At 49.0% G+C, this 115,343-nt stretch carries 111 protein-coding genes and 1 other RNA gene (2 of these 112 running past the window's edge); 29 read left to right on the forward strand and 83 right to left on the reverse strand.

Annotated features, from left to right (window positions below; translation table 11 throughout):
• From ftsZ to mraZ, 15 genes are all read right to left on the reverse strand, one after another.
• Nucleotides 1-320 carry the 5' end (the start) of a cell division protein FtsZ gene (gene ftsZ / locus ACXAF9_RS00515; protein ID WP_475069271.1) on the reverse strand. The gene continues 841 nt to the left of window position 1, outside the view, so 320 of the gene's 1,161 nt are visible here — the first part of the coding sequence; it begins with the start codon at nucleotides 318-320; its stop codon lies beyond the left edge, outside the window.
• A gap of 80 nt (nucleotides 321-400) precedes the next feature.
• A complete protein-coding gene (gene ftsA, locus ACXAF9_RS00520) occupies nucleotides 401-1,723 on the reverse strand; it encodes a cell division protein FtsA (protein WP_475069272.1) in 1,323 nt (440 codons plus the stop codon).
• A gap of 5 nt (nucleotides 1,724-1,728) precedes the next feature.
• Nucleotides 1,729-2,544 (reverse strand): cell division protein FtsQ/DivIB, encoded by an 816-nt coding sequence (locus tag ACXAF9_RS00525; RefSeq protein WP_475069273.1) that lies wholly within the window; start codon nucleotides 2,542-2,544, stop codon nucleotides 1,729-1,731.
• On the reverse strand, nucleotides 2,544-3,488 hold the full coding sequence (locus ACXAF9_RS00530; RefSeq protein ID WP_475069274.1) for a D-alanine--D-alanine ligase: 945 nt from the start codon (nucleotides 3,486-3,488) through the stop codon (nucleotides 2,544-2,546). The genes ACXAF9_RS00525 and ACXAF9_RS00530 overlap by 1 nt, the downstream gene beginning before the upstream one ends.
• Nucleotides 3,485-4,930, reverse strand: a complete 1,446-nt coding sequence (gene murC / locus ACXAF9_RS00535) for a UDP-N-acetylmuramate--L-alanine ligase (RefSeq protein ID WP_475069275.1) — start codon at nucleotides 4,928-4,930, stop codon at nucleotides 3,485-3,487. Before murC ends, ACXAF9_RS00530 begins: the two co-directional genes overlap by 4 nt.
• A complete protein-coding gene (gene murG, locus ACXAF9_RS00540; RefSeq protein WP_475069276.1) occupies nucleotides 4,927-6,000 on the reverse strand; it encodes an undecaprenyldiphospho-muramoylpentapeptide beta-N-acetylglucosaminyltransferase in 1,074 nt (357 codons plus the stop codon). The genes murC and murG overlap by 4 nt, the downstream gene beginning before the upstream one ends.
• The gene (gene ftsW, locus ACXAF9_RS00545) at nucleotides 6,000-7,493 is read right to left on the reverse strand and encodes a putative lipid II flippase FtsW (protein WP_475069277.1); all 1,494 of its coding nucleotides are present in this window, start codon (nucleotides 7,491-7,493) and stop codon (nucleotides 6,000-6,002) included. The genes murG and ftsW overlap by 1 nt, the downstream gene beginning before the upstream one ends.
• A complete protein-coding gene (murD, locus tag ACXAF9_RS00550) occupies nucleotides 7,490-8,848 on the reverse strand; it encodes a UDP-N-acetylmuramoyl-L-alanine--D-glutamate ligase (RefSeq protein ID WP_475069278.1) in 1,359 nt (452 codons plus the stop codon). Before murD ends, ftsW begins: the two co-directional genes overlap by 4 nt.
• Before the next feature lie 35 nt (nucleotides 8,849-8,883).
• A complete protein-coding gene (gene mraY, locus ACXAF9_RS00555; RefSeq protein WP_475069279.1) occupies nucleotides 8,884-9,966 on the reverse strand; it encodes a phospho-N-acetylmuramoyl-pentapeptide-transferase in 1,083 nt (360 codons plus the stop codon).
• Nucleotides 9,967-11,343: a UDP-N-acetylmuramoyl-tripeptide--D-alanyl-D-alanine ligase gene (locus ACXAF9_RS00560; protein WP_475069280.1), complete on the reverse strand. Its 1,377-nt coding sequence runs from the start codon at nucleotides 11,341-11,343 to the stop codon at nucleotides 9,967-9,969. It lies immediately after the preceding gene.
• Nucleotides 11,340-12,851, reverse strand: a complete 1,512-nt coding sequence (locus ACXAF9_RS00565) for a UDP-N-acetylmuramoyl-L-alanyl-D-glutamate--2,6-diaminopimelate ligase (RefSeq protein WP_475069281.1) — start codon at nucleotides 12,849-12,851, stop codon at nucleotides 11,340-11,342. The genes ACXAF9_RS00560 and ACXAF9_RS00565 overlap by 4 nt, the downstream gene beginning before the upstream one ends.
• On the reverse strand, nucleotides 12,848-14,581 hold the full coding sequence (locus ACXAF9_RS00570) for a peptidoglycan D,D-transpeptidase FtsI family protein (protein WP_475069282.1): 1,734 nt from the start codon (nucleotides 14,579-14,581) through the stop codon (nucleotides 12,848-12,850). Before ACXAF9_RS00570 ends, ACXAF9_RS00565 begins: the two co-directional genes overlap by 4 nt.
• Nucleotides 14,571-14,984 (reverse strand): cell division protein FtsL, encoded by a 414-nt coding sequence (gene ftsL / locus ACXAF9_RS00575; protein ID WP_475069283.1) that lies wholly within the window; start codon nucleotides 14,982-14,984, stop codon nucleotides 14,571-14,573. Before ftsL ends, ACXAF9_RS00570 begins: the two co-directional genes overlap by 11 nt.
• Nucleotides 14,985-15,038: 54 nt before the next feature.
• Nucleotides 15,039-15,980, reverse strand: a complete 942-nt coding sequence (gene rsmH / locus ACXAF9_RS00580) for a 16S rRNA (cytosine(1402)-N(4))-methyltransferase RsmH (protein WP_475069284.1) — start codon at nucleotides 15,978-15,980, stop codon at nucleotides 15,039-15,041.
• Between the two features lie 33 nt (nucleotides 15,981-16,013).
• The gene (gene mraZ, locus ACXAF9_RS00585) at nucleotides 16,014-16,466 is read right to left on the reverse strand and encodes a division/cell wall cluster transcriptional repressor MraZ (protein ID WP_475069285.1); all 453 of its coding nucleotides are present in this window, start codon (nucleotides 16,464-16,466) and stop codon (nucleotides 16,014-16,016) included.
• Nucleotides 16,467-16,716: 250 nt separating this feature from the next.
• Here mraZ and ACXAF9_RS00590 point away from each other — a divergent pair, with 250 nt between their 5' ends.
• Nucleotides 16,717-16,932, forward strand: a complete 216-nt coding sequence (locus tag ACXAF9_RS00590; RefSeq protein ID WP_475069286.1) for a hypothetical protein — start codon at nucleotides 16,717-16,719, stop codon at nucleotides 16,930-16,932.
• A 40-nt stretch (nucleotides 16,933-16,972) separates the two neighbouring features.
• On the opposite strand, the gene rnpB is transcribed toward ACXAF9_RS00590, so the two are convergent.
• Both rnpB and rsmI read right to left on the reverse strand, forming a co-directional pair.
• An RNA gene (gene rnpB / locus ACXAF9_RS00595) (RNase P RNA component class A) lies at nucleotides 16,973-17,324 on the reverse strand.
• Nucleotides 17,325-17,336: 12 nt separating this feature from the next.
• The gene (rsmI, locus tag ACXAF9_RS00600; protein WP_475069287.1) at nucleotides 17,337-18,176 is read right to left on the reverse strand and encodes a 16S rRNA (cytidine(1402)-2'-O)-methyltransferase; all 840 of its coding nucleotides are present in this window, start codon (nucleotides 18,174-18,176) and stop codon (nucleotides 17,337-17,339) included.
• A gap of 33 nt (nucleotides 18,177-18,209) precedes the next feature.
• Here rsmI and ACXAF9_RS00605 point away from each other — a divergent pair, with 33 nt between their 5' ends.
• The 4 genes from ACXAF9_RS00605 to ACXAF9_RS00620 are packed head-to-tail and all read left to right on the forward strand — an operon-like array spanning nucleotide 18,210 to nucleotide 21,660.
• Nucleotides 18,210-20,036 carry a penicillin-binding protein activator gene (locus ACXAF9_RS00605; RefSeq protein WP_475069288.1) on the forward strand — a complete coding sequence of 609 codons (1,827 nt, stop codon included), beginning with the start codon at nucleotides 18,210-18,212 and terminating at the stop codon, nucleotides 20,034-20,036.
• A 13-nt stretch (nucleotides 20,037-20,049) separates the two neighbouring features.
• Nucleotides 20,050-20,466: a YraN family protein gene (locus ACXAF9_RS00610; RefSeq protein ID WP_475069289.1), complete on the forward strand. Its 417-nt coding sequence runs from the start codon at nucleotides 20,050-20,052 to the stop codon at nucleotides 20,464-20,466.
• Between the two features lie 17 nt (nucleotides 20,467-20,483).
• Nucleotides 20,484-21,071 (forward strand): SIS domain-containing protein, encoded by a 588-nt coding sequence (locus ACXAF9_RS00615; protein WP_475069290.1) that lies wholly within the window; start codon nucleotides 20,484-20,486, stop codon nucleotides 21,069-21,071.
• A gap of 4 nt (nucleotides 21,072-21,075) precedes the next feature.
• Nucleotides 21,076-21,660: a BON domain-containing protein gene (locus ACXAF9_RS00620; RefSeq protein WP_475069291.1), complete on the forward strand. Its 585-nt coding sequence runs from the start codon at nucleotides 21,076-21,078 to the stop codon at nucleotides 21,658-21,660.
• 90 nt (nucleotides 21,661-21,750) lie between these two features.
• Here the strand turns inward: ACXAF9_RS00620 and ACXAF9_RS00625 are convergent, their stop codons facing one another.
• From ACXAF9_RS00625 to ACXAF9_RS00705, 17 genes are all read right to left on the reverse strand, one after another.
• Nucleotides 21,751-22,170 (reverse strand): ClpXP protease specificity-enhancing factor, encoded by a 420-nt coding sequence (locus ACXAF9_RS00625; RefSeq protein ID WP_475069292.1) that lies wholly within the window; start codon nucleotides 22,168-22,170, stop codon nucleotides 21,751-21,753.
• 71 nt (nucleotides 22,171-22,241) lie between these two features.
• Nucleotides 22,242-22,874, reverse strand: coding sequence for a stringent starvation protein SspA (sspA, locus tag ACXAF9_RS00630; RefSeq protein WP_475069293.1), 633 nt, complete (start codon nucleotides 22,872-22,874; stop codon nucleotides 22,242-22,244).
• Between the two features lie 103 nt (nucleotides 22,875-22,977).
• The gene (locus ACXAF9_RS00635; protein ID WP_475069294.1) at nucleotides 22,978-23,742 is read right to left on the reverse strand and encodes a cytochrome c1; all 765 of its coding nucleotides are present in this window, start codon (nucleotides 23,740-23,742) and stop codon (nucleotides 22,978-22,980) included.
• The gene (locus ACXAF9_RS00640) at nucleotides 23,739-24,986 is read right to left on the reverse strand and encodes a cytochrome b (protein WP_475069295.1); all 1,248 of its coding nucleotides are present in this window, start codon (nucleotides 24,984-24,986) and stop codon (nucleotides 23,739-23,741) included. The genes ACXAF9_RS00635 and ACXAF9_RS00640 overlap by 4 nt, the downstream gene beginning before the upstream one ends.
• On the reverse strand, nucleotides 24,986-25,585 hold the full coding sequence (petA, locus tag ACXAF9_RS00645; RefSeq protein ID WP_475069296.1) for a ubiquinol-cytochrome c reductase iron-sulfur subunit: 600 nt from the start codon (nucleotides 25,583-25,585) through the stop codon (nucleotides 24,986-24,988). Before petA ends, ACXAF9_RS00640 begins: the two co-directional genes overlap by 1 nt.
• 232 nt (nucleotides 25,586-25,817) lie before the next feature.
• Complete coding sequence (rpsI, locus tag ACXAF9_RS00650) at nucleotides 25,818-26,210, reverse strand: 30S ribosomal protein S9 (protein WP_475069297.1); 393 nt, start codon at nucleotides 26,208-26,210, stop codon at nucleotides 25,818-25,820.
• Between the two features lie 14 nt (nucleotides 26,211-26,224).
• Complete coding sequence (gene rplM, locus ACXAF9_RS00655; protein WP_475069298.1) at nucleotides 26,225-26,653, reverse strand: 50S ribosomal protein L13; 429 nt, start codon at nucleotides 26,651-26,653, stop codon at nucleotides 26,225-26,227.
• A 218-nt stretch (nucleotides 26,654-26,871) separates the two neighbouring features.
• On the reverse strand, nucleotides 26,872-27,981 hold the full coding sequence (gene zapE, locus ACXAF9_RS00660) for a cell division protein ZapE (protein WP_475069299.1): 1,110 nt from the start codon (nucleotides 27,979-27,981) through the stop codon (nucleotides 26,872-26,874).
• Nucleotides 27,982-28,070: 89 nt separating this feature from the next.
• Nucleotides 28,071-28,787, reverse strand: a complete 717-nt coding sequence (locus ACXAF9_RS00665; protein WP_475069300.1) for an LrgB family protein — start codon at nucleotides 28,785-28,787, stop codon at nucleotides 28,071-28,073.
• A 2-nt stretch (nucleotides 28,788-28,789) separates the two neighbouring features.
• Entirely contained in the window at nucleotides 28,790-29,149 is a 360-nt protein-coding gene (locus ACXAF9_RS00670; RefSeq protein ID WP_475069301.1) for a CidA/LrgA family protein, read from the reverse strand.
• Nucleotides 29,150-29,175: 26 nt separating this feature from the next.
• Nucleotides 29,176-29,766, reverse strand: coding sequence for a TMEM165/GDT1 family protein (locus tag ACXAF9_RS00675; RefSeq protein ID WP_475069302.1), 591 nt, complete (start codon nucleotides 29,764-29,766; stop codon nucleotides 29,176-29,178).
• A gap of 105 nt (nucleotides 29,767-29,871) precedes the next feature.
• Nucleotides 29,872-30,387 carry a molybdenum cofactor biosynthesis protein B gene (gene moaB, locus ACXAF9_RS00680; RefSeq protein ID WP_475069303.1) on the reverse strand — a complete coding sequence of 172 codons (516 nt, stop codon included), beginning with the start codon at nucleotides 30,385-30,387 and terminating at the stop codon, nucleotides 29,872-29,874.
• A gap of 75 nt (nucleotides 30,388-30,462) precedes the next feature.
• Nucleotides 30,463-31,188: a hypothetical protein gene (locus ACXAF9_RS00685; RefSeq protein ID WP_475069304.1), complete on the reverse strand. Its 726-nt coding sequence runs from the start codon at nucleotides 31,186-31,188 to the stop codon at nucleotides 30,463-30,465.
• Nucleotides 31,185-31,910, reverse strand: a complete 726-nt coding sequence (locus ACXAF9_RS00690) for a tyrosine-protein phosphatase (protein ID WP_475069305.1) — start codon at nucleotides 31,908-31,910, stop codon at nucleotides 31,185-31,187. The genes ACXAF9_RS00685 and ACXAF9_RS00690 overlap by 4 nt, the downstream gene beginning before the upstream one ends.
• The gene (locus ACXAF9_RS00695; protein ID WP_475069306.1) at nucleotides 31,910-34,111 is read right to left on the reverse strand and encodes a GumC family protein; all 2,202 of its coding nucleotides are present in this window, start codon (nucleotides 34,109-34,111) and stop codon (nucleotides 31,910-31,912) included. Before ACXAF9_RS00695 ends, ACXAF9_RS00690 begins: the two co-directional genes overlap by 1 nt.
• 29 nt (nucleotides 34,112-34,140) lie before the next feature.
• Nucleotides 34,141-34,728 carry a polysaccharide biosynthesis/export family protein gene (locus ACXAF9_RS00700; RefSeq protein WP_475069307.1) on the reverse strand — a complete coding sequence of 196 codons (588 nt, stop codon included), beginning with the start codon at nucleotides 34,726-34,728 and terminating at the stop codon, nucleotides 34,141-34,143.
• The gene (locus ACXAF9_RS00705) at nucleotides 34,725-35,924 is read right to left on the reverse strand and encodes an outer membrane beta-barrel protein (RefSeq protein WP_475069308.1); all 1,200 of its coding nucleotides are present in this window, start codon (nucleotides 35,922-35,924) and stop codon (nucleotides 34,725-34,727) included. Before ACXAF9_RS00705 ends, ACXAF9_RS00700 begins: the two co-directional genes overlap by 4 nt.
• A gap of 214 nt (nucleotides 35,925-36,138) precedes the next feature.
• Here ACXAF9_RS00705 and galU point away from each other — a divergent pair, with 214 nt between their 5' ends.
• The 3 genes from galU (at nucleotide 36,139) to ACXAF9_RS00720 (ending at nucleotide 40,043) form a co-directional block, all read left to right on the forward strand.
• Nucleotides 36,139-37,029, forward strand: a complete 891-nt coding sequence (galU, locus tag ACXAF9_RS00710) for a UTP--glucose-1-phosphate uridylyltransferase GalU (protein WP_475069309.1) — start codon at nucleotides 36,139-36,141, stop codon at nucleotides 37,027-37,029.
• A 108-nt stretch (nucleotides 37,030-37,137) separates the two neighbouring features.
• Nucleotides 37,138-38,778, forward strand: coding sequence for a glucose-6-phosphate isomerase (gene pgi, locus ACXAF9_RS00715; RefSeq protein WP_475069310.1), 1,641 nt, complete (start codon nucleotides 37,138-37,140; stop codon nucleotides 38,776-38,778).
• Nucleotides 38,775-40,043: a nucleotide sugar dehydrogenase gene (locus ACXAF9_RS00720; RefSeq protein WP_475069311.1), complete on the forward strand. Its 1,269-nt coding sequence runs from the start codon at nucleotides 38,775-38,777 to the stop codon at nucleotides 40,041-40,043. Before pgi ends, ACXAF9_RS00720 begins: the two co-directional genes overlap by 4 nt.
• Here ACXAF9_RS00720 and ACXAF9_RS00725 read toward each other — a convergent pair.
• The 3 genes from ACXAF9_RS00725 to galE all read right to left on the reverse strand — a co-directional run bounded on the left by ACXAF9_RS00725 (nucleotide 40,018) and on the right by galE (nucleotide 42,907).
• Nucleotides 40,018-40,422 carry a VanZ family protein gene (locus ACXAF9_RS00725; protein ID WP_475069312.1) on the reverse strand — a complete coding sequence of 135 codons (405 nt, stop codon included), beginning with the start codon at nucleotides 40,420-40,422 and terminating at the stop codon, nucleotides 40,018-40,020. The two genes, ACXAF9_RS00720 and ACXAF9_RS00725, sit on opposite strands and share 26 nt — an antisense overlap.
• Before the next feature lie 100 nt (nucleotides 40,423-40,522).
• Nucleotides 40,523-41,890, reverse strand: a complete 1,368-nt coding sequence (locus ACXAF9_RS00730) for an MBL fold metallo-hydrolase (protein WP_475069313.1) — start codon at nucleotides 41,888-41,890, stop codon at nucleotides 40,523-40,525.
• 3 nt (nucleotides 41,891-41,893) lie between these two features.
• The gene (gene galE, locus ACXAF9_RS00735) at nucleotides 41,894-42,907 is read right to left on the reverse strand and encodes a UDP-glucose 4-epimerase GalE (RefSeq protein WP_475069314.1); all 1,014 of its coding nucleotides are present in this window, start codon (nucleotides 42,905-42,907) and stop codon (nucleotides 41,894-41,896) included.
• Nucleotides 42,908-43,102: 195 nt separating this feature from the next.
• Between galE and ACXAF9_RS00740 the strand changes: the two genes are divergently transcribed.
• Complete coding sequence (locus tag ACXAF9_RS00740) at nucleotides 43,103-43,510, forward strand: hypothetical protein (protein ID WP_475069315.1); 408 nt, start codon at nucleotides 43,103-43,105, stop codon at nucleotides 43,508-43,510.
• Here the strand turns inward: ACXAF9_RS00740 and ACXAF9_RS00745 are convergent.
• The 13 genes from ACXAF9_RS00745 to ACXAF9_RS00805 form a co-directional block, all read right to left on the reverse strand.
• Complete coding sequence (locus ACXAF9_RS00745; RefSeq protein WP_475069316.1) at nucleotides 43,507-43,884, reverse strand: hypothetical protein; 378 nt, start codon at nucleotides 43,882-43,884, stop codon at nucleotides 43,507-43,509. The two genes, ACXAF9_RS00740 and ACXAF9_RS00745, sit on opposite strands and share 4 nt — an antisense overlap.
• 569 nt (nucleotides 43,885-44,453) lie before the next feature.
• Nucleotides 44,454-44,819: a hypothetical protein gene (locus ACXAF9_RS00750; protein WP_475069317.1), complete on the reverse strand. Its 366-nt coding sequence runs from the start codon at nucleotides 44,817-44,819 to the stop codon at nucleotides 44,454-44,456.
• A gap of 47 nt (nucleotides 44,820-44,866) precedes the next feature.
• On the reverse strand, nucleotides 44,867-45,511 hold the full coding sequence (locus ACXAF9_RS00755) for a hypothetical protein (RefSeq protein ID WP_475069318.1): 645 nt from the start codon (nucleotides 45,509-45,511) through the stop codon (nucleotides 44,867-44,869).
• 60 nt (nucleotides 45,512-45,571) lie between these two features.
• Nucleotides 45,572-46,975 (reverse strand): mannose-1-phosphate guanylyltransferase/mannose-6-phosphate isomerase, encoded by a 1,404-nt coding sequence (locus tag ACXAF9_RS00760; RefSeq protein ID WP_475069319.1) that lies wholly within the window; start codon nucleotides 46,973-46,975, stop codon nucleotides 45,572-45,574.
• Nucleotides 46,976-47,016: 41 nt separating this feature from the next.
• Complete coding sequence (locus tag ACXAF9_RS00765) at nucleotides 47,017-48,189, reverse strand: nucleotide sugar dehydrogenase (protein WP_475069320.1); 1,173 nt, start codon at nucleotides 48,187-48,189, stop codon at nucleotides 47,017-47,019.
• Nucleotides 48,186-49,451: an oligosaccharide flippase family protein gene (locus tag ACXAF9_RS00770; protein ID WP_475069321.1), complete on the reverse strand. Its 1,266-nt coding sequence runs from the start codon at nucleotides 49,449-49,451 to the stop codon at nucleotides 48,186-48,188. The genes ACXAF9_RS00765 and ACXAF9_RS00770 overlap by 4 nt, the downstream gene beginning before the upstream one ends.
• Nucleotides 49,441-50,589 carry a polysaccharide pyruvyl transferase family protein gene (locus ACXAF9_RS00775; RefSeq protein ID WP_475069322.1) on the reverse strand — a complete coding sequence of 383 codons (1,149 nt, stop codon included), beginning with the start codon at nucleotides 50,587-50,589 and terminating at the stop codon, nucleotides 49,441-49,443. The genes ACXAF9_RS00770 and ACXAF9_RS00775 overlap by 11 nt, the downstream gene beginning before the upstream one ends.
• Nucleotides 50,576-51,859 (reverse strand): hypothetical protein, encoded by a 1,284-nt coding sequence (locus ACXAF9_RS00780; RefSeq protein WP_475069323.1) that lies wholly within the window; start codon nucleotides 51,857-51,859, stop codon nucleotides 50,576-50,578. The genes ACXAF9_RS00775 and ACXAF9_RS00780 overlap by 14 nt, the downstream gene beginning before the upstream one ends.
• The gene (locus ACXAF9_RS00785; RefSeq protein ID WP_475069324.1) at nucleotides 51,852-52,754 is read right to left on the reverse strand and encodes a hypothetical protein; all 903 of its coding nucleotides are present in this window, start codon (nucleotides 52,752-52,754) and stop codon (nucleotides 51,852-51,854) included. The genes ACXAF9_RS00780 and ACXAF9_RS00785 overlap by 8 nt, the downstream gene beginning before the upstream one ends.
• Entirely contained in the window at nucleotides 52,751-53,227 is a 477-nt protein-coding gene (locus ACXAF9_RS00790) for a glycosyltransferase (RefSeq protein WP_475069325.1), read from the reverse strand. The genes ACXAF9_RS00785 and ACXAF9_RS00790 overlap by 4 nt, the downstream gene beginning before the upstream one ends.
• Nucleotides 53,224-53,676 (reverse strand): UDP-N-acetylglucosamine--LPS N-acetylglucosamine transferase, encoded by a 453-nt coding sequence (locus ACXAF9_RS00795; RefSeq protein ID WP_475069326.1) that lies wholly within the window; start codon nucleotides 53,674-53,676, stop codon nucleotides 53,224-53,226. Before ACXAF9_RS00795 ends, ACXAF9_RS00790 begins: the two co-directional genes overlap by 4 nt.
• A 6-nt stretch (nucleotides 53,677-53,682) precedes the next feature.
• Entirely contained in the window at nucleotides 53,683-54,711 is a 1,029-nt protein-coding gene (locus ACXAF9_RS00800) for a glycosyltransferase family 4 protein (protein ID WP_475069327.1), read from the reverse strand.
• An 8-nt stretch (nucleotides 54,712-54,719) separates the two neighbouring features.
• On the reverse strand, nucleotides 54,720-56,159 hold the full coding sequence (locus ACXAF9_RS00805; RefSeq protein ID WP_475069328.1) for an undecaprenyl-phosphate glucose phosphotransferase: 1,440 nt from the start codon (nucleotides 56,157-56,159) through the stop codon (nucleotides 54,720-54,722).
• 229 nt (nucleotides 56,160-56,388) lie between these two features.
• On the opposite strand from ACXAF9_RS00805, the gene ACXAF9_RS00810 reads away from it, so the two are divergent.
• The 3 genes from ACXAF9_RS00810 to ACXAF9_RS00820 all read left to right on the forward strand — a co-directional run bounded on the left by ACXAF9_RS00810 (nucleotide 56,389) and on the right by ACXAF9_RS00820 (nucleotide 58,961).
• Nucleotides 56,389-56,664 carry a hypothetical protein gene (locus ACXAF9_RS00810; protein WP_475069329.1) on the forward strand — a complete coding sequence of 92 codons (276 nt, stop codon included), beginning with the start codon at nucleotides 56,389-56,391 and terminating at the stop codon, nucleotides 56,662-56,664.
• 396 nt (nucleotides 56,665-57,060) lie between these two features.
• On the forward strand, nucleotides 57,061-57,531 hold the full coding sequence (locus ACXAF9_RS00815; RefSeq protein ID WP_475069330.1) for a hypothetical protein: 471 nt from the start codon (nucleotides 57,061-57,063) through the stop codon (nucleotides 57,529-57,531).
• 65 nt (nucleotides 57,532-57,596) lie between these two features.
• Nucleotides 57,597-58,961: an O-antigen ligase family protein gene (locus tag ACXAF9_RS00820; protein WP_475069331.1), complete on the forward strand. Its 1,365-nt coding sequence runs from the start codon at nucleotides 57,597-57,599 to the stop codon at nucleotides 58,959-58,961.
• Nucleotides 58,962-59,037: 76 nt separating this feature from the next.
• Here the strand turns inward: ACXAF9_RS00820 and ACXAF9_RS00825 are convergent, their stop codons facing one another.
• From ACXAF9_RS00825 to pdhR, 6 genes are all read right to left on the reverse strand, one after another.
• Nucleotides 59,038-59,610, reverse strand: a complete 573-nt coding sequence (locus tag ACXAF9_RS00825) for a PEP-CTERM sorting domain-containing protein (RefSeq protein ID WP_475069332.1) — start codon at nucleotides 59,608-59,610, stop codon at nucleotides 59,038-59,040.
• Nucleotides 59,611-59,878: 268 nt separating this feature from the next.
• Complete coding sequence (locus ACXAF9_RS00830) at nucleotides 59,879-61,105, reverse strand: DUF1501 domain-containing protein (RefSeq protein ID WP_475069333.1); 1,227 nt, start codon at nucleotides 61,103-61,105, stop codon at nucleotides 59,879-59,881.
• A gap of 11 nt (nucleotides 61,106-61,116) precedes the next feature.
• A complete protein-coding gene (locus tag ACXAF9_RS00835; RefSeq protein ID WP_475069334.1) occupies nucleotides 61,117-62,544 on the reverse strand; it encodes a DUF1800 domain-containing protein in 1,428 nt (475 codons plus the stop codon).
• A gap of 254 nt (nucleotides 62,545-62,798) precedes the next feature.
• Nucleotides 62,799-64,775, reverse strand: a complete 1,977-nt coding sequence (gene aceF, locus ACXAF9_RS00840) for a pyruvate dehydrogenase complex dihydrolipoyllysine-residue acetyltransferase (protein ID WP_475069335.1) — start codon at nucleotides 64,773-64,775, stop codon at nucleotides 62,799-62,801.
• Between the two features lie 51 nt (nucleotides 64,776-64,826).
• Nucleotides 64,827-67,475 (reverse strand): pyruvate dehydrogenase (acetyl-transferring), homodimeric type, encoded by a 2,649-nt coding sequence (gene aceE / locus ACXAF9_RS00845; RefSeq protein WP_475069541.1) that lies wholly within the window; start codon nucleotides 67,473-67,475, stop codon nucleotides 64,827-64,829.
• 314 nt (nucleotides 67,476-67,789) lie between these two features.
• A complete protein-coding gene (gene pdhR, locus ACXAF9_RS00850; RefSeq protein ID WP_475069336.1) occupies nucleotides 67,790-68,548 on the reverse strand; it encodes a pyruvate dehydrogenase complex transcriptional repressor PdhR in 759 nt (252 codons plus the stop codon).
• A 363-nt stretch (nucleotides 68,549-68,911) separates the two neighbouring features.
• Between pdhR and ACXAF9_RS00855 the strand changes: the two genes are divergently transcribed.
• From ACXAF9_RS00855 to ACXAF9_RS00880, 6 genes are all read left to right on the forward strand, one after another.
• Complete coding sequence (locus ACXAF9_RS00855; protein ID WP_475069337.1) at nucleotides 68,912-69,970, forward strand: TRAP transporter substrate-binding protein; 1,059 nt, start codon at nucleotides 68,912-68,914, stop codon at nucleotides 69,968-69,970.
• Nucleotides 69,971-70,058: 88 nt separating this feature from the next.
• A complete protein-coding gene (locus ACXAF9_RS00860) occupies nucleotides 70,059-70,583 on the forward strand; it encodes a TRAP transporter small permease subunit (RefSeq protein WP_475069338.1) in 525 nt (174 codons plus the stop codon).
• A gap of 2 nt (nucleotides 70,584-70,585) precedes the next feature.
• The gene (locus ACXAF9_RS00865; protein ID WP_475069339.1) at nucleotides 70,586-71,971 is read left to right on the forward strand and encodes a TRAP transporter large permease; all 1,386 of its coding nucleotides are present in this window, start codon (nucleotides 70,586-70,588) and stop codon (nucleotides 71,969-71,971) included.
• An 18-nt stretch (nucleotides 71,972-71,989) separates the two neighbouring features.
• The gene (dld, locus tag ACXAF9_RS00870) at nucleotides 71,990-73,693 is read left to right on the forward strand and encodes a D-lactate dehydrogenase (protein ID WP_475069340.1); all 1,704 of its coding nucleotides are present in this window, start codon (nucleotides 71,990-71,992) and stop codon (nucleotides 73,691-73,693) included.
• 129 nt (nucleotides 73,694-73,822) lie between these two features.
• Complete coding sequence (locus ACXAF9_RS00875; RefSeq protein WP_475069341.1) at nucleotides 73,823-74,305, forward strand: universal stress protein; 483 nt, start codon at nucleotides 73,823-73,825, stop codon at nucleotides 74,303-74,305.
• A gap of 37 nt (nucleotides 74,306-74,342) precedes the next feature.
• A complete protein-coding gene (locus ACXAF9_RS00880; RefSeq protein ID WP_475069342.1) occupies nucleotides 74,343-75,236 on the forward strand; it encodes an AEC family transporter in 894 nt (297 codons plus the stop codon).
• Nucleotide 75,237: 1 nt separating this feature from the next.
• On the opposite strand, the gene pyrF is transcribed toward ACXAF9_RS00880, so the two are convergent.
• The 9 genes from pyrF to gyrA form a co-directional block, all read right to left on the reverse strand.
• Entirely contained in the window at nucleotides 75,238-75,945 is a 708-nt protein-coding gene (gene pyrF / locus ACXAF9_RS00885) for an orotidine-5'-phosphate decarboxylase (RefSeq protein WP_475069343.1), read from the reverse strand.
• 181 nt (nucleotides 75,946-76,126) lie between these two features.
• Nucleotides 76,127-76,441 carry a LapA family protein gene (locus tag ACXAF9_RS00890; protein WP_475069344.1) on the reverse strand — a complete coding sequence of 105 codons (315 nt, stop codon included), beginning with the start codon at nucleotides 76,439-76,441 and terminating at the stop codon, nucleotides 76,127-76,129.
• 27 nt (nucleotides 76,442-76,468) lie between these two features.
• Nucleotides 76,469-76,762 (reverse strand): integration host factor subunit beta, encoded by a 294-nt coding sequence (locus ACXAF9_RS00895; RefSeq protein WP_475069345.1) that lies wholly within the window; start codon nucleotides 76,760-76,762, stop codon nucleotides 76,469-76,471.
• A gap of 148 nt (nucleotides 76,763-76,910) precedes the next feature.
• On the reverse strand, nucleotides 76,911-78,593 hold the full coding sequence (gene rpsA / locus ACXAF9_RS00900) for a 30S ribosomal protein S1 (RefSeq protein ID WP_475069346.1): 1,683 nt from the start codon (nucleotides 78,591-78,593) through the stop codon (nucleotides 76,911-76,913).
• Nucleotides 78,594-78,632: 39 nt separating this feature from the next.
• Nucleotides 78,633-79,319, reverse strand: coding sequence for a (d)CMP kinase (gene cmk, locus ACXAF9_RS00905; RefSeq protein WP_475069347.1), 687 nt, complete (start codon nucleotides 79,317-79,319; stop codon nucleotides 78,633-78,635).
• Nucleotides 79,306-81,567: a bifunctional prephenate dehydrogenase/3-phosphoshikimate 1-carboxyvinyltransferase gene (locus tag ACXAF9_RS00910; protein ID WP_475069348.1), complete on the reverse strand. Its 2,262-nt coding sequence runs from the start codon at nucleotides 81,565-81,567 to the stop codon at nucleotides 79,306-79,308. Before ACXAF9_RS00910 ends, cmk begins: the two co-directional genes overlap by 14 nt.
• The gene (gene pheA / locus ACXAF9_RS00915; RefSeq protein ID WP_475069349.1) at nucleotides 81,567-82,682 is read right to left on the reverse strand and encodes a prephenate dehydratase; all 1,116 of its coding nucleotides are present in this window, start codon (nucleotides 82,680-82,682) and stop codon (nucleotides 81,567-81,569) included. The genes ACXAF9_RS00910 and pheA overlap by 1 nt, the downstream gene beginning before the upstream one ends.
• Nucleotides 82,683-82,724: 42 nt before the next feature.
• Complete coding sequence (gene serC, locus ACXAF9_RS00920) at nucleotides 82,725-83,807, reverse strand: 3-phosphoserine/phosphohydroxythreonine transaminase (protein WP_475069350.1); 1,083 nt, start codon at nucleotides 83,805-83,807, stop codon at nucleotides 82,725-82,727.
• Nucleotides 83,808-83,893: 86 nt separating this feature from the next.
• On the reverse strand, nucleotides 83,894-86,545 hold the full coding sequence (gene gyrA / locus ACXAF9_RS00925) for a DNA gyrase subunit A (RefSeq protein WP_475069351.1): 2,652 nt from the start codon (nucleotides 86,543-86,545) through the stop codon (nucleotides 83,894-83,896).
• A 233-nt stretch (nucleotides 86,546-86,778) separates the two neighbouring features.
• On the opposite strand from gyrA, the gene ubiG reads away from it, so the two are divergent.
• The 3 genes from ubiG to ACXAF9_RS00940 are packed head-to-tail and all read left to right on the forward strand — an operon-like array spanning nucleotide 86,779 to nucleotide 88,953.
• Complete coding sequence (ubiG, locus tag ACXAF9_RS00930) at nucleotides 86,779-87,504, forward strand: bifunctional 2-polyprenyl-6-hydroxyphenol methylase/3-demethylubiquinol 3-O-methyltransferase UbiG (RefSeq protein WP_475069352.1); 726 nt, start codon at nucleotides 86,779-86,781, stop codon at nucleotides 87,502-87,504.
• Nucleotide 87,505: 1 nt separating this feature from the next.
• Entirely contained in the window at nucleotides 87,506-88,177 is a 672-nt protein-coding gene (locus ACXAF9_RS00935; RefSeq protein ID WP_475069353.1) for an HAD family hydrolase, read from the forward strand.
• A 35-nt stretch (nucleotides 88,178-88,212) separates the two neighbouring features.
• A complete protein-coding gene (locus ACXAF9_RS00940) occupies nucleotides 88,213-88,953 on the forward strand; it encodes a YciK family oxidoreductase (RefSeq protein WP_475069354.1) in 741 nt (246 codons plus the stop codon).
• Between the two features lie 72 nt (nucleotides 88,954-89,025).
• Here the strand turns inward: ACXAF9_RS00940 and rluB are convergent, their stop codons facing one another.
• From rluB to ACXAF9_RS00960, 4 genes are all read right to left on the reverse strand, one after another.
• A complete protein-coding gene (gene rluB / locus ACXAF9_RS00945; protein ID WP_475069355.1) occupies nucleotides 89,026-89,868 on the reverse strand; it encodes a 23S rRNA pseudouridine(2605) synthase RluB in 843 nt (280 codons plus the stop codon).
• A 99-nt stretch (nucleotides 89,869-89,967) separates the two neighbouring features.
• Nucleotides 89,968-90,360 (reverse strand): H-NS family histone-like protein, encoded by a 393-nt coding sequence (locus ACXAF9_RS00950; protein WP_475069356.1) that lies wholly within the window; start codon nucleotides 90,358-90,360, stop codon nucleotides 89,968-89,970.
• Between the two features lie 73 nt (nucleotides 90,361-90,433).
• The gene (locus tag ACXAF9_RS00955; protein WP_475069357.1) at nucleotides 90,434-91,054 is read right to left on the reverse strand and encodes an L-threonylcarbamoyladenylate synthase; all 621 of its coding nucleotides are present in this window, start codon (nucleotides 91,052-91,054) and stop codon (nucleotides 90,434-90,436) included.
• On the reverse strand, nucleotides 91,051-91,911 hold the full coding sequence (locus ACXAF9_RS00960) for a PHP domain-containing protein (protein WP_475069358.1): 861 nt from the start codon (nucleotides 91,909-91,911) through the stop codon (nucleotides 91,051-91,053). The genes ACXAF9_RS00955 and ACXAF9_RS00960 overlap by 4 nt, the downstream gene beginning before the upstream one ends.
• 73 nt (nucleotides 91,912-91,984) lie before the next feature.
• On the opposite strand from ACXAF9_RS00960, the gene ACXAF9_RS00965 reads away from it, so the two are divergent.
• From ACXAF9_RS00965 to ACXAF9_RS00975, 3 genes are all read left to right on the forward strand, one after another.
• Nucleotides 91,985-92,530 carry a septation protein A gene (locus tag ACXAF9_RS00965; protein ID WP_475069359.1) on the forward strand — a complete coding sequence of 182 codons (546 nt, stop codon included), beginning with the start codon at nucleotides 91,985-91,987 and terminating at the stop codon, nucleotides 92,528-92,530.
• 1 nt (nucleotide 92,531) lies between these two features.
• Nucleotides 92,532-92,831 (forward strand): YciI family protein, encoded by a 300-nt coding sequence (locus tag ACXAF9_RS00970; RefSeq protein WP_475069360.1) that lies wholly within the window; start codon nucleotides 92,532-92,534, stop codon nucleotides 92,829-92,831.
• Between the two features lie 171 nt (nucleotides 92,832-93,002).
• A complete protein-coding gene (locus tag ACXAF9_RS00975; protein WP_475069361.1) occupies nucleotides 93,003-93,605 on the forward strand; it encodes an OmpA family protein in 603 nt (200 codons plus the stop codon).
• 142 nt (nucleotides 93,606-93,747) lie between these two features.
• Here the strand turns inward: ACXAF9_RS00975 and purL are convergent, their stop codons facing one another.
• Complete coding sequence (purL, locus tag ACXAF9_RS00980) at nucleotides 93,748-97,650, reverse strand: phosphoribosylformylglycinamidine synthase (protein ID WP_475069362.1); 3,903 nt, start codon at nucleotides 97,648-97,650, stop codon at nucleotides 93,748-93,750.
• A 93-nt stretch (nucleotides 97,651-97,743) separates the two neighbouring features.
• Here purL and mltF point away from each other — a divergent pair, with 93 nt between their 5' ends.
• The gene (gene mltF / locus ACXAF9_RS00985) at nucleotides 97,744-99,231 is read left to right on the forward strand and encodes a membrane-bound lytic murein transglycosylase MltF (protein WP_475069363.1); all 1,488 of its coding nucleotides are present in this window, start codon (nucleotides 97,744-97,746) and stop codon (nucleotides 99,229-99,231) included.
• Between the two features lie 9 nt (nucleotides 99,232-99,240).
• On the opposite strand, the gene tadA is transcribed toward mltF, so the two are convergent.
• From tadA to guaB, 8 genes are all read right to left on the reverse strand, one after another.
• A complete protein-coding gene (gene tadA, locus ACXAF9_RS00990; RefSeq protein ID WP_475069364.1) occupies nucleotides 99,241-99,774 on the reverse strand; it encodes a tRNA adenosine(34) deaminase TadA in 534 nt (177 codons plus the stop codon).
• A gap of 340 nt (nucleotides 99,775-100,114) precedes the next feature.
• The gene (locus ACXAF9_RS00995; protein ID WP_475069365.1) at nucleotides 100,115-100,573 is read right to left on the reverse strand and encodes a hypothetical protein; all 459 of its coding nucleotides are present in this window, start codon (nucleotides 100,571-100,573) and stop codon (nucleotides 100,115-100,117) included.
• 44 nt (nucleotides 100,574-100,617) lie between these two features.
• Nucleotides 100,618-102,024, reverse strand: a complete 1,407-nt coding sequence (locus ACXAF9_RS01000) for a hypothetical protein (protein WP_475069366.1) — start codon at nucleotides 102,022-102,024, stop codon at nucleotides 100,618-100,620.
• Nucleotides 102,011-102,514, reverse strand: a complete 504-nt coding sequence (locus ACXAF9_RS01005) for an ABC-three component system middle component 5 (protein ID WP_475069367.1) — start codon at nucleotides 102,512-102,514, stop codon at nucleotides 102,011-102,013. Before ACXAF9_RS01005 ends, ACXAF9_RS01000 begins: the two co-directional genes overlap by 14 nt.
• Nucleotides 102,508-103,059, reverse strand: a complete 552-nt coding sequence (locus tag ACXAF9_RS01010; RefSeq protein WP_475069368.1) for an ABC-three component system protein — start codon at nucleotides 103,057-103,059, stop codon at nucleotides 102,508-102,510. The genes ACXAF9_RS01005 and ACXAF9_RS01010 overlap by 7 nt, the downstream gene beginning before the upstream one ends.
• Nucleotides 103,060-103,062: 3 nt before the next feature.
• Nucleotides 103,063-103,224 (reverse strand): hypothetical protein, encoded by a 162-nt coding sequence (locus ACXAF9_RS01015; RefSeq protein ID WP_475069369.1) that lies wholly within the window; start codon nucleotides 103,222-103,224, stop codon nucleotides 103,063-103,065.
• Nucleotides 103,225-104,012: 788 nt separating this feature from the next.
• On the reverse strand, nucleotides 104,013-105,593 hold the full coding sequence (gene guaA / locus ACXAF9_RS01020) for a glutamine-hydrolyzing GMP synthase (RefSeq protein ID WP_475069370.1): 1,581 nt from the start codon (nucleotides 105,591-105,593) through the stop codon (nucleotides 104,013-104,015).
• 95 nt (nucleotides 105,594-105,688) lie between these two features.
• Complete coding sequence (gene guaB, locus ACXAF9_RS01025; protein WP_475069371.1) at nucleotides 105,689-107,161, reverse strand: IMP dehydrogenase; 1,473 nt, start codon at nucleotides 107,159-107,161, stop codon at nucleotides 105,689-105,691.
• A 177-nt stretch (nucleotides 107,162-107,338) separates the two neighbouring features.
• On the opposite strand from guaB, the gene xseA reads away from it, so the two are divergent.
• The 4 genes from xseA (at nucleotide 107,339) to ACXAF9_RS01045 (ending at nucleotide 111,173) form a co-directional block, all read left to right on the forward strand.
• Nucleotides 107,339-108,706 (forward strand): exodeoxyribonuclease VII large subunit, encoded by a 1,368-nt coding sequence (gene xseA, locus ACXAF9_RS01030; protein ID WP_475069372.1) that lies wholly within the window; start codon nucleotides 107,339-107,341, stop codon nucleotides 108,704-108,706.
• 36 nt (nucleotides 108,707-108,742) lie between these two features.
• Nucleotides 108,743-109,582, forward strand: coding sequence for a peptidoglycan DD-metalloendopeptidase family protein (locus tag ACXAF9_RS01035; RefSeq protein WP_475069373.1), 840 nt, complete (start codon nucleotides 108,743-108,745; stop codon nucleotides 109,580-109,582).
• A gap of 119 nt (nucleotides 109,583-109,701) precedes the next feature.
• Nucleotides 109,702-110,328: an FKBP-type peptidyl-prolyl cis-trans isomerase gene (locus ACXAF9_RS01040; RefSeq protein ID WP_475069374.1), complete on the forward strand. Its 627-nt coding sequence runs from the start codon at nucleotides 109,702-109,704 to the stop codon at nucleotides 110,326-110,328.
• Between the two features lie 83 nt (nucleotides 110,329-110,411).
• Nucleotides 110,412-111,173 carry an alpha/beta fold hydrolase gene (locus ACXAF9_RS01045; RefSeq protein WP_475069375.1) on the forward strand — a complete coding sequence of 254 codons (762 nt, stop codon included), beginning with the start codon at nucleotides 110,412-110,414 and terminating at the stop codon, nucleotides 111,171-111,173.
• Between the two features lie 25 nt (nucleotides 111,174-111,198).
• Here the strand turns inward: ACXAF9_RS01045 and ACXAF9_RS01050 are convergent, their stop codons facing one another.
• The 5 genes from ACXAF9_RS01050 to bioF form a co-directional block, all read right to left on the reverse strand.
• Nucleotides 111,199-112,083 carry a putative metalloprotease CJM1_0395 family protein gene (locus ACXAF9_RS01050; RefSeq protein ID WP_475069376.1) on the reverse strand — a complete coding sequence of 295 codons (885 nt, stop codon included), beginning with the start codon at nucleotides 112,081-112,083 and terminating at the stop codon, nucleotides 111,199-111,201.
• Between the two features lie 47 nt (nucleotides 112,084-112,130).
• Nucleotides 112,131-112,376 (reverse strand): hypothetical protein, encoded by a 246-nt coding sequence (locus ACXAF9_RS01055; protein ID WP_475069377.1) that lies wholly within the window; start codon nucleotides 112,374-112,376, stop codon nucleotides 112,131-112,133.
• Between the two features lie 114 nt (nucleotides 112,377-112,490).
• On the reverse strand, nucleotides 112,491-113,177 hold the full coding sequence (gene bioD / locus ACXAF9_RS01060) for a dethiobiotin synthase (RefSeq protein ID WP_475069378.1): 687 nt from the start codon (nucleotides 113,175-113,177) through the stop codon (nucleotides 112,491-112,493).
• A gap of 11 nt (nucleotides 113,178-113,188) precedes the next feature.
• The gene (gene bioC / locus ACXAF9_RS01065) at nucleotides 113,189-114,817 is read right to left on the reverse strand and encodes a malonyl-ACP O-methyltransferase BioC (RefSeq protein WP_475069379.1); all 1,629 of its coding nucleotides are present in this window, start codon (nucleotides 114,815-114,817) and stop codon (nucleotides 113,189-113,191) included.
• On the reverse strand, nucleotides 114,814-115,343 hold the 3' portion of the coding sequence (gene bioF, locus ACXAF9_RS01070; protein WP_475069381.1) for an 8-amino-7-oxononanoate synthase. Its footprint extends 652 nt past the window's final position; only the last 530 of its 1,182 coding nucleotides appear in the window; its start codon lies off the right edge, out of view; it ends in the stop codon at nucleotides 114,814-114,816. The genes bioC and bioF overlap by 4 nt, the downstream gene beginning before the upstream one ends.

The following is a 115,343-nucleotide window of genomic DNA, read 5'->3' on the forward strand; positions in this document are numbered from 1 at the left end:
CCGCCCATACCGGCGGTGATGAAGACCATATCCGCGCCTTCGAGCATCTCAGCGATGCGTTCGCGGTCTTCATTGGCGGCCATGCGTCCCACTTCTGGGTTCGCACCGGCACCTAAACCTTTTGTGGTGTCGCCACCGAGTTGAATCACGGTGCTGGCAGACATGTTCATCAATGCCTGAGCATCGGTGTTGGCACAAATGAAGTCGACCCCATCTAGGTCGCTTTTCACCATGTGTTCAACGGCGTTGCCACCGCCACCGCCGACACCGATCACTTTGATCACTGCACTCTGTGGAACGCTATCTAATAGCTCAAACATAATACTCTCCTGTCGGGTTCCACGCCCTGAACTGCATTCCGGCGATTTTTCCGAGTCCCTTCTGTTAATTCCTAAATTTTTTAAAAGTTGCCTTTAAACCAATCTTTAATGCGCGTCGCTAAACCTGGCCCTTCTGGCTTGGGCTTCTGAGGTTTTGGCTTGCGCTCGATCGCGATCGGTTCAGGCTCGATGTTCGCTTCCATAACACGCGTCTCCGTGCTGGCCGGAACATGCGCAGTGGTCGCTCCGCTGTTCGCTATGCCGCCCAAAGAGGCGTAGTGCAAAAGTCCCATCCCTGTAGAGAAGATCGGGTTTTGCAAAATATCATCCATTCCGCGGATGCCATGCGGCATCGCTAATCGGACCGGCATGTGGAAGATCTCTTCAGCAAGCTCTACCACACCTTCCATCTTGGCCGTACCGCCGGTCAGTACAATCCCAGCCGGGATCAAATCTTCAAAGCCGCTGCGACGCAGCTCTGTCTGAATTAAGGTGAACAACTCATCGTAACGCGGCTCTACCACCTCAGCGAGCGCCTGACGTGAAAGATCACGCGGCGGGCGATCACCCACGCTTGGCACCTTGATGGTTTCATCCGCGTTGGCCAGTTGTGCTAAGGCACACGCGTATTTGATTTTAAGTTGTTCCGCATGTTGCGTGGGCGTACGCAGCGCCATCGCAATGTCGTTGGTCACTTGGTCACCCGCGACAGGGATCACACCCGTATGGCGAATTGAGCCGCCAGTAAACACCGCAATGTCGGTGGTGCCACCGCCGATGTCGACCATGCAAACGCCTAGGTCTTTTTCATCTTCGGTCAAGACCGCGTAGCTTGAAGCCAACTGCTCCAGCACCACCCCATCCACTTCTAAGCCGCAGCGACGCACGCATTTTTCAATGTTTTGAATCGCGTTTGTAGCTCCTGTCACCAGATGCACTTTGGCCTCAAGACGTACACCGGACATGCCCAATGGCTCTTTGATCCCCTCTTGGTGATCGATCAGATACTCTTGGGGCAAAATGTGCAGGATACGTTGATCGGCCGGTATCGCTACGGCACTTGCCGCATCGATCACACGCTCAAGATCATGCTCCGTCACTTCGCGATCACGAACCGCGACAATACCGTGTGAATTTAAACTGCTGATGTGACTGCCGGCGATACCCACGGTTACAGAGTGGATTTTACACCCAGCCATCAGCTCAGCTTCTTCGACGGCACGGTGGATCGAATTCACCGTCGACTCAATGTTAACCACGACACCGCGCTTTAAACCACGCGATGGGTGGGAACCAATCCCCACCACTTCGAGCTGACCGTCTGGGCGTACCTCGGCCACCAGGCACACCACTTTTGAGGTGCCGATATCCAGTGCGACGATCATACTTGCTTCTGATGCCATCTAATTTAGCCTGCCTTTGCGTTTTCTTCTTCCTGAGCGCGCCACTGTACGGCCACGCCATTGTTATATCGGATGTCTATTTTTTCGATCTGATCCGCGCGATCGGCCAGTTGCGTCTGATACACATGCAAAAAACGATTCAAACGCTCTTTGATCTGTTCACGCCCTAAAATCACCTCGATACCGTTGTTCAGCTTAAGCGTCCAGGCACCGCGTGTTTCTAAGGTCAGTTCGACCATGTTGACCTCTGCCCCTTTAAACAGCAGGCTCAAATCATGGTACTGCGCCATCAATTGCTGCGTGGCACTGGCCGGTCCTTGCAGCAAAGGCAAAAAGGTGTAATCCTGCTCATCACCTGGCCAAAACACATCGCCTTGGTGATTCAGCAAGCCTTTGTCGCCCCAACGGGCCACAGGGCGTTGCTCATCAATGACCACTTTAAGCGCTGGCGGCCAAACACGGCTGATCTCGGCACCGTGAACCCACGGCTCTTCTAATAAGCGGTCATGCACAGCACGAATATCCAAGGTCAACACATCAGTTTGAATACCCGCCGCCAGTTTTTCAGCAATCTCTTGGCGGTTGATGTACCGAGTATCACCTTCGATTTCGATCTGCTCGATCGGGCGATCTAACCAAGTTTTAAAATGGTTAAACCCCATCGTACCGGCACCCAGAAAAATCATCAGCCCAAGCGAGATGGCCGCCGTTTTCCAAAGGCCATTCCACTCATTAACCGAAGTCTCACGACCCTCCGGTGCCTTCGGAGGCAGCTCGTTTTGGTCGTAGACTTTAAGGCGCTGAACACTGGCACTCATCATTACGCCTCGCTGATGATCTCAACCACCAGCTGCTCGAAGCTGTAACCTGCTTCTTTTGCTGCCATCGGTACTAAGCTGTGATCGGTCATACCCGGTGCCGTGTTTACCTCAAGTAGGTAAAACGTCCCTTGCTGATCTTGCATCACGTCGACACGCGCCCAATCTTTACAGCCCAACGCTGTAAATGCCTCTTCACACAAGCGACCGAGCGCTGCGCTTTGATCGTCACTTAAATCGTTATCGAACAGATAACAGGTGTCATTGGCTTGATATTTGGCGTCGTAATCATAAAAGTCATGCGGTGTGACCAGTCGAATCGCTGGTAATGCTTTGTTATTAAGCACCGCAACGGTGAACTCAGCGCCGGTTACCCACTGCTCCGCAATCACGCTGGTATCGTAACGAATCGCATCCTGCCATGCGGATTTAAGCTGCTCGGCGTTGCTGACTTTATGCATGCCGATGCTCGAACCCTCATGGGCAGGTTTGATCATTAATGGAAAACCGAGTTCCCGTTCTGTATCAATTAAATCCGCTTCGCTGGATAGGATTTTAAACAGCGGCGTTGGCAAACCAGCACCGACAAACAGCTGCTTGCTGCGCAGCTTATCCATACCAATGGCCGACGCTGCGACACCGCTTCCGGTGTACGGAACCTTCATCATCTCAAGCAGGCCTTGTATGGTGCCATCTTCACCGCCACGACCATGAAGGATCAAAAAAGCACGGTCCATCGGCTCAGCCATCAACTGCTCGATCGGGTTAAGGTCGCCGTTTTCGCCGAATAGATCGATCCCGAACGCATCAACACCTGCGCGTTGCAGAGCAGCCAACACGGCGACTCCACTTCGAAGGGACACCGCGCGCTCGGCGGAATTACCGCCGTAGATGACCGCAACACGACCCAGCGTTTGGGCTTTTTCAGCAGAAATCTGATAGGTCATGATGCGTCTCCTGAAAGATCGAGCTTAGCCAGCTCATGCGCAATGGCGGTGATGTTACCGGCCCCTTGCGTCAATAATAGATCACCCGGCTTAAGAAGATTTTTGATCACATCCGGCACTTCTTCAGCGGTTTTTAAATACACAGGTTCGATGTTACCGCGCTGACGAATACTGCGGCACAAGCTTTTACTGTCGGCACCGGCAATTGGCTCTTCGCCGGCAGCGTACACTTCCATCAGGAGTAAGGTGTCGACATCCGATAGGACTTGCACGAAGTCCTCGTACAGGTCACGTGTACGTGTATAACGGTGCGGCTGATAGACCATCACTAAGCGCTTTTCTGGCCAGCCTTCTTTAACCGCCTTAATGGTCGCTGCCACTTCACGTGGGTGGTGACCATAGTCATCCACCAGCATCGCAGTACCTTCGGCCAATGGGATGTCGCCCAGCACTTGGAAACGACGACCTACGCCTTGGAACTGCTCAAGTGCACGGCAGATAGCGCCATCATCTATTCCTTCATCGGTAGCCACCGCGATGGTTGCCAACGCGTTCAACACGTTGTGCTCACCTGGCATATTGACGGTAATACTCAGGTCAGTCAGGCCATCTGGGCGCTTCGCAGTAAAGTGCGTTTTCATGCCCTCTTGGTGGATATCCACCGCACGAAAATCCGCTGATTCATTCAGACCGTACGTCAATACAGGTCGACTCACCTCAGGTAGGATCTCACGCACTACCTCATCATCCGTGCACATCACGGCCAGACCATAAAATGGCAGGTTGTGTAAAAAGTCGATGAACGTACGTTTTAGCGTATTAAAGTCACCGCCGTAGGTGTCCATGTGATCGGCATCGATGTTGGTAACAATCGCGACCATAGGCTGCAGGTGCAAGAAGGACGCATCGCTCTCGTCAGCTTCCGCAATCAAATAACGGCTTGCGCCCATACGCGCATTGGTACCGGCACTGTTTAAGCGACCACCGATCACAAACGTCGGGTCTCGATCGCCCTCTGCAAATACCGAGGCTAACAAGCTGGTGGTTGTGGTTTTACCGTGCGTACCTGCCACCGCAACTCCGTGACGATAGCGCATCAGCTCCGCCAGCATCTCTGCACGGCGAACCACCGGCACACGGGTTTCACGTGCGGCTTTCACTTCCGGGTTCGTTTCGGTCACCGCAGAGGAGATCACCACGACATCCGCCCCGATGATGTTGGCCTCGGCGTGACCAATGTGAATCGTTGCACCCATCGACGCAAGACGCTCGGTTGTCGCTGACGCACGGATATCGGAGCCTGAAATACGGTAGCCTTGGTTACACAGCACTTCTGCGATACCGCACATACCCACACCGCCGATTCCGACAAAGTGGATGGTTTTGATCCGGCGCATTTCCGGAACTTCATAGACCGTAGGTGCGCGATCTAGACTGCTCATTTCATCATCTCCAAACAAATTTCGGCCACATGTTGGCTGGCCTGTGGACGCGCAACACTGCGCCCTTGATCTGCCATGCGCACAAGCTCGGCACGGTCAGACTCGTTTTTCATTAAAGACACCAAATCATCCACGCCAAGGTCGCGCTGCTGAATCAAACGCGCAGCGCCTGCATTGACTAAAAACTGGGCGTTTGTGGTTTGGTGATCGTCCACCGCAAACGGGAACGGAACCAGCAGCGCAGGTACACCGGCAATGGCCAATTCACTGACGGTTAACGCGCCAGATCGGCACACCACCCAATCAGCCCAACCATAGGCGTCGCTCATTTTCTCGATGAAAGGCACTACCTTTGCGCTGACACCAAGCTCATCATAGATAGCTTGTGTCTCTTCTAAATTTTTCATGCCCGTTTGGTGCCACACCTCGGGGCGCTCATCGGGTGATAACTCGGCCAACGCCTTGGGCATCAATTCGTTGATCGCCTTAGCGCCAAGGCTCCCGCCGACCACTAGGATTCGAAGAGGCCCTGTGCGGTCTTTAAAACGCGCGCTGGGCTCTGGCAGATCCAAGATATCGCCACGTACCGGGTTACCGACTGTTTCACTTAGTACCCCTTCACCAAAGGCACCGCCAAAGGCTTCTAACACCCGTGAAGCAAATCGGGCCGATAAGCGGTTGGTCATGCCCGCGGTTGCGTTTTGCTCGTGGATCACCAAAGGTACACCCGAGAGTTTCGCAGCAACGGCACCTGGACCTGAGGCAAAACCACCCATGCCCATCACGACATCGGGCTTTACGGTGCTGAACACTTTTTTCGCCTGGCGGATTGCTTTAAAGATACGAAACGGCGCCGCCAGTAACCCAAGCTTGCCCTTCCCGCGGACACCTTGCACATCAATGGTGTGCAATGGAATGCCCGCTTCGGGGATCACTCTGGATTCGATACCACGCTCGGTACCCATCCAATGAACCTCAACGCCTTGTGCTCGCAGCACATCGGCCGTTGCCAACGCCGGGAATACGTGACCACCAGTGCCGCCGGCCATAATCAATGCCGTTTTACTCATCACGAATCCCTCATGGATTTAAGGCCAGTTCGCTCCATAAAGCGGCTGGCAAAGTCTTTTTTTGCAGGCCCAGAACGGCGAGTCGATGGGTCGGCCACTAAAGGCGTCGCCGAGGTGTCTCTGGCACTTGTTTGCGTATCATCAGCCGTTTGTTCTTGCATTTGCGCCGCGTCACTGTCGGACGCTTCTGCCTCAGTTTTCGGGCTGGACGGAGCTTTAGCCGTGCTACTGGTGCGTTTTTTCTCTTTTTTATCCGAGAAAGACCTCACCTTTAATTTTGCCAACGGGCCAAAATCCTCATCGGCAATCGGGGCACCTAAGCGCTCTTTTTTCAGGGCATTATCAATGCGCAGCACAATGGCGATCATGGCCGTACAGACAATCAAACTACTGCCACCGTAACTGAGCAGCGGTAGCGTCAAACCTTTTGTGGGTAATGCGCCTACGTTCACGCCGATATTGATCAAGGCTTGGCCTGCTAATATAAAACCAAAACCGTACGCCATATATCCCATAAAGAAGCGGTTTTGTTTTTCCGCTTGGCGACCAATGATAAAGATGCGCGCAATCAGCAGCGTGTACATCAAGACAATCGCAATGGCACCCACAAAGCCCAGCTCTTCGGCCAGCACGGAATAGACAAAGTCCGTATGCGCCTCAGGTAAATAAAACAGTTTTTGCACCGAGTTACCTAAACCGGTACCAAACCAATCTCCGCGACCAAAGGCGATCTGAGCTTGGGATAACTGGTAACCACTGCCAAACGGGTCGGCCCATGGGTCTTGGAAGGATTTAAGACGCTCCATCCGATACGGTTGCAGCACAGCCATGATCGAGATCAGTACCACAGCACTGATCAGTACCAGTAAGAACTGCCAAAAGCGCATACCGCCTAAGAAGATCATGCCCATCACGGTACCCATTAAGACCACCGCGGCGCCGTAGTCGGGCTCCATCATCAGAAGAACAACAAACACCGCCAACGGCAGTACGGGTTTGACGACCCCTTTCCAACTGGTACGAACCTCCGCCAAGCGACGCACCAAATACCCGCTTAGGTACAGAACCATACAAAACTTGGCGATTTCCGAAGCCTGCAGGTTCAAAGGGCCTAACCCAATCCAGCGGCGGCTGCCATTTACTTCGCGGCCGATGCCCGGGATCAATACGATCACCAATAAGAACAAGCCCACAAACAACAGGTGTGGGCCGTACTTTTCCCAAAAGCGCGGTGGGATCCAAAACGCGACCAAAGACCCCACCAGCGAGATCAGGATAAATAGACCGTGTCGTTCAGAGAAGAAAAACGCATCTTTGTAGCGTTCAGAAGCCACATCCATAGATGCAGATGTAATCATCACAAAACCAGTTAAGACCAGCGCCACCGCCGTACACAACAACCACGGGTCTAACGGCAACACGCCGCCTTTTGGCAATGACAGCCAACGCGGTGGTTCCATTAATGGTGTGTGTGTTACGCGCTTTGTGGTCACAGAGCCTCCACCGCAGCCACAAACCGATGGCCACGTTCTGCGTAATTTTTAAACATATCTAAACTGGCACACGCGGGCGAAAGCAGCACTAAATCCCCAGACGCTGCAATTGCAGCGCAACGCTCTACCGCGGCCTCTAAAGAGTCGACCCGCTCGGACGCAACCTTTGGGGATGACTCCTTGAGTGTAGATTCGATGCTAGGTGCATCTTTACCGATCAACACCACATGCTTCACGTATTGATTAATAGGTGCGGCTAGATCATCAAAAGCCGCTCCCTTACCATCGCCACCTGCGATCAGAAGAATCTTGCCCTGAGTTAAAGTCGGCCCCAAGCCCTCCAGAGCAGCAACCGTTGCGCCAACATTGGTGCCTTTCGAATCGTTGAAGTAGGCAACGCCGTTCTTTTCAGCCACCCATTGGCAACGGTGTTCAAGCCCTGGAAAAGTTGCAAGGGTCGTTAACATCGCATCCATCGGCAGCCCAGCCAGATGCCCCAAACCTAACGCGGCAAGTGCGTTAGCAACGTTATGGCGCCCCGGCATACGGATGTCTGCAACTTTCATCAAAGGATCAAGCCCGAGCGCAAGCCACTCTTCCCCTTCGTGCTCCAGTAAGCCAAACACTTTGAAATCAGGCTTACCGAGTCGGAACCCCCACAACTGCGACTGCGTAGACAGCAACGGATGCGTCAGTGCATCGTCACGATTTTCCAGCGCAAACTGACAACCGCGATAGATACGATGCTTTGCTTGATAGTAAGCCTGCATGTCCGCATATCGGTCCATGTGATCTTCACTGACGTTTAATACCGTGGCCACACGGGCGTTCAGCTCGTGGGTGGTTTCCAATTGAAAACTGGATAGCTCCAGTACATAGAGTTGCTTTTCCCCTTCGTTAAGCATCTCCAGAACCGGAGTACCCAGGTTACCGCCAACCCCAACGGTTAGCCCGGCGTTTTTCGCCATCTCGCCAACCAAAGTGGTTACTGTACTTTTTGCATTCGACCCCGTAATGGCGATAATCGGTGCCGACACTTCTCGACAAAAGAGATCAATATCCCCCACCAAACGCACTCCAGAGGCAATTGCCTCTTGAATGGCGGGCTGATCTTTAGCCACCCCAGGGCTTATTACCATCTCACTGGCGCGTTTGAGCAGATCCGCATCCAGCGGGCCAAGATACAAGTCCACATCCGGAAACTCGTGCTTAACCGCATCAAGGTGAGGGAGTTGCTCTCGGGTGTCCATCAAAGCAAAACGCGCCCCTTTACGCGCTAAATAGCGCGCGCATGAGAGCCCGGTAATTCCACATCCGATCACAAAAGTGAATTGATCGGTCGTAATCAGTGACATGCTTTGACAGTCCTCTTTTATCTTTAAATCGTTGATTAACGAATTTTCAGTGTGGCCAAACCGACCAACACCAATACCACGGTGATGATCCAGAAACGGACGATGACACGTGGTTCTGGCCAGCCTTTTAACTCAAAGTGATGGTGGATCGGTGCCATTCTAAATATCCGCCGCCCCGTCAACTTATAAGAGGCCACCTGCAAAATAACGGACACGGTTTCCATCACGAACACGCCGCCCATGATCACCAGTACCAACTCCTGACGGACGATAACCGCAACCGTGCCAAGTGCCGCACCCAATGCCAATGCACCGACATCCCCCATAAAGACTTGTGCGGGATAGGTGTTAAACCACAAGAAGCCAAGACCAGCACCGACAATGGCGCCACAGAAAATAATCAACTCGCCCGAGCCTTTGATGTACGGAATCAAGAGATACTCCGAGAACACCAGGTTACCGCTCAGATAAGCAAAGATCGCCAATGCGCCTGCGACCATAACGGTCGGCATGATCGCAAGGCCATCGAGACCATCCGTCAAGTTCACAGCGTTGGATGTGCCAACAATCACAAAGTACGTAAAGACAATGAAGAAGATGCCTAAATCGAGCACCACATCTTTAAAGATAGGCACAATCAGCTGGGTCTCAGCTGGGCTTTGCGCTGTGAAATAGAGCACACCTGCCGCACCCAAGCCGCCGACCGACTGCCAAAAGTATTTCCAACGAGCTGGCAATCCGCGGGAGTTTTTCTCGACCACTTTACGCCAATCGTCCACCCAACCGACGCCACCAAAAATCAAGGTAACAATCAGCACAATCCAAACATAGCGGTTGGTTAAATCAGCCCACAACAAGGTACTGACTGCAATTGATAGGAGGATTAATGCGCCCCCCATGGTTGGCGTACCCGCTTTGCTCAAGTGGGATTGCGGGCCGTCATCACGGACGGACTGGCCAATCTGCTTTGTTTTCAGATAGGTGATTAAACGCGGACCAATAAACAGGGAAATCCCAAGGGCTGTGAGAACCCCCATGATTCCTCGCAAGGTCAAATATTGAAACACCGAAATCGCTGAAAAATACTGCGACAGGAGATCGGCTAACAGTAATAACATCTATTTTTCTCCACCCGTAAGGCCATCTACAACGGTTTCCATTCCGGAACTACGTGAGCCCTTCACCACAATCCGCGTTCTTGCTGTCATTAGAGGCAACATGGCATTAACCAAGCTGCTTTTATCGTTAAAATGCGCGGCGGATTCACCGCCGGCTTTTTGGAACCCATCCACCGCCTCTCGGCACAACGGACCCACGGCAAATAAGCGCTGCACCCCTTTGGATGCGGCGTATTTGCCAAGTTCGCGGTGTATGGCTTTCGCATCACCGCCCAATTCGCCCAAGTCACCTAGGACTAACGTCGCTTCGCCATCTAAGTCCGTTAGGGCGTCAATCGCCGCCATAACCGAGCCTTTATTCGCGTTGTAGGTATCATCAATAACCACACTGTCCGAATGGCCGACAAGACTACACAAGCGCCCCTTAACCGCTTTGAAACGAGCAATCCCTTCGGCCACTTTTTCAAGTGAGACACCGGCTGCCAACGCCATACTCGCCACCGCGGCCGCATTAGCCACATTGTGACGGCCCAGCACCGACAGTTCGGCCGTTACTTTCTGGCCATCGGCCTCAATAACAAAGCGATGTCCGCCGTGCTTTTGGCGTTCAATGCGACTCACACAAATGTCCGCACTTTTGCCAGCAACGCTGTAGGTTAATGTCTTCACGCTTTGCGGGATGCGCTTTAACCAAGCCTCAGAGGCTGAGTCGTCCAGATTAACCACCGCCGTGCCGCCATCGCGAATCCCTTCGTAGATTTCGCCTTTGGCTTGCACAACACCTTCTAGCGAGCCAAACCCTTCTAAATGCGCCGCCATGGCGTTGTTCACCATGGCGATGTCCGGTTGGGTAAGCCCGACCGAATAAGCAATTTCGTTCGGGCCACTGGCACCCATTTCGATCACAGCAAAACGGTGCTCTGGCGCTAAACGCAACAAGGTCAGTGGCACACCGATCTCATTATTAAGGTTGCCGATCGTCGCAAGCGTTGTATCAATCCCCTGCATCACGACACTGAGCATCTCTTTAACGGTGGTTTTGCCGCTGCTGCCCGTAATAGCGAAGGTCGTGCCAGAAAAAAGGCTGCGATTATAGGCGGATATCTGCCCTAATGCGATGCGTGTATCGTCAACAACTAACTGGGGGATAGCACACTCTACTGGGTGATTCACAACTACAGCGCTGGTCCCTTGGGTTACGGCTTGATCGATAAAGTCGTGTGCATCAAAACGCTCGCCTTTTAACGCTATAAACAGCGACCCGACATTGATGGTGCGTGTATCGGTACTGACAGCATTGATCGCAACATCCTGACCAATCAGCTCTGCATCAATGGCCTTGGCCAATTCACTTAGGAGAAATTCAGACTTCATCATACTGCGCTCTCCTTAGATGATGACTCGTTAAGGGGTAGGCCTTGTAAATTGGCTGCAATCTCTCGATCACTGAATGGGTGCTTCACGCCGTGAATCTCTTGGTAGTCCTCATGCCCCTTACCCGCAATCAAGATCAGATCCGCTTCAGTGGCGTGATTGAACGCAAACTGGATCGCTTCGCGGCGATCTTCCAATGCGCTAATCGATTCAGTGGTTTTAAAGCCATCCAGAATCATCTTGATGATCGCATCTGGCGCTTCGGTTCGTGGGTTATCGGAGGTCACAACAACACGGTCCGCGAAGGTTTCGGCCACCTGGGCCATCTCCGCGCGTTTGCCGGTATCTCGATCCCCACCGCAACCAAACACAACCCAAAGCTGACCCTGACAGTGTGCTCTGCACGCTTGCAAGGCTTTTTCGAGCGCGTCTGGCGTGTGCGCGTAGTCTACAACCAAGGTTGGGTTGCCGGCTTTTGCGAACAACTCCATTCGCCCAGGTACCGCTTTTAATGAAGACATGGCCGCTGCTATCGCCTCCCCCTTCAACTTGAGGCGATATAACACCGCAGCGACCAGTAACAGGTTACTGACGTTAAACTGGCCAAGCACTGGCACGGTCACGTCAATGGATTCTTCCTCAAAGGCTAACGTCATCGAGATGCCATCATCGCTAAGCTTAACGGACTCGGCTTTGAGCGACGCATCTGGCTGGCCATCGGCCGAGTAACTGAAGGCCGACCGGCCCAGCATGGCTGTGACGGTTTGACCAAGGGCATCATCGGCGTTTAAGACATTGTGGGTTGCGCCGCATTCGGTAAAGAGGCGAGTTTTCGCGCCTGCATAGGCGGCCATCGTTTTATGGTAATCAAGGTGATCGCGACTCAACTGCGTCAGTGCCGCCACATCAAACTCAATCCCTGCCACACGGCCTTGATCCAATGCGTGAGAGCTGACTTCCATCACGACAGCATCGGCACCTTGATCTTTAAACTCACGCATCATCGCGTGCAGGCTGATCAGATCCGGCGTGGTGTGCGTTGCCGTAGAGAGCGACTCTAAAAAGCCGTTCCCAACCGTGCCCATAATCGCCACTTTTTGGCCAACCGCGGTAAGCGCCTGCGCTAAATAATGCGCACAGGAGGTTTTCCCGTTAGTGCCTGTGATGCCAATCACCGTCATCTGCTGAGTAGGGTCACCGTAAAAACGGCTTACTGCCACACCCACAGAGCGATTAAAGAACTCGACTTTCAATACAGGGATCGAGAATCCCGTCAGGTCCGCATCCGCGTACTGGTCGGCATCCACTACCGCAACTACTGCCCCTTTTTGAGCGGCCGATTCAATAAAGTCGATACCCTTGTGCGCTACGCCATCACGGGCGATGAATAGATCCCCCGAGTGGATCGCACGGCTGTCCTGTTGTACACCGTGAATAAGCAACGAAGCCAGATCCGAAGATGATCTGGCTAAACCGAGCTGTTGTAGCGTTAGGGGTGATCGCTGTGTCATTGCATCACCACCGTTGTGCCATTGCCTTGCGGCCATTGATCAGGAGGGACGTTTAACGTACGCAACGCTTCGCTCGCCACACGAGCAAACACCGGTGCCGCAACTTCGCCACCGTAATACTCTTGCCCTTTAGGATTGTTGACCATGATGGCAATCACAATCTGAGGGTCCGAAATCGGCACAATGCCCGCAAACACGGAGATGTACTTATCTTCGGCGTAACCACCGCCGGTTGCCTTGTGAACCGTACCGGTTTTACCGGCCACTCGGTATCCATAAACGGCCGCGCGGCGACCTGTACCGCCCACTTGGGTAACGGTCTCCATCATTTGGAGAACCGATTCAGCCACCTCTTTTGGCATGACGCGCTTGCCTTTTTCCGGCTCGTTTTGCTTGATTAAAGAAACGGGGTGAATCACACCTTGGTTCGCCAACGGCAAGTAAGCTTGCGCCAATTGAAGCGGTGTTAACGACAAGCCGTAACCGTACGACATCGTTGCACGCTCAACCACGCGTTTCGCACCGTAGAACGGCAAACTGCCCGAACGCTCACCCGGAAAGCCAGTACCGGCTGAGTGACCAATACCCACGTTATCAAACAAAGAACGCACCGCATTTTCATCCATACTGAGCGCCAACTTGGTCACACCCACGTTACTGGATTTGGTGATGATGCCGGTCAAATCCAACTTACCGTAGTTACGGTGATCTCGAATGGTGCGGCCTTTCACACGGATGTAACCAGGCGAGGTGTCGACAATGCTCTCGACATCGTACTGACCCGACATTAAAGCGGCTGAAATGGTCAGCGGTTTCATGGTTGAGCCCGGTTCAAACAGATCCGTTACGGCGCGGTTACGCAGCTCCTCTGGGTTGAGGGAGGAACGATCATTCGGGTTGTACGAAGGCTGGTTGACCATCGCCAATACCTCACCGGTTTTCGCATCCAACATCACCAGTGACGCAGAATCCGCTTGGTGCGACTGAACCGCCGCTTTTAGCTCTCGATAGGCTTGGTATTGAAGACGTAAGTCGATGCTGAGCTGGATATTACGGCCCGGCTTCGCCTCATCAATCGACTTGATATGTTTGATGGTACGGCCCATACGGTCTTGCATCACAAGCTTGCGGCCTGGCTCCCCTTTCAGGAAGGGTTCGTACGCCATCTCTAGGCCTTCTTGGCCTTTACCTTCGATGTTGGTAAAGCCGACCAAGTGCGTGGTTACCTCACCGGCTGGGTAGTAACGTTTGTAAGCACGATCCACGTGGATACCCGGTACACCTAAGGTTTCAATCTGTTCCGCAAGCTCAGGGGTTACTTGGCGCTTCAAGTAGATAAATTGTTTCTCTTGATGCGTCTCTAAGCGCGAAGATAAAGCCTGGCGTGAAGTACCCAGCAATGTCGCCAGATGATCCAGCTTAGGACTAAGGCGGTCAGAACGACTTGGGTCAGCCCACACGGTAGCCACAGGCGCACTTACAGCCAAAGGCTCACCATTACGATCAGTGATTAAGCCTCGGTGTGCCGGAATCAAGGTCGTACGCAATGAGCGCGCATCCCCTTGGCGTTGAAGAAAATCTTGATCCAGCGTGTACAGCGACACCAATTTGGCAACGATACCACCTGCAATCAAAAGCAGCAGAAAGAAGATCAAGAACAGCCGCCAGCTTCGGCCGGCCGAGTTCAACCAAGAGTCCGCATCCGCTGTTTGCGTTTTTTTATCGCTCATAACGGACAATCTCAATTTGTTGAACACGTGGAGAATTCATGTGCAGGTTTTCAGTCGCAATCCGCTCTACTCGCGCATTGGCACCAAAGGCACTTTGTTCGAGCAGCAACTGGCCCCATTCGACTTGGAAATCATCCCACTGGGAGACCAAGCTTTGGTGCGAGTTAAACAGTTTGCGGTACTCATAAGAGGAATAGATCACCGCCAAGGCACTGACCGTGATGGACACCACCAGCAAAATAATCAAGCTAACTGGGCGTGCAAGCTCCTCTGCACTGAGTAAACGTGCTCCAGCATCCGCCACAGATGGCGTATTTGACGTCTCTTTCATAAAACCAAAAACGCCCTTCGCCTTCGTTGGGCGGCTGCGCTTTTGGGATGTGTTTTTACGTTTTTTAAACACGCTTACTCTCTTCCTGTTAATTAAGGCCGTGTCGGCTTACATCCATGAACAGGGTTACTTCAATTTTGTCGCCACTCGCATCACTGCACTGCGCGAGCGAGGGTTATGTTTTACTTCATCAGCCGAGGCTTTGATCATTTTGCCTTCCGCTTTCAGGCGCTTATTGAGCATATCTTCAGTAAACGGAATCCCAGGTGGCAGATGCTCGTCACCTTTTACATAACGGCGAATAAAACGCTTTACAATGCGATCTTCAAGCGAGTGGAAGCTGATAATCACCAAGCGACCACCGACTTTTAAAGACGCCAATGCGCCTTCTAGGCATTGTTCTAAATCTTCAAGCTCTCGATTGATATGAATGCGGATCGCCTGAAACGCTCGGGTAGCTGGGTGTTTGCCCTTTTCCCAAGCCGGGTTCGCATCCGAGATAATTTTGGCCAAGTGCGCGGTGGTGGTAATGGGCGATTCTTCACGCGCTTTGATGATGGCTTTTGCCATGCGACGACCGAACTTATCTTCGCCGTAAGTGAAGATCACATCGGCGACATCCTCTTCACTGGCGTGGCTCAACCACTCTGCGGCGCTCTCGCCCTGCGTGACATCCATGCGCATATCCAAAGGGCCATCGTGCTGAAAACTAAAGCCGCGTTCTGGGTCGTCCAACTGCGGAGAGCTCACGCCCAAATCCAGCAAAATGCCATCGACCTTCTCGTATTCACCGCGCTCGGTTACAAAGGATTGCAACTGGGCAAATGAGCCATGCGCGATATCAAAGCGCGGTTCATCGGCAAAACGGGCATGGGCGTGTTCGATCGCCTCAAGGTCTTTATCGATCGCCATTAAGCGACCTTGCTCACCAAGACGACCTAAAACCAGAGACGAGTGTCCTCCGCGACCAAAGGTTCCATCGACATAAAACCCATTTGGATCTTGAACTAAGGCATCCACCGCTTCATTAAGCAAAACGGTGATGTGCTGAAAAGAGGATTCACCCACGCTGATCTTATCTTCTTGGTTAATTCGTTAATCTTATAAAGAGAGGTTTTGAAGCATCTCTGGCAATTCGTCATCGTCATCCTCTTCGAGGTAACGCGTACGAAGATCATTCCAGGTGTCTTCATCCCACATCTCAAACTTGCGGCCCTGGCCAACAAGCATCACTTTTTTATCGAGGTTAGCGTAGTCGCGAAGCACCGATGACACCAAGATTCGGCCATTGCCATCCATCTCGACATCTGTGGCGTGCCCCACCAGCAAACGCTGTAATCGACGGGTTGTTTTATTGAGGCTTGGCAGTGCATCGAGCTTGGCTTGAATTTTTTCCCACTCATCAATCGGGTACAACAGAAGGCATTTATCTTCTGCATCAATCGTCAACACAAGCTTACCCGCACACTCTTCCGTGATCTCCTCACGGTAGCGCGCCGGTATGGCCAGACGCCCTTTGGCGTCCATGTTGATTTGATTGACTCCGCGAAACACGGTCGGGATTCTCCACCTGGGCGACACTTCGCCACACAAAACACCACAATTACCCACAATTACCCACTAATGCCCACTATAGGAAGTAAACATAAGCTTTGCAAGTTTGCGACAGGTAAAGACCCTGCAATATGAGAGGCTGTATTATTAGAATTGAACGTAAAATCAGGAAATGAGCGACAGTTTTTAGAAATACACTTACTAATCAAGAGACTAGTAAAAGTTCAATTTAAAAAACACCGCTCAATAGATGAAGAATTTTGATCTAGAAAAACGCTTATCGCTCGGCCATCAAGCGACACATACCAGGGATCACCTGACGCTGATCCTCTTTGGCAAACTGCAGCTTAAGATCGTAAAAACGCTGATGATTTTGATCAACGCTTTGATGGAAGAGCTGCTAACTAAAGCCACTAAAAAAGATAAGACTGTGCAGAGTCGAATGAACATACCGGCATCCACCTAATGCTCATCCGTAAGCCGCTACGTTTGAAATAAAAAAGAAGAAGTTGAGTTCGCCGATAAGCCGGGTTCTGTCGTGGACAGTCATTCATCTAGGGTGTACGTCGCCATACACCTCAAGCAACCTACCCGGATCCAGCGCGGGCCACGCCTGTAGGATCCCTATTTGGTCTTGCTCCTGGTGGGGTTTACCGTGCCGTGGAATGTTGCCACCCACGCGGTGCGCTCTTACCGCACCCTTTCACCCTTACCGGTACCCGAAGGTACTTAGGCGGTCTACTCTCTGTTGCACTGGCCGTCGGCTCACGCCGCCCAGACGTTATCTGGCACCTTACCCTGTGGAGCCCGGACTTTCCTCCCTTTAGCAAGCTAAACGGCGACTGTCTGGCGAACTCGCGGCGCACTATATCAGCTTTTGCGCTCCAGAGCGATCTGATACAGAGCATTCTTTTTCTCGCCCGTTAGCTTAGACGCAAGCGCCGCCGCTTTTTTAACCGGCAATTCCTCTAGGAGTAGATCCAATACCCGAAGCGTTTCATCAGAGACACCCTCTTCATCGAGCTTCTCAACCCCTTGCACCAAGACAACAAACTCACCTTTTTGCTGGTTGGCGTCCTCTTTTACCCACTCAAGAAGATCTGCCAATCGACTGCCATGAACCGTCTCGAAGGTTTTCGTTAATTCGCGCGCCAACACCACATAACGATCATCTCCAAGCACCGCTTGCATGTCGGTTAAAGACTCCACAATGCGATGGGTCGACTCGTAAAAAATGACGGTACGATCTTCACCTAACAAGGCTTCAAACTGCTGTTTGCGCCCCACCCGTTTTGCCGGCAAAAAACCTTCAAATACAAAACGATCGGTTGGGATACCTGCAACACACAAGGCCGTAATTACCGCACTGCAGCCTGGCACAGGTACTACTTTAAAACCCGCTTCTTTCACCGCACGAACCAAAATAAAGCCCGGATCGGAAATTAATGGGGTTCCCGCATCAGAAATAAGGCCAATAGATTCGCCTTTCGCGAGTTTATCCAGTATTGTTTGCAGTCTTTGTCGCTCATTATGATCGTGCAACGAGATCATGGGCGTTTTGATGTTAAAGTGCGCCATCAATCGGCCACTGTGGCGTGTATCTTCAGCCGCGATTAAGGCAACGGACTGCAGAACCTCTACCGCCCGGGGTGTCATATCACCCAAGTTACCGATTGGTGTGGCTACCACATATAAAACTGCATCAGACATAACAATCCATCCATCATCAGGGTGCTAGAGTATATGATGAATTTTAAACGCCTGTCTCTTACTGTGGCGTTAGCAGGCATCGTAGCAGGCTGTTCTATGCCGCCGATGAAAGGCCCGCAAGTTGTAGATCGTAATGCCAGCAACACCCAAGTTGCGGCCACACAAACCGAATCACCGGACGCTTTACTGGCGAAAGCAAGCAGAGCTCAACCGATTGAAGCGGCGCAGTATAAACTTGCTGCAGCGCGCCGAATGATTGAGCTTGGCGACGAGGATCGTGCTAAGCCTCTGCTGGCCGATATCGACACCAGCATTCTGCCACCGGCGCTTCGCTTTGATATCTTAAGCTTACAAACGCGTCAGGCCATTGATGACAATGACCCAGACCAAGCGCTGAGCTATCTGGCCTATATGCCGGCGCTGAGCACCCTGCCAGAAGAAGACGTTTTACTGTCCGAGCAGCTCTATGCCGAAGCGTTCAACCTTAACGGCCAAGCACTTGATCAAGCCAAAACGCTGATCGAAAGCACCCGTTATGTGCACGATGAAGCCGAGCTTCAGGATTATCACAACCGCATCTGGGCGGCACTTCAGCAAGTAAGCAGTCCAAGCTTACAGCAGGCTATCCAAGGCGGTAATAACGACTACACCCTACAAGGTTGGTTAGAGCTTGCGCAAGCGGCGCGTCAAATCATTGATGTGAGCAGCTCAACCACCAACATCGAGAACTGGCTAGCTGTTTGGCAAGCTCACCCAGCTGCGCAAATCATGCCGCAAGACCTGTTACGCGGCGGCAGCGAAAACCTAACCAACGTCGGCCGTATTGCCGTGATGCTTCCGAGCAACGGCAACCTAGCCCGCGCCGCTAAAGCGCTGCGCATCGGTATTGAGCGCGCCCATCAAGCCGCGAGCCAAGTAGGCATGGTGCCGGAACTTGTCTTTATTGACAGCAGTGCTCTCAACAGCGCTGAGGAGATGATCAGCGCCGCGCAAAACCAAGGTGCACAAATGGTGATCGGCCCCTTGGATAAAACCAAAGTCAGTGCATTGACACAGAATAACCAGTTACCACTGCCGTTTTTAGCTCTGAACTACGTCGACCAATCGGGTTTTAACCTGTTCCAATTTGGTTTATCCGCGGAAGACGAAGCACGTGATGCTGCCACTACCGCTTACCTCGATGGTAAGTTCAGCGCCTTGGTGATGGTACCCAACACAGATTGGGGCCGACGTGCAGAGCAAGCCTTTAAGGACAGCTTTACCCGCCTTGGCGGAACAGTCGTTGACTCGTTGCAGTTTGAAACAGCGAAACTGTCTAACCAGATCCCGCAGATTCTGCGAGTTGATACGCGCCGTTTACGCGCCAACGATCTTCGTCGTCGCCAAAAGAAAAGCTACAGCTTTGCGAACATTCGACGCAACGATGCCGATGTCATCCTAATGGCCGCTGACCCGCAAGATGCGCGACTGATTAAACCGTTTTTGAAGTATTACTTCGCGGATAACATCCCTGTTTATGCGACCTCTTTGGTGTACTCCGGTGCGCCTAACGCAAAACTGGATGTGGACCTTAACGGATTACGCTTTGGTGATATACCTTGGATGCTAGAGTCACCTTCTCCGCTTCAGCGTAGCATTGCTTCGCAGTACGGTGACGCCCGTACTCGATACGGTCGACTGTACGCCATGGGCGTGGATGCCTTTAACTTGTACCCCTATTTGCAGCAACTGAGCATGACCTCGGGCGCGCAATTCCAAGGGGAAACAGGCAATCTATCGATTTCGCCGGACAACCGTGTTCAACGCCACATGACATGGGCGATTTTCTCGGCTGGCGTGCCTAAACTGTTGGATCAGTAATACGAGAGCGTGCATGGACGCACCGACAAAACAGACACGAAAAGCCAAGCAGGACATCCAGCCGAAAAAGAGGATCACCCAAAAAAAGGGAGATGCGGCTGAATCCCACGCTTGGCACTGGCTTATCCAGCAAGGACTTCGCCCAGTAAAGCGCAACTACCGCTGCCGACTGGGCGAGATCGATCTGATTTTACTCGATGGCGATACCCTAGCCTTTGTTGAGGTACGCCGCCGCAAAAATCAGACATTCGGTGGCGCAGCCCAATCGGTCACGCACCACAAACAACAGAAAATCATAAAAACGGCACAGCACTTTTTGATGAGCCACCCTAACTATCAATCACTTGCTGCGCGATTTGATGTGATTGCCTATGAATCAGCACCTGAAGAAATTGCGCCAATATGGTATAAAGGCGCCTTTACTCTCTGATCCGGATTTCGTCATTAATGGAACTTGAAGATCGCATTATTAATCTGTTCCACCATTCGATGGACACAAATGCCCATACCGTCGAACAGTACACCCCACTGATCGCCCATGCGAGCGAGCTGATGATGGGCAGCATCGCCAGTGAATTAAAAGTGGTGTGCGTGGGTAATGGCGGCTCGGCAGCACTGGCACAGCACTTTTCATCCCTGTTGTTAAACCGTTTTCGTCATGAGCGCCCAGGCCTTCCTGCCATCACAGTGGGTACCGATACCGCGGCCCTGACCGGGATCGCTGAAGAGTCCAGCTTCAGCGATGTGTACGCTAAGCAGATTCGCGCCATTGGCCAACCGGGCGATGTATTGCTGGTGATCTCCAACCAAGGTAAGTCCAACAGCTTGGTTCAGGCGATTCAAGCGGCGCACGACCGCGACATGACCGTGGTTGCCATTACCGGATACCACAGCAGTAATATTTCGGCACTTTTACGCCCCGACGAGGTCGAAATTTGCGTACCGTCTGAGGACAGCGCAATGATCTTCGGTGCACACCTTTTGATTTTGCACTGCCTGTGCGATTTGATCGATTATCAGCTATTTGGAGCCTAAGCCCATGTACAAGAAACTGACTCTATGGACCGCCGCTGCTTGCATCCTTACCACCCTAACTGGCTGCTCCTCGTTCATCAGCGCAACGCGCGAAGAACCGATCCATGAAGACGCCGGTAAGCGCACGCTAGGCTCGTACGTTGAAGACGAGATGATCGAGAACAAAACCCTAGTGAACATCAACAAGGGCTCTTCTGCGGTTAATACAGCGCACATTGGCGTTACCAGCTATAACGGCATCCTTCTTTTGACTGGCCAAGTCCCTAATGAAGCTGCGCGTACCGAAGCCGAGCAAATTGCGATGCAAACCCGCAACGTTCGCAAAATTCATAACGAGCTGGAAATTGAAGGCCCAACGTCGGGCTTGATTCGCACCAATGACGCGTACTTAACCAGCCGCATCAAGCTGCAATTATTGACCAACGAAACGGTTGAAGGTGGTCGCATTAAAGTCGTGACCGAGAACGGATCTGTCTACTTGATGGGCCTAGTAACGGAGCAAGAAGCCAACAACGCGGTTAACATCATCCGTACTGTGTCAGGCGTTAAGCGTATCGTAAAAGTGTTTGAGTACATTCCAGGCCGTTAAGACCAAACTCACACCTTTAGCCACTAAAAAGCCGCTTTGAAAAGCGGCTTTTTTAATGGACTTACTGAGCGCCAAAGTAGCTGATTTAAGCTATTTAACGACCTTAAGCGATGGGCGCTGTTTTTTCGGCGGCTTCGTTGATGAAGGCTCCGGCGGGGTTGGCTCTGGGTCATAGCCATCACTGACATAGACCTCGGCACCCGGCTCTTGACCAAAGCCCATACCAGCACCGTTTTCACGAGCATAAATCGCCAGCACCGCGCACATCGGCACGTAAACGTTCATGGGAACACCGCCAAAACGAGCACTGAAGCTTACGGCATGTTCATCAATACTAAGACCCACAACGGCCGAAGGACTGATGTTTAGGATAATCTGACCGTCAGAGATAAACTGCTCGGGCACCACGACCCCTTTAATCAGAGCATCCACCGCGATGTGTGGTGTCAGATCATTATCGACTAGCCATTCGTTTAAAGCACGAATCAAATAAGGACGACTGGGTGTCATACGCTCTCCGGTTTCTATAAAAAAGGGATGACAAAGCATCCCTTTCTATCGCCATCGATGTCGGCGCGTGATTAGTCACGCATTTCGCGTTCAGCGTCAGACAAGCTTTCACGGAAAGCGTCACGGCTGAACACACGATTCATGTAATCCAACAGATGCTTGCACTGCGCTTCTGGCAGCTCCACACCCAAAGAAGGCAAACGCCACAAGATCGGTGCTAAGCAGCAATCGACCAGGGTAAACTCTTCACTCATGAAGAATGGCTTTTCACCAAAGATCGGTGAAATTGCAACTAAGCTGTCGCGCAGATCTTTACGCGCATTTTCCAGCTCATCCACACTGGCTTTGCCAGAGGTGATCAGATCCACATGTTTGCACCAGTCACGCTGGATGCGGTACATGAACAAGCGGCTTTCTGCACGCGCTACTGGATACACAGGCAACAACGGTGGATGAGGAAAACGCTCATCCAAGTATTCCATCATTACGTTTGATTCATACAAAACCAACTCACGATCCAGAAGGGTCGGCAGGCTGTTGTATGGGTTCAGATCCGCCAGATCTTCTGGCAGATCATCCACATGGCAGTCCACAACATCTACAGCTACACCTTTTTCCGCCAACACGATACGAACGCGGTGACTGTAGTGGTCATTCCCATCTGAATAAAAGGTCATGGAAGAACGTTTCGCCACAACTCCCATCGAATAATCCCCGTCTCACTTACCATATAGATAAACAAACGCGGCCCATTATTAGGCCGCGCAAAATCAAAGAGTGGTAGTCTAACAGATTTTTTACATCAAATCAGTGTACATCTCTCCAGTATTCTTTCTTAAGCGCATAGGCAATAAAGAAGAAGATAAACAAGAAGATCAACACTTTGTAGCCAATCGCGTGCGACTGTACCTTAGTTGGCTCACCGATGTAGGCCAAAAAATTAACCAGATCATAGATAGTACGATCAAACTCCGCCGGCGTTAGCTGACCTGCTTTGCTGACTGAAAAGCACCCCCCGATCTCTTTACCGGTGAGCGGGTCAATCTTACGCTCTTGATGGAGCATCTCTTCGGGTGTGCAGTGATTAACCTGCTCACCTTGTAAGTACTCCAACACGTTTGGCATCCCCACATCTTTAAACACCGCATTGTTCACTCCCCAAGGACGGGATTCGTCCTTATAGAAGCTGCGCATGTAGGTGTAGATCCAATCCGGCCCACGCAAGCGCGCCTCAAGGGTTAAATCCGGTGGCGGATTACCAAACCACTTACCCGCATCGCTTTTATCCATCGCGATGGTCATTTGATCGCCTATTTTCTGATCACCCAGCAGCAAGTGCTGCTCGGCCAGATCAAGTGGGATTTCCAAATCCGTGGCGGCGCGCTCATAACGCTGATACTGCGCCGAGTGGCAGCCTAAGCAGTTATTTACAAACACCTGCATACCGCGCTGCAGAGAAGCTTTATTGGTTAAATCAACTTGAATAGCATCAAGGGCTGGCCCTTCCCCACCGGAAGCCATCGAAGTCAAAGGCACCAGTGACATAACGAATGCAACGAATAGCTTTTTCATCCTGTTACCCTCTCTGGAACCGGTTTGGTGTTTTCCATCCTTGTGTAGAACGGCATGAAGATAAAGTAAGCGAAATATAAGAAGGTACAGATTTGCGCCACCAGCGTACGGGTCGGAGTCGAAGACACCACACCCAAATACCCGAGGATGACAAAGCTGATTGCAAAGATGGCCAAAAACACCTTACTCAGCACGCCTTTGTAACGCATCGACTTAACAGGACTGCGATCAAGCCATGGCAGTACAAACAGAATTGCAATCGCCGCCCCCATCACAACCACACCCGGGAATTGCGAACCGGCAATCGGTGGAATCGCACGCAGCATTGCGTAGAAAGGCGTGAAGTACCACACAGGTGCGATGTGTTCTGGAGTTTTCAGTGGGTTGGCAGGTTCAAAGTTAGGCGCTTCAATTAAGTAACCGCCCCCTTCTGGGAAGAAGAAAATCACCAAGCAGAAGACAAACAGGAAGACCACCACACCCACAATGTCTTTTACGGTGTAGTAAGGGTGGAACGGGATGCCATCCAGCGGGATACCGTCTGGGCCTTTCTTCTCTTTGATCTCGATGCCATCTGGGTTGTTAGAGCCCACCTCATGAAGCGCAATGATGTGGAGAACCACCAACGCTAAAAGAACGATCGGCAAGGCCACGACGTGCAGCGCAAAGAAGCGGTTAAGCGTGACACCCGAAATCAAGTAATCACCACGAATCCATTCCGCCAAATCAGGCCCGATGTACGGCACCGCCGAGAATAGCGAGACAATCACCTGCGCCCCCCAGTAAGACATCTGCCCCCAAGGCAACAGATAGCCCATAAACGCCTCTGCCATCAGCGCAAGGTAGATGGTCATACCGAAGATCCAAACAAGCTCGCGCGGGTTACGATACGAGCCGTACATCATGCCGCGGAACATGTGCAGGTAAACCACCACAAAGAACGCAGACGCGCCGGTGGAGTGCATGTAACGCAGCAACCAGCCGTAATCAACATCGCGCATAATGTACTCAATGGATGCAAACGCCCCTTCGGCCGATGGGTTGTAGTTCATGGTCAACCAGATACCGGTTAGGATCTGATTCACCAACACCAACAAAGCCAACGAGCCAAAGAAGTACCAAAAATTGAAGTTTTTCGGCGCGTAGTATTTGGCGAGGTGATCATCCCACATGGCGGTTGCCGGAAAGCGATCGTCCACCCAGCCCATAAAGCCGCCTTTACCTTTATTCCGTGTGCCAGCCATTATGCAGTCTCCTGGTCGATACCAATGACGATGGTGTCATCGCCTTCAAACGTATAGGGAGGGATCACCAGATTGGTGGGCGCAGGAGAGCCTTTTAAAACACGGCCCGACAGATCAAAGCGCGAACCATGACAAGGGCAATAAAAACCACCTACCCACTCTTTACCCAGATCTTCTGGCGCAATTTCTGGTCGATACGTAGGAGAGCAACCTAAGTGGGTACAGATACCAACCAAGACCACAATGTCTTCACGAATAGCCCGATATGCATCTTTGGATACGTATTCAGGTTGCTGAGGCACGGATGAATCCGGATCAGCCAAGTCGGCAGGATTTATCTTGGACAAGTTATCCAGTGCTTGCTGGGCACGACGAACAACCCAAACGGGTTTGCCACGCCACTCCACGATCATTTGCTGACCGGGCTCCAGTTTACTGATGTCCGCTTTGGCCGGTGCACCTGCAGCTTTTGCTTTGGCACTCGGATTCCACGACGCCACAAACGGTACAGCCGCACCAACAGCTCCCACCGCACCAAAGGCCGATGTGACACCAATCAGGACGCGTCTTCGCCCTTTGTTTAAGCTGTCATTGCTCATTTTGCTCTCCCCATACCAGCCAACGCCAAGCGATGACCGCACAGTCCTATAACCTTATAAGTATTGTGTGATTAACAATCGGGGAGATAGTAAAAAGAGCCGGGTAGCTCTTCAAGGGAGAATAGAGAGTACAGCAGGCCTAAAGAACAAAGCATTGACTTAGAACAGGTAAAAAAAAACGCCTGCATAAAAGCAGGCGTTTCTCTTGAGAAACCGAAGTTTCGTAAGCGTATTAACGCTTGGAGAATTGTGGCTTCTTACGTGCTTTACGCAGACCCACTTTCTTACGTTCAACTTCACGAGCGTCGCGGGTAACGAAACCAGCTTTACGCAGAGAAGGACGCAGAGTTTCGTCGTATTCCATCAGTGCACGAGTGATACCGTGACGGATCGCACCTGCTTGACCGAAGCCGCCACCGCCTTTAACGGTAACGTATACGTCGAATTTTTCCAGAGTCTCAGTCAGTTCCAGCGGCTGACGTACGATCATACGCGCTGTTTCACGACCGAAGTACACATCGATAGCACGGTCGTTGATAGTGATAACGCCTGTACCTGGACGCAGGAAAACACGGGCAGTAGAAGTTTTGCGACGACCTGTACCGTAATACTGAGTAGTTGACATAATCTACTATCCCCTTAGATGTTCAGTTCTTTTGGCTGCTGAGCCGCGTGTGGATGTTCGCTACCAGCGTACACTTTCAACTTAGAGTACATAGCACGACCCAGTGGGCCTTTTGGCAGCATACCTTTAACAGCCAGTTCAATTACTTCCGCTGGCTTGTTGTTCACCATGATCTCGAAGTTAGCTTGCTTCAGACCACCTGGGTAACCAGAGTGACGGTAGTACATTTTGTCAGCACGCTTGTTACCAGTTACATTCACTTTTTCAGCGTTGATTACAACGATGTAATCACCGGTGTCAACGTGAGGAGTGTATTCTGGCTTATGCTTGCCGCGCAGACGGCGTGCGATTTCAGTAGCCATACGACCCAGAGTTTTACCTTCTGCGTCAATTACATACCAGTCGCGTTTTACTTCGGCTGGTTTAGCAACAAAAGTAGTCATCGATTGTTCGCCTTTACTTTCATTTAAGTCTTAGCTGATTCATCTCGTGAACCGGGCCGACTTACCTTATAGTTATTCGTTGCAGTTGAAGCCCGAAGGCCCAATACAACCCCAACTTGCGTTCCCCAAATTTAGGGAGCGCGAATTATAGCCAAAAGCCAATAGAAGATCGAGCCTTTATGCTAATTTTTTACTGGACAGAGGTGGCGTAGCCGCGACTACGCCTTATGCTCTCGCGCCAGGTATTCCGTGGACTGCATTTCCAACAAACGACTTTGCGTTCGCGCAATCTCAAATTCCAACCGACCTTCGGTGTAGATCTCCGGTATGCTAACCGCCGCCGAGATGATCAACTTAACGCCGCAATCGTAAAACTCATCCACCAAGTTGATGAAGCGACGTGCTGCATCATCGTTAGTACGCCCTAACTGAGGCACATTCGAGAGCAACACCGCGTGATACTCTTTGGCAAGTTCGATGTAGTCATTTTGCGAGCGCGGGCCTTCGCACAAGGCTTTAAAATCGAACCAAACCACATCTTCGCACGAGCGACGTGACGGAATACCACGGCCATTCACCTCAATCACCTCGCCCTTTTGCGCTTTGCTGACATCGGTGACTAGCGCTTCGAAGCTTCGGGTTAAGCTAGCATCAGCTTCGGCATCCAGCGGGAAGTGATACAACTCTGCTTGCTCTAGGGTGCGCAAACGGTAATCCACACCGCTATCTACATTGACGACCTCGGTATGCTTATTTAAAAGCGCGATGGCAGGCAAAAAGCGTGCACGCTGCAAGCCGTCTTTATACAGCCCATCTGGCACGATGTTAGATGTAGCGACCAAAGCCACACCATGACCAAACAGCTTCTCGAACAGACCACCCAAGATCATTGCATCAGTGATGTCCGATACAAAGAACTCATCAAAACAGATGATGCGCGCTTCTTCTGCGTACTGTTTTGCAATTGAGTCCAGTGGGTTTTTTGTGCCATCGAGCTTTTGCAAATCCCCATGCACACGCTGCATAAAGCGGTGAAAGTGGGTACGCATCTTACGTTTAATCGGCAGCGCATCGTAAAAGGTATCCATCAAATACGTCTTACCGCGCCCTACTCCACCCCAAAAGTACAAACCTTTAACGGGCTCGACTTCCTCTTTTTTAAAGCGGCTTTTTAAACGATCCATCAGCGATGTCGGTTCTGGCTCACGCTCAGCTGCAATCAGATCATCATAAAGACGCTGCAAATGCTTAACGGCCATCTCCTGCGCTGGGTCGTACGAAAAATCGTCCCGTTGCAGATCCTTTTTGTATCGCTCTAACGGAGTCATGTGCGTTGAATACCTCGATCACTGTGCTTGGATGCGCGCACTTTACAGCGCCGCCTATTAATTATCAAACGCGCTAACGCACGAAGGGCTCAAGGGGGCGAAATTCCCAGAAGATGCACCACAATGGGGACCAAAAACGCCGTAATCAATCCGGTAAGCCCCATTGCCAATCCAGAGAAGGCACCGGCAACAGCGCTCATCTCAATGGCGACCGCCGTGCCCAAACCATGGGAGGACAAACCCAAAGCAAAACCTTTAACAGCGTCGTCTTTAATCTTCAGAAATTTAAACACCAAGGGTGCCATAAAGCCACCCATCACACCGGTGATCAAAACAAAACCTGCGGCAAGGGATGATATCCCCCCGATCTTTTCTACAATCCCGATGGCGATAGGCGTGGTGACGCTTTTAGGGGCCAACGTAAGTAACAGCTCATTGGGCAAGCCAAACCATTTGGCGATCAGAACCGCCGAGACCATCGCCACCAACGCCCCGACAACACAGGCGATTAAAATGTGCAGCCACATCTCTTTAATGCGTGTGCGATAGTCATACAGGGGTACTGCCAACGCGACCGTGGCAGGCCCAATCAAGAAATGAATAAACTGTGCGCCTTCAAAGTAAGTGGTGTAATCGGTATCGGTAATGACCAAAAAAGACACCAAAATGGCCATTGATACCAACACTGGATGCACCAAAGACGAACCATTCGCCATGCGATTTACCCAGCACGCAAACAAAAACACGGCCGTGGTGATGGTTAACCAAAAAAGAGGCTTAGCCGCAAAATAGACCCAAAACTCCATCTTTAGGACTCCTCTTTGGATTTACGTGAAAGGCGCGCACCCAGCTTAAAAATGATGGCCGTAATCGACATCGCCAAAAACGTGCTCACCAATAAACTGATGGTTAAGGCAAACCAATAGGTTTCGAGCAGCTTGTACTGCACCATCAGTCCAACACCTGCCGGTACGTACAAAAAGGATAAATACTTAAGCAGCCCTTCTGCCACTTGACGGACGGACTCGGGGGTATTTTTTAAGATAAGCAGCAAAGCGATGAGCAATATCATCCCTAATACTGGCCCTGGAATTGGCCAGTCGGTGAATATAACGATCAATTCACCCAGCAACTGACACAGCAGCAACACCAAAAAGCCCACTAACACGGGGAGACTCCCTACCGATTGAAACGCTATGCAGGTAACAAACGGAACATTTGATACGATTCGAAAAGAGCAACAAGCCCTAAAATGACGAACAGCACACCACTGGTACGATGAATCCACACCAAGGGTAATTTTTGCAGTAGCTTACGGCCAATTTCGACCCCAAGCACTGTGGTAGCTGCCAAGGCTATTGTAGCGCCAACCCACACCATGACGGCATTATCCATTCCGCCAAGAGCCGCGACCGCCAACTGGGTTTTATCGCCGAATTCAGCAAAGAAGATCAACGCAAAAACAGAAAAGATCAGCTGACGCCCCATTTTGACCGGAGCGTCTTCATCCTCATCCTCTTCAAAGAACAACGACTGAACCCCAAAAAACAGGAAGAGCAACGCCACCACCAACGCCACCAACCACCCCGGAAGCCAAAGCGCTAACGCCACCCCAAACACAACAGCCAATAGATTTAAGATAGAAAACGCCGACACCGCCCCAACAATGATTGGCCAGTGACGATACTGCGCCGCCAAGGTCATCACCACTAACTGACTTTTGTCGCCAAATTCGGCTAGAAAAACGAGAGAAAAGGCTTCAAACGCCGCAGAGAGGCTTTCCATGATACAACCTAATTACACAGGGCAAGGGCATTATAAGCAGGAAGCTGCAGTGGCAACAGACGGGTAACAGGCTGTTGCCGAAATGACGATAGCAAAAGCGGTAGATTAGCCGCGTATTGTGACCATCTCGACAAAGTTACACGGCTTATGGCGGCTGTCTAATTGCTCGGAGATGATCATATCCCACCCAGTACGACACGCACCGGTAGAACCTGGCAAGCAGAAAATAATGGTGCGGTTAGCCACACCCGCCAACGCCCGAGACTGCACCGTCGAGGTACCGATCTCTTGATAGGATAACTGACGGAACAACTCACCAAAGCCTTCGATGTGTTTATCAAGCAATGGCGTTACGGCCTCGGGCGTACTGTCGCGCGCAGTAAACCCGGTACCACCCGTGGTGATCACACCGTGGATCGCATCATCCGCAATCCATTGCGAGAGCACCGCCCGCATGGCGTAGACATCATCTTTCACAATGGCTCGGTCCGCCAAGGCGTGACCAGCACTAGTGATGCGATCAACCAGTAACTGACCAGAGGTATCATCATCTAAGGTACGGGTATCGGATACGGTTAACACCGCAAGGTTCAGCGAGAATTTTTCAGTAACCAAAGACATAGAAATGACACCCCACTTAAGGTAAACCCCATCCAACACCGCAAGGTAGCCATGCCCTTGCCACCAGTTTGCCGCCTATTTACAGGCTTTTTTCTGCTGATCGGACTCGGTCATTAATTCACAAAACGGTGCTTTAAATTGATAGCGGTCCAGCAAAGCGGCTAATCGCTTAGGTTTGTGTTCAGCAACCCGTTCAGCGGCAGCCACAACCAACTTAAGCGTTGCGTCATCGAGCTTAGCCCAACCAATTAAGCCCGCTTCAACCAAAGAAAGGTTGGATGAGATCTCCCACGGGCCAAATTGCGTCGCTTTGGCAAAACCTTCGAAATACTCGGCATCAAACACACCCGTGTAAGCCTTTACCAAGGTACGGTTTGCCCAGCTGTAAGGCCAGTGAGGGCGAAGCCCTATCGCTTTATTGTGAAGATCAATCGCTGAGTTTAGATGCGTCATGGCCGCATCGACATCTTTCTCGCCATTGGCCAGCGTGATTGCGCGGTACAGCTCTACACGCGCTTTCATCTCGATGTACTCGGCGTTGTCTGGCCACCAGCCAATGGCTGAATCCACCTTTTCGGCGATCGGGTCGATCTTATCCAGCGGGATTAGCTCGCCTTTTTGATCCCAAGACTCGATGGCGTATTTCACCGAATAGGCCGAAATATCGGCCATCGCAAAGCGAAAGGAGAGATAAATAATAGGGATAGCAATACAGAGCACAACGACCAACACCGCTTTTGGTAGCCAAGCAGGCCCTTTTTTGCTCGACGTCGTCGTATCAGTCACCGTGGCTGAGCTCACGCGGCAGATCCTTGAATGATGGCTTTGGGGTTATTTACGAATAAATCATCGGCCATCTCCTCACCGTATAAGGCTTTAACCACCTCGCGGGCGCGGGACAAAATAGGCGGGCGGCGGTCACGGTTGTGTGCATCCGATGCCACGACCGTTACCCAACCACGCTCAAGGAGCTGATGTGCTCGCTCGTGGGCTGGGCCACCAAAATCATTGGTAACAGACATCGCCGTTACCTGAAACAAACACCCCATTTCGACAAAGGGTACGATCTTCTCTAGCGAAGCCATAATCTCTTTGTTACGTTCAGGGTGGGCAATCATCGGCACGATGTCGCGGCTTTGTAACCACTTAACCAGCTTATCGGTACCGGGTGGGATGTGATTGTGCGGCATCTCGAGCAGCATGACACGCTTGCCTTCCCATGCACCCAAAAATGGCAGGTCATCGACCATCGCCATTTGAAGGATTTCGGCACACAAGCGCACTTCGCCAGCGATGTTAACGGTAATCGGGATACCTTCCTCTTTAAGGCGCGCTTCGAATTGCTCGAAGTGCGGCGCTAAAGAGCGGCGCGTATTTTCGTAACGACCGGGGTGAACATGCGGCGTTAACGCCATATGCTCAATACCATCGTTTGCCGCCATACGCGCAAGATCCAACGCATCCTCGACCACAGCGGCACCGTCATCCACCCCAGGGAGTAGATGACAATGCAGATCAAACATCAATTTGCTCCTGAATAACCGTATGCGTCGTAGTAACCGCCGTATTCACCGTCACCGTACTTCGCACCTTTTTTCACATCTACCTGATTCAAGACCACACCCACAATCGGGGCTTTAACCTCATGCAGGCGCTTAATACCGCTACGCGCTTGCTGGTAAGGGGTCGAATCGGATTTAACAACATAGATCATCGCCCCCACTTGCGGCGCCAAGATCAACGCATCACTCACCGCCTGACAAGGCGCAGAGTCAATAATGATGCGGTCGTATTTACTGTGCAGCAAATCCAAAACCGATGCAAAGCGTTTCGACGACAATAGCTCAGATGGGTTAGGTGGGATGGTACCCGCCGTTAAGACATCCACACTGCCCTCTTCGTAACGCTGAATACACTCACTGATCTGAGCGGTACCGGCCACCAAGTTAGAGAGGCCTGCATGGTTACGATCAAGACCCAACGCTTTCGCCACCGCAGGGCGGCGCATATCGGCATCAATCAATAGGACTTTTTCCATCTGACCTGTCGCAAACGCAAGCCCTACGGACAGCGTCGTTTTACCTTCACCCGGCACGCTCGAGGTCACCGCAACGGCTTTGTTTTCGGCATCCAACGCCGACAGGATCAAACCGGTACGAATCGTACGTAAGCCTTCGGCATACGGCGATTGCGGATGGTCAATAAACTGACGGTAGCTTTGATTTGGGTTCTTACGACGGCGTGGCAGCAGTGGCAATAAGCCCAACATGGTTTCGCCAAGACGGCTTTCCACTTCGGCTGGGTTTTTCACCGTGTTGTTTAGCGCTTGCAGCAAGAAAGCAAACATAACACCAAACAAACCGGATACCACAAAGGCCAGGGCGATGATCAGCTTTTTCTTAGGCTTAGCAGGCTGAACGGGTACCACCGCAGGGTCAGATACACGTGCGTTAGCTGTGTTCAAATCGCCCGTTGCGCTGGTTTCGTTAAAACGCTTCAAGAAGGTATTAAAGATAGCGCGCTTCGCTTCTACATCTTGCTGCAGTTCACGCAGGCGATACTCTTTACGGCTTAGGTCTTGGATATTACCTTTGGTACCATCCAGAGTGGCTTGCAATGAGCGTTCGTTGGCCAATGCCACCTTGTAGCTGGTCTCGATGCCGTTAACGACCGACAAAATCTGACGGTTCAATGCATCACGTGCTGCGTTCAACTCAGAGTTAACTGCCTGCATGTTCGGGTGTTTTGGCCCGTAGCGTTTTGCCAGCTCCGAACGGCGCTGATCAACAATCGCGTAGGCTTCTTTCATACGCTGCACCAATGGATGCTGTAGCACACCAGGAACTAACTCCAAACGCGATGGATTACCTTTACCGATACTTTGGATTTGACGGTATAAGCTCTCGTTTTCCAGACGCTCACGACGCGCATCAACCAGTTTGCTGGCAACCAGTTCCAACTCTTGGCTTGCGATGTCTAAACCACCGCGTTCACCCACGATTTGTTCCTGCTCGCGGTACTGCTGTAGGTTTTGCTCGGCCGCCGTTAAGTCGGCACGTAACACTTCCATACGGCCACTCAACCAAGAAGACGCCTTCATGGTGAGTTCAAGCTTCGCTTCTAAGTTGTTCTCGATGTAAGCCTCGCCCACAGCGTTAGCTATGTCGGCCGCCAATTGCGCATCGGGGGATTCATAGCTGATTTTGACCAGCTGGGATTTGCGCACAGGCTCAATGGATAAGTCCTGCATGAAGGCATCAACCACCTTACGGCGCTTATCTTCAACGACCTCCTCATCACCATCAGGCAAGGGTAAGTAATCGCGAATATCTAAGCTGAATGGCAAAAGTGGCTCTTCCACTTGGTTGTACAGCGGATGTTCTACCAAGCCTAAGCGATCAACGACTTTTTCGGCCAGTTTCCGGGATTTAAGAATCTCGAACTGGGTTGTGAAGTACTCAGACTGGCCACCCTCAAGGCCGTATACCTCTTCGATGGAGACCACGTTAGCTTCTTGCGACTCGATCAACAAGGTGGCGGTCGCACGATAGATCGGTGTCAGTGAGTACACCGCTAACGTGGTTAATAAGGTCACAATAAACGCAAAGCCTAAAATGCCCCACTTGTGACGCATGATGGTTTGCCAATATTGGCGAAGATCGATTACATCGTCTTGTAGCAGGCGATCAAGCGCTCCCTGCTCTTTAACATTATCCTTAGTCACGTGCGTGTTCCGTAAAAAGCTGGGCTAAATTAGAAGAAACTTTCATCAATGGTGATGACATCACCAGGCTGAACTGGAGAGTTCAAATCCAAACGGTTTGGCTCGTTACCAGCACCTTCGCGTACCACAAAAAACTTGCTGGACGATGCACGTTCCGTAAAGCCGCCCGCTAAGCTGACTGCACGCTGTAGCGTTAGGCCTGGCTGGTATGGATACCCACCCGGTTTATTGACCGCACCGTCAATGTAAAATTCACGGTATTCAAGGATGGTCACGTTCACACTTGGGTCAACCAAGTAACCATCGGCTAAACGGGTAGACAGCAGTTGGCTAAGCTCGCCTGTGGTCAAACCCAGTGCGGCCAACTCCCCTAGGAAGGGGTAAGAGATTGTACCAGCATCGGAGAGTCTAAGTTCTGGGCTTAGCTCCTCTTCGCCGTAGACTTGAATTTTGATTAGATCCCCAACACTCATCCTGTAGTCGGACATCCCTTCAGCGTGAGCCCCCAAAGAAAAGCTCAGCAGCAGCGCTGCAAAAAGTGCAGTCAGTTTACTCATCATCCCTTTTAACCATGCCATCCATTCAAATAACGAGAATATAACGGAACGAAGGCTCACAGAGAGCCTTCAACCGTAAAGAAGATCTTGTTGGTTTTGTAATCAGCGTTTGGCTGATTCGAATCAAACGCCACGTGAGATACATCCACACCCAGCGTTAACCAACGACGCATGTCGTATGTTAACCCGATTGTCGCGGTTTCTGTATCATCATCTTTGCCAATTGGGCTATCAACGTAATCTTCGTTTAACCAGTTATAGCTTACACGGCTACCAAGACGCTCGTTCCAAGAGTGCGACCAACCCAACGTCCAGCTTGTGGTATCGATGTAATCACCCTCACCCGCTGAAGCATCTTCCGCTGCGCGGTTAGTTGAGATATCAAAGATAGAGTAGGTACGAGGTGCCCAGCTCATGGATACTTCCCAGTTCGCACCGGAGAAATCATCACGGCTAGAGCTATCAAAGTTTTTACGAGCTACACCAACACGTGCTGCACCGGTGGTTTTTGCGGTTGCATCCCACTCGGCACCGACCAGCAACTTGGTCACAGTGCTGTCGCGAGTTACCGACACCAGGTCATAGTCGATATCCGTGTAACGCCCTTCAACCAACAAACGGGTCTTAGGTGAGACACGGTAGAAGAAGGTACCGGTTAAGCCACGGGTCTGTTGATCCTTAGCCGCGGTAAAATCACGGAAGTTATCGTACTGCTTATCAGAAACCGTTGCCTTAACAACGATTTGGCCGGTTGACTCACGTGTACCGTAGGTTACCGTCGCACCTAAATTTTTACGGGTATAACGGCTGGCTTTATCGGCTTCGGCGGTTGTCAAAGACTCACCTGCACCGCTATCATCACGCGAATCGTGCAGCTTCAAATATTCGGCAATCAGGTCTAATTTGGTGCGCGCGCTGAATTCTAGGGTGGAATAGACCGACAGTGCTTTATCGGTGTAATCATCGTTGCGGCTGCTGTAGTGAATACCGTGTTCTACAGAGGCGTTTAAACCAGCGGTAAAACCACCTTTTTGACCTTGCAAATTGATGCTCGGACGGATCGTAGTGATCGAAGTGCTTTTTTCGTTGTCTACAGAGTCGAACAGGTTATCGGTATAGCCTTGTTTGACTTGCAACGTTGGCGTAAGTGCCAGATTACCAACGTCTACTGACGCAGGCTCGACGGCCAGCGCGTGTGTACTTAATACCGATGCCGCTATTGCAGCGTACAAAGGGCGTGCTTTTAAATTATCCATTTGAAAACCTCAGTCCGATAGAAGCAGATCCTGTAATAGCACTGCAAAACAGAAAATACATTATAACTGTCTTGCACTGCAAAAAAATTACACATAATTTTATCGTTACATCTCAGAAATTAACAGCAGTGTGTTATAAAACACCGACACTATTAATTACCTGTTACACAGGTTACGCTTTATCGACTCACCTTAAGGAGCATTGGAGCTAAGGATGCCAAAACTTTCCAAAATCGTAATCCCTGTTGCCGGCCTAGGCACACGTGTACTTCCGGCCAGTAAAGCCATCCCAAAAGAGATGCTGACCGTGGTCGACAAGCCCGTTATTCAACACGTTGTGGAGGAAGCGGTTGGTGCAGGTTTTACCGAAATCATCTTAATTACCCGCAGCAGTAAGCAGGCGATTGAAGATCACTTCGATGTTCACTACGAGTTAGAAACCGAGCTTGAGCGCAAAGGCAAAAACGCCATTCTGAATGATGTGAAAGGCATTTTACCGAAAGGCGTCTCGATCAGCTCTGTGCGTCAAGGCCGTGCGCTGGGCTTAGGCCATGCCGTTTTGTGCGCTGCACCGATTGTGGGTGATGAGCCGTTCGCCGTTATGCTGCCGGACATGCTGATCCATAACCCGGGTAAAGGCTGTGCTGATTTGACCGCGATGGTCAATGACTTTAACGAGACAGGCGCTGCGCAAATCATGGTAGAAGCTGTCCCAGAAGAGCACGTAGAGCGTTATGGCGTTGTCGATTGTGGCGGCAAGCCACTGAACCCTGGCCAAGGCCAGCCTGTGCAGCGCATGGTTGAGAAACCACCGCGCGAAGAAGCCCCGTCCAACCAAGCAATTGTTGGCCGCTACATTTTGCCAGCACGCGTTATGGAGCTATTAAAAGACACGCAACCAGGTGCCGGCGGTGAAATCCAGTTAACCGACGCGCTTGATGAGCTGATCAAAGAGCACCCAATGCGCGCCTACAGCATGGAAGGCAAAACCTACGATTGCGGTAACAAAATGGGCTTCTTGCAAGCCAACATGGCGTTTGCCATGAGCCACCCAGACTTGGGCAGCGAGTTTACCGATTACGTTAAAAGTGTGGTGTGCGAGTAATTTCGCTTAACCTCATTTAACCCTCGCCCACCACCCCAGAGCCGCATCCTTGTATGTGGGGTGGTTTGGGTGATTCGAGCTTAGCTCACCTGTTGGAGACACAACACTGTGCGAGTGACAGACACACCCGCCTGGAAAGCGCTGAAGGATCATGCCAAAAACATGGATGCCGTTCACCTTAAAACGCTTTTCCAGCAAAACCCTACCCGTTTTTCCGATTTTAGCGTCCGCAACGAACAACTCTTGTTGGATTTTTCCAAGCAGCGCATTACACACGACACCCTTACCCTGCTGAAAAGCCTGTCCGAATCCTGCCAGATGGATGAATGGAAAGAGCGGCTTTTCCGTGGCGATCACATCAATACATCGGAAGATCGCCCAGCATTACACACCGCACTGCGCCAACCGGCGGGCGACACCTTGATGCTGGATGGCGAAAACCTGGTCGAGGATGTGCAAGCCAATTTGGATAAAATGGCCGATATTGTCGAGCGCATTCAATCTGGCCAATGGCGCGGATACTCGGGCCTACCCATCGACACCATTGTTAACATCGGTGTAGGCGGTTCGGACCTTGGGCCTTACATGACCTGCAGCGCATTAACCAATGCCCAACTACCTAGCGGGCGTAAGCTGAATGTGCACTTTGTTTCATCGATGGATGGCAGCCAAATTGCGGATCTTTTGGGCACACTGGTGCCGATGCGTACGCTGTTTATCTTATCGTCTAAATCTTTCACAACGATCGATACGCTGTCGAACGCAAATACGGCGCGCGAATGGTTGCGCAGTGCAAGCGGCGTGAAAGATGAGATTTTAAACCGCCGTCACTTCATTGGTGTATCGGCCAACCCAGCCAAGATGGATGAGTGGGGCATACCGAAAAAAAGCCAGCTCAACTTTTGGGATTGGACAGGCGGTCGCTACTCGATGTGGTCCACCATTGGTTTGCCGATTGCGCTTAAAATCGGCATGCCGCGTTTTAAAGAGTTACTGGCCGGTGCACACGCCATGGACACGCACTTTAAAAACGCCCCCTTTGAAGAGAATTTACCCACTCTGCTGGGGATGATCAGTGTTTGGAACATCAACTTTTTAGGTATTCATGCCCACGCCATTCTGCCGTATGACGGCCGTTTAGCGCACTTACCGGCGTACCTTGAACAGCTTGAAATGGAAAGTAACGGTAAAAGCGTGAGCCGCCAAGGCGAGCCTGTCGAGCTTCGCACCTGCCCGATCATCTGGGGGGAAGTCGGCCCGAACGCACAGCACGCCTTTTATCAGCTATTGCACCAAGGCACCGAGTCTGTAATGTGTGACTTTATTGCCCCAGCCCGTCGCTACCAAGACACCGGTAATGCGGAGCTGCGCCAACAACATACCCTTACGCTGGCGAACTGCTTGGCTCAGTCGCGCATCCTGGCACTGGGTGATTCAGTTTTGGATGACAACGAATCTGCACCTGTACACAAACGCTATCGCGGCAACCAACCAAGCACGACCGTGTTATTAGATGAGCTTACGCCGTTTTCGTTTGGTCAGCTTATCGCCCTGTACGAGCACAAAACCTTTGTGCAATCGGTGATTTGGGACATCAACCCCTTCGACCAATGGGGCGTAGAACTGGGTAAAAAAATGGCCACCGACCTGCTGAAACCTTTAGCTAAAGAGAGCACTGGGGATAACCTGGATAGCTCCTCCAAAGGGTTACTCGATATTATTCACGCCAAGCAGGAGGAACGCCCATGAAACTCGTAATTTGGGGACAAGAGCTTGGCGCATGGGTAACCGCAGGCTGCTTAGCGCAAGCCGGTAACGACGTGTATTTGGTGCACGATGATCCGGATGTAAACCCACTGGACATTATGGGCACCAACACCCGTAATGAGCCACGCCTTAAAGATTTGATTGCAGCCGAACACTCTACAGAGCGTTTCCAGCTGATGAGCGCTGGCGAAGCCAGCTTGTTTAGCCATCACGTACTGTGCATGAACCCATCACAATTGGGCGATGCGAAACAGATTGTGACCCGCCTCGCCAAATACACAAGCGAGAAGCTGTTGATCATCAACCAAACCCTGTTTGGGGTAGGCGCAACCGACGAGCTTCAAAGCCTGCTGTCGCTTGCCAATCAACAGGTGGTCGCCTTTTTGCCAGAGAACATTGTTCAGGGCGAGGCTATTGAAAATGCGCTGCACCCTAAGTCGCTGACACTCGGTTGCGACGAACCTTGGGCCAATATGATGATCGAATCGTTGCTGCGCCCTTTCAGCCGTCATTTGGACCAGATGTTGGTGATGAGCACCCGCGAAGCGGAGTTTGCCAAGATGGCGACCACCGGCATGCTGGCACTGCGCATTGGCTACATCAACGAGCTGGCTAACCTAGCCGAACAACTGAGCGTGAACATCGATGTGGTTCGTCAAAGCATGGGCGCAGACCCCCGCATTGGCCACCATTACCTCGCACCCGGTTGTGGCTTTGGCGGCAACAGCTTTGCACAAAGCATTCAGGGATTATCCGAGCTGCTGGCCGAGAAACGTAACTCCCAGCTGTTGGATACCGTGCTCCGTGAGAACGAGAAGCAGAAAGAGCAGTGCTTCCGTAAGCTCTGGCGTCATTACGAGGCGGATTTACACGATAAGCAAGTCGCGATCTGGGGGGCTTCTTTCAAGCCGGGTACCTCCGCTTTGGATGGCGCACCCAGCTTAAGTGTGATTGAAGCCTTGATCGCCCAAGGTGTCACGATTCGCATTCATGACCCAGAAGCATTGGAAAATGTGGAGCGCCTGTACGGCGGACACCCACAAGTACTGACCTTTAAGGATAAGTACGAAGCGTTGGAAAACACCGATGCCCTATTAGTGTTGACCGAGTGGCCGGAGTATTGGTCCCCTGATTATGAGGCAATGCTGGAGCAAATGCGCCAGCCCGTTGTTGTCGACGGCCGAAATGTGTTCAGCCGCCCATTGCTGGAAAGCTTAGGCATTACCTACTACGGAATCGGCCGATAAGCCGACACAGCGCAAAACCGATGGCTACGCCAACCACATTGGCGTAGCTGTCTTCTACACTGAACGTTCGAAGCGGCAAAAACACCCCTTGTAGGTATTCCAACACAAAGGCCAACAGCACCAAACTGCCCCACATTACCCACGCAAAACGCCCTTTCAACGCAATAAACGCAGTTAAACTAAGCCCACCAAAGGCCAGAAAATGCCCGACCTTATCGGAGTTATCAAACAGCATTTCGGGCGGCGTTGGTCGAAAAATCGCGTACAACACACCCGATACACAGGTAATAAACAACACCCAGCGCAATACACTTGGCCAACCCAAAGGGTTTGCGATGGGTGGTTGTGGCTCGGTGTTTTCGTTAACAGATGGATTCAATCGGCACCCCATTTACTCGTTTCAGTGCAGCTATTTAAAAACTAAAGAATTAAAAAATTAAAAAGCAACGGATGGAATCATTTAATGTTGATGCATGGCGCTATTCGGTGGGAATCAACACCTGCGCCTCGGGCAGTAACGCTTTGACCTGCTTGGCAAACACCTGCTTTGCCTCATCATCGCCATGCACAATTCGAACCTCTTTCGGTTTACGGTAGATCCGCTTAATAAAGCGCAACAGATTGGCTTGATCGGCGTGGGCTGAATAACCACTTAGGCTGTGCACACTGGCGCGGATATCCACCCGCTTATCATCGATCATCACATAGCCGCCTCGCGGGCCATAGGTTTGAATATCACGCCCCATCGTGCCTTTGGCCTGATACCCAACAAACACCACATCGGTTCGGTTATCGGGCAGCAGTGCTTCAAGGTAGTTCACAATCCGACCGCCGGTGCACATACCACTGGCCGCAATCACAATCGCCGGATAACCCGATTGCTTTAAGCGATTGACCATCGCAATGTGCTCGGCGTGGTCCTTAATGGTGATCATTTGATCAAAGGCTAAGGGGTGACGACCCTTGGCTACTTTGCGACGGGCTTCTTTATCCCACAGCTCACGAAGGGATCGGTAATGTGCGGTAAACTCGGACGCTAACGGCGAATCAACAATAACCGGGAGCTTTTCCCAATCACCACCATGACGATGGGTGATCTCCTCTATCTCGTAGAGGAGCTCCTGAGTGCGGCCGATACTGAATGCAGGGATCAGCACCGCGCCACGGTCCTTTAAGCAGTGCTCGATGGTATTTTTAAGCGCTGTACGTCGCTTTTTGCGCCCTTCGTGAAGCTTATCGCCGTAGGTGCTTTCTATGATGAGGCGATCCGCCCGATAAGACGATTTGGGGGCTGGCAAAAGTGGCGAATGCGTTGCGCCCAAATCCCCCGAGAACACGACGCGCTCACCTTCGGCGTCAACCTCGATATAAGCTGAGCCTAAAATATGCCCTGCCACCCGAAACTTAGCACGCGCTTTGCTGCTTTCTGGCAAGCCATCTATAGAAAACCATTCATCATAGGGGATGGGTTTAAGCAGTGCCTGCAAACGGGCCAGTACCAGTTTAATGAGTCGTTCGTCGCGGGAGACACCGACCTTGACCGCATCCTCAATGACCAGCGGCAAGAGTGCCGCAGTCGCTTCGGTTGCGTAGATGGGGCCATCGAAACCTGCGGCCAATAAGTGCGGGATGCGCCCTACGTGGTCTAAATGGCAATGTGTAACCAGTAAGGCTTTGATGTGCTCAAGTGGGAAGTCGATTTGAATCTCGCCAAGCTCACGCCCGGCGGATTCTGCGCCTTGAAACAAGCCGCAATCGACCAACACGCCCTCGCCACTGGCAAGGGCAAACTCATGACAGGAGCCTGTAACCCCGTTGACCGCTCCGTGGTGCTTTAGGGTTAACATAAATTAGGACTCGTACCCCTCTGGGTTTTGGGACTGCCAACGCCAGTGGTCTTCCACCATTTGATCGATACCGGACTGAGCTTTCCAGCCCAGCGCCTTTTCACTGTAGGATGGGTCTGCGTAGCAGGTCGCGATATCGCCCGGGCGTCGATCCACTATTGTATACGGAATATCACGGTTACTGGCCTGTGAAAACGCCTCGACCACTTGCAGCACAGAATAGCCATTACCTGTGCCTAGGTTATATTCTTTGCATCCGTGATGCTCGTTAAGCGCATCCAGAGCTTTTAAATGGCCGTCGGCCAAGTCCATCACATGGATGTAATCACGCACACCAGTGCCATCCACGGTTGGGTAATCGCCACCAAAGACACTTAATTGATCACGGCGACCTATCGCCACTTGGGCAACAAAAGGCATTAAGTTGTTTGGGATACCATTTGGGTCTTCGCCAATGAACCCACTTGGGTGTGCGCCCACGGGGTTAAAGTAGCGCAGTATCGAGACCTCCCACGTGTTATCAGCAATGGCCAAATCCCGTAGGATGTGCTCGATCATCAACTTAGATTGGCCGTAAGGGTTGGTGGCCGATAGTGGAAAATCCTCTTTAATCGGGACGGTCGCTGGGTCACCATACACCGTTGCAGATGAGCTAAACACCACCTTTTTACAACCATGCTTGGCCATGGCCTCAAACAAATTGAGCGAACCCTCAACGTTGTTTTGATAGTAGCGAAGCGGCTCGGCTACTGACTCACCAACAGCTTTAAGCCCTGCAAAGTGGATAACCGCATCGATATCAAACTGATCGAACACTCGGTCCAACGCCGCTTTATCACGAATATCCCCTTCTACAAAGGCCGCTTGCTGGCCAGTGATGCGAGTAATGCGGTTAAATACTTCTGGGTGGGCGTTGCATAAGTTATCGAATACAACGACATCGTGCCCTGCTTCTTGTAACAACACGACGGTATGACTTCCAATGTATCCGGCACCGCCGGTAACGAGCACAAGCATGATGATTCCTTACTATTGGCCATGAGGTAGGAGCTAAGTTTACAGGAGAAACGAAGGCTAAGGTATGTTGAAATCACGCTCGAAAACATTCCCAATGCCTCAAGGTATTCAGACGGCAGCCTCTCTCGTGTACGATTGCGATGAGCTGTTATTAAAAACAAGTGTATGGGCTTGATGTCCACTAATGGTGTAAACATGTTACGCGCTTTATTAATTCTTTCTTTATTAGCGATCTATGGCTGCAGTCACGCGGGAAGTCTTTGTGCTCAGTATAAAAATGGTTCGCCAGTAATCATCGTATCCACCACCGAAAACGATGAAAGCGAGCTTTATGCAGACTGGGAGTTTTACTTAAACAACTTCATTTACAAGCACCAAGAATATGAAATCAAGAGCGACATCAATGAGCTGCCGTCCATGACGGTAATATTCGCAAAACAAGGGAAGAACAGTTTCGAATTAGTTGAATCACCCGAACCCATCTTGTACGAAATGATCAATACTTACTATCAAAATCATGGTGGCAAAGACAAGCTACTCGAAACCTATGTTGTTGAAGATTCTAGCAAGATAGAAAAACTATTAAGCTGCAAATTTATTTAGCCTTCAGCCCTACAGGGTAAAAATTGAGCGAAATGATTCACTAATACATTTGCAGCCGCATCGTCCTGATGCTGTTTTAAAGCTGTGTATATCTGCTCGCGAAAGGCATCCGGCGATAAAACACCATAATCACACCAAACGGTGCCCTGCGTAGCGTTCAAAGCACCTAGCGCAAACGCCTCAGCAAGACGACGTTGAAACTTGTCGTCAGACATATAGGCATTAAACAAAGCCTTCGCGGAAAGCGTTTGGTTTAGATGATAAAGCCGTTCTTTATCATTTTTTGGTAACTGCATATCATCGCCAGCAATGGCTGGAAGGGTACAAAACCCAAGTACAAATACAGCTAACCACTTGCCATAGAAAAATAACATGCTAAGCCCTAACTCAGAGGTTTAGTAAGCGTTTTCGTATCCAAGAAACAACTAAAAACACCAAGACAAATATAATAAAAAATGGGATAAACCACTGCGCGAATACAAAGAAGGCATAAAGGTAATCAAACTCACAATCATTAGATACAGGATTAACACAAAAAACCTGCATGGTATTATGTTTGATACCCACGTAAACCATGTACAATCCGACGGCAGCAGCTAGAACAAAAGAAACCAAATACATCATCCCTTTCAACATAGCACTTATCAAAACTAAAGAGCCAACAACTTAAAAACCCATATATTTACACAACCTAAAAAAACAATAAAATAACAACACCAAAACAAACAGTAAAAACAAAGAAAAAAGAAAGCCAAAGTCAAAAAAAATCATTAGGGGAAAAACAACCAAACCAGATAATCTAGCTGAAAGGTTAACTAAAAAATCGCCATCACGATTTTCTTTTTTGAAAAGCATCAGATACAAATCATAGACAATATAGAACGTAACAAATACAGAAAAAAACCATAAAAAAGTACTCATCACCCCCCCTCAATTTATCGTTTCAATTAGATATTAATTGATAATACTTAGCGGATACTGAATTGCAAAAGTTATGATTGAATTTCCCACCTTCCACAAGGGGCTTAATTTTGCTACCAACTTCTATCAAACCTAATGTAAACCTCTCATCATATTGATCAGCTTCATATTTTGATCTAAGAATAATACTTTGCTTTTCCCATACTTTAAAATCTGGACTTTCAGGGTAAGCTTCCATACATATCATTAAGTACCCTGCATCAACACCCTCGTTAAACGAAGCACTCATATCTGCCGAAACTAAGCTAGAAAAGGACAAGCATATAAAAAAACTTTTTATAATAAATACATTATTACAAAGTTTATTAAGTCTCTGCACAAGCATCATAAACCGATTTCCTATAAAACGGAGGGGAATGCCCCCCGTATATAAATTTATAGATCATCTGTTGTTAACAAGCCTCTACGAAGCAGTTCGTGCTTAGCCCTTTCAGAGTCTTTTTGTGCACAGACATAGAGAACAGCACCCATAACTGTAAGGTAGGAAGTTACATGACCACCCATTCTCATGGCCGAAGCACTTCCCGTGAACCTAGAAACCGTTTTTTCACCTAGCTCAAAATTTGTCATAGATTTTGCTAATTTAATTGCGGACTCTTTTGATCCAGTTTTAAGCAAATCAAAAAAAGTATTAGCACCCTTGGTAAGAGAAAAGCTTGCAGCTGTACCAACACCCAATACTTTTAAGTGAGAAGCTACATCAGCGTTAAAATCATGCATTTCTCTAAGCTCTATATCTGTCAAGCTCCAACTATACCAGTAGGGGTTCGCCACTTGCAGCGCAACAAGACTGTAAAACTTACTACCTAACGAACGATCATCTAAGCTGGAAACATAAGCCATGTAAGCAATTTTACGATCATTGCTTAATGACCTATAGGTCACCAGACCATTTAAGAGAAATAAAGCATCACCCCTTTGCCTAAGCTTGGGTAGGTATGCATTTAGGTCTGTTACGTTTGCTAAAAATCCTACTGGATCAGAGTTAAATTTTTCAGATATGTAGATAGATTTACTCATACAACCTCCTTGTTTGAGTTAAAAAAGTGCAACTTACTTAGTTACACTTTGAAGAATTTTTTAAGCGCGTCCGTAATTATCCTTAAAACGAACAATGTCATCTTCACCAAGGTAAGAACCGGACTGAACTTCGATCATTTCCAACGGGACTTTGCCTGGGTTTTCTAATGCGTGAACTTCCCCTAATGGGATATAAGTGGATTGGTTTTCGGTGACAAAGAAGGTGCGCTCGCCACAGGTGACGCTGGCGGTACCGGATACCACAATCCAATGCTCCGCACGGTGGTGATGCATTTGCACCGACAGCTTCTCGCCAGGTTTTACGGTAATGCGCTTCACCTGATAACGTTGGCCGTTATCAATGGAATCGTATTTACCCCAAGGGCGGTACACTTCGCGGTGTTGGAAATGCTCGTTACGGCCTTGATCTTTAATGGCCGATACCAGCTTTTTAACATCCTGCACTTTGTCCTTGTGCGCAACCATCAAGGCATCTTTGGTATCGACAATGATAAGGTCATCCACACCCAGTGCCGTTACCAACCGCTCGCCCCCAACGATCATGCAGTTTTGACTGCCTTCGGTGATGACATCGCCTTGCAGTACATTGCCGTTAGCATCCTTTTGCTTTATTTCCCAAAGGGCTGTCCAGCTACCCACATCACTCCACCCTGCATCCAATGGGATAACCGCTGCTTTATCGGTTTTTTCCATTACGGCGTAATCAATGGAATCATCCGGGCAGGCTTCGAAGGCGGCTTTATCGACACGGATAAAATCTAAATCCGGCGTTGTGGTGGCCATGGCCGCTTTACAGGCACTTAAGATATCTGGGCGATGTGCTTCTAGCTCTTGCAGGAAGCGGTTTGCGGTAAACATAAACATACCGCTGTTCCAATAATAGTCACCTGCATCTAGGTATTGCTGCGCTGTATCGGCATCGGGTTTTTCAACAAACTGTGCTACGGGGTAGGCGTTACCGCCCTCCAAAGCCGTACTACCCGCTTTGATGTAACCATAACCGGTTTCTGGCTTGGTCGGCACCGTACCAAAAGTGACCAAGTATCCCGCTTTGGCTAAAGGCTCTGCTGTTTGGACAGCTTGTTGAAACACATCCGCTTGGTCGATCACATGGTCGGATGAGAGCACCAACAACGCCTCATCCCCCTGCTCTTTTTCAACCGCATCCAAGGCGGCCAAAGCGATGGCTGGGGCGGTGTTACGACCTACAGGCTCAAGGAAGATAGAGCATTTTTGGTCGATTTCGCGCATTTGTTCCGCAACTAAGAATCGATGTTCTTCGTTACAGATAATCGATACAAAATCTAAACGACCTAAGCGCGTCATTGTTTCCTGCAACATGGTTAGCTGGGAATTCAGTTTTAAAAACTGCTTAGGATACTGGGTACGGGACAACGGCCAAAGCCGTGTACCCGAACCACCTGATAATATGACCGGTATCATCTTTTCATCCTTAAAGAGTAGAAACCGTAACCGATGGTTGATTAATCACTGCCAAACAGATCACGGGTATACACTTTATCTGCAACGGCTTCTAATTCTGGTGCCATACGGTTAGCGACAATCACATCCGATATGGCCAAAAACTCGTTCATGTCTTTTACAACACGCGAGTTGAAGAATCGCTCTTCTTCTAACACCGGCTCGTAAACGACAACCTCGACACCTTTGGCTTTTATACGCTTCATGATGCCCTGTATCGCCGATGCCCGAAAGTTATCCGAGCCGCTTTTCATCACCAAACGATAGATTCCCACCACTTTAGGTTGACGCTTAAGGATGGACTCAGCCACGAAATCTTTCCGTGTGGTGTTGGCATCAACAATGGCACGGATGATGTTGCTAGGTACATCTTGGAAATTCGCCAATAACTGCTTGGTGTCTTTCGGTAGGCAGTAGCCGCCATAGCCGAACGATGGGTTGTTATAGTGGCTGCCGATGCGCGGGTCTAGCCCTACACCCTCGATGATTTGGCGCGAGTCTAAGCCGTGGGTTTCGGCGTAGCTGTCTAACTCGTTAAAGTAGGCAACACGCATCGCCAAGTAGGTGTTGGAGAAAAGCTTAACCGCTTCGGCCTCGGTGCTGTTGGTAAACAATACCGGGATCTCGTCTTCTGGCTTAACCGCCCCTTCAACTAACAGGCTAGCAAATACACGTGCACGTTCCGATTGCTCGCCAACGATGATACGTGATGGGTATAGGTTGTCGTGCAGCGCTTTGCCTTCACGGAGGAATTCTGGCGAGAAGATGATGTTATCTGTACCCAGTTCCTCTTTGATTTTTTGCGTGTACCCAACAGGGATGGTGGATTTAATCACCATGACTGCATTCGGATTGATCGCCATCACATCTTTAACGACCGCTTCGACCGATGCCGTATTAAAGTAGTTAGTGACAGGGTCGTAATCCGTCGGGGTGGCGATAACAACGTACTCGGCCTCTTTATAGGCCAGCTCTTTATCCAATGTAGCAGTAAAGTTCAGCGCTTTATTAGCTAAAAAGTCTTCAATTTCCGCATCAACAATTGGGGAGATTTTATTGTTGAGCATTTCAACTTTGTCCGGGATGATATCAACCGCCACAACATTATGATGTTGAGCTAATAACATCGCATTTGATAAACCTACATACCCGGTACCGGCAATAGCTATATTCATGATGCATTAGATCCATTCAGATTATCTTTAAAATTCTTTCTTACAAAATATACGCCTAAGCATATAGTTATCAATAAAACTAAATTTCTTTGCATTAAAACACCCTCTACATCGTAAAATATATAAGATAAATACAAAGTAGGCATACTGATAACAAACACAAATAAATTGATATACAATACGAGTTTATCTTTATCCATTCCAGACAAGCCTTGTATCAACAAGAGATTAACCAAAAGAGTTAACATAGGTACGAAACAAATAATATCCAGCATTTCCGAATAGGAAGCAAAAGCAGAACCAAAAACCAACTTAAACACCAAACCAGATAGAAAATACAAAGATAAACCTATAAACAACCCGAGACCTACAAATATTATAGAAGTGCGTATTAAAAGTTTTCTATATTTTTTAAAACTAGATTTAAAAACCTTGGCAAAGTGCGGATAGAATACCTGAGATATTGAAAAAACAACTATATTATTGATAATCTGTATGACTTTTTGAGCAGAAGCCACCCCCCCTAGCGTTTTTGGATCTACGGCAAACACCATACCAAGAAAAACCAAAGAAAATGCTCCGGAAAAAAGGGTCAAAGCAGATGAAATAAATATAGGAGTTGCCTTTAATATAGATATAACCACCACACTAAAACGAACAAACCTAAAACATAACTTATAAAGTTTAAATGCATAAAAAAGCATGATAAATGAAACAAACACATTTAACATAGACATAAGAAGAGGGCGATAGAAAAAATCATCCTCTTCTTGGATAAAGATAAAAACCAAAGGTAAAAACAGCAATTTCACAAAAAAACTATTTAAGGCTACAAATCTTACATTACCCATACCCCTATACAACCAAGCAGGTAAAAGAAAATCACCAAAAACACCTAGAAATGTAAAAAAGAAAATCCAAAAATGCTCAAGAACAGTCTCAGAAAACAAAACAGATGCAAAGAAAAGCAAGCACGAGCTTATGAAAATACAGACTTTAGCATAAAAATATTTAGAAAATATAAAACTTAAATCTTTTTTATCTGAGATGGCAATTTCTCGAGTAGCAGTGTATTCAAAACCAAACTTTACAAACAAAACAAAAAAATTAGAAAAAACCAAAGCCATTTCCAATAAGCCAAACTTCTCCACACCTACAACTCTAGTTATATAAGGAAGTGTAATAAGTGGAATTGCAAAGTTCGAAGCCTGAATCAAAGCATAGTACATCGTTTCCGACAATAGTTTACTTTTAAGATTCATAAAACCCTTCCAAGCAAGATGATAAATCTTGAGAAGTTTTATATATATCGCTTTTTACATTCAAAATCCTATTCCTCAATAAAGTTTCGTCAAAAACGTTTACTTTATGAAAAACTTCATTGACAGAAAAATTTTCATCAACCTGATAATTGGAAATAGACTCGCCGAAAACTTCATGTAATGCACCATTCACTTTATCTTGCCAAGGGAAAACAAACGTAGGAATAGCATAAGATAACGAAAAAATTGAAGAGTGCATTCTATTGCAAAGTGAGAACTTAACATCCGAATAAACTTGACCAAAGTCAGTTTTGTGAGAAAGCATAACAATTGAAGCTTTGCACCCTTTAAGCTTGAGAGACTCAAGCAAAAAATTATTATAATCAACATCCTCATAAGAAGAAACTATTAGCTTCAAACTTAATGAATAATGCCGAGAAATTGTGACCAAGTTATCGATTAGTAAATTCGTATTCCTTTTTACATTGGGATAGAATTTGTCGTTATAATCCATGACGTTTACAGAGAAACAGCTTTTAACTCCAGTAGCTAAAGGATAAACATCTGACAGAATGAATACGGGATCTGGAGATACTGACACTCTCGCTTTAGGGTTTACATCCTCAATGAAAGACATAGACTTTTCGTCTCTCACATTTATATATTTAGCCTTAGCAGAAATATTATTTAAAGAACGCTTCCAACTAAAACTAAAAGGCCCAACTCCAACACCGTAAACAACAATAATAGAAGTTATCTTCCCAGACAAACTATCAAAGAAATCCAAATATGGGCATCCAGCATGATTAAAAAACATATTTCCGCCCCCAAATATAACAACATCATACCCTTGGAGCCTAGAACTAACTTTTTTAGCAGAAAACAGCCTCGCTTTATATTTTTTATAAAGATACCTGAAAGCAATATTATTATTTAGATAGGATTTAATCGTCCCTATTTTACGGGGCTTATTTAAATTCGAATCATAGTCTGCACTAAAATCCTGAAGCTCCCTAAGTTCAAGATCAAATGAGTCAACTGTAATACCATGCTTTGACAACAGAAACTCTATACACCGAGAAATGAGTGCATCACCCACATTCAACCCACTGAGAGAACTAACTTTAGCGACTTTCATATACATTTGCCTTATAAACAAAAAGATAGCATACCGTAGAAAACATCAACAGCATCAGCAAACTACCACTCAAAAATGGTGTGCCTAAAGTATTCAATATAAAATAAAGATAGTAAACTATAAATACAATCTTAACAGATGACGTCCTGGCATTATTCCCAACCCTTTTATTAAAAGTAACAAACAAACCAATCAAGCATAAAAAATATGATATCAAGCCAAACCAACCTGACTCAGCTAAAACTGACCCCCAAAAGAAATCAAACAGATACATATTGTTTTCATACCACCATAAGCCCTCTAGATAAGTCATATGGTAAACAGAGTTTATATTATCAACTGATTGCGCACTGCCGAAAGTAGCCAAACCACTTCCAAGTGGAAAATAAAAACTAGATAAATATAGAGATTCATTAAGTATTACCATTCGAGGCATAACATCCTTATCTATTTCTAAAAACTGACCTGAAAGCAAACCCGCAGAATCAAAATTATAAAAAAAGAAAACCAGAACAGGAAAAGCAAGAAGAAATAACATTTTTCCAGAAAAAGATATCACTAAACTATTAGCTTTAAACTTATTAACTAAAAAAACAAAAAGAAGGATCAACACAAAAAGAATCTCAACCCGCTGGCCTGATAAAACAATAAAACTCATAGCCAACATCATGTAGAAACAATTTCTATAAATACCTCGATTATAAAAGAAGAGTAAAAAGAGATAACTTAAACAAAAAAATGCCATTTGCCCTGGGTGTATAAAAAAGCCAGAATATCTTTTTATAGAAGTTCCAGGAATAACAGATGGTGCACTTGTACCTGGCAATAGACCATAATATAAAGTAGGAGCAAAAAGCTCTACTATTATAAGTAATAAATTCACAAGAAGCAGTATTTCGAAAAATCTAACAACTGACTCAACTGGTTCACCACGATAAAAGATGTAAGCACAAAGAATAACAATAAAAAAAATCTTTACATTCATCACAAGCTGCAAAATTGATGAAAAATAGACACCACCATTAAACAACATGGACAAAAAAGAAAAAACAAAATAAAAAACTAAACCAAACCAAAGATATAGACTGAAATTTGGGACTCTTTTCAAATTAAAAAAAGCAACAACAACCCCAAAAAAAATCATAAGTAGTTCTATTGCAACTAAAGCAGTAGACAATGTTGGCACAGCTTTTCTAAGAAAAACAAACCCTGAAAAGACAATAAGCAATAAAAACAAATAACCACTACTTATCTTGACTCTGCTATACATTAAAGTCATCCAGCCATTTCTTGCTTTGAGAATCGGTAATTAAAGCCTTATCCACCAAAGCGACAATATCTTGCTCATAAAATCCTTTAAGCCTCGCTCTGGTTTCCAAAGAAATATCTATTTTCTCTTTTTCAGCCCCATTTAATCCTGAATAAATACTTAACAATAATTTCTTCACTTTCGGGTTTGAATAAAAAAAACTTTCCAATCGCTTATTAAGCACCAACGCAGCTCTTTGAATAAAATCATTCTTATGACCAGAAGTTACATTTGATTTCTCAAAATTATATTCAGAATAAAAACTCGAATCCAAACCTAGGTTATTAAATACTTTATTAATAACTTCATTCGGGCTAACACAGAACTCCATAAATTCAAAGACCATCATATTGATCTCATGCTTTTCAAAATCATCAAGATGCTTTGAATACAACCCGGAATCAAGTACGCGGAGAAACCACTCATCCAACCCTATAGCAGTGGCAGATTTACCATTTTCGTAATCGAAGCACATAGATATGTATTTATCAAAGGACATATTCTTATCCAAATACAATCTTGACTTATGAAACAAAAAACTCGACTTTAACCTTTCAAGTGGAGAGCGTAATATAAAAATAAGTTCGAATTTATCTTTATAACTCTGTATTTCTGCAATATTCTCAGCAACAATATTACTATCCGCTAAGTAACCTGGAGAACCTTCTAAGAACAGGCTTCGTTCAATATTAAACCGAAACTCTTTTTCGTACTCGTTGAATTCACAATTCACATTACGAAAAAAATCTGTCTCTTTCTTGATTGATTCGTTAAAAAAACCACTATCCACCATGTACTGATATAAGGAAGTTGTTCCTGACTTCTCTGTACCTGATATTAAAACATATTTTTTCATTTAAATACCCCTTCGATAAAACCAATAATATGACGTTCTAACTCAACAGGTTCATTAATCGTCATATTCTGGGACAAGTTGGTCACCACTTTATCAATAGATTTTTCAAATGAATTAAGATCGTTACAAACATATACACCAGATTTAGAGGAAAATTTTATCGCCGTAGCCTTTTGATGATCGTTTCTATGTTCTTGCAGGGAAGCATCTCGAGGAAAAATTATAATTGGCTTTTTCAGTTCTAAAGCACTAATAATATTACCCATGCCCGCATGAGAAACGACAACTTCGGACATATTATAAAATTCTTTAAAATCTGCAGCATTCAAAAACTGATAACATTCAAGATTTTTATATTTTTTAGATTCTGCGGTCTGAGCTACTATTCGAATATCCTTATCTTTTGCCCAAGCATCTATTACCTCTAACATTCTGGGAAACGGCAATTGAGTACCAACACTGACAAAAATCATAAAACCTGCCCTTTGTAATACGGGCCTTCAGGATTTTCCAATTCAGGCCATTGAGTCAACCAAACATCCGCAAAAGGCTTAACCTTTTTTCCAGCTAAGGACATTTCTTCCGCATTCGCGATACTATCCAGCCAAATTGTTTTCTTTCTAAACACTTTAGCAACAACAATACAAAAGAACCCCGGCGCAGCTCCTGTACTAATCACCACATCTGGCCTCAGTTTAACTATCAACCAAAACGATTGCAGGAACAACTTAATCAAGCCAATTTTATCCCACATATTAGCATCATGTAGTGAATAAAATTTACCGTCAACTGTTGATTTTAAGGAAGGATCTGTACAAGCGTAAAACGTATCATATTTTTCAAAAACTTTTTTCAGCCTATTTAGCTGAATCCAGTGCCCACCAGATGAAGACACAGCTAATAACTTTACCTTTTCACTCATAAACTATTATAACCCTCTAACCATAGTGGTTAAATCTAACGAAACAACGTCATGCTCATACTTTTCTAAAACATAGCTTATTAACTTACTTCTAATATTGTTTCTTTCTTCAAACGACAAATTCAAAAGCTTACTAAGTAGCACACTATAATCCGATACAGCTGGAGCTATTAATACATTTTGCAAATCTGGATGAATTACTTCTTTAACTGCACCATTATTAATAGCCAACGGTATCATGCCGCAAAAGATCGCCTCTACTAATAATAAACCGAGCGACTCGCCCTTCCTAACAGACGGAAATAAAAGAAACTCATATTTTGACATTCTTTTTGCAAGCTCTTTATGACTTACTAAACCGATGATCTCAATATCATACCCTTTTGATTGATCTAGTATCTTTTCTTTTTCCTCTCCATCACCAATAAAGCAAACCTTATTGATGTACTTATTGTTTTCAATAACAGAGTTAAGCGCTGTTATTGCACCCTTCTCTTGGATCATCCTGCCAACATACAAACAACTATTTTGTTCTTTTTGCCCTGGTAAAAATAAATCACTTCTAACACCACCAGAGGGAGATACAAATATTCTTTTTGTTACTTGGTAGTACTCAGTAAGTTCTTTTTTAAAATACTCACTTGGTACAACAATCATCTTAGCCTTACTAAGAGCCCACTTATTAACAAGCTCTTTAATTTTTCTCTTAAAAGTTTTCTCGTGTATTTCAGAAAAAGCATCACTACCATGAAAGTTAATAACTAACTTAAACTTTCGGAAAAGTTTTGCTAACAATACTGGTAGTACCGAATGACTCACATAGTGAACATGCACAACGTCATACCCACCTGTTAATATCTTTAGAAAAGTACTTAGATAGAAATCTAGGTATGCTTTTGCCCCCGATCCTTTAATCACACTTAGGCTCACATCAAGACCATTTTCTTGATAACCTAAGTAACATTCCCTGACAAAGGTACCCCAATAGGGCTTAGACTCGTTAGGGTACAAGTTAGCGACAACTAAAATTTTCATTTTTTCGCTTAATATATATCTTTTGAAAGAAGAGATAGCGGCGTCTTGTATAGAATCTTAACGTCCAACCATATAGACCAATTATTAATATACTCCAAGTCTAATTCTACGCGCTTTTCCATTTTATCGAGCGTTTCCGTCTCACCGCGATAACCTGAAATCTGAGCTAAACCAGTGATACCAGGCTTAATACGATGTCGCGCTAGGTAGGAGTTAATTTTATCGCTGTAATAATTATTATGAGAAACCGCGTGTGGTCGCGGCCCTACTAAGGACATTGTTCCATCGAGTACATTAAACAGTTGTGGTAGTTCATCGATGGATGTACGGCGGATAAACTTACCTACTTTTGTAATTCGCGGGTCTTCTTTAGTGGCTTGCTGCACTACCTGTTCATCCACATGCATTTTCATGCTGCGGAACTTCCACACTTTAAACACTTTGCCATCAAAGCCTGTTCTGTCCTGTTTGAAAAACACAGGCCCAGGGGAGGAACGCTTAACGGCGATAGCCACTGAAATCAGCAATGGTGATAGCGCCAATAAAGCACAGACAGCAACCACACGGTCCATTAATGACTTCATTTTGGTTGCGACACGTGATGAGGTTAGCGGGCTTTCGTTTAAACAAATAATCGGAGTACCACTTACCTCACGGACGGAGTGGTTTAACAACCGCATGGCGCTAATGTCTGGCGCCCAGATAACATCCACGTTCATATCCAACAGGTCAAAGTGTAAGCCTTGGATTTGCTCGCTGTGTTCCATGGGCAGTGCAATGTACACACGACGGATACCGTGCTCGCGTATTACCTGTCTTACACCAGCCATATGCCCAATAACCGGTACTGGTAAAGTCGCAGCTGCAGCAATATCGGGCGTCTCGCTATCGCCACGTACAACACCCACCACGTAATCGGGTAACCAACGGTTACCATTTAGGCTTTTTATTAGGTGGCGGGCGGTATTCCCCTCCCCAATTACAACAGCGCGCAAGTGCTTACCAAAGCTTTCTTTATACTGTTTAATCACCATGCCAATGGCGATGTGATTGACCACTTGCAAGCACAGTGCAAGCGGTGCCCATACAAGCAGTACTTGTCGACTGAACAAATCGGTGGTTTTGGTAATAAAACCTACCAATAAAACGGCGGTCAAACACAAAAGCCAAGCCAACGTTAAACGTGCAACGTTTTTCACATGACTCATGGCTTGTCGGTAGATACCGCGAGTTGTATAGATACCGCACATGCTGAGTGCGACGATCACGGCCAAAAAGCGATAATGCGTATCAAAACCACCGGTTTTGGAAAAGGTAAGTAGATACAAAATTGCCGTTACGACGAATACATCTGCAGCAAGTTGCACCCAAAAGGTGAAGTTTTCGTGGTTTTTGAGTATCCGGCGGCTGCGGGATAACTTAATGGAAGATTCTGAACGTGGGTTCACATGCAAATCCATTGTGATTGACCTATTCCTTTGAAGCAGTGTCCGTAATTTGCAGCAGAATACCATCCGTTTGTTACACTTTGCTGCACTGCAAGGTTAAATAGTAGTTAAGCTGTTGTTAACGCGCAACAACATTCTTGGTTTTTCGAAATATATCTTTAAGTTTGTGTAGCCGATTGCTAGCATAGGTGTTGCTTGACTAATCAAGCCATAAGCAAGGAGCATGCCTATGCATAAGTTAATTGCAGGTGTAGTAATGGGATTAGTGCTACCTGCTGGCGCGGCATTCGCAGATGGCGATACCGATGGCATTAGCCCAGTTGTGGGCGATTCTGCCGGTACCTCTTCTGTTCGTGTTTTGCCAGCGTATTTCCGCTCACAAGGCCAGGCTAATGGCTTTGGTGGTGGATTATCTGTAGCACCAGGCTTGCAATTACCGTTTACCTTACCCCCTCTTGGCGGAGTCGGTGGTGGTGGTGGCGGTGGTTCAGCCAGCCCAAGCTAAGTGATTTTCACTTACAAAGGCACATGGGTGCCTTTTTTTACATCGCCAGTATACAAGTGTCGCTATTTAAAAACAAAAAATATTATTCATAGTGCGTCGATATTTTTAACATTATATTCATATTTGACTCCTTTTTTTAGCCCTAACACCTCCTTTTATCCTCGATTCCTCCCCACACCTAGTCATAAAGCATCAATATAGTGCACCCTTCTTGCTGCACATGCACACCATTCATAGAGATAGCCAGTCATATCTCTCATCAAGTGTTGCCTAAAAACTACACTGTAGTTAAAATGCGTCATAAATCCTGATCACGATCTGTGTTGTACGTTTTCAGGACTCTTTTTAATCGCGTTACCGCACTATCACGGTAACCATGGTGCATGGAGCCCAATAATGAAACGTAGTTTGTTCTTAGGTGTGCTGGCGGGTGTCATGCTGCCTGTGTTAACTGCACAAGCTGATGTTGCTTCTGATATGGCAGCCGGTTTGTCTATGGAATCCGTGATTGCAAATGCACAAGCAGAGGGCCTATCCGTTGAGGCCGCGCTAGCCGCCGTAAACGAAGTAAACCCAGAAGCCTTGGCCGATGCTGTCGCCGCTGCCATTGCAGCCGACCCATCCGCTGCAGAAAGCATTGTTGCTGCAGCTACTAAGGTAAACCCAGCGGCTAAAGACGCCGTTATTGCTGCAGCAATCTCGGCGGGTGCCGACCCTGCTGCAGTTACCGCTGCAACCGCAGCTGGTCCTGCTACAGGCAACCCATCCAGCCCAACGCCCAGCGCTGCGGGTACACCACCCCCTTCTGTACCATCCTTTGGTGGTAGCTCCGGCGGTGGCGGTGGCGGTTCTGCTAGCCCAAGCTGATCATAAAGGTTAGTATTCCAAAGGCACCTATTAGGTGCCTTTGTTTTATCTGCGGAATAAACACGATGGATCGCACATTCAGCCAGCCAAGCCAAAACTCAGACACCCCACAGGCCGACCGTTTTTTATTTTGGCCTTTTCTTGCACTTATTCCTTGGCTCCCTTTACCCCTTGGTAGCAACCGCATCTGGGCTGGCAGCCTACTTACCAGCGTTACCTTGGTGCTTTTATCCGTTTGGTGCTTACTTTGGGTGCAAAAAAAAGCCCAGTTAAATACAACTTTCAAGAAAGCCTGGCCGGTGCTGGCCTTGCTGGTTGTAAGTAACGTATGGGTTGGTTTTCAGGTAAGTCCTTTTGGATACACCCTTGCCATATCCGATACATGGCATGAATTTGCGCTAGGCTGGGGTTTGATCGGCTTTTTTACCCTGTGCTTACTGCTAATCAACTGCAAACAACGCATCCGCGTCACCTTATATATGCTGGTTTGCAGCGGCGTATTTCAAGCCATATACGGCAGCTTAATGACCCTGACTGGCACCGAATATACGTTTCTTATCCCTAAAGACAGTTACCTTGGTGTGGCAACGGGCACTTTTATCAACCGTAATCACTTGGCTGGCTACTTAGTGGTTTGCTTATCGCTTGGTATTGGCTTAATGATAGCCACATTAAAAAACAACCCATCGGGTACTTGGCGAAACCGGTTGCGCCGCTGGATGACAGCACTCCTAGGCGGCAAGGCCAGATTACGTATCGCCTTGATTATCATTGTGATCGGAATTGTGTTAACCCATTCACGCATGGGTAATACCTCCTTCTTTGCAGCCATGATGATTACCGGCGTAATAGCTTTAGTACTTAGCCGACACGCGACACGCTCTACCGTTATCTTGCTGAGCAGCTTATTAGTGATCGATATTTTAATTGTGGGGACGTTTTTTGGTGTGGATAAGGTAGTAGACCGCCTGGAACAGACCAGCTCGCACCGCGAAACTCGGGATGAAGTCGACCGTTACAGTCTACATTTATTGGATAAGCACCTCGTTGATGGCACTGGAGCAGGAACTTTTTACACCACCTTTCCCGAGTACCGTGGGGGCGATATTCGTATCTTCTATGACCATGCCCATAATGATTACCTAGAACTACTGTCGGAGCGCGGTTTAGTTGGTTTTATACCACTAATCATTGTATGGCTAGTCTGTATTGCCGCCGCACTTTGGGCACAATGGAGGCGTCAGGATGCCCTTATGCGAGGGGTCTCGTTTGGCTGCATTATGTCGATGATCGCCATGGCGATGCATGCTACAGTTGAGTTTAACTTCCAGATACCTGCAAACGCGGCCATGTACTTACTGGTTATGGCGCTTGCTTTGATCAGCTTGTTTCATAAAGAGCGCAAACGAAAGCAAAGCACCCGCTACTAACCATTCAACCAGTAGCCAAACCATAAAAAAGCGCCTAATGGCGCTTTATTTTTGCATCACAACTTCGCAGCTGTAATTAAGACTTACGCGTTGCGCGGTAACCTACCGCCAACAAACCTAAAGACATCAACAACAAAGAAGATGGCTCTGGTACATCAAACGTTGAGTAGTTAGAAGCTTGACCTTCTACATACGTTGCAACCGTGTAAGTACCTGCAGCTGTTACTGATGGCGTACCATCTGTCCAGAAGGTAACGGCTTCCTGACCTGCAGTTTGCCAGTCAAGGATATCCGACCAGTTGATCTCTACTAAGTTGTAGGCAAATACAACACCCATTGGGTCGTACCATACCGCATGCCAAGAGATGGTATCGGAGCTGCCGTAAATTTCATCCGCCACTGAATCCAAAGATTGCAGGTCAAACATTTCTGCAGCGTAGATGGTATCTGTCGCTGTAAACAATGATTGATTATAAGCAGATGTAACTTCTTGCAGAGGGGTTGGGTAACCCGCAGAGTCGCTTGTGTACGTTACAACCGGGGTAGTGACATCGTCGTTTTGCGTGATGTTAATCACGTCGGCCGATGCGGTTGCAGCCGTACCCAGCGCCAGGGCACCTAGCAATGCGCGCGTTGCGTTTAGATTCATGACGAACCTCCATGTAATTACATTAGGCTTAGGCCGGTGTCGACTCCACTACTGACCCCAATAACCATAAGCCTAATGAATATATCGCTTATGAATGACACTTTCGAGTGATTTCCGTGAAATTAAGCCTCTTTTCTTGCACGTTCGAAACACACCGAATCAAAAGCGTTTCCATTTAGCAACAAAAATACATAAATGTCTGTTTATTTTACAAAGTTTTTTTATGGCTAAATGCTATCCCCTACGCGCTAATTCTTTGATAGTGCCACTAAGCTAATAAGCCTATTTGATCAAAACCTGCTAAATGTCCCTGTGGCTTAAGCCCTATCCACTGCTCTACCACGGATGCGTAAACAGCCCTAAAGTCCGTCGTAAATTGTAAGTCTTTATCTTTAAGGTTGGTTAAGGACGGCACATCGGTTAACACCCCACCTTTGACTTTCCCCCCCATCATCAAATGGGTCGCAGCCGTGCCATGATCGGTACCTTGACTGCCGTTTTCCCCTACCCTTCGGCCAAACTCGGAATAGGTCATTACCAATACATCATCCCAATGACCGCTTTGTTGAAGGCTAGTACGGAATGCAGCCAAACCATTTGCTAAGGAGGTTAATAGCTTTTGATGCTGCCCTTTTTGGTTAAAATGCGTATCAAACCCACTGAGGGCTACTTTTAAAATCGGCGCACCGTAGCCGGATTGGATAATGGCCGCCGCTTCGCGCATATCCTTTAAAAATTTATCGTTGTTGGGCGTTTTACCCTTATCGGAGTAGGCTTGTTTTTGAGCCTTCTCGAACCCTTGCTTTAGGATCTCCCCACCTTGGCGCGCATCCCTGTGCACATTGAGAATGTGCTTTAACGTCGGGTTATCGGTTTCCGCAATGATCTTATCAAGGCGCTTTGCATCGCGTATAAAACTTGCTTGGTTTCGCATCACCAAGGTTTTCATATCATGCCCCATTAACGGGGCTGCATTTCGGCCAATCACAATGGCATTCGCTGCCATGGTTTCCGGTTTAGCATGACCTTGCAGTACCTCGCTTAGCCAACCGTCATCCAAAAATTCATCACTGCGGGAAGCGGTGTCCCAAATCTCGATCGAGCGGAAGTGAGACCGGTTCGGCTCTGGATACCCAACCCCTGGCAGCAAAGCTAATTCATTGTTTGCCCAACTAGCTTCCAACGGCTGCATTACACTGTTCAGAGCCAACTCATCCGTTAGTGTAAGCTGGTCCGGTTTCTTGATTGCAAGTGTTGGCCTTACATCGTAATACGCTTGCTGGTTATGCGGGATGGCCATATTTAAGCTGTCGTTACCGCCATGCAGCTCAACTAAAACCAGAGTTTTAACAGGCTTTGCGTTTGGGTTCGCATTTAATTTAGCCTCGTTTGCAAAAGCCGATGTTACCGGTATGGCCAAATTAAAAAGGGAGGCTCCGCCTATTGCCGCACCGCCTACCAACGTACGCTTTAGAAATGCTCTTCGGTTCGTCATAATTGCCTCCATTACTTAAGCTGATAAACAGGATCAGTTAGTAGATTTTTAAGAGTGAGCATTGGGTCTTCGGAAGACACATCACCGACTGGCGGGGCTGCTAACAACCAATCTTTTTGATAGTTAAAAGCTTCATCGCTCACCCATTTTTGCATGGCTTCATTTAGTGTCGCCTCTTGATCCTTTATATGCGGGTTACTCTCTTTAGCTCGCATTAGACGGTTAATGGCGTTCTGCCGTTTTAAAATACTATCGCTATTAATCCAATCACTGCTAGCGATAGGCCACCCCTTTACGTTAGGTGGAGCAAAGAGATTTTGCCCCATTTCAGCAGATAACCTCGCCACCAAGTGACTAGGTGCTTCACTAACTTCTAATTGCCGATACATGCCTATTAAAAGCTCAACCGGAGACTTGACTAAAACAGAACGATTTTCGCGATCCCAAAATTCTTCTGAAAGCAACAAGTCTCGTAACATAGGTTTAATTTTGTAATTATTTTTTTTGAAGCTAGAAGCAAGTTCATTAACCTTTTCTTCTTTAATATTGGGCGAAACCAAAGCCATCCATAATTTAGATACAATATTTTTAGAAGTATTATCATTATCTAAAAGAACATTTAGAACCTCGTTCATTGTATAATTCCCTTCTTCACCAAGGAACCTTTTAACACCACCATCATGTTGGGAGTCTTTAATTGTAAACTTCCTATCAGCCCATACAACACTCCATCCAGTCAATGCTCTTGCTACTTCCTTTATATCTTCCTCTTTGTAATTTCCCTCACCAAGAGTGTATAACTCAAGCAACTCTCTAGCTAAATTTTCATTAGGCTTGCTCTTTCTATTCTGCTGATTATCAAGATATATAATCACAGCAGGGTCTTGCATTATATTTTTAAGCATCAAGTCAAACCGACCTAATGATTGATTCATTTCTAACTCATGCTTATTGTAAGCCACAACAGAGTCAAAAGGTTTATAAATAGAAGATGTAAAATGATTCATCCAAAATAGAGTCATGAACTCATTAAAGGGTGCATCGGTAGTTATTAATCTATCAACAAGCCATTGTTTTAATAAATCAGCTCTACGTTTACGAACTTGGTTGTATTCTTTTCTTTCCGCCGCAGATAGTTCTTTAGTATCTATTTTAGGATTTGGATCTAAAACAAACTCCGGCGGCTCCACCGGATGCGGCTCCACCTGATTCAACACATAATCCACCGCCTCTTCACGCGTAAGTGGCAACAATGCATTCATCAGACTCGGGTTAGCTGCAAAGCTGGTACGTAGCGCCAAATGCTTAGCATCGTCCACCGATAATGCAAATGCAGGACTGGTTAATAAAGTACAGGCCAAAATACCGCTTTTAAGGGCCTGTTTGGATGGCTCCATCCACCCGGTGCAACGCTGTTGCCATCTTGTTATGGGTAGCATTGTTTCTTCCTATATCTGGTCAAAAAGTACAAACATCTGTTTCAATGGAGCGCCACTTATCCGGATAGTTCCTAATTTTTAAACATTGGTTTGGGTGTGTAATTGTCGCTTTAGAGGTACACAAGCTGAATAATCAAGTTTGATTCAACAAATACACCTTTATTGATAATGCGTTAGCCACATCTTCGATACCCCAAAACAAAAAAAAGACCTCCGAAGAGGTCTTTTTTAACAAGCGAGCTTAACGTGTGGTCTTACAGCACCAAACGGCGAATATCGCTCAGCAGGCTGTTTAGGTAGGTTAAGAAGCGGCCTGCATCACCACCGTTGATGGCGCGGTGATCGTACGACAAGCACAGTGGCAGCATCATACGTGGCTCAAACTCTTTACCGTTCCAACGCGGTTTGATATCCGCTTTGGAAACACCCAAGATGCCGACTTCTGGCGCATTTACGATTGGCGTAAAGCCAGTACCGCCAATGCCGCCAAGGCTAGAGATGGTAAAGCATGCGCCTTGCATCTCGTTTGGCTTAAGCTTGCGGTCTTTCGCTTTGCCCGCCAGCTCTACCGCTTCTTTGGATAGCTCGTACAGGGACTTCTTATCCGCATCTTTGATCACAGGTACCATCAAGCCGTTTGGCGTGTCGACCGCCAAGCCGATGTTGATGTACTTCTTGTAGACAATGTGTTCGCCATCCGAGTGCAGTGATGCATTGAATTTTGGATTTTCCGCCAGCGCTTTCGCGACCGCTTTGATCAGGAATGGCAGCGGCGTTAATTTAACACCGGATTTGAGTGCCTCTTCCTTCATCTCTTTACGGAAGGCTTCTAGGTCCGTGATGTCGGCTTCGTCAAACTGAGTGACATGCGGGATGTTCAACCAGCAGCGCGACATGTTGTCACGCGTGACTTTCGCCACCTTGCTGAGTTTTTCCATCTCGATCTCACCAAACTTGCTGAAGTCCACCGCTGGGATAGCAGGGATACCTGCGCCCGCTACTACGGCCGATACAGCTGGCTTCTCTTTCAGCTGTTTAAGTGCGCCTTTCACGTATGCTTGTACGTCTTCTTTAACGATACGTCCTTTACGGCCTGTACCGGTAATCTCTGTCAGGTCTACACCAAACTCACGCGCCAAGGCACGTACCGCTGGGCCTGCGTGTGCAGAGCGGTTTTTCTTCTCAAGCTCGGCTGTATTGGCGGCCGATGCTGCCGGGACAGCCGCTTTTGGCGCTTCTGCTTTTGCTGCAGCCGGAGCCTCAGCTTTTGGTGCAGGAGCAGCCGCCGCTGGTGCAGGTGCACTGCCAGCGACTTCCAATACCAGAATCAGATCGCCTTCGTTACAGGTCGAGCCTTCGGTGATTTTCACTTCTACCACCGTACCGCCTTTTGGTGCAGGTACTTCCATAGAAGCTTTGTCGGTTTCCAGCGCGATCAGGCCATCGCCCTCTTCGATCACATCGCCAGGCTTAACCATCACTTCGATAACATCAACGTCGGTTGCACCGCTAAGGTCCGGTACCCGTATGTCTTCTTTGCCACCCGCAACCGGTGCCGCCGCTGGTGCGCTCGGCGCCGCTGCAGCTGGTGCAGGGGCTGCTGCCTCTGCCGGTGCGGCGGCTGGGGCTTCTGCAGCACCACCCACTTCCAACACCAGAATCACGTCGCCTTCGTTACAGGTCGAGCCTTCGGTGATTTTCACTTCTACCACCGTACCCGCTTGTTCTGCTGGGACTTCCATCGAAGCTTTATCGGTTTCCAGTGCAATTAAGCTGTCGCCTTCGGCCACAACATCACCGGCTTTTACCAAGACTTCGATTACGTCGACATCGGTTGCACCGCTCAAATCCGGTACTAAGATGGTTTCTTGACGCGTAGCGCCGCCTTTTGCTTCACCTGCTGCAGGGGCTGGTGCAGCTTCTTGTGCGGCTGGCGCTTCTGCTTTAGGCGCTGGGGCTTCTTCTGCAGGTGCTTCGGCCGCTTCGCTACCGGCTTCGGTGCTCAGCGTTAAGATAACGTCGCCTTCGTTGCAGGTATCGCCTTCTTTGATCATCACTTCCACGACGGTACCCGCTTGTTCGGCTGGGACTTCCATGGAGGCTTTGTCGGTTTCCAATGCGATCAGGCTGTCGCCTTCTGCGATGGTGTCACCAGCTTTCACCAGGACTTCAATCACATCGACATCTTCGGCGCCGCTCAGATCAGGAACTTTAATTGTGATTGTGCTCACGTTCGTATCCTCTTTTGTAATTGCTAAAGGTCAGTTCAATCAGAGGACGGTTTACACCGTCCAAGGCGCCGGTTTTTCCGGAGTGATGTTGAACTTCTTCATTGCTTTAGCAACAACAGATGCTTCGATCTTGCCTTCTTCTTGCAGGGCTTTCAGCGCTGCGATGGTCACGTAGTAGCGATCCACCTCGAAGAACGAACGCAACTTGCTGCGTGTATCAGAGCGACCGAAACCGTCTGTACCCAGTACCTTGTAAGTACCTGGGATGTATTCACGTAGCTGGTCTGCGAACATACGCATGTAATCGGTCGATGCAATGACAGGGCCAGTGCGATCTTTCAAGCATTCGGTTACGTACGGCAGTTTTGGTTCAGCTTCTGGGTTTAGCATGTTCTCACGCGCTACGCTCATCGCTTCGCGACGCAGCTCGTTGATCGATGTTGTGCTCCAGATGTCCGCTTCTACGCCAAACTCATCACGCAGAATGGTTGCCGCTTCGCGCACTTCGCGCAGGATGGTGCCACAGCCTAGTAGCTGTACTTTAAGATCCTGCTGCTTACCTTCTTCCAGCAAGTACATGCCTTTGATGATGCCTTCTTCGGCACCGGCTGGCATTTCTGGGTGCTGGTAGTTTTCGTTCATGGTGGTGATGTAGTAGAAGCGGTTTTCCCCTTCTTGGTACATGCGACGCAGGCCATCTTGAACGATGACGCTCAGCTCAAAACCGTATGTTGGGTCGTAGGATACGCAGTTTGGCACCATCTGAGCCATCAAGTGGCTGTGGCCATCTTGGTGCTGCAAGCCTTCGCCGTTCAGTGTTGTACGGCCAGAGGTTGCACCAATCAGGAAGCCGCGTGCTTGCATATCGCCCGCTGCCCAAATCAGGTCCATGACACGTTGGAAACCGAACATCGAGTAAAAGATGTAGAACGGCACCATGGTGCAGTTGTTGTTGGTGTACGAGGTCGCACACGCAATCCAAGCGGACATGGAACCGGCTTCGTTGATGCCTTCTTCCAGAATCTGACCGGTTTTGGACTCTTTGTAGAACATGATCTGATCGCGGTCATGCGGTGTGTAACGCTGACCAGCGGATGAGTAGATACCCAACTGACGGAACATGCCTTCCATACCAAAGGTACGCGCTTCATCCGGTACGATCGGTACTACACGGTTGCCCATGTTTTTGTCCTTAACCAGTGTGGTCAAGAAACGGTTCAGAGACATCTGGGTCGACAGCTCACGCTCGCCTGAGCTTTTCAGGTTGCTCGAGAAGGTATCCAGTGCTGGGATTTCCAGTTTTTCAAATTCGGTACGACGCGCTGGGTAGAATCCGCCCAGTTTTTCACGACGCTCGAACATGTACTTCATCTCTGGTGAGTCCGGAGATGGACGGTAGTACGGTACATCCTTCAGCTGATCATCGGTCAGCGGGATGTTAAAGCGATCACGAAACTCTTTGAGGTCGTCGATGGCGACTTTCTTCATAGAGTGAGTGTCGTTTTTCGCTTGGCCAGACGCACCTGTGCCGTAACCTTTTACGGTTTGCGCCAGGATGACGGTTGGCTGACCTTTGTGGTTCATCGCTGCGTGGTACGCTGCGTACACCTTGTATGGGTCGTGGCCGCCGCGGTTCAGGTTCATGATGTCATCGTCTGACATGTCTGCAACCATCTCGGCAAGCTCAGGGTATTTACCAAAGAAGTGCTCACGCGTGTAAGCGCCGCCGTTGGCTTTGTAGTTTTGCAGCTCGCCGTCACAGACTTCATCCATGCGCTTTTGCAGCAAACCTTTTTCATCTTTTTCGAACAGTGGATCCCAGTGACGGCCCCACAGGCACTTGATCACGTTCCAGCCAGCACCGCGGAAGACGCCTTCCAACTCTTGAACGATTTTGCCGTTACCACGAACAGGACCGTCCAGACGCTGCAGGTTACAGTTGATCACGAAGACTAAGTTTTCCAGTTTTTCGCGGCCCGCAAGGGAGATCGCACCCAACGATTCTGGCTCATCACACTCGCCATCACCTAGGAATGCCCACACTTTGCGGTCGCCACGGTTGATCAGATCACGCGCAGACAGATAACGCATAACGTGCGCTTGATAGATCGCTTGAATAGGACCAAGACCCATAGAAACGGTTGGGAACTGCCAAAAATCTTGCATCAACCAAGGGTGTGGGTAAGACGACAAACCGTTGCCATCGACTTCGCGACGGAAATTATCCAGTTGCTCTTCTGACAAGCGGCCTTCTAAGTAAGCACGCGCGTAGATACCCGGCGAAATGTGACCTTGGAAGAACACCATGTCGGCGTCTTGCTCACCTTCGTTACCGCGGAAGAAGTAGTTAAAACCGATGTCGTACAAAGTTGCGGAGGACGAGAAGCTGGAGATGTGACCGCCAAGACCTTCTTTATTGTCGTTCGCGCGCATTACCATCGCCATCGCATTCCAACGAATGAAAGAGCGGATGCGGCGTTCGATGAACAGATCACCCGGCATACGGGCTTCATCGCGTGGCGCAATGGTGTTGCGGTATGGTGTAGTGATAGACCCGACATTACCCATGCCGATGTCGGAAGCCTTATGACCTAATTGCTGTAGCAGAAATTTAGCGCGGTCGTTGCCGTCGTTTTTTGCTACCGACTCCAACGCGTCCAGCCATTCCTGGGTTTCAATTGGGTCGATGTCGTCAATCATATGATCTTGCACGTTGCCTCTCCACAATGCTTTGTAAGCATCATCCCTAGGTTAAATTTGAATTCACCCTGACTTTTGGTCCGAGGAGTTCTTTCCAGCGCCGTCTGAAAAACGCGCACTGCAAAGCCCCTTCTGTAGTTTTGTAGTAATACTACAAAGATTTCCAAATCCGGTCTAGATTTGCGGATGAAAATCCCTGCTTTTTGGGTGCTTTATGTCAATATTGTAGTTTTTATACATACATGACAGGGTTAATCCATGGGGTTGAGTTGTTTTGTAGCTCGATTTCCTGCGGTTCGGTTTCTGTCGTTTGTCTATGCCAGTGTGGTCCTCCTTAGGGCGCGTTCCAGTCGTGTATTCTCTTTACCTTGCTCGAGTAGCGCATCTTCTACATACGCCAGATGGTCGTGCGCCGCATTGCGGGCGCCTTCTGGATCGCCCGCGATGATCGCCTCCAGCAGTTTGGTGTGCTGTTGGTGAATCTTGTCTCGGTAACTCGGCTTTGGATAGATGTTCTGCAAGTTATCGTTAATGTGTTGGCGCAATAAACTGAACAAGGCGCGCATCATATGCAGCAGCACGATATTGTGCGTGGCCGCGGCAATCGTCAGGTGAAAATCCACATCGGCCGCGACTTCTTTATCGAAGGCTTTTTCATCGTGGAATGTTTGCAACGCTTCGTAGCTGGCTTTGATCGCCTCTTTATCGGCATGAGTGCTTCGCATTGCGGCATAGTACGCGGTGATGCCCTCTAGGGCGTGGCGAAACTCCAATAAATCGTACTGGGATTCTGGGTGGGTGCGGAACAGATCCAACAAAGGGTCGGTGAAAGAGCCGCCTAAATCTTCGGATACATAAGTGCCACCGCCTTGGCGACTGGTCATCAAGCCTTTGGCGGATAACTTTTGCACCGCTTCGCGTAAGGATGGACGCGACACATCAAACTGCTTTGCCAGCTCGCGCTCGGGGGGCAATTTTTGGCCTGGTTTGAGTGTGCCTTCGAGAATCATTTCTTCCATTTTCTGAGCAATGACGTCCGATATCTTAGGTTGCTTTACCCGTTGGTAGTTCATTTTAGATCACTTAAATACTGCTGTTCGTTTCACTCTAGCGGTTTTTACACAGCACTGCCGAAAAAAGACGAGTCATTGCTGTGGAAAAACCCCGATTCATGTCATGAAAAAGGTTGCTTTTGTTATTTGGTATGACCAATAGAGGGGTATTTTCGTTAGACAAAGGTCTAAAAACACCCTGTTTTATCCGCTTTATTAATTTTGTGCATGGTGTTGTCATTGACACTTTCTGCTCAAACTAAATACATTACGAATCTATGTGATGGTAAATTGGTATTACCAATATTACCAGATCTGCGATCCATTTATCGCACATGGGTGAGATAGCCCAGCTTAAAACAACAATAAATTCGAGGTAAAGCGATGAAACTTACACGTACTGTCATCTCTTCGGCTGTCCTTGCGGCCGCTCTGTCCACAACCGCACACGCTGCTGATCGTCTACTGTTAAAAACGCCGATTGCGTTTGGCTCGCACTTGCCAGCCTTAGGTACATCGATTGCGTGGGTAGCCGACCAACTGCCACTGATGACCGATGGCAATATGAAGATGAAAATCTACGAGCCAGGCAAGCTCGTTAGCCCACCCGAGATTCTGGATGCCGTATCCTCCGGTAAAGTGAACTCAGGTTACGCAACGGCTGGTTACTGGCAAGGTAAGCTGCCAGCGGCGGCGTTTTTCTCGGCCATTCCGTTTGGCCCAGAAGCGGGCGAATACATGGCGTGGTTGTACTACGGTAACGGCATGAAGCTGTACCAAAAAATGTACGACCAAGGCGGCTACAACGTTCATGTAATTCCTTGTGCCATCCTATCGCCAGAGACCTCTGGCTGGTTTAAAAAACCGATCGAATCCCCTGAAGACCTTAAAGGCCTGAACATGCGCTTCTTTGGTTTGGGTGCATCGGTGATGGAAAAACTCGGGGTTTCGACCTCTCAGCTACCGGGCGGTGAGATCTTTGGTGCCTTAGAAAAAGGCGCGATTGATGCAACGGAATTCTCACAACCGGCCATCGATAAAAACTTAGGCCTGCACAAAATTGTTAAGTACAACTACTTCCCGGGTTGGCACCAGCAAGCGACTATTTTTGAGCTGCTGATCAACGGCGATACTTGGAAAGAGATGTCCGAAGGCCAAAAATCGGTGGTCGAAAACACTTGTAAAGCTTCGATCACCAACTCCATCGCTGAAGGCGAGGCAATGCAGTTCCCGGTGATGGAAAACGCGAAAGAGAGCGGCGTTGAGATCCGTTACTGGAACGAAACCATGCTAAAAACCTTTGAAGAAAAATGGGGCGAAGTGGCGGCCGAAAAATCCGCAGCTGACCCCTTCTTTAAAGAAGTATGGGACGACCTAAACCAATTCCGCGAAGGCTACAACCTTTGGGAATCCAACGCCTTCCTGCCGCATACCGCTCGCTGATCACAGCACGCCTCGGTAGGGCCTGCCCACCCAAACTTTTGGGTGAGGCAGGCGTTTCTTGTTTCAAGCATCAATAGGTAGGTTTGCTGTGACAGAGAATTCTGCTCTGCCACCGGTTCCGTTGGCCGATGGTATAGACCGTTTTATTCAGCGTATTGGGCTTTGCATCGGTTGGTGTTATGTCCTGTTAGTCTTGGTGATCATTACCCAAGTCGTGTTACGTAAGGGCTTTTCCAGCGGGCTTATCGCCCTTGAGGAGCTGCAGTGGCATCTGTATGCCGTGGGTGTGATGTTTGGTTTGGCGTATGCTCAAACGACCAATTCCCATATCCGCGTGGATCTGTTCTACAGCCACTTTAGCGCTAAAGTCCGTCACATCATCGAGATACTCGGCATTCTGATCTTAGTCATGCCGTTTATTACTATCATCTTTTTGCACAGTTTGGATTTTGTCTACGATGCGTACCGCACTGGGGAAAGCTCCTCCTCCCCTTCGGGTTTGCCGTATCGCTGGATCATTAAAGGGGTTATCCCGGTGACCTTTGGCCTACTGGCACTCTCGATGTTGTCGCGCTTATACCGCGATGTTGTTTTGCTGTGTAAAGGAGAGTAACGATGGACGCCAATGAAATCATGGTCATCGCGATGTTTGTCTCCTTCATTTTATTGCTGTTTTCCGGTTTTCCGGTGGCATGGGTGTTGGGCGGCATCGGTATTATCTTTGCCTTTATTGGGCAGTTTTCTGATATCTACCTAGACACAATGACAGGGCTGGATTACACCACGCTTGGCTTGGTGGTAAACCGACTCTGGAAAATCATGGACAACTGGATTCTGGTTGCCCTACCGATGTTCATCTTTATGGGCATCATGCTGGATAAATCCGGCGTTGCCGAAAAACTGATGCACTCCATGCAGGAGCTCTTTGGCCGAGTCCGCGGTGGCCTTGCGGTCACGGTAACCGCCATCGGGATTATCTTAGCCGCCTCGACCGGCATTATTGGTGCATCGGTCGTGTTATTGGCAGTGATGTCACTGCCTGCTATGACCAAGCAAGGCTACGCGATGCCGCTAGCGCTGGGTACGATTGCCTCGGCGGGTACCTTGGGGATCTTAATCCCGCCCAGCATTATGTTGGTGATTATGGCCGATCAGCTAGGGTTGTCGGTAGGCGATCTCTTTATGGGCGCGGTCTTCCCAGGCTTAATGCTTGGCTTTATGTATATCCTCTACATTTTGGTGTACGGCTGGCTAAAACCCAATGCCGCCCCCATCCCCGATGATGCACAACCGGTCACTTGGCCTATAGTGCTGAATGCACTTAAAGCGGTGTTCCCGACCCTGTTACTGATCTTTGTGGTGCTGGGCTCCATCTTTGCGGGGATTGCGACCCCAACCGAAGCCTCGGGTGTGGGTGCTTTGGGCGCAACCTTATTGGCCCTTTATAACCGCAAACTCAATGTCAAAGTCCTTAAAGAGGTGGTTGCCGGCACGCTAAATACAACCTCTTACATTTTTGCGATCTTTATCGGGGCGACCTGTTTTGCCTTGGTTCTGCGCGAGCTGGGCGGTGATGAGCTGATCGAGTCTTTCTTAACCGGTCTGCCCTTTGGCCCTTACGGCATTATCTTCTTTATTTTGGGTGTGATCTTCCTGCTGGGCTTCTTCCTGGATTGGATCGAGATCACCTTAATCATCCTTCCATTGCTGGCACCTGTGATCTCCTCTTTGGGGCTTGAGATCAACGGCTTTGGCGTAGTGGATAACCCAGAATTGGTTTGGTTTGTGATGTTGGTGGCCATGGCGCTGCAAACATCGTTTTTAACACCGCCGGTCGGCTTTGCCTTGTTCTATTTGAAAGGCGTATGCCCACCGGACGTAAAACTGACGGACATCTACAAAGGCGTTCTGCCTTTTATCATCCTGCAGTTGATCGCGTTACTGGTGTTGGTTTTCTTGCCCGAGCTGGTGCTGTACCTGCCAGCGGTGGCCTACAGTTAGTGAGGCAAGGTTTTAACTATGTCGAGTCATCCGTTTATTAAGGAGCTGATCCAGATTGTTGGTGAAGACAACGTTCTGGATCAGGAAAAAGACACTGAACACTACCGTACCGGATTCCGATCCGGTCACGGGCCAGCACTTGCGGTGGTTTTCCCCACCACCTTGCTCGCACAGTGGAAGGTGTTAAAAGCCTGCATTAATGCGCAAAAAATTGTGATTATGCAGGCCGCTAATACGGGTCTTACCGAAGGTTCTACCCCCAACGGGGATGCCTACGACCGTGAGATCATCATCCTTAATACCACGCGGATGAACAAAATCACTTTGTTAAACGGGGGCGAGCAGATCATCAGCTTCCCCGGTGCCACCTTGTTCACGCTTGAGAAAACACTCAAACCGTTAAATCGTGCGCCGCACTCGGTGATTGGTTCCTCCTGTATTGGGGCGTCCATCGTGGGCGGTGTCGCGAATAACTCAGGCGGAGCCTTGATCAAACGAGGTCCCGCCTACACCGAGCTGTCACTGTACGCGCAGCTTAATAAAGAGGGCGAGTTAGAACTGGTTAATCACCTAGGCATTGAGCTTGGCTCATCGCCTGAGCAGATTTTAGCGGCACTCGATAACGGGGATTTCCCAACTGAGAACATCCCGCCTACTGATAAAAAAGCCTCGGCCAATGATTACGATGGCATCGTGCGCGATGTGGATGCCGATACCCCCGCACGCTACAACGCCGATACCCATCGGTTATACGAGGCCAGCGGCTGCGCCGGTAAGCTTGCGGTGTTTGCGGTGCGCTTGGACACCTTTTTGGAACCGACGCGACTTAAGGTGTTTTACATCGGCACCAATGATGCCGATCAACTCACCGAGCTTCGTCGCCACATTTTGAGCCACTTTAAACACCTGCCTGAAGTTGGCGAGTACATGCATCGGGATTGCTACGACATCGCCGAGCGCTACGGTAAAGATGTGTTTATGATGATCAATCACTTAGGTACCGACCCTATGCCTAAGCTGTTTGCCCTGAAAGGCCGCGCAACCGCGTATTTGAATAAGATCCCCTTTCTGCCTAAGGAGCTGCCCGACCGCATTATGCAGTGGGCGTCCCGTCTTTGGCCAAATGCACTGCCCAAACGGATGAATGAGTTTCGCGATAAGTACGAGCATCATTTAATCCTGAAAATGGGTGATGAGGGGATCGAAGAAGCCCAAGCATTCTTGCCGACCTTCTTTACTGACCCAGCTCGTGGTGGCTATTTTGAGTGCACCGCCGTTGAAGGTAAAAAAGCCTATCTGCATCGCTTCGCCGCCGCAGGTGCGGCCATCCGTTACCAAATTATGCACGATAAAACCACGGAAGATATCTTGGCGCTTGATATCGCCTTGCGTCGAAATGATCGTGATTGGGTCGAAGAGCTGCCTAATGAGATCCGTGATCAGATCGAGCATTCGCTCTATTACGGCCACTTTTTCTGTCATGTGTTCCACCAAGATTACATCTTGAAAAAAGGGGTCGATGCCAAGGCGATTAAGGCGGCGATGCTCGAATTATTGGCGGCCAAAGGGGCGAAATACCCGGCCGAGCATAACGTGGGGCACCTGTACGAAGCCGAGCCTGGTTTGAAAGCCTTTTACGCAGAACTTGACCCAACCAACACCTTTAACCCAGGCATTGGCAAAACATCCCGTAGCCATTGCGGCTGTGGTAGCGGTCATTAATGCAGAAACTGTTGAGATAGATCCAAGTTTTGATCAATTCCCGATGCGTGGGCTTTTCGCCCACTGCATTGCGATGAATAATCGACTTTAGTCGAAAACAAAACTGCACTTCAACAAGAGGGTTGCATCATGATACTGGGTGACATCAACACCATCCTTTACACTACATCTCTGGGTAAACACACACGCCCTGTGGTTCGCCAAGCGGTTCGCATGGCACAAGCATTTAACGCCAAAATCGTGATGCTGCATGTGGTAGAACCCATTGGAGAGATGGGCTCGGCACTGATCCGAAATTACGTTGCCGAAGAGGTCATCAAACAGATGCACGATGAGGGCATCGCCCATATCAAGCAGGATATGATCAAACGGATCGAGACATTTTACGCCGAAGAACTCACTGGGCTAGATACCCCGCTTGAGATTGACTATCAGGTAATGGAGGGTCATCATGCGGACTCCATTCTGAAAGCGATCGGCCAATTCTCGCCCGACTTAGTCGTTATGGGCCAAGAAAACAGCTTTGGTCATCACAGCGCAACAACCCAACATGTGGTGCGTAAATCCACCTCTCCGGTTTTGGTGGTGCCCACTGGTAAGCAGTACCTCTGAGCAAAGATGCCAGAGTCTGTCTAAATAAAGGATCTTCATGGACTCGACAACTCTGGCACTACTTGAGCGCATTTTCGGCACCGTTTTTCCGCTGGTGTCGATCGTTTTGGTGGGTTTTCTGTACGCCAAACGTAAGCACACGGATATGTCGATGGCTAATACCATCAACATCGATGTGTTTATCCCCGCCCTGCTGTTTTCGGTACTGTCGGCCAAATCCTTCGATTTAATGCGCTTTCAAGAACTCGCCATTGGTGCGGCTGTTGTTGTGATAGGCTCTGGCCTTTTGCTTTGGCCGGTGTGTCGCTGGCTTAAGATATCCCCTAAAACCTTTTTACCGCCAATGATGTTCAACAACGCCGGTAACTTGGGTTTGCCCTTGGCAGTACTGGCCTTTGGTGAGGAGGCGCTGGCCGCGGCCGTGGTGCTCTTTTTGGTGGAAAACACCCTGCACTTTACGCTTGGCCTGTACATTCTTGACCGAAAAACCAATCCGATTCAGGTACTGCGCATGCCGATCATCATTGCATCGGCGCTTGGCCTGATCTGGAGCGGCTACCACCTGCCTTTATCCACACCGATTGCAACCTTCATTGACATGCTGGGGCAGATTTCGATCCCGCTTATGTTGTTTGCACTGGGGGTCAGGATGACCAGTGTGGATCTCACCCACTGGAAAGTTGGTCTTTGGGGCGCGATATTGTGCCCATTGAGTGGACTTGCCATCGCGTTGGCGATTGAGCCCTTTTTGCAATTGAATGAAACCCAATTGGCGTATCTGCTGTTGTTCTCGGCAATGCCACCGGCCGTACTGAACTACATGATCTCTGAGCGCTACCAACAAGAACCCCACCAAGTCGCATCCATCGTGTTGCTCGGCAACATCGCAAGCTTGGTGGTGATCCCTGTCGTGCTGTATTTTATTTTGTAGCTTACACCAAACTGCTGATTTCCTGTTCGATCAGGCTAAGCGCTTCGGTTGGGGAAGCGTGCTGAGTGATCGGGCGCCCGATGACAAGGTAGGTGCTGCCTGCTTTAAGCGCATCGGCTGGTGTCATGATGCGGCGCTGATCCCCTGCGATCGCAAAGGCTGGGCGAATACCTGGGGTGACCAGCTGGAATTCATTTGAGATAACATCGCGAAGCGGCGTGACTTCCTGAGCGGAGCATACAACACCGTCTAAGCCACAGGCTTCGGTCAATTTCGCTAGACGTTTAACCTGCTCAAGCGGGTCGATGTCTAAACCGATATCGGCCAAATCTTCACGCTCCATGCTGGTCAGAACTGTTACGCCAATCAGTAAGGTGTTATGACCGTTTACTTGATCCAACTCGTTCTTTGCCGCTTCCATCATACGACGACCACCAGAGGCGTGCACATTCACCATCCAGACACCCAGCTCAGCTGCTGCACGAACCGCTTTGGCGGTGGTGTTAGGAATGTCGTGAAATTTCAGGTCCAAAAAGACATCGAAACCTTTTGCGTGTAAGGCTTCAACGATGCGAGGACCGCCTCGTGTGAACAATTCTTTGCCGACTTTTAAACGGCAGCGCGCTGGGTCTAGCTGATCCGCCATGTGGATGGCTTGATCCACAGTGGGGTAATCCAATGCTACGATGATGCGTTTTGAGTCGGTCATGCTCGGGGCCTCTTTGATTCGTGGGGCGCCTATTATGACACGCGATGCCGCTGCGTCTAAGCCTTAATCAGGTTTAACGATAGAGAAAAGTGCACAAAAGAGAGGGAATAACAAAGCAGGTAGTCGGGATGATTACCTGCTTTAAAGTGCTGTTAGGAGGTGTTTTGTAGAAGTACTAACCTTAAGCCGCTTTTGGCTTAAGTTCTGTTTTGCTCGCACGCAGATCGTCCAACTGACGGTTAGCCGTTTCCAGACGTTTGGTTTTACTGCGAAGACGGGTTTTCAACGCCCAGATTGTCAGGGAGTTGATGAAGAAACCAATTAAGGTACCAAAGATGGCCGATAGCACTAACCAGATCCCCACAGAGGCTTCTGGGGTTTCAAAAAAGATAAAGTTAAGGGTGATCTTATCGGTGTTGAATAAAGCAAACATAAGACCTGCACCCAAGATGCAGACACACAATACGATTAACACCAATAGTTTTAGAAATTTCACAATGTTTCTCCAGACAGGCTAACGCACTTAGTATTTATCAATACTGTCGTTGACCTGCTCACGTAGCTCTTTACCAGGCTTAAAGTGAGGTACGTATTTTTCAGTCAATGGAACGGAATCGCCTGTTTTGGGGTTACGACCCATGCGCGGCGCACGATAATGCAGTGAAAAGCTACCAAACCCGCGAATTTCGATCCGATCCCCGTTCGATAGGGATTCTGTCATGTGGTCGAGCATGGTTTTAACCGCAAGCTCAACATCTTTAACAGATAACTCAGGATGACGATCAATGAGGTGTTCGATTAACTCGGACTTTGTCATGGCTTGCTCTCCAATGCACACACGGTGCTCCGATTATTCACACTCTTTATTATTAGACACTTAACGACATAATAAGCGCTGTAGAGTTGTGATTCCTTTCAAACCTCGAAGGTCAGAGTCTGACCGTTAGGCCAGACTCTATCGTGCTTTATGCGTCTTTTTTGCTCATCTGCTCTTTAATCAGATCACCGATGGTCGTAGGACCAGAAGTGTCTACTGATTGTTGCTGAACCGATTGCAACGCTTCGCGCTCTTGTTTCATCTCCATCTGTTTGATCGACAGCTGGATAGAACGGTTTTTGCTGTCCACTTGCGTGATCACCGCTTCAACAGCATCACCCACGTTAAGCTCTGCGGACAAGTCTTCGGTGCGCTCGCGAGCAAACTCAGCGACACGAAGCGTACCTTCAACGCCATGAGCCAGTTCGATGGTGGCCTGTTTGGCATCCACCGATGCAACCGACCCTTTCACGACGCTGCCTTTCTGGTGAGAAGACAAGAATTCTGTGAATGGATCACTGGCCAGCTGTTTGATGCTCAGTGCGATACGCTCACGCTCTACATCAATGGATACAACAATGGCTTCGACTTCATCCCCCTTACCAAAAGCTTTAACCGCTTCTTCACCCGGTAGATCCCAAGAAAGATCGGAGAGGTGAACCAAGCCGTCAATACCACCTTCAAGACCGACAAACACACCAAAATCAGTGATGGATTTGATCTTACCGGTGATCTTATCGCCTTTCTGATGAGAGGCCGCAAAGGCATCCCATGGGTTTTGCTGGCACTGTTTCATACCCAAAGAGATACGACGACGATCGGCATCAATGTCAAGAATCATGACATCGACTTCCTGACCAATCTGTACCACTTTAGATGGATGAACATTCTTGTTGGTCCAATCCATTTCAGATACGTGTACCAAACCTTCGATGCCATCAGCAATCTGTGCAAAGCAACCGTAATCGGTCAGATTAGTGACGCGGGCTTTGACCTTGTCGCCAACATTAAAGCTGCCGATTTTCTCGTTCCAAGGATCCGCTTTCAGCTGTTTAATACCTAAAGATACGCGCGTTTTTTCACGGTCGTATTTCAGGACTTTAACGTCGATCTCATCGCCAACGCTCAGTACTTCACTTGGGTGTTTCACACGCTTCCAAGCGATGTCTGTGATGTGCAGAAGACCATCGATACCGCCTAGGTCGATGAACGCACCGTAATCGGTGATGTTCTTGACGATACCTTTAAGAACGGCACCCTCTTCGAGGGTTTCGAGCAGTTTTTCACGGTCAGCACTGTTGAGTTCTTCAAGGACGGCACGACGAGAAACAACAATGTTGTTACGCTTAGCGTCTAGCTTAACCAGTTTGAATTCGAGTTCTTTGCCTTCAAGGTGGGCCGTGTCGCGAAGTGGGCGGATATCCAACAAGGAGCCAGGCAGGAAGGCATTGACTGCGCCAACCGAAACGGTGAAACCACCCCGGACTTTGCCGGTGATTTCGCCTTTAACGATCTCGCCGTTATCAAAGGCTTTCTCCAGAACAGCCCAAGCTTCAGCGCGTTTTGCCTTCTCACGTGAGAGCTGCGTTGAACCAAATCCATCTTCGACACTTTCCAGAGAGACCTTAACTTCATCACCAACGGCCACGGTGAGTTCACCGTTTTCGTCTTCGAATTGCCCTCTTGGAATTACGCCTTCCGATTTTAGACCCGCATTGACAATAACAAAGTCATTTTCAATAGCGATAACCGTCCCTGTTACAATCGAACCGGGCGCCATATCCAACTCTTGCAGACTCTCTTCGAAGAGATCAGCAAAACTTTCGCTCATAGTTATTCCATCCTCGCAACCAGTGCTGGTGTCAACCCGTTAACGCAGCCCTCGATGACGTGCTTCTTCGAGCACCGCCGTCAACACTTCGTCTATGGTCATTCTTGTTGAGTCCAATACAATGGCGTCCGCCGCAGGCTTGAGAGGCGCCACTTCTCTGTTCATATCACGCGCGTCTCGGGCTTGCAAGTCTGCCAATATAGTTTCAACACTAGCACTGAGCCCCTTATTAATCAACTGCTTATATCGGCGCTCTGCACGCTCTTCTACAGAGGCATCCAGATAGATTTTTAAAGGCGCTTCTGGGAACACAACCGTCCCCATATCACGACCATCGGCAATCAGGCCCGTGCCTTCTGCAAAGGCGCGCTGACGCTCCAATAATGCTTGGCGTACCGCGCCAATCGCCGCCACAACGGACGCATCGTTACCCACACTCTCGGCGCGGATCGCTTTGGTCACTTCCTCGCCTTCAAGGATGATCTGCACCTCGCCATCGCGGCTAACAAATTGAACATCCAAATGTGCCGCTAAAACCACCAGCGCATCTTCGTCACCTAAACCGACACCGTGGTGTGACGCCGCCAATGCGGTTAAACGGTATAAAGCGCCACTGTCGAGTAAGCTCCAACCCAGCTGTTCGGCCAGTAGCTGACAAATCGTTCCTTTGCCTGAACCGCTTGGCCCATCGACCGTGATGACCGGAACCGATTTATGTTGAGACATGCGTCTCCTCCTTATGCATTCGTAAACCTATTTTTTGGGCCACTTCCGTAAATTCAGGGAAGGAAGTCGCCACTGAATCGCACCCGGTAATGATAACTTCGTCCTTGGCGCGTGACCCCGCGATCGCCAATGCCATGGCAACACGATGATCGTCAAAACTGTTCACGGTGGCATCGTTTAATAAGCCACCGGTGATGGATACTTGATCCCCATCAACATCCACTTGAATACCCAGCGAGCGAAGGCCTTTCGCCATCGACTCTATCCGGTCACTCTCTTTAAAGCGAAGCTCCGCTAGGCCCTTGATCAGCGTGACACCTTCGGCATTAGCGGCCGCAACAAACAGTGCCGGAAACTCATCAATGGCTGCGGCGACCTCTTGCTCGCTCACACGGATACTGTGAAGCGGGCGATGCTGAACCCGAATATTCGCCACCGGCTCACCACACAACAGGGTTTGCTCGGATAACTCAATATTGGCTCCCATTCGTTCAAGCAGGTTCAAAAGACCAGCACGACCTGGGTTGATACCCACTTGCTCGATCGTTAAATCAGAGCCTGGTGACACGGCTGCCGCTACAATAAAGAAAGCCGCGGATGAAAAATCCCCCGGTATTTCGATATCGGTTGCTTTCAAAGCCGTTGCAGGCTCGATGGTCACGGTATTGCCATCACGATGAACGGTTACACCAAACTGCGATAGCATGCGCTCGGTATGATCCCGCGTGAGCGCAGGCTCAGTCACTTTGGTAAAACCGTTGGCGTATAAACCCGCCAGCAAGACACCGGACTTCACTTGAGCACTGGCCACCGGCATGGTGTAACTCATCCCGTGTAGGGATTCCACTGCGTGAATTCGCACAGGCGGTAAACCGTCCACACCCGTTTGGATGTTCGCACCCATCTGATTCAGCGGATCTGCAATACGCGCCATCGGACGCTTACTTAAGGATGCATCCCCCAGTAGCTCCGTATCAAAAGACTGAGCGGCCAATAAACCACTTAATAAGCGCATACTGGTGCCCGAATTACCTAAGTACAAAGGTCCAGGCGGCGGACATAAACCGTACAAACCGGCACCGTAAATTTTGACTTCGCCTTGGTGCGGGCCTTCAATAACAACCCCCATATCGCGAAACGCTTGAAGCGTTGCCAAACTGTCTTCGCTTTCAAGAAAGCCTTTGATTCGGGTGATGCCATCAGCAATCGCGCCAAGCATAATCGCCCGATGCGAGATCGACTTATCCCCCGGAACACGAATACGCCCCGTCACGGCGGCAGAACGACGCACTTTAAAGGATATAGGTGCGCTGTGACGGTTCAGTGAATAGGCAGTACGGCTGATCATCTTGTTGAAATGCTCGCGTGCCGATTTAGCCCGCGTGAAAACGCCCAACATGGATTGGGTATCGCTGTCTTCTATCGCTGTACGAAGGTTTGCCAACCCTTGAGTAAAGTTATCGATCTGACTCAACAGCTGCTCTTTATTGGCGATACAGATGTCATGCCACATGGTTGGGTCGGAGGCAGCGATGCGCGTAAAGTCGCGAAAACCGCCGGCGGCATAACGGAAGATTTCGGTACTGTCTTGCTCACGCGCGAGAGTATCCACCAGCGAAAACGCCAAAATGTGCGGCAGATGACTGGTGGCAGCGAGTACTTCGTCGTGACGGTCGACAACCATCTGGAGGACTTCCGCGCCTGTCGCTTGCCACATACGCGCTACGGTTTTTACCGCATAATCAGACGAGCTAGGCAACGGAGTAACAATGACTTTGTGCTTATCAAACAAGGCCGAGTCTGCTGCTGCGACTCCGCTTTTTTCGGAACCGGCGATTGGGTGACCCGGTACAAAGCCAGGTGGAATATCCCCAAAGACGGCTTCGGCTGCGGCAATCACGTTCTTTTTGGTGCTGCCCACATCAGTGATGAGTGCATCGACTTTAAGAAGCGGTTCGATCTGGCTTAATACGGACTGTGTCGCTTTTACCGGTACGGCCAGCACCACCAAATCGGCTTTCGGGACAGCATCACGAAGATCATCAAAACCTTGGTCGATGACGCCTAAATCCAAGCCTTGACGGATCTCGTCTGGGTTAAGATCAAACCCACTTACCACTTTGGCAAAGCGCTTTTCCCGAAGTGACTTGGCTAATGATCCACCGATCAGGCCTAAACCAATGATCAAGACATGTTCTACTCGAAAGGGCGATACGACAGGCGCATCCGGATTCGATGGGAACGCCATTAGATCACCGCTTTTGGGTAGGAGCCCAACACTTTTAACTCGGTCGAGATCAACTCTAACTGCTTGATCACATCCACAACCGCAGGGTCAGATTCGTGCCCTTCAAAATCGATGTAAAAGAGGTAGCTCCACGCCCCTTGGCCCGATGGTCGGGTTTCGATACGCGTTAAGCTAATACCTTTGGAATGGAAAGGCTCGAGGAGCTTATAAAGTGCGCCTGGCTCGTTCGGGGCCGCCAAAAGAACCGAGGTTTTATCCTGCCCGCTTGGCCCAACAATTTGCTGACCGATCACCAAGAAACGCGTGGTGTTATCGTGTAGGTCTTCCACATTACGTTGGACAATGCTCAAGTCGTACAGCTCTTCAGCCGACTCGGCCGCAAGGGCTGCACTGTTCACCTCACTGGCCGCGCGTTGTGCGCCTTCTGCGTTGGAGCTGACTTCGACACATGTAGCGTTGATGCAGTTTTCGGCTAACCATTGACGGCACTGCGCCAATGATTCGCGATGTGCGTAAACGGTTTGAATGCTGGCCAAATCAACGGGCGCACGCTCCGAGTCGGAGCGTTTCATCATCAGGTGGTGATGAATGGGTAGCTCTAATTCGCCGCAGATACGCAGCGAGTAACGACGGAACAGATCCAACGTATGGGTCGCCATCCCCTCGGTTGAGTTTTCAATCGGCACAATACCGTAAGCCGCTTGACCGGATTCAACCTCACGGAAGACTTGATCCAACGAGGCCATCGGCGCTTGATGCACCGAGTGACCAAAGTGCTTAACCGCCGCTTGTTGAGTGAAGGTGCCTTCTGGGCCTAAAAACGCGACACGCATCGGTTTTTCGAGTGATAAGCAGATCGACATGATCTCGCGGAATAGCCACGCTACCTCTTTTGCGGGCAGCGGGCCTGGGTTTCGATCCATCACACGACGAAGGACTTGCGCTTCTCGTTCGGGTCGATAGAACACAGCATCTTGCTTGCCTTCGTAAGACTCTTTTACTTCGGCGACCTTTTGCGCGCATTCGGCCCGCTGATTCAGCAGTGTTTGAATTTGTTGATCGATGGAATCGATCTGATCGCGCAGTACACGCAGTGCCTTCTCTTGTTCTGTCATAACTCAACCCGTAACGAGATGTTTCCTATCACTCAGTATTGCTTAGCCGTGCGTTCGTTCAAACTCAGCCATAAATTGGATCAGTGCATCAACCGCTTCTTCGCTGATCGCGTTGTAGATGCTGGCACGCATACCACCCACCGAACGGTGACCTTTCAGGTTCAGTAGGCCGTTCTCTTCTGCGGCAGCTAGGAAAGCCGAATCCAAAGCACTGTCGGCCAAGGTAAACGGCACGTTCATTTCGGAGCGGTTCGCAAGCGCAACTGGGTTGGCATAAAACGCACTGGCATCAATGGCTGAATACAGTTTTTGTGCTTTACGTTGGTTAATGGCAGCGATGGCATCTACCCCGCCCTGCTCTTTTAACCACTCAAACACCAAACCACACAGATACCACGCCAGCGTCGGTGGCGTGTTGTTCATGGAGTCCGCATCGGCATGCACTTTGTAATCGTACATGGTTGGCGTGCCGGTCAGCGTTGTACCCAGCAGATCGTCACGGGCGATGACAACGGTTAAGCCTGCAGGGCCAATGTTCTTCTGAGCACCTGCGTAGATCAAACCGTAACGGCTAACATCCACGTGACGCGATAAAATGTCTGATGACATATCGGCAATCAGTGGCACATCACCGGTCTCTGGAATGTAGTCAAACTGCACACCACCGATGGTTTCATTGGTGGTGTAGTGCACGTAAGCGGCATCTGGGTTTAGGGACAGCTCAGCCTGACTGGGCGCCGAGGTAAAGCTATTACCTTCGGTTGTCGCCGCGATGGCCACATCGCAATAGCGCTTAGCTTCAGCAATGGCTTTTTTCGACCAGATACCCGTGTTGATGTAATCCGCGCTTGGCTTACCGCGCAGCATGTTCATCGGCACCATAGCAAATTGAGATGACGCACCGCCTTGCAAGAACAGCACTTTGTACTGATCGGGAATGCCCATCAAATCGCGCAGATCTTGCTCGGCTTTTTCTGCAACCGAAACAAACTCTGGGCTTCGGTGGCTCATTTCCATAATGGAAAGCCCCTTGCCATGCCAATCCATCAATTCGGATTGCGCACGCGCGAGTACCGCATCCGGTAATGCCGCAGGACCTGCACTGAAATTGTATTTACGGCTCATCTCTCATCTCACTTAACTAGGTGTTACCCACACTTGGGCATGTTCTAAAAGAAAGTGCGGCTTAGGCCGCACTTTTTGGTTCAGTTTTAAGCCTCGTCAGGCGCTTCGCCGCCTTGTTCAGGCTCCGCTGCGTCGGCTTGGTTGCTCTCAGTCTGAGCGTCTTCGCCGTCGACGTTTTCGCCTTCCGCGTCCAGCGCTTCAAGCTCCTCTTCATCGGGCTCCTCGATGCGCGCAAGGCTAACGAGGTTTTCATCCTCGACCACCTTGATCAAGGTCACACCTTGCGTGTTTCGCCCCAATACAGAAATCTCTGAGGTGCGGGTACGAACCATGGTGCCCTGATCACTGATCAGCATCACGTCATCGCCTTCAAAGACTTGCACCGCGCCGGCTAGGCTGCCGTTACGATCGGTGCATTGCATGCCGATCACACCCTGGCTACCACGACCTTTGGTCGGGAACTCTTCAACCGGTGTTTGTTTACCGTAACCACGAATCGATGCCGTCAGTACATGGCCGCCCTCTTTCGGGATGATCAACGAGATCACTTTCGCATCGTCTTTTAATGTGATGCCTTTTACACCACGAGCGGTACGGCCCATGGCACGCACATCGCCTTCATCAAAACGCGCTACTTTACCGACACTGGTTACCAGAATGATGTCATCCTGACCTTCGGTGATGGCGGCACCAATCAAAGCATCGTCATCCAACAGATCAACCGCAATCAAACCGGATGAGCGAGGACGCGAGAAGTTCTGCAAAGACGTTTTCTTAACAATACCGCTGGCCGTCGCCATAAAGACGTAACGGTCTTCGCTGTATTCGTTAACCGGCAAGATGGTCGAGATACGCTCGCCTTCATCCAGTGGAAGAATGTTCACAATTGGACGACCGCGCGCTGCGCGGCTGGCTTGTGGAATCTCGTAGACTTTTAGCCAGTACACTTTACCAAGATTGGTAAAGCACAAAATGGTGTCGTGCGTGCTGGCGATTAACAGATGCTCGACAAAGTCTTCATCTTTAACCGCCGTCACCGATTTGCCTTTACCGCCACGACGCTGCGATTGGTAATCGGTCAGCGGCTGAGTTTTCGCATAACCACCGTGAGAGATGGTCACCACCATGTCTTCTTCGGTGATCAGATCCGCAACGGTCAAATCTTGACGCGAAGCGATGATCTCGGTGCGGCGCTCGTCACCGTATTCAGCACGCACTGCTTCAAGCTCTTCACGGATCACTTCCATCAAGCGCGTGTAAGAACCTAAGATTTCCAGAAGCTCGGCAATTTTAACCAGCAGCTCTTGGTACTCTTTGATCAGTTTTTCGTGCTCAAGACCGGTCAAGCGGTGTAAACGCAGATCCAAGATCGCTTGTGCCTGAACAGGCGATAGGTAGTACTTACCATCGCGCATACCAAATTGCGGCTCAAGATCTTCCGGACGACACGCATCATCACCGGCACGCTCCAGCATGCTGGCAACGGAGCCCAACTCCCAAGGGGTTGAGATCAGTGCTTCTTTCGCATCAGAAGGGGTCGGCGAGCGGCGGATCAACTCGATTACAGGGTCGATATTTGCCAGCGCGATGGCCAAGCCTTCCAACACATGACCGCGTTCACGTGCTTTACGCAGCTCGTATACGGTACGACGGGTGACTACTTCGCGACGGTGACGAATGAAGTTTTCGATCAACTCCTGAAGGTTCAGCAGTTTTGGCTGACCGTCCACCAAGGCAACGATGTTGATGCCGAATACGCCTTCCATTTGCGTTTGCGCAAACAGGTTGTTGGCGATCACATCCGGCACTTCGCCACGGCGCAGTTCGATGACGATACGCATACCGTCTTTATCGGACTCATCGCGCAGCTCTGAGATGCCTTCGAGTTTTTTCTCTTTTACCAGCTCAGCGATCTTTTCGATCAGACGCGCTTTGTTGAGCTGGTAAGGAATTTCGGTAACCACGATGGATGAGCGACCTTTTTGGTCCTCTTCAACGTGGTATTTAGAGCGAATGTAGATTCGACCACGACCGGTACGGTACGCCTGAAGAATCCCCGCACGACCATTGATGATGGCACCCGTTGGGAAGTCTGGGCCTGGGATGTATTCCATCAAGCCATCGACATCGATCTCTGGGTTTTCGATCATCGCCAAACAGCCGTTGATCACTTCGGTCAGGTTGTGTGGCGGAATGTTCGTCGCCATACCTACTGCAATACCAGAAGAGCCGTTCACCAATAGGTTAGGGACACGGGTTGGCAGTACGTCTGGGATCTGTTCGGTGCCGTCGTAGTTCGGCACGTAGTCGACGGTTTCTTTGTCGAGGTCAGCCAAGAGCTCGTGGGAGATCTTGTCCATACGAATTTCGGTATAACGCATCGCCGCAGCGGAGTCGCCATCGACCGAACCGAAGTTACCCTGACCATCGACCAGCGTATAACGCATCGAGAAGTCTTGCGCCATACGGACGATGGTGTCGTATACCGCACTGTCACCGTGGGGGTGATATTTACCGATTACGTCACCGACCACACGGGCCGATTTTTTATAAGGCTTGTTCCAGTCATTGCCCAGCTCGTTCATCGCGAACAAGACGCGACGGTGAACCGGTTTAAGACCATCGCGCACGTCAGGCAATGCACGCCCGACGATAACACTCATCGCGTAGTCCAAATAGGACTGACGCATTTCGTCTTCAATATTGACGGGTAGTACTTCTTTGGCTAAATCACCCATGGGTTTCAGCTTTCCTTGATTCGGTCTGCTCGTGGCTCACCAGCTTCATCCGTAAGAGAGACGCAGACGACAGATTTTCTTATCGTTTGATCGGATGAATGAGCCCGCTCTATAACCGAGCGAGTATACCAAAGTTTTCTTAAAGATTCCCTAAAAATGAATACGTTGGGCGTTGTTGTGAGAAAGGCCAAGGGTGATAGAATACGCTCATCGCAGAATTAAGGACTCGCACGATGACAGATACCCAGCAAACTCAAAACATTGACCCAGCCGAGATTGCCAAATTTGAAGAGTTGGCCAGCCGCTGGTGGGATCGTGACAGCGAATTCAAACCTCTGCACGACATTAACCCACTGCGGGTCAGCTACATTGATCAAATCGCCTCACTGGCTGGCAAAAAGGTACTGGATGTCGGCTGTGGCGGCGGTATCTTATCCGAATCCATGGCGCGCCGCGGTGCCGAGGTGACCGGGATCGATATGGGCGCCGCCCCACTTAAGGTGGCGAAACTGCATGGCTTAGAAAGCGGCGTGTCGGTCCAGTACCAACAGATCACCGCCGAAGAGATGGCCGCGGCTCACCCAGAAGCGTTCGATGTCGTAACCTGCATGGAGATGCTCGAGCACGTACCGGACCCATCTTCTATCGTAGAGGCCTGTGCTGCCATGGTAAAACCGGGCGGCTATGTGTTTTTCTCGACCTTGAACCGCAACCCGAAAAGCTACCTATTTGCGATTTTAGGCGCAGAGCGCATCTTAAAATTGGTGCCGCCAGGCACACACGATCATAAAAAGTTTATCCGTCCATCGGAGTTGGCCAACTGGATTCGTCAAAGCCAGTTAAAGACCGAAGATATCAGCGGCATGACCTACAACCCCATCACTAAGCATTACAAACTCAGCGACAGCGATGTGGATGTGAATTACATGATCGCCACCTCTAAGCCTGCGCTCTCGTAACGTGAGCACACACAAAAAAGGCTGCGTACTGTTTGATCTGGACGGTACGCTGCTCGACTCAGCTCCCGACTTTATCGCTATTATTAATGCGTTATTAAACGAGCAGGGCTTACCAAGCGTCGCCCCTGAAAAACTGCGCGAGCAAGTCTCGGAAGGGGCTCGCGCCATGCTGAGCGCAGGCTTTGGGAAAGAACACCCACTGCTGGATCGGTTGCTAACAAGCATGCTGGAGCGGTACTACCAAGCCCCCTGCGTAGAAAGCGTACTGTTTACAGGTTTTGATGAGCTACTGCCACGCTTAGAACAAAACAACCTTTGCTGGGGCGTCGTCACCAATAAGCCTCGTCGCTTTTCAGAACAGATTTTACGAACCCTAGAGCTGGATCAACGTTGTGCTATTTTGATCTGCCCAGAGGATGTAAAAGAGACCAAACCCTCGCCAGAACCCTTATTATCGGCGTGCCAGCAGTTGAACATTCCGATCCAGAATACGGTCTATGTTGGTGATCACCTAAGAGATATCCAGTCCGCCAAAGCCGCCAATATGTTTAGCATTGCTGCGCTCTATGGCTATATTAAAGCTGACGAGGATACGAATTCATGGCAAGCTGATCAGAACGTTCACCGCGTTGAGGCACTCTGGCCCATCATTGAAGGTCAACTCCTCACGTAAGGCGGTACTCAGATCAGCCAAGAAAAGGAGTGGCTATGTTTGAATATCAAGCCCCAGAACAGCTTCTGAAAGATCGCATCATTGTGGTGACCGGTGCCGGCGATGGTATTGGTAAAGCCGCCGCCATCGCTTACGCCTCCTGCGGCGCAACGGTCGTACTGATGGGACGCACACAAGAAAAACTGGAAGCGGTTTACGACACCATCGAATCCAAAGGCTGGCCGCAACCTGCAATTGTGCCAATCAACCTAGAAACCGCGACAGAGCACGATTACATCGAGCTGACCAACATCATTGATCAGGAGTTTGGTCGCGTAGACGGCCTTTTGCATAATGCAGGCCTACTTGGCCTTCGCACCCCGCTTGAGTCCTACGACCCAGTCACATGGGAGCAAGTGATGAAAGTGAATGTGCACGCCCCATTCTTGCTGACGCAAAACCTGATGCCTTTATTACAGCGCTCGGAAGATGCCTCAGTCATCTTTACATCCTCTGGGGTTGGGCGTACTGGTCGCGCTTATTGGGGGGCCTACAGCGTATCTAAGTTTGCCACCGAAGGCATGATGCAGGTTTTAGCCGACGAAGTATCAAACTCTGGGAATATGCGCGTTAACTGCATTAACCCGGGTGCGACCCGTACCTCGATGCGTGCTTACGCCTACCCTGCCGAAGACCCAAATACCCTACCCACACCTGAAGAGATCTTACCGGTTTATCTTTATTTGATGGGTAAGGACAGCCACGGCATCAACGGCAAGTCATTGGACGCGCAATAAGCGAATTTATTAACGCTTGCCAGATACGAAAAAGCAGCCACTCAAGGCTGCTTTTCTTTTTTAACACACGGTTTATTTGGCGTGTTTTGGCCCTACGGCATGGCGTACTTGTTGACGCTTAAAGCGACGCTTATATTTATCGCGCTCAGCTGGCTTCATTCGCACAGGGCTTTTTTGAGCCAAGCTTAGTTGGTTGGCTAACTGTTTGATCTCTTTTGGGGTTAACTCTTTCCACGTACCGGCTTTAACATCGCTTGGTAAAAAGATAGAGCCGTAACGCACTCGCTTAAGACGGCTAACCTGGAAACCTTGCGACTCCCACAGGCGGCGAACTTCGCGATTACGCCCTTCCATCACCACACAGTGATACCATTTATTTGCACCTTCGCCATCAAAGTATTGCACATCACTGAACTTGGCCATGCCATCTTCCAGTAATACACCCTCTTTTAATTGCTCCATGTGCTGTTCGGTCACCTCACCCAAAATACGCACAGCGTATTCACGGTCGATGTTCGCCGATGGGTGCATTAACGCATTGGCCAGCTCACCATCGGTTGTAAATACCAATAAGCCGGTGGTGTTAATATCCAATCGACCGATCGCAATCCAACGCCCGTTTTTAAGAGGCGGTAGGTGATCAAATACCGTTGGACGACCTTCGGGGTCGTGACGGGTTGAAACCTCACCTAAAGGTTTATTGTAAATTAATACGCGACGTGGCGATTCCGCTTCGGAAATTAACGCCACCGTCCGACCATCGACTTTTACTTCATCCGATGAAGTTACGCGGTCACCCAATTTAGCCTGAGCACCGTTGATAGAGACACGCCCTTCATCAATCCAGCGCTCCATCTCACGACGTGAGCCAAATCCCGACCGCGCCAAAACTTTCTGTAACTTTTCATCAGCCATTTTGACGCATCCTGTGGTTTATTAAACGTAAGCTTAGTATAAAAAACAAAACCCCCCGATCCTACCGGACCGAGGGGTTTTTTTGATGTGATAAATCGATTACTTGATGGCAACCGCTTCTTTATCAACACCGTGCTTGTCGAAGTAAGCCTGGAACGCCAGTGGTGTACGACCACGGCCAGACCATTCGTGTACAGTGCCTTCATCGTCAGTAATTCGGTATTTAGCTTCTACTTTCTTTTTAGGAGCCGCACCGATAACAGACTGCAGGTCGTCCATGTCCAGACCTGCATCCTGCATTGTTTGACGAATCAGAGCGATTTTCTCTTCACGTGCTGCCAGCTCTTCTGCTTTTGCAGCTTCTTCGGCTTGCTTCTCTTCCAGAATGTCGTTCAGGTCAGAGATCAATTTTTCGATGTCAGCTACGCCTAATTCTTGGCACTGCTTACGCAAAGAGTTTTTACGCGTTAAAACTTTTAGAATGTCAGACATTTATCAAACCCGATGTATTGTGTGTTAACTGTGGTAATTATGATCGTTTTTTAATTAATTTCAAGATGATCATTTAATTAAAAAAGGCTAAATCACCTGCGCCTTCGCGAATAATTTCTGGCTCACCGTTGACCAAACTAATAACCGAGGTGGCTTCCATTCCACAAAAACCACCATCAATGATTAAATCGACTTGGTTTTGCAAAATATCGCGCATCTCGTATGGGTCCGTTAACGGTTGCTCATCCCCAGGCATAATGACCGACGAACTGATAATGGGTTCCCCCAATACCGTTAACAAATCAGCGGTGATGTTATTATCCGGCACACGTATCCCGATGGTTCTGCGCTTTGGGTGCAGCAAGCGCCGAGGCACTTCTGTCGTGGCATTCAATATAAAGGTGTAAGGCCCTGGCGTATGAGCCTTCAGTAAACGATACACCGTGTTATCCACTTTAGCGTAGGTACCAATGGTGCTTAAATCCGCACAGACCAGCGTAAAGTTATGTTTATCATCGAGTTGGCGAACCCGTTTCATTTTCTCTAATGGGTTCTTCTCACCTATTTTACAACCAAACGCGTAACCGCAATCGGTTGGGTAAACGATTAAACCACCAGCATTTATGATATCGACCGCTTGATTGATCAAACGCTTTTGCGGATTTTCTGGATGAATTTGAAAAAACTGACTCATGCTGACCTCCCGGATTGATAATCAATCCCTATCAGATCGCTAATGTGATTCCCACTGTGCGCAAAATCGGGATAACAACCAATCGATGTCCAAAGTTGCTCTGGGGAATGAAAATCACTGCCGCCCGACAACGCCAACTCAAACTTTCGCGCCAACATCATTAAAGACGCTTGTTGATCTTGCGTAACGCCAGGATACCCAACCTCAATGGCTTGCCCACCAAGCGATGCAAACTCAGATACAACGCCTCGAATCTTATTTAAGGTTAGATTGTATTTCGTAGGATGCGCCAATACGCTTACGCCACCCGCGTCTTTTATAATGCTGATCACCTCTTCAAGGGTTGGCCAGGCCACTTTGACATCGCCTGGCTTGCCGGCGCCTAAGTACTTTTTAAACGCCTTCGCCTCGCTATCAACCACACCGGCCTCGATTAACGCTTTCGCAAAATGCGGACGACCTAACTGCGCTTCACCTGCCTGCGCTCTTGCGGCGTCTATTAATGAAGGCAGCTGCATCTTTTGAAGACGCTCATCAATTTTGAGCGCGCGCTCTTCACGAAGGTTCGTCATGCGCTCAAGGTGTTTCGACAAAGCTGTGTTGTGGATATTTAGATTCAACCCCACAATGTGCAAAACCTGCTTGCCAAAAACACAGGTAAACTCAGCACCATTAATAAAGGTAAGATCAGCGGGCAACGTTTGCTTTTCCAGCACGTGACATCCCTCGACCGTATCGTGATCGGTCAAAGCAAAAAATCGTACCCCAGCATCATACGCTCGCTGAACCAGATCCATCGGCGATAAATCACCATCTGATGCAGTTGAATGGGAGTGAAAATCGAGACTGTGCAACATCTATTGTGTCCTAGGCTTTTTATGTCGGAGCTGCACCGATATACTGGCGTCTCCATACACTGATTATACGCTTATGAAATTACTTCTCGACTTTCTTCCGATCATCATTTTTTTCGCGGTCTATAAACAAACGGATGACATCATTTTGGCAACGGCCATTTTGATCCCAGCTACCTGTTTGCAGATGGCGTATACCTACTATCGTGAGAAGCGCATCGAAAAAATGCAGCTGGTCACCTTAGTGCTGGTGGTTATTTTCGGCGGCTTGACGGTGCTTCTTCAAGACAAAACATTTATCCAATGGAAGCCAACGGTCGTTAATTGGCTCTTTGGTGCCGTCTTCTTGGGTAGCCAATTCATTGGAAAGCGCACCATTATAGAGCGCATCATGGGCGCTAATGTTGACTTACCCAGTGTCATTTGGACCCGCCTTAACATGGCTTGGTCTCTGTTCTTCTTTTTTGCGGGGGCGCTCAACCTGTTTGTCGCTTACCAATTCTCGGAAGATATCTGGGTCGATTTTAAACTCTTTGGCATGCTTGGATTAACCTTAGTGTTTATTATTGCCCAAGGCGTTTATTTAAGTAAGCACATAAAACCTGACGATAAGGAATCCTAAGATGTTTTATGCGATCATCTCGGAAGATCATCCAAACAGCTTATCGAACCGTACGAGCGTGCGCCCTGATCATTTAGCACGTCTGGCTCAATTAAAAGAGGAAGGTCGCTTATTGATCGCAGGCCCTCACCCGGCGATCGACAGTGAAGATCCAGGTGAAGCTGGTTTCACAGGAAGCTTAGTCGTAGCTGAATTTGACACCCTAGAAAGCGCAAAAAAGTGGGCCGATGAGGATCCATACGTCGCTGCAGGGGTTTACAAATCAGTAATTGTAAAACCGTACAAAAAAGTTTTGCCTTAAACGCTGTTTTACATCACAATTTTTAAATATCTAAGGTTCCAAACTTGCGACAGTGCAAGTAAAATGATAGTTACTTAAAGTTAATGAACTCTTGTCGTCTTTTGGAAACTAACCGTCAGGATTCATAAAAATTAAGAATGCAACAACCCACAATTCACAAGGATATTTGATATGAAAAAGCTCGCTATGACCGCAGGTCTTGCTCTGGCGATGGGCATGTCAGCTACCGCTATGGCCCACCCAACTAACAGCGGCTATGTTACTGATTCTGAAGATACTGTATGGCGCAACAGCTTCGGCGAATGCTGGCACACAGGCTTCTTCACTGAAGCTGATGCAACTGTAGAAGGTTGCGACGGCTATGTTGCTTCTGCTGACGCTCCGGTTAAACAAGAGCCTGTAGCGACTCCTACTCAGCCAATGGCTGCTGTAGATAAGAAATTTGCTGTATTCTTCGACTTCGACAGCGCAGTTGTAGATAGCGTTTCTGACATCGCAACTTACGTTAAAGGTCTGTCTTCTGTAAGCTCTATCCGCATGGTTGGTAACGCTGACCCTATCGGTTCTTCTGCTTACAACGATGCACTGTCTAAGCGTCGTGCTGAAAACGTTGCTGCTGCACTGCGTGCACAAGGCGTTGACGGTAGCGTAATGACTGTTGACCACCTAGGTGAAACAGCTCCAGTTGCTCAGTGTTCAGGCCGTGGTGCTGCACTGATCGCATGTCTGCGTGCTGACCGTCGTGTAGACGTTCAAATCTCTGGCAAGCAATAATCACTGATTATCGCTGCTAAAAAAAACCGGCTTAGGCCGGTTTTTTTGTGCCCGCTTTTCAGCAAGGCTTATAAGCTAAAGCATTCAGACACAAAAAAGCCCGCAATGCGGGCTTTTGTTATTAAGCTTAGGTTGCAGCTAACTAGCCAACCCATACTCGAGCGTTACGGAACATACGCATCCAAGCGCCATCTTCAGCCCACTCATCCGGTGCCCACGAGTTCTGTACCGTACGGAATACACGCTCTGGATGAGGCATCATGATGGTTACGCGACCACTTGGTGTCGTTAAACCGGTTACACCCATTGGCGAACCGTTCGGGTTCAGTGGGTATTCTTCGGTTACTTGACCGTAGTTATCCACATAACGCAGTGCCACCGAATCCGAGCTGTTGACTTGGGTAAAGTGCTCTTGAGATTCAAACTCCGCGCGACCTTCACCGTGTGCAATAGCGATTGGTAAACGCGCCCCTTCCATTCCCTTAAAGAAAATAGACGGTGATGACTGCACTTCAACCGTAGCAACACGCGCTTCAAACTGCTCGGATTGGTTACGAACAAAGTGCGGCCACTGCTCTGCACCTGGGATCAACTCGTGCAAGTTGGACAGCATTTGACAACCGTTACACACACCCAAGGCGAAGGTATCTTCACGATGGAAGAAGGTTTCAAATTCGTTGCGTGCACGCTCGTTAAAGAGGATCGACTTCGCCCAACCTTCACCAGCACCCAATACGTCACCGTATGAGAAGCCACCACAGGCGACCAATCCTCGGAAGTCAGCCAGTGAAACACGGCCTTCTAACACATCACTCATGTGAACATCGATGGCGTTAAAGCCCGCGCGATCAAACGCAGCAGCCATCTCGATCTGACCGTTAACACCCTGCTCGCGAAGAATCGCAACCTTAGGTCGATTACCAGCAGCAATCAGGTCGGCCGCCACATCTTCATTTAAGTCAAACGGTACAACTGGGCTGACACCTGGGTCTGCTTTGTCGAGCAAACGATCAAACTCTTGTGCTGCGCATTCAGAGTTATCACGCATCGCTTGGATGCGGTAAGAGGTCTCAGCCCACCAGCGCTGTAATTCAACACGCGTAGCGCTGTAGATCTCTTCTTCGTCAAAGTGCAGACGAATCTCATCATCTGGGTTCAGCGAGCCAATCACCATCGAGCATTCACCTAAGCCCGCTGCATTTAGCTCGGTTAGAATCTCTTCGGTTTGATCACGCTTCACTTGAATCACAGCACCCAACTCTTCGTTGAACAGAGCCGCCATGAATTCAGACGCATCCGCCGCCAGCATGTCCAACTTAACGTCAATACCCGTGTGACCTGCAAACGCCATCTCAGCCAAGGTGGTGAACAAGCCACCATCAGAGCGGTCGTGGTAAGAGAGAATCATACCCTGGTTGTTCAGCTCTTGGATGGCCGCAAAGAAAGCAGCCAATTGGCCTGCATCATCGACATCCGGCACGCTTTGGCCCACTTCGTTGTACACTTGTGCCAACGCAGACAAACCTAAACGGTTTTGACCATTACCCAGATCAATCAAGATCAGGTCTGTTTCGCCTTGATCGGTACGTAACTGAGGCGTTAACGATTTACGCACATCCGTCACCGGCGAGAAGCCGGAAATGATCAAGGACATCGGTGCTGTCACCGATTTTTGTTCGCCGTTGTCGTCCCATACGGTGCGCATCGACATAGAGTCTTTACCCACAGGGATGGTAATGCCAAGCTCTGGACACAACTCCATACCCACCGCTTTTACGGTGTCGTAGAGTTTCTCATCTTCACCTGGGTGGCCTGCTGCACACATCCAGTTTGCCGAGAGTTTAATGTCCTTAATGTCCGCAATCGGTGCAGAAGCCATGTTGGTCAGCACTTCACCAATCGCCATACGACCAGATGCTGGGCTGTCGACCAAAGCAAGCGGTGTACGCTCACCCATCGCCATCGCTTCACCTGCGTACGTATCGTAAGCCGCGGTAGTGACCGCGCAGTCAGCCACCGGTACCTGCCAAGGGCCAACCATTTGATCACGCGATACCTGGCCTGTGATCGAACGGTCACCGATGGTGATTAAGAAGGATTTAGACGCCACGGCTGGCAATTTAAGAACACGCTCAACCGCATCCGTTAACTCGATGCCATCGGTTGAGAAAGCTTTAACGTCATACGCGATGCGCTCGATCGAGCGGTGCATTTTTGGTGGCTTCCCAAACAGCACACTCATTGGCAGATCAACCGGCTTATTGTCGAAGTGCGTATCACCCAGTGTTAAGTGATGCTCTTCGGTTGCCTCACCCACCACTGCGTATGGGCAACGCTCACGCTGACACAGCTGCTCGAAACGCGCCATATCTTCTGGCTTAACCGCCAACACGTAACGCTCTTGCGCTTCGTTACACCAGATTTCCAGCGGGGACATGCCCGGCTCATCATTGTTAACGTTTCGCAGACCGAAGTTACCGCCACGGCCGCCATCTTTAACAAGCTCCGGGAAGGCGTTGGATAAACCACCCGCGCCCACATCGTGAATAAAGGCGATCGGGTTGTGATCGCCCATCTGCCAGCAGCGGTCGATCACTTCTTGGCAACGACGCTCAAGCTCTGGGTTATCACGCTGCACCGATGCAAAATCCAAATTCTCGGAAGAGCTACCGGACGCCATCGACGATGCCGCACCGCCGCCCAAACCGATCAACATCGCAGGGCCGCCTAAGCAGATCAGTTTTGCACCTACGGTGATCTCGCCTTTTTCAACGTGATCTTCACGGATGTTACCCATACCGCCAGCGATCATGATCGGCTTGTGGTAACCACGAACCTCTTCACCGGCCGCGCCGTTGACTTTCTGCTCAAACGTACGGAAGTAACCCGTAAGGTTAGGACGACCAAATTCGTTGTTAAAGGCCGCGCCACCGATAGGGCCTTCGATCATGATATCCAAAGGCGTTACAATGCGATCGGGCTTACCGTATTTGGATTCCCACGGTTGTTCGAAACCAGGAATGTTCAGATCCGAAACCGTAAAGCCACTTAGACCCGCTTTAGGCTTACCGCCACGACCCGTCGCGCCTTCGTCACGAATCTCTCCACCTGAACCTGTTGCCGCACCAGGATGCGGTGCAATGGCGGTTGGGTGGTTGTGTGTTTCGACTTTACACAGAATGTGGATCGGCTCTTGAGAGTAACCGTATTCAGCTGAATCCGGTGCTGGGAAGAAACGACCTGCAGTAGAGCCGGCAATTACCGCTGCGTTATCTTTATACGCAGACAGCACGTTTTCACCGCCAACTTCGTTGGTGTTACGGATCATCGCGAACAGGGATTTGTCCTGTGCTTCACCGTCGATATCCCAAGACGCGTTGAAAATTTTGTGACGGCAGTGCTCAGAGTTTGCCTGCGCAAACATCATCAGCTCAACGTCGGTTGGATTACGGCCCAAGTCTTTAAACGCCGTAACCAGATAGTCGATCTCATCTTCGGCCAGCGCCAGACCTAACGTTTGGTTAGCGGTTTCTAACGCAGCACGTCCGCCGCCTAAGATATCCACAGAACCCAGAGGCTTAGGCTCAGTGTGCGCAAACAAGGTTTGTGCTTGTTCGTAATCGGTCATGACCGCTTCGACCATGCGGTCGTGAAGCTGGGCAATCACCAAGGCGTTTTCAGCATCGGTGAGGGGCTGGCTCGCTGTTACAAAATACGCAATACCGCGTTCCAAACGATTAATTTTGTTCAGACCGCAATTTCTGGCAATATCAGTGGCCTTACTGGACCACGGAGAGATGGTGCCAGGTCGAGGTACAACAAGGAACAACGGACCGTTGGCGTCCTGAACCTCAGACTTAGGCCCATATTTAAGGATGCGGGTGAGAACCGTCTGCTCCTCTTCGGTCAGGGGTGATGAAACGTCTGCGAAATGATAAAACTCAGCGTACACTCCAGAAACCGTAGGAACGGCCGACTGAAGCGCAGACAATAATTTATCGTGACGGAAGGCAGATAGAGCTGGTGCTCCACGCATAACTAGCATGTGATCTCAAGCCTCTTGAATGAGCCAAAAAAGACAGGAAAATGGAGCGGGTATTTTAGCCGAAAATGGCCGCGAAGTACCAGAAACGACCGTATGCTATTTACACCAAAGAGCCGAAAAAGAATTCTGCACCTGCTAACCGCAGTTGTTATCGTTAGTTTACCGACGCTGGTGAGCTTTAACGACAAGACGCAGATCGACATCATTCGCGAGAAAGGCACTCTGCGCGTAGCGACCCGCAACACGCCTAATAGCTATTACATCGACGCGAATGGCCCAACCGGTTTTGAGTACCAACTTTCTAAAGCGTTTGCCGATTATCTTGGCGTGGAATTGCAGATTGTTGTGCCAAGCACCATACAAGGCTTGTTTGATTCGGTCGAAAACCGCGATGTGCATTTAGCCGCTGCGGGCATCTCGGTCTCTGAGCTTCGCAATCAAAAGTACGACTTCTCCCCCTCGTATGCGCACAGCATCTCGACGGTGATTTATCGGGTTCGCCAAGGTAATCCGGCTCCCAAAAGCGTTGAGGACTTGATCGACAAGCAGGTTTTGATCCTGGATCAATCCATCCAAGAGGAACAGCTCGAAGCCCTAAAGAAAGACCACCCTAACCTTAATTGGGAAGCCACCAACGAGCTGACCATCACGGACATTTTGGATAAGGTCTTTAATGATGAGGTAGATTACGCGATTGTTGACTCCACCGTGTTTGAATCGCAAAGCTCCTTTTACCCAGGCTTAAACGATGCTTTTACCATCGGCAAAAGCCGCCCCATCGCTTGGCTTTTGATGCCCAACCCAGATGGCTCTTTAAACAAAGCCGTTGAAGACTTTTTTGCAAAGCCTGCCACCAAAACCCTGATCAAAGAGCTTAAAGACCATTACTTTACCAAGCAAAACCCGCTTAACTTCTTTGATACGGTCACCTTTAAAGAGGATATGCTCACACGCTTACCCGCCCTTGAGCCTTACTTTAAAGAAGCTTCAATCGAAACCGGCATCGACTGGAAGCTCCTAACCGCCATCGCCTATCAAGAATCCCATTGGCGCGCGGATGCCGTCTCCCCAACTGGGGTAAAGGGCATCATGATGCTAACCGAAGGTGCCGCCAGCGAAGTGGGTGTGGATGACCGAACCGATGCTTATCAAAGCATCATGGGCGGGGCCCGCTATCTAGTGCAGGTGAAAAAGAAGATACCGGAGCGCATTCCCGAACCCGACCACACTTGGTTCGCCTTAGCTGGTTACAACGTTGGGTTTGGGCATTTGGAAGACGCCCGCATTTTGACCCAACGCGCCGACAAAGACCCCGACAAGTGGGACGATGTGAAAGAGTTTTTACCCTTACTCTCCAAAGAGCGCTACTACCAAACCGTTAAATACGGCTACGCCCGCGGTCAGGAGCCAGTAAAGTACGTGCACAATGTGCAAAAATACATTGAGCTATTGGAGTGGGAAAAGCAGATCCAAGAGATCCGCGAAGCGCGGGAGAAAGCCCTTGAAGCGATCAAAAAAGCGGAATCCGAGACCGAACCAAGCCGAATCATCTTGCTTGATAACGTCCCTTCGACCTTGTAGCTAAAACGCTTAATCTTCCCGCTTTTGGGCATTTAAGGCCGCTTTTTCGGCCTTTTTTTGCGCACGACGAGCTTTAAAGAAACCGCTTAACATGGCCGAAGCCTCGTCCGCTAATACGCCACCCTGCCACTGAACCACATGATTCAACCAAGGCTGGGTAAAGAACTGCTGACGGCTGTCCAAAGCACCGGCTTTAGGCTCGGTCGCCGCGTAGATCACCCGTCGTACTCGACTGTGCACAATGGCACCTGCGCACATCGAACAAGGCTCTAACGTGACGTACAGATCCGCCTCCACCAAGCGATAGTTTTGAACGGTATCGGCGGCCTCTCGCAAGGCAATCATCTCGGCATGTGCCGTGGGGTCGTTTGAGCTGATCGGGCGGTTAAACCCCTTACCTATCACCTGCCCCTCTAACACCACCAAAGCACCAACAGGCACCTCGCCACGCTCAGCGGCTAACTGCGCCAACGCCAGCGCCTGATGCATCCAGTATTCATCGCTGTGCAAATGCTGTAAGGCGTATTGTTTTGTGTCTGACATAAAAAATCCCCGAAGAACGGGGATTTTATCATGTTTTTCAGGCAGGTTTAGCTGACTTTTTGAGAGGTGTTATTCTCTATCAATCATCAATGAGGACCGCAAGCCCTTTAACTACAGCTGCTTGGGGCTTGGCTCTGTCTTAGTACCATTATTAGTACCATGTTCAGCGTTTTGTTTGGCCTTTTCTTCACGGCGACGCTTGAGCTCGGCACACGCCCAAGCAGAGGACTCGGCCATGTCGAGGCGGAGGTCTTGTTTTTCTTCAACAGTAAGCATTCCTGGTCCCGATATAGTTCTATCCATCTTGTACCCATCTTAGCGCAGTACGTATACCTAACTTCTATGAGGGTTTAAACCTTAAGCTCTTGCTATCCCTTGTAAATGTGGAGCCGACAATGAAATTATCATTGTCTAACGTCCCTTCAATACTCTTGGTAGCAAAAATAATTTGGAACTCCACCTCAGAGTCAGAAAGAAGGTCATGAATAGCTTTTTGAAAATTTTTGGATCTACTATCTTCCATTCCACCATTCTCAATACCGTCAAGAATTAAAAACCTCGGTACTCGTACATATGCCTTTTCTAATGAGGTCATTAACAGTGCTACTCTAAAGGCGTTGTACAAATAAACAATACCACTCTCTGAGAAAGATGATTTACCGTTTACAGATATTCTATTCGCAGCAAAATCAAATTCCACATACTCAGCAGATGCAAATTCATCCTCTGAGCCTATGTCTTTCTTAAGAATAGAGATAAGGTTTTTCGAAATAGACTCCCTAACTTCTGGCTCTCTCAATCTATGAACATTTTCTTTTTTCGAAATCTTATCTTTAAGATCGTTTACTTTTTTTGGCTCTCATCTCTTTCATCAGTAAGCTCTGCTATTGATTTCAAAAGTTCTGATATTTTATCTAGGTTTTCAATCTTCTCTTCTAAATAGCCAATTTTCTGATAATAACTAAAAATTTCTGATTCATTTTTATTATTTATAGATGTTATAACAGATGAACTTTTAGAAATACTTTTTCTTAGCTGCGTTCTCAGATCCTTCTGTGTTAACTCCAACTCTTTTAGCTTGCTATTTTTCCTTTCCATTATTCGAAAAGACTCAGAAAGCTGCAAATCTATTTCGTTCGACATCCGCAATAGATTCTCATTCCCCTCGCCATTGTCATTCGTTTCTGAACCACATAGGCTGCAAGAGCTTTCCTTTTCAAAACTTAATTTAGTTTGACAACAGGGACACACCTGAAATGAAAATCTCGAAATTGACTTATTTACAGCAATTGCATCCTTAATCGCTAGCTTCTTATCCTTAAGCTCACTAATAAATTGATCTGAGTCTTCAATATCATATTGAAGCGATCTTATTTCGCTCTCACATTCATATAAATTTGTTTTGAGTTTAACATTATTTAAGGCGATTTTTTCGGACGTAGATCTTTCATCCTTATACTCACCAAAGGATTCCAACTTACGATTAACAATACCTTCGGTTATTTCACCTATTTGCCTCAAATATTCTTTTTTCTCTTCCTCAATAGAACCAAGATCCCTAGAGAAGGAAGTTTTCCCTACAACTGAGTATATTGTCGAAATTTCAGATACTAGCCTAGCGAGCTTTTTATCTTCCTCGATAAGTTCAATTTTATACGAGTATAAATCGTCATCATAAAGTCCTAATAGATAGTTACCTATAGACTCTCTCTTAAAAGCAGAATCAAATGGCTCGACATTAAAAATATTACCGGATGCATTAGATTGGTCACCATACACAAGCCTTAGGATCTGATGCATTGTAACATTATTATTATTCGCATCAGCCTTCGCCTCTGGAATATCAAAAATATCAAACATTTTCTGAGAAAAGCTAATTGCACCGTATTGAGATGAATATGAATGTTTCTTCCAATTCTCAATACCTGAACTAAGAGCATCATCCATAGGCATGAAACAGAACCACATCGGCTGTTTTTCTTTCCCATTAATATCTCTTCTTATTGTAACGTCAACACCATTTGCTTTAAGAGAAATATAAACAGAGTCACAAGATCCAGCTTCATCTTTCCAATTACTGACCTCATATCCTAGACCGAAAACTAACAATTGGATTATTGACGTTTTTCCACCACCATTACATCCGCTGAGAATATTAATCCCTTCATGAAATTCTTCATCATATAAATAATTGCTTTTTTTTACAGCAATAAGCCTCAAAACTCTCAAGGATGGATTATATAGAATCATATCTAAACCCCATCAAGTTGCTTGCTGACTTTAGACCACTTTCACCGACTAAATCCATATCAACAAGGTAATCCCTTATGAAATTAACAGTCTGGAAAGATATACTACTTAAATCTTGAGAAATAATGCGTTTTATCTCAGGATCCATTTTTTGATAATCAATACTGAATCTATTTTTTACTTTATTATAACTAACAACACCTATAGCTTCTAAGTAAAAAATAGCCATGTCTTGAACTGGCCTCATCATTTCAAATAAATTATTGTCACTATAAATTTGATAATTATTCTTGAAAGACTTAAACAAATTTCGCTCTTTCACCATATCACGACCTAGCTTCATTTTAGATATATGCACAGGATGCGCTAGGATAAAATCAAGGATTCTAAGTCTATCCTTTTCTACTTCTTTGCCATCTAGCAGCATACTTAAAGCAGAAACCCTTAAGATAGTATGATTTACATCTATAGACTTATTATAAACTAACATCCATCCCACTCCAGATGACAATTCCCTGTAAGATAAAAAACCATCCCACTAATCTGCCTATTATATATTTCTAAAACATTTTCCCCTAACTTTTCTGAAATCTCAACTTCAATACATGTTCTTATAAGAGTTTTAGCTTCTATAACAGTAATATCAGAATGTAATTTAGGTTTTATTTCTATGTTAAAAATAGATTCAACATCAGCCAGAAGAAAAGTGATTATTTTTTGTGCGGAATTATAGTGCTGATATTTGATAATGAGCTTTGTGATGAGTTCTTTAAGCTCTTCTGCATCTTCTAGGTAATCTGAAAGGCCTACATCGGACAATTTTTCTGCTAAATTCCTTCGCTCTTTTTTCTTTGTTTTATAATGCTGCAATTCATCAATAAACTCAAAAGTTAAATGATCTCCAGTAACCTCATCCTTATAGGCTTGAGAAAGGTGGTCGAGTTGAGAAGGCTTAGGAAGAACATTTTTCACCATGTCCCTCCCTGCATAATCGCCTTGGATAAAAACGTTTTTCAAACGATTAAAAAGAGACATTTATCACTTCTTATCACGACCAGTATAGTCGCCACCTATTTCCACATCCTTCAATTTATTATTAACGTTTTCACCGCCTTTTAATTTGATAACAACACGTACACCCAACCCTAGTACAGCCAACGCAGCGATCACAATCAAACCCGCTATAACAATATCATTCATCCAAACACCATAAAATCAAAAGTCCATGAACAGTGGATCGATGATAATATTAATATCTAGCTATACATCATCCATCCATGTGGTCACTGATTGTACTATACAAAAATCTTACAAAAAATAATTTTATAGCATTGGCTAAGAATAGAACCATTCTAGCTTAGAATTTCGATAACTACGTACTTGACTACATTTTTATACCCTGTCTATTTAAATCGGGGCGAAAGCCCCGTTATAAATAATGAAATAGGCAAATCAAAGCCTTGCTCATCACACCGAAATTACATGGTGCTATCTTCACTTCCCCACAAAACTCGCTACCTCTTCGTTCCGCTCCCTTTGCTTCTCTTGGGTGTAGTCGACGTAGTCTTCTACATCAAATGTGTGCTTCTCGGGGTCGCGCCCTTGCCAGTCAAAGTGGGCCTAGCGGGCTTATTCCTGATCTGACTCAGATAGTTCGTTTAAGCCACCATCTTGGATTATCCAGCATTATTGGCCGTCGAGTGAGTCACTGCTGAAAGATGGCATCTGTTCATCGCTGAAGCCTTTCCCTTCTTGATGTCCCATCGAGTCACTGCAGTGCCCATGCTTTCGCGGATAATTGAAGCCAAACGGCCACCGGTGGTTTGGCTGACTTTGTTCTGGAAGCCACCCATTACTTTAGAATCTACACCTTTTGCAAGGTCCGGTGCTGTGCCTAATGATTTGACCTTTAGATACAAAAAAGCCCACTTGGATAAAGCGGGCTTGAGAGTGTTTATTGCAGTTCAGTGCAAGGTACTACTGAATGATTATTCCCACTCAATCGTCGCTGGTGGCTTGCTTGAAACATCGTACGTTACGCGGGAAATGTTCGGAATTTCGTTGATGATTCGGCCCGATACGGTTTCCAACAGCTCGTATGGCAGGTGCGCCCAGCGAGCCGTCATAAAGTCGATGGTTTCTACAGCACGAAGGGCAACTACGTATTCGTAGCGGCGGCCATCGCCTACCACACCTACGGATTTAACCGGCAGGAATACAGCAAAGGCCTGGCTGGTTTTGTGGTACCAGTCCGCTTTGTGCAGCTCTTCAATGAAGATGGCATCCGCTTCACGCAGGATGTCCGCGTATTCTTTTTTCACTTCACCCAAGATACGTACGCCAAGGCCAGGCCCTGGGAATGGGTGACGGTAGACCATGTCGTACGGTAAGCCGAGCTCTAGACCAATCTTACGAACTTCGTCTTTGAACAGTTCACGCAGTGGCTCAACCAGCTCAAACTGCATGTCTTCTGGCAGACCACCCACGTTGTGGTGAGACTTGATGACGTGAGCCTTACCGGTTTTCGATGCCGCTGATTCGATCACGTCTGGGTAGATGGTGCCTTGCGCCAAGAACTTAACGTCTTTGAGCTTAGTGGCTTCCTGATCGAAGACTTCGATAAAGGTGTTACCGATGATCTTACGTTTTTTCTCAGGGTCGTTTTCGCCTTCCAAACGGGTCAGGAACTGCTCTTCAGCGTCAGCACGGATCACACGTACGCCCATGTTCTTCGCGAACATGTCCATTACTTGGTCGCCTTCCTGCTTACGCAGAAGACCGTTATCCACGAAGACACACGTCAGTTGATCGCCAATGGCTTTGTGCAAGAGTGCCGCAACCACAGAGGAATCCACACCACCAGAAAGACCCAACAGAACTTTCTTTTTGCCCACTTGCTCGCGGACTTTTTCGATCTGATCGTTGATGATGTTTGCCGCTGTCCACAGCGCTTCTGTGCCGCAGATTTCGCGTACAAAGCGCTCAAGAATACGACCGCCTTGTTTAGTGTGCGTCACTTCTGGGTGGAACTGAACACCGAACAACTGCTTAGCCGGGTGACACATCGCCGCAATGGGCGCTGAGTCGGTAGAAGCGATGATGCTAAAGCCTTCTGGTAGCTCAGTGACTTTGTCACCGTGGCTCATCCATACATCCAAAGACAGGGAGCCATTATTAGCGATGTGATCGTCGATGCCTTCTAACAAACGGCTTGGGCTGTTTGCCAGACGCACACGCGCATAACCAAACTCACGCTTATCCGACGTGGATACTTTACCGCCCAGTTGCTCTGCCATGGTTTGCATACCGTAGCAAATACCCAGAACAGGGATATTCATATCAAATACGGCTTGTGGTGCACGTGGCGAGTCCAGTTCGGTTACCGACTCTGGGCCACCCGCAAGGATAATCCCTTTTGGATTAAACGCGCGGATCTCTTCCTCGGTCATGTCCCAAGGGTGAATTTCGCTGTACACGCCGATTTCACGAACGCGACGAGCAATCAATTGAGTGTATTGTGAACCGAAGTCCAGAATCAGTATGCGTTGAGCATGGATATCAGTAGTCATCTTCAGTGGCTCCACCGAATGGCTGCTTAGCAGCCCTATAAACTAAAAATGGGGCGACTTGGCAGCGCCCCATTTTATCGGGTTAAACGAATGAATTAGCCGATGCGATAGTTCGGCGCTTCTTTAGTAATGCTTACATCGTGTACGTGGCTCTCGCCGATGCCTGCGCTGGTAATGCGAACAAACTTAGGCACAGTGCGCATCTCTTCGATGGTTGCGCAACCGGTGTAACCCATCGCCGCACGTACACCACCCATCAATTGGTGGATAACGTTTTTGATCGGGCCTTTACACGCCACACGACCTTCGATGCCTTCAGGTACCAGTTTTTCAGCGCCTTCGTTTGCATCTTGGAAGTAACGGTCAGATGAGCCAGTCGATTGTGCCATCGCACCAATCGAGCCCATGCCACGGTACGACTTGTACGCACGGCCTTGGTAAAGCTCTACTTCACCTGGGGACTCATCCGTACCTGCCAACATTGAACCCACCATGATGGCGTAACCGCCGGCAGCCAAAGCTTTTGCGATATCACCCGAGAAGCGAACGCCGCCATCAGCAATCAAAGGTATATCACGATCTTTCAGGGCTTCTGCAACGTTAGCCACTGCAGAGATTTGCGGTACACCGATACCGGATACGATACGCGTCGTACAGATAGAACCAGGGCCGATACCGACTTTAACGCCATCCGCACCTGCGTCAGCCAGTGCAATCGCCGCTTCTGCGGTTGCGATGTTACCGCCGATTACCTGTACTTGTGGGAAGTTCTCTTTTACCCAACGAACGCGGTCGATCACACCTTTGGAATGGCCGTGTGCTGTATCCACCACAATCACATCAACGCCTGCACTTACCAGTGCAGTTACACGATCGGGCGTTTCTGGGCCAGTACCAACAGCTGCACCTACGATTAGGCGACCTTGGGAGTCTTTCGCCGCATTTGGGAAGGCTTCGGCTTTGTACATATCCTTAACCGTCATCATGCCTTTCAGAGTGAAAGCTTCATCAACGACTAGGATTTTTTCAATGCGGTGCTTACGCAGAAGGTTACGTACTTTGTCTTTATCCACACCCTCTTGAACCGTCACAAGACGATCTTTCGGGGTCATGATGGATTCGACTTTCGCATCCAGATAGTTTTCAAAACGCATGTCACGGCTGGTTACGATACCGACCAGATCACCGTTGTTATCGATCACTGGGAAACCAGAGAAACCTAAGCGTTTTGCCATTTGGCGCAGCTCGCCAACGGTCATGTCTGGACGACACGTGATAGGATCGCTCACAACACCGGCTTCGTATTTTTTAACTTTACGAACTTCGTCGGCTTGCTGCTCGATGGTCAAGTTTTTGTGGATGATACCAATGCCACCTTCTTGCGCCATAGCAATAGCAAGACCGGATTCGGTTACGGTATCCATCGCCGCCGATACCAGAGGGATGTTCAGCGTAATGTTTTTGGTCAGACGTGTCGCCAAAGACACCTCTTTTGGCAGCACTTCCGAGTAACCTGGCATCAACAAAACATCATCAAACGTGAGTGCTTCTTCAACGATTCGCAACATGTGTAAACAGCCTGTAACTTGGAAAAATTTAAACGAGTAATTATACAGAAACTCACTACACGCCACAAATAGAAATGCATTTTCTTATCAGGATCTTTTACGCCCAAATGGGCGCTGCTTAACGCTTTGATTTGCAAATCGGTACACAGTTTTTAACGCTGGGGTTATGATGCGCAGATGAGCTATTTATCCGATCGATCCGCTACGGCCTTCAGTGTGTCCGAACTTAACCGGCAGGCAAAATCCCTGTTGGAATCCTCTTTTTTCCAGATCCGTGTTCAAGGCGAGCTTTCAAGCTTAGCGCGCCCCTCCTCTGGGCATTGGTATTTCACGTTAAAAGATGAGCGTGCGCAGATCCGTTGCGCCATGTTTCGCAACCGGAATATGGCGGTTCGTTTCCAGCCCAAAGAGGGGGATTTAATCACCCTAACCGGCAAGGTCAGTTTGTACGAAGGGCGTGGGGATTATCAGTTTATCGCCGAAGCGATGGAGAACGACGGCGAAGGCCAGTTGCAGCGCCAATTTGAAGTACTAAAAGCCAAGCTGTCCGCCGAAGGCTTGTTCAGTGCCGAACACAAAAAAGCGATCCCCAAACCGCCTAAATGCTTGGCGGTGATCACCTCCCCCACAGGGGCGGCCATTCACGATATTTTGACCGTATTAAAACGTCGTTATCCAAGCCTTCCGGTATTGGTGTACCCCGCTTTGGTACAGGGAAGCGAAGCACCAAGGCAGCTTCGACTTGCGCTCAAAGCCGCAATTGAACACAACCAAGCGGATTTGATTATCTTAGGGCGTGGGGGCGGTTCTCTGGAGGACTTATGGGCCTTTAATGATGAACAACTGGCCTACGACATTTTCCAAAGCCCCATCCCGATCATCAGCGCCGTCGGTCACGAGGTGGATTTTTCGATCAGCGATTGGGTGGCGGACCTCAGAGCGCCAACGCCGTCGGCGGCAGCAGAGCTGATCTCCCCCGATCAAGATGCGCTTCGTTTTCAGCTGGATCGGCTGGGGGCCCGCCTGGATCGATCTTTACACCACACCTTGCGTCAACGAACGGATCGCCTCACAGCTCTTAAACGTCGATTGCGACACCCTGGCGAGCGGTTAACAGATCAGCAGCGCCAGTTATCGCACCTTCACGCTCGATTGGAGAAAAGCCTGTCTTGGCAGTTAACTGCAAAGCAGCACAAGGTTAACCAGATCGAGAGCCGCCTTGCCCGCCAACAACCGGCGGAGCGTTTAACCGCCACGGCAAACCGGGTTGATCAACTGGAGCGCCGCTTACGCCAAGCTCAGAAAAACCAACTGAGCGATGCGCAGTACGCCTTGCGCGATAAGATCACCCGTTTGCAAGCGTTGAACCCACTGTCTACCTTGGAGCGTGGCTACGCCATTGTCCAAAATGATCAGCAAGTGGTGTTAACCGATGCCACTCAAGCACAGCCTGGCGATACGGTCGTCAATACACTCAGCAAAGGGCAATTGGTCTGCACGGTGACTGAGGTGCACCCAGAGCGTAGCGCTCTGAAGTCCCAATAAGGGCTTTTCGCGGTCAAGATTAAAACGAGGTTTCGTATGATTCATCTACAACGCGCTTTATTAATGCTTTGCTTCATTGCAAGCTTAATTACCCCAGCCTGGGCAGGCATGACGCTACCCAAGGAGTCTCGGGTCCCGGGCGGTGTGGCCATCATCCCGCTGGATTCACTCAATGCCACAAAACGCCCCAATGCGTGGTACAACAGCGAGCGTGTGATGGTCGTCAATGCGGGCAACCAAGCGGTGCCTAAATGGGTTGCGATTGTGGGTATACCGCTGTCTGCGGATGCGAAAAAGCCTCAGCACATGGTCTCGAACGGGCAAGACTTCTATTTTGAGATCCAAGATAAAAGCTACAAAGCCCAATACCTCACCATCAAAAACAAAAAGCACGTCAACCCAGACCCCGCCCAAGTGGAGCGCTGGAAAGTCGAAAAAGCCGAAATGACCGCGGCCTTCAAACACTGGGGCGATACGCCCATCGTGACCGAGTTTGTGCTGCCTGCTAAAGGGCCGTTCAGCAGCCCATTTGGCTTAAAGCGTTTTTACAACAAGCAGCCTCGTAACCCACACAGCGGCCTTGATATTGCCGCCCCAGAAGGCGCTCCTATTACGGCACCTGCGACCGGTATCGTAACCGCCGTTGGGGATTACTTTTTTAATGGCAAAACGGTGATTTTGGATCACGGCAACGGCCTTACCACTATGTACTGCCACATGAGCCGAATCGACGTAAAGATTGGCGATACTGTCAATACCGGCAAACAGCTTGGGCTGATCGGCAAAACAGGCCGTGTCACCGGGCCACATCTTCATTGGAGCGTAAGCTTGAATAATACCCGTGTGGACCCATTACTGTTTGTGAAGGATCACTGATCCCACTGGGGAACTATGGTACGCTTTGCGCCTTCTTATTAAGCCGCTTCGGTGAATAAGAGACGGATTTAGGAGTGATTGCTTCACTCACCATTGCACTACAATCAACGAGGACTGTCATGTCTGACAACACCTTTTCTACCGTTGAAGCGAAAGCAAGCTACGGTATCGGTCGCCAAATGGGTGATCAACTGGCTCAAAACGGCTTTAACGGCCTGGATCTGAACGCGGTTGCTGAAGGCATCAAAGATGCATACGAAGGCAAGGCACTTGCGATCGAAGTTGAACAGATCCAAGAAGCGTTTAACGAAATCAACCAGCGCATCCAAGCCGAGCGCGAAGCGGCAGCAAAAGCGGCCAGCGCTGAAGGCCAAGCCTTCCTAGAAGCCAACGCTCAACGCGAAGGCGTGACAGTACTGGCATCCGGTCTGCAGTACGAAGTGATCGAAGCCGGTGATGATCAATCCGCTCAACCGTCTCGTGAATCCAAAGTGCGTGTTCACTACCACGGTACTTTTATTGACGGCTCTGTTTTTGACAGCTCTTACAACCGCGGCCAGCCAGCTGAATTCCCTGTTGGCGGTGTGATCGCAGGTTGGACCGAAGCCCTGCAACTGATGAATGTCGGTGCTAAATGGCGCTTGGCGATCCCGTACCAGTTGGCGTACGGCGAAAACGGCTCTCCAGGTGGTATCCCGCCTTACTCGGTTCTGGTCTTCGACGTTGAGTTACTCGACGTTCTGTAAGATGAATCTAAGGGGGCGTTAAGCCTCCTTTTTGATACCGCTCGTGTTTTGTTGATCTTGCCCTCGCTTTAAGGATATCTCACATGCTGCTTAATCATCAGGTTACTGGTTCTGGCTCTCCGTTACTGATCATTCATGGGTTATTCGGTACGCTCGAAAACTGGGGCAGCCAGATCAAAACCCTGTCCGAACATTATCAAGTGATCGCTCTAGACCTTCGCAACCACGGCAAAAGCCCACGCAGTGATGTGTTTGATTATCAAGTGATGGCCGATGACATCATCGAGCTGATGGATCATTTAGGGCTCGATCAAATCGACCTCATGGGGCACTCCATGGGCGGCAAAGTATCCATGCTGGTGGCCATGCAACACCCAGAGCGCATTCAGCGATTAGTCTTGGTCGACATCGCCCCTGTTCAATACCCACGCCATCATGATGATGTGATCGAAGGGTTAAAAAGCGTAGATTTAGCGACGCTCAAGAGCCGCCAAGAAGCCGATAAAGTGCTGGCCGAGTATGTGGATGATCTTAGCGTGCGCGCTTTCTTGTTGAAAAACCTATACCGCAACGAGCAAAAACAGTTTGCGTGGCGCATCAATATAGATGTGATCTCGGATCAATACGACAACATCGCCAAAGCCCCAGAGGGCACCCCGTACACAGGCCCTACCCTGTTTATTAAAGGCGCTAATTCGCACTACATTCAAGCGGATTATCAAGAGGCCATCTTAGCTAGCTTCCCTAATGCAACCTATAAAATCATTCAAGGGGCGGGGCACTGGCCTCATGCCGAAAAGCCAGTCGCATTCAGCAAAACCGTCGAAGGGTTTCTTAGAGGGTAATGTCTAGAGAACAAGACGGCAGCGCTTAGGCGGACTGATCCACCACCGAGCCCACCGGGAAAACACGCTCAAGTGCTCCTGTTTCAACAAGGCGCTCGTTCATCTTGCGAATCGACTGATTAATCTCGTTAAGACGCTCGTTAAAGCTTTGTAGCTGTTCGGCGGCGGCCGTGCGGGCTTCTAACAGATCCCGCGTATCCGAGGTTTCGGCCAACGTGGGTTTATCCAGCTCAGCCTGTCGCTCTGCCTCTTCTTCGGCGGCTTCCTCCTCTTGGGCGCGAACCTCCTCTTGAGTCAGCGCTTGGCTGTTCTCGGCTGATCCGCCCTCTTTGATCATCTCGGCACGCGCTTCGGCGGCCATTATCCGAGCGTCCGACGCCACTTGCCGATCCTGCGTGGAAGGCTCAGCAACCGATAGGGCCGCTCGCATGATCATTTCTGCTTTTTCAAGCGTCGCCTCAGGGTCACCAGAGACAGCCGAGGTATCAATCTTTACCTCGCCCTCCACCGCATAAAGCTGGCCATCTGGGCCACGTTCATAGGTATAGGACGGTGCAGAGGCGTACTGACCGCCAATTGCCGCATGGGTTTGCTCGTGGGTGCGTACTTCGCGATCGCGCTCAGAGAGTTCCTGAACCACTTGGTCGATCGCCTCTTGCTCGGTCGCACTGCTCGCTGACTCGCTGGCATTGGCCGCCGAAACAGGCGTATCGGTGGTTACTTCGCCAGAGCGATCCTTCGAGGAGGAGGCATCGGCCGATAGCGTGACGGTGCTCTCGCTTTGCGACGAGGCAGAAGAGGCATCCGAAGGGTATACTGACGCATCGCTCGTACCTGAACCCGAGGTGATGGTGCGCTGCTGGGAGTAAGCTTGGTAGCTTAATGATTGTGGGGTGATACTGAAGCCCATGGCATCACCTTAATCGGCTCGTTGCGTGTGTTAAGACAACATCGACATCAAACACGGATGTCGATGTTTGTTCCCAACACTTCATACGCATCGGTGACCACTTTAGTCGTGGCCGCTTCTGCGGTCGCTTCTACGGTGGATTGCTCAACCGCGTTATCGATCTCCCGACCGGAGGCCATTTCCGCCTGAGCAACCTGACCTGTGCCTTGCACATCGCCAGAGGCTTTAACGTTGTTGTCCATGGATCGGTTAAGGCCGATCAGACCTGTTTGCAGAGCATTGGATACGTTCATCGCTCGCTCTCCTTTAAGTTCAGTTAACCAAAACAGCAAAGATGCACATTAATTTCTACTGATGGCTAAAGTTTAGGAGAGATCGGACGGTCTGCCAGTTTTTCGTGATGCAATTTATTCAAGCAAAGCATCAATCGATAGGAATTTGGCTACAGATGGCGCGTCATCCTGCTCCAAATGTGGTACCACACCCAATAACGGCGCACGAAAGGCGTTTTTCAATGTCGCTAAGTTTTCATCAAAGCAAGCCATGTTAGGGTCAACCTGATTGGCCACCCAGCCCACAAGCGAACAGCCATCACGAACAATCGCCTCCGCCGTGAGTAACGCATGGTTGATGCACCCCAGCTTCATCCCCACAACCAAGATCACCGGAACCTGCAGCTGCTTAGCAACGTCGGCAAAGGTTTCACGGTTGTTTAAAGGCACTCGCCAGCCACCCGCGCCTTCCACCAGCACAAAATCAGCGGGGTGGAACAAACTGCCACGCACTAAGCCAGAGATTCGCTCAGCACTGAGTCGTCGCCCCTCTTGTTCTGCGGCAATGTGCGGTGCAATCGGCGGCGCCAGCGTAATCGGATTCACCTCAGCGTAATCCAAGGCCACATTGGATGCCGCTAAATGACGAAGCGCATCGTCATTGCGAAGCCCCTCTGGCGTATCGTCACAGCCTGCGGCAACCGGTTTTAAACCAAAGCAGCGCAACCCTTGTTGATTGGCCTTTTCAAGCAACCCAGCCGATACGGTGGTTTTGCCGGCGTCGGTATCCGTGCCGGTTACAAAAAAGGTTTTCTTCGCCATAGGTGTCTCTGTTAATTACTGTCAGATGTGTGATTGGGCTTTTTCAGCGCCCAATAATACACCTCATAGGTAGCTGGAATCTGCCCATCACGGTCACGAAGCGCCTCATAGGCCGCTTTAAAGCGCTTAATACGCGCTCGGCCTGTCAGACCCTGCCCTTGTTCGGCATTCATGTTATGAGCACCCAGCGCTTTTAGCTCGTGAGTAAGCGCCGACACGGATTCAAACTGCAGCACTTTGGGGATAATGGCTTCTTGCTTAATCACCAACCCTGCTGATTCAATCGCTGCAAGATGGCGCTTATGATCAATAAATCGGTTCACGTGGGTGTAACCGTCGACTTCGGACCAAGCCGCTTTCAGCTCTTTTAAGGTATCCGGCCCAAGCGTTGCGATTAGGGCAGTGCTACCGGGTGCCAGCACACGCGCTATCTCAGCCATCACTTTTTCGATCGACTCACACCACTGGATCGCCAAACTGGTGAATAACAGATCAACCGACGCTTCGGCCAAAGGCAGAGATTCAGCATCACCACAAAGCCAAGTGATGTTGGGTTTATGCCGATGGGTTTTAGCATGATTGAGCATCCCCTCCGACAAATCCACCCCAATACAAGACGTGCTCGATAATTGATCAGCCAGCAGCTCAGTAAAGTACCCCGTACCCGAACCTAGATCACAGATACGATTGGGCGCGGCGTGATTGGGTAACCCCTCAAGGAGTTGATGACCGATCTCTCGTTGCAGTCCCGCCACCGAATCGTACGTCGAGGATGCTTTACCAAAGGAGGCCGCCACTCGCGCTTTTTCGATGGCCGAACCACCTTTATGTTGATGCGGGTTTCCCAACCCATCCAGTGCGTTTAAAAACATCTCAGGGTTGTGTAAAAAGGGTAAGTGCCCTGCACCGCTGATCAACTCGACCTTATGCCCTAATGCCTTCAGTGGTTTCACCAAAGCGGAGGGCACCAGTGCGTCCCCCTCCCCCAACAGATGCACGGTCGGTTGCGGTAAAGACCCAAGTAAGTCCCATGTGGATTGCATGAGCAGATCCAACATGGTGGATAAGCCTTGCTGGCGTTCCTGAGTATCGACAGGGCTGATCGCCGCTTTCACGAATGTAAGTTCCGCTTTGGCCTCCGTTGCGCCTTTAACTTGCAACAGAGCAAACCGACCTAACGTCTTTTGCGTTTGACGCTCGATGCCCTTTTGAAACGCCGTAAAGGTCGCAGGGTCCATACCAAGCGTTTGGGCATCATCCGCCACAAACTGTGGGTTTGAGGCCACCGTCATTAAGCCATGGAATCGATCGGGCGTTTTTGTCACCCAGTGGGTCGCGATATTACCGCCCAGTGACCAGCCTACCAGCAGTGCCGATGGGTTCAGAAACGGTGCGATGGCTTCCTCTAACTGACTGATCACCTGATCGAAATCTGGCTCAATAACCGACACCTTGGACCGACCGTGATTGGGAAGATCCGGCACGATCACAAAATAACGCTGAGCCAGCGCATTTAGGATGGGTTCAAACACCGCTCCCGTCATTGCCCAGCCGTGCAGCAACACCAATGGCGGATGTGTGACATCCCCCACGAAGCGTAGAAAAATCCCGTTAGAGGAGAGTATCTCTTGGTGCATCATTGAGTGGCCACCTTAGATGACACAACCTCAGACAGCGCCACCAGCAAACGATCCACCTGCTGCTCGGTGTGTGCCGCGCTTAAGGTGATGCGAAGGCGAGCACTGCCCGCTGGGACGGTGGGTGGGCGAATCGCGGTGATCCAGATACCTTTGGCTTTTAATTGCTCACTGAGCTGTAAAGCGCGATCCGCACTGCCGACCAGAATCGGCTGAATCGGAGTGGAGGATGGCATCATCTCAAACCCCAGCTGTTCACACCCAGTTCGTAGCTGCTTAATCAGGCTTGCCAGATGATCCCGTCGCCACTGATCCGCACTAATACGTTTAAGGCTGGCCAAAGAAGCGGCCGCAATGGCTGACGGCATACTGGTGGTATAGATATAACTGCGCGCATGTTGAATCAGGGTTTCAATCAACACCTCACTGCCTGCCACAAACGCACCATACGTACCAAAGGCTTTACCTAAGGTGCCCATCAGAACGGGTACATCGGTTTCGTTTAGTCCAAAATGATCTAACGTGCCGC

The sequence above is a fragment of the Neptunomonas sp. ABH4_499 genome (assembly GCF_056160565.1).

Coding starts and splice junctions, on each gene's coding strand:
- ftsA (WP_475069272.1), bottom strand. CDS start 1,723: ATGGCATCAGAAGCAAGTATGATCGTCGCACTGGATATCGGCACCTCA.
- ACXAF9_RS00525 (WP_475069273.1), bottom strand. CDS start 2,544: ATGATGAGTGCCAGTGTTCAGCGCCTTAAAGTCTACGACCAAAACGAG.
- ACXAF9_RS00530 (WP_475069274.1), bottom strand. CDS start 3,488: ATGACCTATCAGATTTCTGCTGAAAAAGCCCAAACGCTGGGTCGTGTT.
- murC (WP_475069275.1), bottom strand. CDS start 4,930: ATGAGCAGTCTAGATCGCGCACCTACGGTCTATGAAGTTCCGGAAATG.
- murG (WP_475069276.1), bottom strand. CDS start 6,000: ATGAGTAAAACGGCATTGATTATGGCCGGCGGCACTGGTGGTCACGTA.
- murD (WP_475069278.1), bottom strand. CDS start 8,848: ATGTCACTGATTACGACCGATCAATTCACTTTTGTGATCGGATGTGGA.
- mraY (WP_475069279.1), bottom strand. CDS start 9,966: ATGTTATTACTGTTAGCCGATCTCCTGTCGCAGTATTTTTCAGCGATT.
- ACXAF9_RS00560 (WP_475069280.1), bottom strand. CDS start 11,343: ATGATGAAGTCTGAATTTCTCCTAAGTGAATTGGCCAAGGCCATTGAT.
- ACXAF9_RS00565 (WP_475069281.1), bottom strand. CDS start 12,851: ATGACACAGCGATCACCCCTAACGCTACAACAGCTCGGTTTAGCCAGA.
- ACXAF9_RS00570 (WP_475069282.1), bottom strand. CDS start 14,581: ATGAGCGATAAAAAAACGCAAACAGCGGATGCGGACTCTTGGTTGAAC.
- ACXAF9_RS00590 (WP_475069286.1), top strand. CDS start 16,717: ATGAAGAATTTTGATCTAGAAAAACGCTTATCGCTCGGCCATCAAGCG.
- rsmI (WP_475069287.1), bottom strand. CDS start 18,176: ATGTCTGATGCAGTTTTATATGTGGTAGCCACACCAATCGGTAACTTG.
- ACXAF9_RS00605 (WP_475069288.1), top strand. CDS start 18,210: ATGATGAATTTTAAACGCCTGTCTCTTACTGTGGCGTTAGCAGGCATC.
- ACXAF9_RS00610 (WP_475069289.1), top strand. CDS start 20,050: ATGGACGCACCGACAAAACAGACACGAAAAGCCAAGCAGGACATCCAG.
- ACXAF9_RS00615 (WP_475069290.1), top strand. CDS start 20,484: ATGGAACTTGAAGATCGCATTATTAATCTGTTCCACCATTCGATGGAC.
- ACXAF9_RS00620 (WP_475069291.1), top strand. CDS start 21,076: ATGTACAAGAAACTGACTCTATGGACCGCCGCTGCTTGCATCCTTACC.
- ACXAF9_RS00625 (WP_475069292.1), bottom strand. CDS start 22,170: ATGACACCCAGTCGTCCTTATTTGATTCGTGCTTTAAACGAATGGCTA.
- sspA (WP_475069293.1), bottom strand. CDS start 22,874: ATGGGAGTTGTGGCGAAACGTTCTTCCATGACCTTTTATTCAGATGGG.
- ACXAF9_RS00635 (WP_475069294.1), bottom strand. CDS start 23,742: ATGAAAAAGCTATTCGTTGCATTCGTTATGTCACTGGTGCCTTTGACT.
- ACXAF9_RS00640 (WP_475069295.1), bottom strand. CDS start 24,986: ATGGCTGGCACACGGAATAAAGGTAAAGGCGGCTTTATGGGCTGGGTG.
- petA (WP_475069296.1), bottom strand. CDS start 25,585: ATGAGCAATGACAGCTTAAACAAAGGGCGAAGACGCGTCCTGATTGGT.
- rpsI (WP_475069297.1), bottom strand. CDS start 26,210: ATGTCAACTACTCAGTATTACGGTACAGGTCGTCGCAAAACTTCTACT.
- rplM (WP_475069298.1), bottom strand. CDS start 26,653: ATGACTACTTTTGTTGCTAAACCAGCCGAAGTAAAACGCGACTGGTAT.
- zapE (WP_475069299.1), bottom strand. CDS start 27,981: ATGACTCCGTTAGAGCGATACAAAAAGGATCTGCAACGGGACGATTTT.
- ACXAF9_RS00665 (WP_475069300.1), bottom strand. CDS start 28,787: ATGGAGTTTTGGGTCTATTTTGCGGCTAAGCCTCTTTTTTGGTTAACC.
- ACXAF9_RS00675 (WP_475069302.1), bottom strand. CDS start 29,766: ATGGAAAGCCTCTCTGCGGCGTTTGAAGCCTTTTCTCTCGTTTTTCTA.
- moaB (WP_475069303.1), bottom strand. CDS start 30,387: ATGTCTTTGGTTACTGAAAAATTCTCGCTGAACCTTGCGGTGTTAACC.
- ACXAF9_RS00690 (WP_475069305.1), bottom strand. CDS start 31,910: ATGTTTGATCTGCATTGTCATCTACTCCCTGGGGTGGATGACGGTGCC.
- ACXAF9_RS00705 (WP_475069308.1), bottom strand. CDS start 35,924: ATGGATAATTTAAAAGCACGCCCTTTGTACGCTGCAATAGCGGCATCG.
- galU (WP_475069309.1), top strand. CDS start 36,139: ATGCCAAAACTTTCCAAAATCGTAATCCCTGTTGCCGGCCTAGGCACA.
- ACXAF9_RS00720 (WP_475069311.1), top strand. CDS start 38,775: ATGAAACTCGTAATTTGGGGACAAGAGCTTGGCGCATGGGTAACCGCA.
- ACXAF9_RS00730 (WP_475069313.1), bottom strand. CDS start 41,890: ATGTTAACCCTAAAGCACCACGGAGCGGTCAACGGGGTTACAGGCTCC.
- galE (WP_475069314.1), bottom strand. CDS start 42,907: ATGCTTGTGCTCGTTACCGGCGGTGCCGGATACATTGGAAGTCATACC.
- ACXAF9_RS00740 (WP_475069315.1), top strand. CDS start 43,103: ATGTTACGCGCTTTATTAATTCTTTCTTTATTAGCGATCTATGGCTGC.
- ACXAF9_RS00745 (WP_475069316.1), bottom strand. CDS start 43,884: ATGTTATTTTTCTATGGCAAGTGGTTAGCTGTATTTGTACTTGGGTTT.
- ACXAF9_RS00750 (WP_475069317.1), bottom strand. CDS start 44,819: ATGATGCTTGTGCAGAGACTTAATAAACTTTGTAATAATGTATTTATT.
- ACXAF9_RS00755 (WP_475069318.1), bottom strand. CDS start 45,511: ATGAGTAAATCTATCTACATATCTGAAAAATTTAACTCTGATCCAGTA.
- ACXAF9_RS00760 (WP_475069319.1), bottom strand. CDS start 46,975: ATGATACCGGTCATATTATCAGGTGGTTCGGGTACACGGCTTTGGCCG.
- ACXAF9_RS00765 (WP_475069320.1), bottom strand. CDS start 48,189: ATGAATATAGCTATTGCCGGTACCGGGTATGTAGGTTTATCAAATGCG.
- ACXAF9_RS00770 (WP_475069321.1), bottom strand. CDS start 49,451: ATGAATCTTAAAAGTAAACTATTGTCGGAAACGATGTACTATGCTTTG.
- ACXAF9_RS00775 (WP_475069322.1), bottom strand. CDS start 50,589: ATGAAAGTCGCTAAAGTTAGTTCTCTCAGTGGGTTGAATGTGGGTGAT.
- ACXAF9_RS00780 (WP_475069323.1), bottom strand. CDS start 51,859: ATGTATAGCAGAGTCAAGATAAGTAGTGGTTATTTGTTTTTATTGCTT.
- ACXAF9_RS00785 (WP_475069324.1), bottom strand. CDS start 52,754: ATGAAAAAATATGTTTTAATATCAGGTACAGAGAAGTCAGGAACAACT.
- ACXAF9_RS00790 (WP_475069325.1), bottom strand. CDS start 53,227: ATGATTTTTGTCAGTGTTGGTACTCAATTGCCGTTTCCCAGAATGTTA.
- ACXAF9_RS00795 (WP_475069326.1), bottom strand. CDS start 53,676: ATGAGTGAAAAGGTAAAGTTATTAGCTGTGTCTTCATCTGGTGGGCAC.
- ACXAF9_RS00800 (WP_475069327.1), bottom strand. CDS start 54,711: ATGAAAATTTTAGTTGTCGCTAACTTGTACCCTAACGAGTCTAAGCCC.
- ACXAF9_RS00810 (WP_475069329.1), top strand. CDS start 56,389: ATGCATAAGTTAATTGCAGGTGTAGTAATGGGATTAGTGCTACCTGCT.
- ACXAF9_RS00815 (WP_475069330.1), top strand. CDS start 57,061: ATGAAACGTAGTTTGTTCTTAGGTGTGCTGGCGGGTGTCATGCTGCCT.
- ACXAF9_RS00820 (WP_475069331.1), top strand. CDS start 57,597: ATGGATCGCACATTCAGCCAGCCAAGCCAAAACTCAGACACCCCACAG.
- ACXAF9_RS00825 (WP_475069332.1), bottom strand. CDS start 59,610: ATGAATCTAAACGCAACGCGCGCATTGCTAGGTGCCCTGGCGCTGGGT.
- ACXAF9_RS00830 (WP_475069333.1), bottom strand. CDS start 61,105: ATGACGAACCGAAGAGCATTTCTAAAGCGTACGTTGGTAGGCGGTGCG.
- ACXAF9_RS00835 (WP_475069334.1), bottom strand. CDS start 62,544: ATGCTACCCATAACAAGATGGCAACAGCGTTGCACCGGGTGGATGGAG.
- aceE (WP_475069541.1), bottom strand. CDS start 67,475: ATGATTGACGACATCGACCCAATTGAAACCCAGGAATGGCTGGACGCG.
- pdhR (WP_475069336.1), bottom strand. CDS start 68,548: ATGAACTACCAACGGGTAAAGCAACCTAAGATATCGGACGTCATTGCT.
- ACXAF9_RS00855 (WP_475069337.1), top strand. CDS start 68,912: ATGAAACTTACACGTACTGTCATCTCTTCGGCTGTCCTTGCGGCCGCT.
- ACXAF9_RS00865 (WP_475069339.1), top strand. CDS start 70,586: ATGGACGCCAATGAAATCATGGTCATCGCGATGTTTGTCTCCTTCATT.
- dld (WP_475069340.1), top strand. CDS start 71,990: ATGTCGAGTCATCCGTTTATTAAGGAGCTGATCCAGATTGTTGGTGAA.
- ACXAF9_RS00875 (WP_475069341.1), top strand. CDS start 73,823: ATGATACTGGGTGACATCAACACCATCCTTTACACTACATCTCTGGGT.
- ACXAF9_RS00880 (WP_475069342.1), top strand. CDS start 74,343: ATGGACTCGACAACTCTGGCACTACTTGAGCGCATTTTCGGCACCGTT.
- pyrF (WP_475069343.1), bottom strand. CDS start 75,945: ATGACCGACTCAAAACGCATCATCGTAGCATTGGATTACCCCACTGTG.
- ACXAF9_RS00895 (WP_475069345.1), bottom strand. CDS start 76,762: ATGACAAAGTCCGAGTTAATCGAACACCTCATTGATCGTCATCCTGAG.
- rpsA (WP_475069346.1), bottom strand. CDS start 78,593: ATGAGCGAAAGTTTTGCTGATCTCTTCGAAGAGAGTCTGCAAGAGTTG.
- cmk (WP_475069347.1), bottom strand. CDS start 79,319: ATGTCTCAACATAAATCGGTTCCGGTCATCACGGTCGATGGGCCAAGC.
- ACXAF9_RS00910 (WP_475069348.1), bottom strand. CDS start 81,567: ATGGCGTTCCCATCGAATCCGGATGCGCCTGTCGTATCGCCCTTTCGA.
- pheA (WP_475069349.1), bottom strand. CDS start 82,682: ATGACAGAACAAGAGAAGGCACTGCGTGTACTGCGCGATCAGATCGAT.
- serC (WP_475069350.1), bottom strand. CDS start 83,807: ATGAGCCGTAAATACAATTTCAGTGCAGGTCCTGCGGCATTACCGGAT.
- gyrA (WP_475069351.1), bottom strand. CDS start 86,545: ATGGGTGATTTAGCCAAAGAAGTACTACCCGTCAATATTGAAGACGAA.
- ubiG (WP_475069352.1), top strand. CDS start 86,779: ATGACAGATACCCAGCAAACTCAAAACATTGACCCAGCCGAGATTGCC.
- ACXAF9_RS00940 (WP_475069354.1), top strand. CDS start 88,213: ATGTTTGAATATCAAGCCCCAGAACAGCTTCTGAAAGATCGCATCATT.
- rluB (WP_475069355.1), bottom strand. CDS start 89,868: ATGGCTGATGAAAAGTTACAGAAAGTTTTGGCGCGGTCGGGATTTGGC.
- ACXAF9_RS00950 (WP_475069356.1), bottom strand. CDS start 90,360: ATGTCTGACATTCTAAAAGTTTTAACGCGTAAAAACTCTTTGCGTAAG.
- ACXAF9_RS00955 (WP_475069357.1), bottom strand. CDS start 91,054: ATGAGTCAGTTTTTTCAAATTCATCCAGAAAATCCGCAAAAGCGTTTG.
- ACXAF9_RS00960 (WP_475069358.1), bottom strand. CDS start 91,911: ATGTTGCACAGTCTCGATTTTCACTCCCATTCAACTGCATCAGATGGT.
- ACXAF9_RS00965 (WP_475069359.1), top strand. CDS start 91,985: ATGAAATTACTTCTCGACTTTCTTCCGATCATCATTTTTTTCGCGGTC.
- ACXAF9_RS00970 (WP_475069360.1), top strand. CDS start 92,532: ATGTTTTATGCGATCATCTCGGAAGATCATCCAAACAGCTTATCGAAC.
- ACXAF9_RS00975 (WP_475069361.1), top strand. CDS start 93,003: ATGAAAAAGCTCGCTATGACCGCAGGTCTTGCTCTGGCGATGGGCATG.
- purL (WP_475069362.1), bottom strand. CDS start 97,650: ATGCTAGTTATGCGTGGAGCACCAGCTCTATCTGCCTTCCGTCACGAT.
- mltF (WP_475069363.1), top strand. CDS start 97,744: ATGCTATTTACACCAAAGAGCCGAAAAAGAATTCTGCACCTGCTAACC.
- tadA (WP_475069364.1), bottom strand. CDS start 99,774: ATGTCAGACACAAAACAATACGCCTTACAGCATTTGCACAGCGATGAA.
- ACXAF9_RS01000 (WP_475069366.1), bottom strand. CDS start 102,024: ATGATTCTATATAATCCATCCTTGAGAGTTTTGAGGCTTATTGCTGTA.
- ACXAF9_RS01005 (WP_475069367.1), bottom strand. CDS start 102,514: ATGTTAGTTTATAATAAGTCTATAGATGTAAATCATACTATCTTAAGG.
- ACXAF9_RS01010 (WP_475069368.1), bottom strand. CDS start 103,059: ATGTCTCTTTTTAATCGTTTGAAAAACGTTTTTATCCAAGGCGATTAT.
- ACXAF9_RS01015 (WP_475069369.1), bottom strand. CDS start 103,224: ATGAATGATATTGTTATAGCGGGTTTGATTGTGATCGCTGCGTTGGCT.
- guaA (WP_475069370.1), bottom strand. CDS start 105,593: ATGACTACTGATATCCATGCTCAACGCATACTGATTCTGGACTTCGGT.
- guaB (WP_475069371.1), bottom strand. CDS start 107,161: ATGTTGCGAATCGTTGAAGAAGCACTCACGTTTGATGATGTTTTGTTG.
- xseA (WP_475069372.1), top strand. CDS start 107,339: ATGAGCTATTTATCCGATCGATCCGCTACGGCCTTCAGTGTGTCCGAA.
- ACXAF9_RS01035 (WP_475069373.1), top strand. CDS start 108,743: ATGATTCATCTACAACGCGCTTTATTAATGCTTTGCTTCATTGCAAGC.
- ACXAF9_RS01040 (WP_475069374.1), top strand. CDS start 109,702: ATGTCTGACAACACCTTTTCTACCGTTGAAGCGAAAGCAAGCTACGGT.
- ACXAF9_RS01045 (WP_475069375.1), top strand. CDS start 110,412: ATGCTGCTTAATCATCAGGTTACTGGTTCTGGCTCTCCGTTACTGATC.
- ACXAF9_RS01050 (WP_475069376.1), bottom strand. CDS start 112,083: ATGGGCTTCAGTATCACCCCACAATCATTAAGCTACCAAGCTTACTCC.
- ACXAF9_RS01055 (WP_475069377.1), bottom strand. CDS start 112,376: ATGAACGTATCCAATGCTCTGCAAACAGGTCTGATCGGCCTTAACCGA.
- bioD (WP_475069378.1), bottom strand. CDS start 113,177: ATGGCGAAGAAAACCTTTTTTGTAACCGGCACGGATACCGACGCCGGC.
- bioC (WP_475069379.1), bottom strand. CDS start 114,817: ATGATGCACCAAGAGATACTCTCCTCTAACGGGATTTTTCTACGCTTC.